Origin of the sequence: Marisediminitalea aggregata, from assembly GCF_900129565.1 — a bacterium.
In the GTDB taxonomy this organism is placed as follows: domain Bacteria; phylum Pseudomonadota; class Gammaproteobacteria; order Enterobacterales; family Alteromonadaceae; genus Alteromonas; species Alteromonas aggregata.
The window spans coordinates 805,873-921,215 of sequence record NZ_FQWD01000001.1 but is presented as its reverse complement, the minus strand read 5'-3'; the positions used below and the strand labels follow the sequence as shown (position 1 = coordinate 921,215).

Genomic DNA, 115,343 nt, shown 5'->3' with positions numbered 1-115,343 from the left:
CAGCGCAAACAGTCAATTGCCTCCGAGATCGTCAATGAAACCGGACGTTCTATGCAAAACAAAGGAAATGCCAGCATCGCTGCCTATCAGCGACTAATTGCAAAAATAGAAGCCGATAACGGCTCAATACTCACTAACTTGCTTACGCAGTAACCAAATGAAAGTAGGTATATTATGAAAACACCATTGAAACACGGACTTGTTATAGCTTCATTGTCTTCTGCGTTATTAGCAGGATGCATGAGCACGACGAAAGTCAGTAACCCAATAGAAATTATTACGAACGACAATTACATCGTGAATATTCCCGATGCTGAATTTGTACCGTCGAAGGCTGAGCTGATGGGCGGCAAAATGGCCGTTGTCGTGCTGCCGGTAAAAATCGATAGCAATGCCACATTCGAAACCGGCGCAGTTCGTCAAATATCATCCGAGTTAGAATCCGGACTGATAACGGCCGGCGCGGATATTGTTGATCGCAATCTGGCCAGCAAGCTGGGCGATGAAATTCTGGCCTATGAAGCGACAGGACAGTTTTCGGGGGCGGGCATAGACGTTGCGGATGTCGCCATCCTACCCGCCATCCACAATGTGGATATCGCAAAGCGTTTTTCAGCGGCTCGCAACTGGACTGATGATGACGGTGACCGCCACTACACCCCACCAAGCTGTTTTTATGAAGCGACGGTGTCAGGTAACGTGAAGTTCTTTGAATTGCCCGATCTCAACGAGACCGAAGCGCTGACCTTTAAAGGCACAGCGTCGAATACCATGTCGATCAATAACTCATCCTGTCCGGTGAGTCAGGATCTGGCCTACAGCCTTGCATCACAAGCGTCGGGTAATGGTGTTTACAACATATTGCCGGAGATACAGCAAAACTTTAGTCAAAGTGGCTTTGTGATTGAATACCGCAAACGCGACAACGAACACTTGGTGAACATTAATCTGGGTTCAAATCACAAGTTGAAACCGGGTCAAAAAATCAAATTTGCCCGCAAGGTGTCGCGCTACAACCGGTTAACAGAAAAAACCAAGATTTCTACTCTTCCTTATGACTTTACCGGCGTGGTGTCTGATCTGATTGAACCAGACAACGCCTGGGTAATTGTTGATGAAGAAGCAGAAACGCAACTGAAGTACGGCGATATAGCCAAAACGTATTTTGAGCAAACAATTTGGGACTCCATGACGAAGGGCGGCAATATCATGGACAACCTGAAAAACTCTTTTAACTAACCTGACTGTGTTTAAGGATTAACCATGAAAAAGCTTATTTTATTACTCCCTGTATTAGCGGCAGTGACCGCTTGTGGCTCTACCTCAAGCGGTATTTCTACCAAAAAGGAAACGCTATTAACGCCTGACTGTGTGTATCAGGATGCGCCTGATAAAGCAGCGCCACTATGGATTTGTGGTGTACCCGTTGAAGGCTTTGCACTTTCTCAGGTTGGTTTCTCCGAGAAAAAACCCTCGGCTACCATGACAACAGCAGCAGCCACTGCCGATGCCCGTGCAAAGATGTCATCTTACTTTGCCACCATGGTGTCTGATCTGTTCTCTCAGTATCAGAAATCCATCGAAACCGAAGAGTCAGCAAAGAATATTATTGATACGGATATGGTGCGCGAAACCGTATCTTCAATGACGCTGTTCGGAACCCGTACCGTACGCACAATGACCAGCCCAAGTGGTGGTCAGTATGTGTTACTGGCCATGGATGAAATGACGTACAAAGCCAATCAGGAAAAAGTGTTCGCGGCGTTAAAAGATGCCGATGCTGAAATTAAGCAATTGTTTGAGAACGAACAGGCACGTGAACGCTTAATGTCAATGATAAAAGTGCAGTAAATCAACCAATTGGTGATGCTATGAAGACAGGGAAATCAAGTTTAATTAGGCAGTTACCTCTTTTTGCTGGTGCGTTTATCTGGTTGGCTTCGGTGTGGATCCCCACCGAAGCTCAGACCCCATTAACCGCTCAGCAGCAAGCATTTAAGGAACGTCGACAACAGGAGTTTGAGGCGTTCCAACTTCAACGTATGCAAAAGTTTGCGGCGTTTAAAGCAAAGCGCAATGCTGAGCTGGCGGCCTTTAGACAGCGCATATTAGAACAATGGGGTGAAGTCGACGTTAGTGATCAGGAGAAAATCGTAAATTACCCTGAGCCCGAGGTAAAAACCATAGTCGATTTTGAAAACAAAGAAATTGTCGTAAACGTCTTGCATGACGTTAACACCAAAGTAGAGAGTAGCCGGGTTGTTGCAGCCCTTGAAGCATTACAACACGTGACACCCGAAGATACCTCCGGGCAGGGCGTGGCGGTGAACATTCTGAAGGCGTATGCGGCAAATGATACCTTTGACGACCTGCCCGCTTTAGTTGATACGGCCAGTGTAGAAGTCAGTGAGCCGGCGATTACTGAAGAAGATCTCGCCAAGGAAAAAACGTTGTTTGAACGTCAGCAACAGCAAGATACCATTGCGCTGGACATGATGGCAGACCGACTTTCTCAACCCTCCCCTGAAGTCTCAAAACTGCAGGGCAGACTGAATAAGATGACCGAGCGGACAGCGTCGATTTCCATTAATCAAATAAAGCGAAATCAAAGCAACCAGCCCGAGCAATTGAAAAATAAACGGATTACGCGGCTAACTATTTCTATTAAGCCCAAAGAGCTGGCCCAGCGCATTGAGGAAATTAAACCCTATGCCAAGCAATACGCCGAGACATGGCAATTGCCCATGCCACTCATAGTCGCGGTGATTCATACAGAAAGTAGTTTTAACCCCCTTGCCGTGTCACATATCCCGGCGTACGGGCTAATGCAGGTCGTGCCCTCATCCGCAGGTATCGACGTCAATGATTTCCTGCACAATCAGCGCGCCCCGCTGGAAAAAGAATACCTGTTTGTGTCTCAGCAAAACGTAGAGGCGGGCTCCGCCTACCTGCACATTTTAAACAGCCGGTACCTGCGAAAAATTGACGACCCCATGAGCCGCCTGTATTGTGCCATTGCCGCTTACAATACCGGTGTGGGCAATGTTGCAAAGGCATTTAATAATGGTCAGTCCGTCGGTATGTCAGATGCCGTGGTGGCTAAGATTAATGCGATGAGCCCGGATGCTGTGTACGATTTCCTCAAGGTGAATTTGCCTTACGAGGAAACCAGGCGCTACCTGGTAAAAGTAAAATCCCGAATGGAAAAATATCAGAACATATAGAGGCTTGAGTTATGGGTCAGCGTCAATTTACGCAGTGGTGCCTAGTGTCCTTATTAATGGTACCGGTGGTGTCGCCAGCAGCAACAACCGTAAGTGCCACCAATAAAGGAAGCAATGGCAACGTCAGTCAGCATGGCTCTTTTGTTATGCAAAAGCTGCTGGAAGACATGGGTCTGACACTAAAAAGTGAAGATAAAGAAGACGCGATAGAAGAGGAAAAGCGCAAGCCAGCGCCTATACCTGAACCTCTTCCTGATCCCGAGCCACAACCTGAGCCCGACCCACAACCTGAGCCCGAACCGCAGCCTGAACCCGAACCACAGCCTGAACCCGAACCACAGCCTGAACCCGAACCACAGCCTGAACCCGAACCACAGCCTGAGCCCGAACCGCAACCTGAGCCCGAGCCACAACCTGAGCCTGAGCCACAACCTGAGCCTGAACCACAACCTGAGCCTGAACCACAACCTGAGCCTGAGCCGGAGCCTAAGAAAAAAGGCTATGCCGACGATGTTTATTCAGATATGAAAGGCATGATGGATGGGTTTAAGCAATCATACCGGGACACGGTAGATCAGTGGACCGACGAATATAACAAAGTCGTGCGCAAATGGGGGATCGCTAAACGCGAGTATCGGCGCAAGGAAGAGCAATACTTTAAGACCACATTTGACTTAGCCGCTACTCAACAGCCTCTTGCATCACCGATTATCGTCAGTGGTGCTAAACCTGCTTACAAACATCCACTGGACGGTATGGAGCCGGGTGATTTTTACGTTATTCCATCGGCCATGGACGTACCGGTTCGCAATCAGGAACGCCGCGGTACCTGTGCCGCCTTCACCGGTATTCGAGCAATCGAAACGGTACTGGCCCAACATCCAAAATACTTACAGTATCAACTTGATTTGTCGGAACAGCATTTCTATTGGCTGAGTCGCCCAGAGTGCATTAAAGATGCCTGTACGACAGACAACAGCTCCGATGGGTCAAACTTTGACGTAGGCTTTATAAACACCTCGATAAAAGAATTTTTCACCGCCGTACGTCGTGAACAAGCGTGCCCTTACATCCCGGTTAGCGACAATAGCAATCTGACTTACACGCCCCTGAACAACACCTGTTTGCAGGAAGATCAGGGCTTATTGCGTGTCTCATCGATGGCAAGAAATTTAAATGAAGACGATATACTCGGGGAAATCCGTCAGAATCACCCGGTTGCAGCAGGATTCACACTGACTAAAAGCTATATGCAAACAAATGGCTTAGTTCGCAGTAACGATCCGGTCAATCGCAGTGCCGCCAGCGGCATGCATGCAGCAGGTCACGCTATGCTGCTCATAGGTTACATTAAGTTGCCTGAATCAATGTTAGAAGACGAAGGCCGGTATTGTGCAATTATGGCAAATAGCTGGGGTGAAGGTTTTGGTGCGGGTGGCTATGCCTGCCTCACCGAGCAATGGATGAAAGACAACCTGATACGCAGTGAGCAAGATCCCAGCATTGGTATGCTGACAGCAATCCGTTCTGTATCCTTTGTGGACTAACCTCCGGTTTATACGAGGCAACGCTGGCAATAGACGCCAGTTTAGCCTCGCCAGAAAGTAGGTGAAAACAGAACTAGCAACGAGAATATTTCCAAACGCCCAAACAGCATTGCTACCACTAACAGCCACTTTCCACCGTCACTGACATCAGCAAAAGTACCTGCAACAGAGCCCAACCCTGGCCCCAGGTTATTCAGGGTAGCGGCAGTTGCCGTAAAGGCCGTAATGTTATCTAAGCCGGTGGCAATCAGCCCAATCATGATCACAACAAACACAATGGCGTAAGCCGAAAAGAACCCCCACACCGCCTCTACAACGCGGTCTGGCATAGCCCTTTCGCCTAATTTCACAGAGTACACCGCTTTGGGATGAATAAGCCGGTCAATTTCACGTTTACCCTGTAGGAACAACAAGTACACCCGGATGACTTTTAAACCCCCGCCGGTTGAGCCTGCACACCCCCCAATAAAGCTTGAGAAAATCAACAAGATAGGCAGGAACGAAGGCCAGTTAGCAAAATCGGTTGTCGCAAACCCTGCCGTGGTGCTAATAGACACCGCTTGTATTACTGCCTGATCCAATGCCTCTTCAGCGGTACTAAACTGATTGTGCATAACCAGCACCATAAAGCACACCAGGATCAGCGCAGCCTGAATAAACAAAAACGCTTTGAGTTCAGGGTCCTGCCAGTAACCTTTTATATTGCGCCCACTTGCAGCGGCATAGTGGAGCGAGAAGTTAAGGGCAGCAATTAATAAAAACACCGCACAAATGGCATTCACCATGGGACTGTTAAAGTACCCCAAACTGGCGTCATGTGTTGAGAATCCGCCAATTGCAATGGTAGAAAAGGAGTGGCAAATGGCGTCAAACCAATTCATGCCTGCCAACCAATAAGCGACGGTGCAGGCCGTGGTTAAAGACAAATAGATGTACCATAGGTGCTTTGCCGTATCAGCAATTCTGGGGGTCATTTTTGAGTCTTTTACCGGCCCGGGTGTTTCAGCCCGATACAACTGCATCCCCCCTACCCCTAATATAGGCAGAATGGCAACGGCAAGTACAATGATACCCATACCACCGAGCCACTGCAGTTGCTGGCGGTAAAACTGCACGGAGTGCGGCAGGAAATCGATTCCTTCAATCACCGTTGCCCCAGTGGTGGTCAGCCCCGAGAACGACTCAAAAAATGCATCTGTCACACTCATGGATGGCTGTTCAAGCAGGATAAATGGGATGGCACCAAAACTGGCCAGTACCGACCAGAACAACACAACGATTAAGAAGCCTTCTTTGGCACGCAGATCTTTTCTGTGCATGCGGTTGGGGTACCAAAACGCACACCCTGTCAGAATACAAAGTATAAACGCCAGGAAGAATGGCAGACCACTACCGTCTTGATAGATCAGTGACACAATGGCAGGTGGGATCATGGTCACAGAAAACAGGGCAACTAACAGCCCCAGGATCCGAATGATAGCGCGGTAGTGCATTATTATCGCTTTTTCAGAGTGGTTTATGATTGCTGCCTACACTATATAGTGAAAGCAACAATCAACCAAATTTTGCTACTTTAATGCCAGTACAGACTGCACCATCTTGTCCAGACCAATGCTGACTTCGAGCATATTCTGCCCCAACATGTAAGCCGGTGTGGTAACCAGTTTCGCGTCCTGATCAATAATGACGTCTTCTACGCCGCATAGTTGATGTTTAGCGCCAAACGCTTCTAAGCCTGCAGCAGTATCTTTATCATTGCCAATAGTCACATTGGTGTTATTGCCGTACACCTTAGCCGCCAGTGCCGGTGCAATACAAGCGTAAGCCGCGGGTTTGCCTGCTGCGGCAAATTGCTTACACACCGCCAGTACGTCTTCGTTAAAGGAACAATCAGGACCATCAACCGCAAACGTACAAAGATTCTTTGCAGCACCAAACCCGCCGGGTAACACCAGCAAATCAAACTCTTCTGCCTGACATTCAGTGACGGGTTTAACATTGCCGCGGGCAATGCGCGCAGCTTCTACCAGCACATTGCGTGATTCACCTTCAGCGACTTCGCCGGTTAAATGATTAACGACGTGGAGCTGGTCAACATCCGGAGCAAAACACTGATAACTTGCGCCGTGTTTTTCCAAGCTAAGTAACGTAAGTACGGCTTCATGAATTTCCGCACCGTCGAATACACCGCACCCACTTAAAATTACTGCTGCCTTTTTCATCTACTCGCCTCCAGACCAGACAATCATTGCCTTATGCTATTTACTTTTATTTATCTCTATAAACTAATAAAAATTTTATCAACCAATGCTAGGAATTCTGTTTAAGTATGCTAGATTAGTTGTTGACCTACACGTTGAGCAATTCTTGTACAGGTCTGTTATCCACAATAATATATGGAAATAACAAAGCAGGGTAGCTTCAAGTCTCTTTTTTATTTTTCCTTATTTTTCAATAAACTCTTCCGAAAATTCGGTGGAGGTAAGATCGTGGCCTGCGATCAAAGATCACATTAGATCACAAACTTATCCACAACCTGATCCAGACTCAAGGTAGCGCAATTGCCTGTGCTGTGGCATGCTTCCGTTCATTGCATAAATGAGAAGAAAATTGCCATGTCATCGTCTGAAAAACCGCCATTTATTCTGGTAGATGGTTCGTCATATTTATTTCGTGCTTTCCACGGCATGCCCCCGCTTACCAATTCCAAGGGGCAGGATACCGGAGCCATCTATGGCGTGATTAACATGCTGAAAAGCCTGATCAAACAATATCAACCCACCCACATTGGTGTGGTATTTGATGCCAAAGGCAAAACCTTTCGCGATGATATTTACCCTGAGTACAAAGCCAATCGCCCACCTATGCCAGAGGAATTGCGATCGCAGATCGCGCCACTGCACGAGATTATTCGGGCCATGGGGTTGCCTATAATTATTGAAGAAGGCGTTGAAGCAGACGACGTTATCGGTACACTGGCGCGTCAGGCTTCTGAACAGGGTATCGACACCCTGATCAGCACAGGCGACAAGGACATGGCTCAGTTGGTTAACGAGCATGTTACTTTGATCAACACCATGACGAATCAGCTTATGGATGTTGAAGGGGTAAAAGACAAATTTGGTATTCCGCCAGAACTGATCATCGACTTCCTTGCGCTGAAAGGCGACAAAGTCGACAACATTCCGGGCGTGCCGGGTGTGGGTGACAAAAGTGCACAGGGTTTGCTAAACGGCATCGGTGGCATCGACGCGATTTATGAGAACCTCGACAAAATCGCAGAGCTTTCCTTCCGCGGCGCAAAAACGCTGGGCAAGAAAATGGCAGAGTACGAGGAACAGGCCCGTTTATCGTATCAACTTGCGACCATCGATATTAATCTGGAGTTGGATTACTCCCCTACTTCACTGGCACCTACCCCGAGCAATGACGACGCGTTGGCAACCTTATTCAGCGAATACGAATTTAAGCGTTGGTACGCGGAGGTAACGTCTGGTCAGGTAGCAACGGCGCTCGAATCGGCCGGAAGTCAGTCTGAAGACGCGCCCACCGATTCAGAACCGCAAAACAGCGAATCCATTGAAACCCAGTACACAACCGTACTGGACGAGGAAACGTTCGAACATTGGTTAGCCCTCATTCAAGAAGCGCCGCTGGTGGCATTTGACACCGAAACAACCAGTCTCGACTACATGGAGGCTGAACTGGTTGGTGTATCTGTATCGGCTGAACCAGGCGTTGCCGCTTATATTCCGGTTGCACACGATTACCCAGGTGCGCCGGAACAGCTGAACCGCGACTGGGTATTAGATAAGTTAAAGCCCTGGCTTGAAAGCGCAGAACACAAGAAGGTTGGACAGCATTTAAAGTACGACAAAAATGTACTGGCCAATTATGGGATCACGCTGCAAGGCATCGCTTTTGACACCATGCTTGAGTCTTATGTACTCAACAGTACCGCATCACGACATGACATGGACTCTTTAGCGCAGAATTATTTAGGTGTGCGCACCGTCCACTTTGAAGAGATTGCCGGTAAAGGCGCTAAACAGCTGACCTTTAATCAAATTGAATTAGACAAAGCCGCTCACTATGCAGCCGAAGATGCCGACATTACGCTTCGTTTGCATCAGGCTCTCTGGCCGAAGCTACAAAATGAAACCAGTCTGGTGAGCATTTTGAGTGATATTGAAGTTCCTCTGGCGTCGGTGCTGGCCAGGATGGAACAACGCGGCGTGTTGATCGATTCACAGCAGCTATTACAACAAAGCCAACAGCTGGCTAACCGCATTATTGAACTGGAAAAAGAAGTTCACGATATGGCGGGCGAAACATTTAACCTAGGCTCAACCAAACAACTTCAGCAGATTTTATTCGAGAAACTCGAACTGCCGATTATTAAGAAGACCCCTAAAGGTGCCCCGTCGACATCGGAAGAGGTATTACAGGAACTCGCGCTGGATTACCCGCTGCCCAAGTTAATTATGGAGTACCGTGGCTTAACCAAGTTAAAAAGCACTTACACAGACAAGCTGCCGAAGATGATGAACCACCGCACAGGCCGGGTTCATACCTCTTACCATCAGGCCGTTGCCGCAACAGGCAGATTGTCTTCTACCGATCCGAACTTACAAAACATTCCGATCAGAACCGAAGAAGGTCGACGGGTAAGAAAAGCGTTTATTGCCCGGGAAGGCTATCAAATCGTTGCCGCCGACTACTCGCAAATCGAATTGCGAATTATGGCGCACCTGTCGGGTGACAAAGGGTTACTGGACGCCTTTGCCCATGGAAAAGACATTCACCGCGCCACCGCGGCCGAGGTGTTTAATGTGGCTGAAGCAGACGTAACCGACAACCAACGTCGCAGCGCTAAGGCCATTAACTTTGGCTTAATTTATGGCATGTCCGCGTTTGGCCTGGCTAAACAATTGAATGTCAGTCGTCAGGAAGCACAGGAATACATGAACCTGTATTTTGCCCGCTACCCCGGCGTTCTGTCTTACATGGACACCACCCGCGAGTTTGCAAAAGAGCACGGCTATGTAGAAACCGTCTTTGGCCGCCGCTTGTATTTGCCCGACATTAAGGCCAGTAATGGTGCTCGCCGTAAGGGTGCCGAACGCGCAGCAATCAACGCCCCCATGCAGGGTACAGCCGCTGATATTATCAAAATGGCCATGTTGCAGGTGGATGATTGGATCCAGAAGAGTCAGTCAGATGACGTAATCATGATCATGCAGGTGCACGATGAACTGGTGTTTGAAATAAAACGCGACGCCATCGACGACAACGTTGCTCAAATCAACGCCATTATGGAGCAAGCCGCGACGTTAAACGTGCCATTGAAAGTAGAAGCCGGTAAAGGCGAAAACTGGGAAGAAGCGCACTAAAATTGGTAAGTATATTACGGAAAAACGCTTTCTATTTGTTAAAATTTGTTTAAATTCTGCCTTATTCGGTAATTTTATTACACTTTTGACTTGCAATTTTCGCTGTCTTCGGTACTCTTAGTTATGTAGGGTACAGAGGTGAGAAATCGTTTTTCAAACCTTTGATTTAAGCTCCAGCCATTGCTGGAGCTTTTTTTTGCCCAAAATTCGATACCGCAGAATCTTAACCATGGAGCTTCCCACTTTGATAATGGGTAAGCAAGACGAGAAGAAGACAGCTTGGTTTTGGCTGTCGTAAGAAGACATCAGTACAAACTGGCCCCTGTTGTCGAATAGAGTGGAACTACAGAATTGCGACGCGGGAAGATTAGTTCATTGGGAAGGTTCGTGTTTTTCGGCTTTTTTATAAAAATCTCAGCCCGCAACACATTGTTTTAAATACTGTTTTAAAAAAGTTTAAAAAAAGATACAAATAATCTGAACTTTCAGGAGTTTTACGTACTCTTATTATCGGTTTTTTTATGTGTTTTCTCTCAGTCCTTAACCCCATTCATTGAATGGGGTTTCTTTTTTTCAGGACACAACACACTCACGCAAACACCTTCGAGTACTATGCTTCCGAGTCCGCTTCAGGGGCTTCAATACGACCAAACCAGTTGTCCAGAATTGACTCCAACTCCGGCAGGCCTTGTCGATTTAACGCAGAGAACGTATGCACCGTAACGTCTCCCATAAAGGCAAGTGACGCATCACGGGCCATTAGTAGCTGGGCTTTGCGTTTACCCGATTTGAGTTTGTCAGATTTGGTTAACAGTGCCAGCACCGGCAGACCTGCGTCCACAGCCCATTGGATTAAATCCTGATCGAGATCTTTAAAAGGGTGGCGGATATCCATCAACACAACAATCCCCTTCAGGCTTTTGCGTTTTTGTAAATATTCGCCCAGTGAACGTTGCCATTTCAGCTTCATGGCCATCGGTACTTTGGCGTAGCCGTATCCCGGTAAATCCACCAATCGGCGGTTTTCTTCCAGTTCAAACACGTTAATGAGCTGGGTTCGCCCCGGCGTTTTACTGGTACGAGCGAGGTTTTTCTGACGAGTCAGGGTATTTAATGCACTGGATTTTCCGGCATTCGAACGCCCGGCGAACGCGACTTCAATGCCGGTATCGTCTTTCAGGTGCGAAATATCAGGTGCGCTGGTAAAAAAGGTTGCTTGGCTGTAATAACTCATTGCGTTACTCAAAAGTCAGTTCATCTGCTACATTGGTCTTAGTTCAATAGTAAACCGATGTAATTCCATAGTTTTAGCATGGAATAGGTTTTTCTGACGCGTTAAATGTGTAAAATACGCATGATATCACGTATATCAATAAGACCGTCGGATCCTTGTAAGAGAATTATTATGAAAAAACTGTGTTTGTTGGTTTGTTTAACCTTTGGGCTTACCGCAGCTGCTCAGGCAGAAGGTAACCCGGATGCTGGTAAAGCCAAATCAGCTGTCTGTGCTGCCTGTCACGGACCTGATGGAAACAGCATGATCGAACTTAACCCTAAGATTGCAGGACAACACGAGAATTATCTTGTTAAGCAGTTAACTGAATTCCGCCTGGCGTCAAGCACCGGTGGAGCAGAAGGCCGTAACAACGCGGTAATGAACGGAATGGCTGCTGCATTGAGTGATCAGGATATTGCCGACCTGGCAGCGTACTTCTCCAGCCAGGAAGCCAAACCAGGTGCAACACCTGAAAACTTCGTAGCGCCGGGTGAAGCATTGTACCGCGGTGGCGATGCCGCTCGTGGTGTGACAGCGTGTATCGCCTGTCACGGTCCTCAGGGTAACGGCATGCAATTAGCCGGCTTCCCGGACATCAGTGGTCAACACGCCTCATACACGGCTGCGCAACTTAAAGCGTTCCGTGCGGGCGAACGTCATAACGACATGAACGGCATGATGCGCGACATCGCTTCTAAACTGACCGATGAAGACATTGAGATCCTGTCTAATTACGTTGCAGGTCTACACTAAGTTATTGATAAACGGCGAATGTTAATTTTTTGTAACATTCGCTGTTGTAATCTTAGACGAATGGTGTATTCTAGTTGGCGTCGTGAAACCTGTTGTGAAACAGTCCGACTCTAATAACAACAATATTAAATACATTACAGGACGACTCATAAAGCGTCAGGAAGACCCAAAACAAAAATTAGCTCTGTGAAAAAGAAAAATAAGGGGAGCACACTGCAGGACGCCAGCCGCACAGAGAAGTGCACTAACGGGAGAGGTGTCATCTGACACTCATTTTTGAAGGCGATGGTGTGATACCATCGCCTTTTTTATTGGTTGTCGAGAATGAAGTTATCTTGCCCACTCTGTAACAGTCAGCATATTTACGCCTTTCACAAAGACAAGCGTCGCGACTACTACCGTTGTCAGCCCTGCGCGCTGGTGTTTGTCGATCCACTCAGTCTGCCCGATAAGTCACAAGAGCTGGCTGAATATCAGTTACATGAAAACACATTGGAAGACGACGGCTATCTGGCGTATTTGCGCCGTTTATTCGATTGCCTTGCCCCTCACTTACGTACCGACATGACCATGCTGGATTATGGCTCAGGCCCCTGCCCGGCCCTCGCTCACCTGTTTCAGGAAGCCGGTTTCAGCATGGACTGTTATGATCCCTTTTTCGGTCCGAAGGCTATTGAAAAAGACCAATACGATATTATAACGGCGACGGAATCTATTGAGCATTTTCACAGCCCGGCCAAAGAATGGGCGCACTGGATGACGTTGCTCAAACCCGGAGGCTGGCTGGGAATAATGACCAAGCGCGTGCTGGATGTACAACGTTTTGCCAACTGGCATTACAAGAATGATCCCACTCATGTTAGTTTTTTCTCGGTTGAGACATTCAGCTGGCTGGCCAAGACTCACAACCTAAATGTGATATTTCCCGCTAACGACATCGTATTGATGCAGAAGCCTGAGTGATATCAGGGTATAATGCATACATTCACGCTTAAAGACGAATACAAAGTGTATGGCTAAACAAAGAAAATCGCGCAAAGTAGGTTTGATCGGTGTCAGAAAAGACCCGGACTACGTACATGAGAAATCTTCCGGTCGCGTTAAAAAGCACAAGGGCAAGCCGCCAGGCAGTCGCCACAATGTAGAGACGACGAAGTCTCAAACCAGTAGCGGCGCAGTATCAAAAGATCCTCGCCACGGCAGTAAAAAACCGGTGCAGCTGGTTAAGAGTCCGGTTAAACCCGCGCAACGCAAATATGCAACACCCGCTGAAGAATTAGCTGCGTTGGAAGCTGATGGCCGCTTGTCGGCGTTGCTAGACAAACTGGACGAAGGCAAGACGCTGACCGCAGAACAGCAACGCTATGTCGATGAAAAGATGGCTCGCCATCGCATCTTATGTGACCTCATGGGTATCCGTGATGACGAAGATGAAGACGACGATGATCTGGACGACTTCGATAAGCTCGATTCAATCAACATAGACGACTACACCAGGTAACGCTTAATGATGATGTGGTATGTGCTGGCCTCAATAGGTCTGTTAATTATTGCGGCACTGGGTGTCTACGCCGGCAAATTGTTATTCCAGTTACAAGCACAGACTAAGAAGCAACAGGCAGCGCGAGCGCAGCGTATGGAAACCATTTTCGAAAGTATCCATACCATTTCACGCGCTATGCAGCAGCAACAGTGTAATGTGTCTGAAGGCGCTATTCGTATTTGCCGGTTGTTTGCGGCCCTGCCCGAAACAACACCGGTAGACTACAAGGCGAAATTCCCGGCGATGCACGCATTGTTTGTTGAAGTCAGTGGTTTTGCTATTCTGGACGACCGCAAAGCGCTATCCAAAAAGCAGCGATTTGCCGAAGACAAAGCGCGGGAAATCATTGAAGAACAACACGAGTCAGTCGTGTTGCGTGAACTTCCCGCCATCATACAATATTGTGAAGAGCGTCAGCCCTCTCTGGCCAACTCGCAAATTTTGTTATAGCAATGACAGTCGATGGTGTGGTCGTTGACCATGCCGACGGCTTGCATAAAGGCATAACAAATCGTTTCCCCCACAAACTTAAAGCCCGCCTTTTTTAGCGCTTTCGCCATGGCTTTTGATTCCGATGTGGACGTGGGCGCAGTGCGGTAGTCCTCCCATCGATTCACGATGGTTTTATAGTCGGTAAACTGCCAAATGAAATCACTAAATGACTGTGTTTCTGTAAGGGTCAGATAGGCCCTGGCATTCTGAATAATAGCCTTAATCTTAGCTCTGCTACGAATAATGCCTTTATTGGTCATTAACCTTTCCACATCGTCGTCAGTCATTGCTGCGACCTTCGCCGGGTCAAACTGATGAAAAGCCTGTTCAAAGGCAGGCTGTTTTTTCAGTATGGTAATCCAGCTTAGTCCGGCTTGCTGACCATCTAAACACAACTTCGCAAACAGTTGCTGGTCGTTTAATTCAGGTCGCCCCCACACTTCATCGTGGTATTGTTGATAGATTGGATCATCCGATACCCAACCACAGCGTGTAATTGTCATAAAGCCCTCCCAGGCCATATCAAACTGACGAAGATGTTTTGTGTAACGGCAGAATAACAAGCCAGTACTAAAAAAGCCCTAAAAATGGGCAATTCAGCCGATTAAATCCACCCTTAGGCCTACATTCACAGGCCTTCAGACTGTATACTAACCCACCTTTTAGTCATCAGTCAGTTATAGTCGTTAATGTATGCACAAGTACGATATTAAAACATTTCAGGGTTTGATCCTTGCCTTACAGGATTATTGGGCCAGACAAGGCTGCGTTATTATTCAACCACTGGATATGGAAGTGGGTGCGGGTACATTCCACCCCATGACGTTTTTGCGTTCTTTGGGCCCGGAGCCAATTAGCAGCGCTTACGTACAACCGTGCAGACGTCCGACTGATGGCCGCTACGGCGAAAACCCAAACCGCCTGCAACACTATTATCAGTTCCAGGTAATGCTGAAGCCATCGCCTGACAACATTCAGGAACTGTACCTGGGCTCGCTGAAAGAGCTGGGTTTTGATCCGCTTGTACACGATATTCGCTTCGTAGAAGACAACTGGGAATCACCGACACTGGGAGCCTGGGGTCTGGGCTGGGAAGTGTGGCTGAACGGAATGGAAGTGACTCAGTTCACCTACTTCCAGCAAGTTGGTGGTATTGAATGCAAGCCCGTTACCGGTGAAATTACCTACGGTCTGGAACGTCTTGCTATGTATATTCAGGGCGTAAACAGTATTTACGATCTGGTGTGGACTAACGGCCCTATGGGAACTGTAACTTACGGTGATGTTTTCCATCAGAACGAGGTTGAGCAGTCAGCTTACAACTTTGAACACGCAAACGTAGACGCGTTATTCAACACGTTTGACGAATGCGAAGCGGCCAGCCAGCATCTGATTGAGCAAAACCTGCCTTTGCCTGCCTATGAGCAGGTTATGAAAGCATCCCATGCATTTAACCTGTTAGATGCACGTCACGCCATTTCAGTGACAGAAAGACAACGCTACATTTTAAGAGTCAGAACCCTGGCGAAAGCCTGTGCAGAAGCCTATTACCAGGCTCGTGAAGCACTTGGATTCCCGCTTTGCCAGAAGGAGCAGTAACGGTGCGTACCGAGAATTTATTAGTAGAATTAGGCACAGAAGAACTACCACCAAAAGCCCTGATGCAACTGGGCAGTAGTTTTGCCAATAATATCGAAGAAGCGCTTACTCAGGCAGAACTGTCGTTTAACAGTGTGGTCTGGTACGCCGCTCCACGCCGTTTAGCCGTGCGTGTTGAAGCATTAGTAGACAGTCAACAAGACAAAGTCGTCGAAAAACGTGGCCCGGCTGTTGCCGCTGCATTCGATGCGGAAGGCCAGCCGACTAAAGCCGCATTAGGCTGGGCACGCGGTAACGGTATTGCCGTTGAAGACGCAGAGCGACTGACAACCGACAAAGGTGAATGGTTACTCTACAAAGCGTCGGTAAAGGGTAAAGGCATTGCAGAACTGCTGGAGGGTATAGTTACGCAAGCCGTCTCCAAGCTGCCTATTCCCAAGCCAATGCGTTGGGGTAATTACACTACGCAGTTTATTCGTCCGGTTCACACATTGTGTGCACTTTATGGCGACGAGTTAATTGATATTGCCGTGCTGGGATTGAGCAGCGGGCGTACCTTGCAAGGTCACCGTTTCCATGGTGAGCCGCGTTTTGAACTGGATCACGCCGATAATTATTTATCAGCCATGCAGGATCATTTTGTGGTTGCCGACTTTGCAGCCCGAGCCAGTGCTATTGAAGCGTCGCTAAACGAACGCGCAGCATCACTGTCGCTTACTGCTGACTACGATGAAGACCTACTCAACGAAATTGCCGCACTGGTAGAATGGCCGGTTGTTATGCAGGCCAGCTTTGACGAAACCTTCCTGGATGTGCCGAAAGAAGCACTTATTTACACCATGAAGGATGACCAGAAGTATGTGCCCTTGCTAAACAGCGATGGTAGCCTTTCCAACCAGTTCCTGTTTGTCAGCAACATCGACAGTCAGGATCCTAGTCAGGTAATTGGTGGTAACGAACGGGTTATCCGCCCTCGCCTGGCCGACGCTGAGTTTTTCTTTAACACCGACAAAAAGCAAACTCTGGCGTCGCGTTTGGACTCGCTGGATACCGTGTTATTCCAGAAACAACTGGGCACATTGAAAGACAAATCTGATCGCATTGCGTCTTTGTCTGGGTACATTGCGAGCGTTATAGGCGGTGATGAGCAGCAAGCAAACCGTGCGGGTCTATTGTCTAAAACCGATCTGATGACCAACATGGTTATGGAATTCCCTGACGTACAGGGTGTGATGGGTAAATATTACGCTCTGCATGACGGTGAATCAGAAGTCGTTGCTAACGCTTTGTATGAACAGTATATGCCGCGCTTTGCCGGTGACGTGTTACCGTCGTCATTAGAGAGTGCTGCTGTCGCGTTGGCCGACAAGTTTGACACCCTGGTAGGTATATTTGGTATTGGCCAGTTGCCTAAAGGCGACAAAGATCCATTTGCCCTGCGCCGTGCCGCAATTGGTGTCCTTCGTATCATTACCGAGAAATCTCTGGTCATCGATTTGGAAGATATCATTGCCCGCGCTGTCAGCATCTACGGTGATAAGTTGACGAATACTGACACTCAAACACAGGTTGTTGATTTTATTCTGGGCCGCTTCAATGCGTTGCTGCAAGACCAGAACATCGAGATTGATGTGATTCAGGCGGTATCAGCGCGTCGTCCGACTCAACCTACTGACTACCTGGCGCGTGTTAAAGCTGTTGCTGAATTCAAGTCCAATGACGCTGCTGAAGCCTTGGCCGCTGCTAATAAGCGTGTTGCCAATATCCTTGCCAAGAACAATGTGGAAGGTGATGCCAGTGTGAACAACGCATTGCTTCAGGAAGCTGCAGAGCAGCAACTTGCAAGTGATATTGAAGCGATCAGTGACGGTATTTATAAAGCCGCTGGTGAACGTGATTACGGCTATGTACTAAACACGCTGGCCACCTTACGTCCAAGTATTGATGCGTTTTTTGACAACGTGATGGTAATGGCTGATGACGAAGCCGTAAGAGCAAATCGACTGGCGTTATTACTAGCCTTGCGAGAACTGTTCTTAACCACCGCTGACGTATCTTTGCTGGCAAAGTAAGTCACGGCTTAAACGCGTAATTTTAAGTAAGCCCGGTAGTTATATACCATCGGGCTTACTCAACACAGTTTCGGAGTTGTAATGCAGAAACGTTGGTTATTACTCTCACCCTTGATGATTCTCTCGGCGTGTTCCCAAACCTCTCAATACCCTATTTTTACGCCACAGAAGCCTGAAATTGTTTTCAGCGACTGGTATCTGCGCGGTGTATTTAACTGGTGGGAGGCCCAGCCTCGCTATCAACTCACCGCGTCAGCAAAGGGTTGGTATGTAGATGTAGAATTAATTGCGGACCAACAGCCTTATGACTTTAAGTTCTCAAATGCAACCTGGACTACCGAACAGACTTGCGGCAGCAGTTACAAAGGTTATGCCGTTGCAGTCAATGAAGAAGTGATCCTCACTTGCGGCGAGTATGCTGAAAATCTGCAATTCACGCCGGGTAAAACGGGCACATACCGTTTTGCCGTAGAGGGCCAACGCTCAAGTGGAATTGCGCTAACGGTATCAAAATTACCCTGAGGCCAGCCGGCTTTTTGGAATGTGAAATTAACTGAAATATAAAAAAGCAGGCCTGTTGGTTACCCAACGGCCTGCTTTTATTTTTTCTGTCTCGTACTTTTAGCGCTAACCTATCTCACCGGATTCGCGTGCGCAGCTCCCCGAAAGATAGTGTTCAGGAACATCACATTGAGTCCATCAAGATAAGCACGTGATGTCGGCTCCTGGGTAAATGAGATGACCATCCCTCTTCCGTGCGGCTGATGAATTAAAAACGGTTTATAAGCCAGTTGGGGTTTATTTTCTTCCCATAAGTAACCACTGGCTAATACATTGTCTTTCGACGCAAACCAAGCGACGTTTTTGCCGCTTTCGAGCTTCACCGGTGCGTAGATGTCATTGCCATACACCATGCCCACAACACGCGGATTCACGCCCGCGGTTAACCAGTGTTCCTGATCAACGTCTACATTGGCCAGCACACCCGCCACGCTATCTGGCATGTCCTTGTCATTTTCAATGGCATCAATTAAACCGTCTTTTGATTCAATATGTGTCCCTTCAACCAGACTACCGTCTTTAGCTGATTTGCTCTTTTCTTCACTGTACGCATATTCCCGCTTCGCATCGAGAAGACCAGCGGATTCACTGGCAGCCCACTGCGTTGCATTTGAAAGCGTAATTAACACGCCACCACGGCTTACCCAACTACCAATATTGTCGGCGCCTGCTTTTCCTAAATCACGACTGTAGTTACCCGATGGTAGAATAAGTACCTGATACTGACTCAAATCAGCCCAGCGTAACCTGTCAGCACGTATGGCCGTAACCGGGTAGTTGAACTGCTGCTCAATGACAAAGCGCGTATTACCCGCACTGAGAGAACTGGTAGGCTCATCCCATGCCATAGCAATTTTCGGGGCAGTCATCTGGATAGTCTTATCGCTACCGAAGCTCGGCCCTTTGGTTACCCAACTGGTATCAACGCCTTCAATCCTTGCGCCGGTTTGTTCAGCAAGTGTTTGCATCAGCCCTGGCAACGTTGATTCGTTTGCGTGGCGCTCAATAACCAAGGTACCTGCCGGGTAATGTTTATCTCCCATGCTAAACGCTTCATCCGCGCTTTTAAGAGAGATACCTGCTTGCAATGCAGCGGTTAAAAATCGCCCCGCCGCCATGTCTCCCCAGGGAACGAGATAAGCTACTTTTGCGTCCGGATTGGTAAACGGCTGTGTCAGTTTATCGTCGGCAGAAACAATACGGCTCTCTACCTCTACGCTTCTTCCACAGCGTGCTGTGTCGATATTAAACATCAGAGGCAATGACCATCCCGTTACGTCGTAAATCTCGTCTCTGAGCTTTCTGGCGCGTCTACGCTCCTGCTCATCAATAAACGCTTTGGGCATGTCAACCTGTTGGGTAAATGTAGTCTTAACGAAACGACCTCTGGGTTGAGCGGTATCGATAATATACGCACCGGCCTGATAGCGTTCACCACAGGCTTTGAAAGCCTCGGTAGCCTGTTGCACCTTAACACCATGCTGGGCCATTAATGTTGCCAGGCGATGTGTTCCCGCTACGTCACGGGTATTTGGTAGGATAAAGGTACGCTCCTTCTTGTCCTTTTTACCCGCTTCAACGGCGTCGACCTGATAGTCATAAAAGTCGTTTAGGATTTTTTCTCTGTTTACCGCCGTTGCCTCTGCCGTGCTTATTGCGGCAACGAAATGACGTTGTACTGTATCGCGATAGTGCCTGATTTCGCCGGTACGGGTTTTGAAGATTTCACCTCGGGTAGACGCAACTTCATACGTTGCCGCCGACGCGCCATAGAATGTTGGCCAACTATCGCCATAGCCCGGATAAAAACCATCGTAGACTTCACGGGTAAAATAGCTAAACCCAAAATCATCAAAATGCTTAGCATTGTTCTTCCCAATAAGCACATTATTGGCTAGTTGATCAGGCTGCATATGCGGATTAATAGGTTGGGCCGCAGGAACAAAGAAATAGCTGTCATCACCACCCATTTCATGCAGGTCAATAACAACGGTAGGCTTATAGTGATTTATTACTTTTACCCGCCCTGCTGTCTCTGGCTGTGTGATGGCTAGCCAGTCGCGGTTCATATCGAACAGGTAATGATTGCTTCGGCCTCGTGGCCAGGGTTCATTGTGCTCCGCACTCAACCTATCATCACTGGGGCTCAAACCAACAGTCGAATAGTAACGGCTAACAAATCTCGCGCGACCATCGGGGTTTTGCAGTGGGTCGATAAACACCAGGGTGTTTTCAAGAATAGTCTTATTCACCGGATCTTGCGGTGCGGCCAACAAATGATAAGCAGTTTGCATTGCTGCATCGGTACTGCTGATTTCGTTTCCATGCACACCGTGCTCTAACCACACGGAACTGGGTAACGAACTGATGAGTGACTTCGCTTCATTTTTACTAATCGAGTCTGGTGACGTCAGCTTTTGCATTTTCTCAGCAAAGCTATCTAAGTTGGCGATGTTTTCTTTACTGCCTATTACTGCATAGATGAGTGTTCGCCCTTCCCAGGTTTCAGCATAATTAAATAGTTTTATGCGATCAGGGGCGGCTTTGGCCAAGGCTTCAAAATACTTAACCATGTCGCTATGGCGTGAAATTCGTTCTCCAATCTGGTATCCCAACACAGCCTCTGTTGTTGGAATTTGTTGGCTGTATTGCGTACCCGGCCAGTATTCAAATTTCCCCGTAATGTGTGTAGACGATGTTGTATTTTCTGCGTGTGTGTCTAATGACACACCCATTGTTACAGCGGTTAAACAGGCTGCAACCACAGCCTTATTTAAAGCACTTAATGTAGCCATAAAAGTTCCAAGTCGTTTTGTTTTTGATTATTTGAGTTATTTAAGCACGCTTAGGGGGAGATGACTATGTCAGTAAAAGGCGCATTTAGTGATGTGGTCGACAAAAAAAGCCCGACTTACTAGCCGGGCTTTGATTTACATTGTTTATTAGGTTGTGCTGATGCTAATCGCTTTGCTAGACATCCAGGTTTTCAACGTTAAGTGCGTTGGCTTCAATGAAGGCACGGCGTGGTTCAACCTGGTCGCCCATTAAGGTTGTAAATAATTGGTCACAGCCAATTGCATCCTCAATGGTTACCTGCAGCATACGACGGCTTTCCGGGTCCATTGTCGTTTCCCAAAGCTGGTCAGGGTTCATTTCACCCAGACCTTTATAGCGCTGAATATACTGCCCCCGCTTCGCTTCGTTCATTAACCAATCCAGTGCCTGTTTAAATTGGCTCACAGGCTCTGTACGCTCGTTACGCTTAACATAGGCCCCCTCTTCCATCATGTTATTGATGGCGTCGTTGAGTTCGCGTATACGCTTATATTCAGCGGATTCGATAAAGTCACGACCTAAGTTGTACTCATAGTCGATACCGTGCATGCGCATAATGATGGAGATATAGAATTCACTGCGCTCCTGGTCGCGTTTGATTTCGAATTTGTACAGGGCACCATCTGTTTCCTGTGTAGCCAGTGCGTCTGTAAACTCGGTTGCGAACGCGCTCAGTGCCTCTTCATTATTCAAGTCACTGGTAGACAATGTTTTGGTGTAAATCAGTTTGTACCACAAGCTTGGTGGCATTACACGATGCATGCGCGCAATCATCTTCTCAATGCCCTGGTACTGATTTACCAGACTTTCCAGTGCAACGCCTTTAATAGCTGGAGCACCTTCCGCTGTGTACAGTTCAGCGCCATCTACCGCTATGGACGTCAGGTAATTAGTAAGCGCATCATCGTCTTTCAGATACTGCTCTTGTTTACCCTTTTTCACTTTATACAAAGGTGGCTGAGCGATATAAACATAACCACGTTCGATAATCTCAGGCATTTGACGATAGAAGAACGTTAACAGTAGCGTACGGATGTGAGAACCGTCCACGTCAGCATCGGTCATGATAATGATGCTGTGATAGCGTAGTTTCTCTGGGTCGTATTCATCACGTCCGATACCACAGCCTAACGCTGTGATCAGCGTTGCGACTTCTTGCGACGACAGCATTTTATCGAATCGTGCTTTTTCTACGTTCAGGATCTTACCTTTCAACGGTAAGATAGCTTGGTTCTTACGGTTGCGGCCCTGCTTTGCTGAACCGCCTGCAGAGTCACCCTCCACTATGTACAGTTCGCTAAGGGCTGGGTCTTTTTCCTGACAGTCAGCGAGCTTACCGGGTAAGCCAGCCAAATCCAGCGCACCTTTACGGCGAGTCATCTCACGGGCTTTACGCGCCGCTTCACGAGCACGGGCCGCGTCGATGATCTTACCCGCAATGATTTTACTCTCTGTTGGGTTCTCCAACAGAAACTCTGCCAGCTTCTCATTCATCGCGGTTTCAACTGCAGGACGCACTTCTGATGAAACGAGCTTATCTTTAGTCTGTGAAGAGAACTTTGGATCGGGCACTTTTACCGATACAACTGCGGTCAAACCTTCCCGGGCATCATCACCACTGGTTGATGCTTTTGCTTTCTTGTTTAAGCCTTCATTTTCCATGTAACTATTCAGGGTACGCGTTAAAGCACCACGGAAACCAGCTAAGTGAGTACCACCGTCTCGCTGAGGAATGTTGTTGGTAAAGCAGTAGATATTTTCTTGGAAGCCATCGTTCCATTGCATAGAAACTTCAACAGAAATACCGTCTTCTCTCTCACTGGAGAAATGAAATACTTTTTGATGAATTGGTGTTTTGTTTCGGTTCAGGTATTCAACGAAAGCCTGAATACCGCCTTCATAATGGAAGTGATCTTCCTTACCATCACGCTCATCGCGCAATTTAATTGATACGCCTGAGTTAAGGAAAGACAGCTCACGCAGTCTTTTTGCCAAAATATCATAGTGAAACAAGGTGTCTGAGAACGTATCGCTGCTTGGCCAAAATCTAACACTGGTTCCGGTTTTATCGGTATCACCAATAACAGCTAATGGCTGTTGCGGTACACCATGCTGGTATTCTTGCTCGTGAGTTTTGCCTGCTCTGCGAATAGTCAGCTTCAATTTGCTAGACAGCGCATTTACAACCGATACACCTACTCCGTGCAAACCACCCGATACTTTATAAGAGTTATCGTCAAATTTACCACCGGCGTGCAGTACAGTCATAATAACTTCAGCAGCAGATACACCCTCTTCTGGGTGGATTTCGGTTGGTATTCCACGACCGTTATCAGAAACAGAGACAGAACCGTCTGTATGAATCTGCACGTTTATTTCGGAACAGTGACCTGCTAACGCCTCATCGATAGAGTTATCTACAACCTCGAACACCATGTGATGCAAGCCTGTACCATCATCGGTATCACCAATATACATACCAGGGCGCTTTCTTACGGCATCCAGTCCTTTCAGAACTTTAATACTGGAAGAATCATAACTGTTCTGTTCTGACATTTAGTTCTTACTCCTCGCTCACGTTACCATGTTCCACGTGAAACATCTTTTTGTCTTTATATTTATTCACAAATTCAAGTTGCTCTTGCTCAATGGCGGTAACAAATACTTGTGTTCCCGTCTCGATTAAGCCATCAATGAATCTTTCTCTTTTGTCTGCATCAAGTTCAGCGCCTATGTCATCCAATAGGAATATCCCATGGCGTTGCGTCTCTTGAGTAAACAGTTTTGTTTGCGACAACTGTAAAGCTGCTACGGCCATTCGCAATTGTCCTCGGGACAACAACTCCTGGGCCTGCACACTATTCACTTTAAACCTTAGGTCGGCTTTGTGAGGACCAACCGAAGTATGTCCAATTTTTAAATCATAAGCCATTTTATTCAACAGGCTTTCGTTTAAACTGCGGTCTTTTTCCCACCCCTTATAATACGAAATTTCTACGGAAAACTCAGGTAGAAATTGCTCACAAGTGCGGTTAAATAGCGGAATTAAACGTTCCACATAGGATTTCCGCAGTAAATCGATGCGATCTCCCAATATACACAACTGCTGGTCCCAGTACGCAATCTGTTCCTTATCGTTAGATTGAGTGATTCCTACCTTTAACAATGCATTTCTATTTTTTAATACTTTTGCATATTGCTTCATGAGACCAGCATAAGATTGTTCCACGTGGAACAATCCCCAATCACAGAAACGACGACGTTCAGACGGAGAGCCAATCACCAGGTCTGTACTCTGTGGTGTAAATAGCTGAACAGGCAACAAGCTAACTAAATCACTCAGTCGATTAGAATGTTCGCCATTTATGCTGCACTGAAACTGTTCAGACAAACTTCGGGTTAGTCCAATCTTAGACACGTCCCCTTCTTCATTTTCACACTGAGCAAAAATTGTAAAGGCATTGGACTCGCGTTGAATCACAGATTGATGCTTGTTGGTTCTGAAAGATCGTCCAAATCCAAGATAATGGATAGACTCGAGTAAGGAAGATTTCCCACTGCCATTCTTGCCGACAATAATGCTCAACGATGGCGAAGGCGTCAAAGAAGCTGAATTGAAATTGCGAAAAGTCGTTAAAGCTAGAGAAGTCAGTAACACAAACCACTCCGGCTAAATACATTTGATAAAAAGAATATAGTGGGATTCACTAAACAAAAAATGCCCGTTGTCATTGAATAACTCATTTCAAATCACAATGGGCATTTTGATATAGGATAAATGTGGCCTGAATTACAGACGCATAGGCATGATGACATACAACGCTGCATCGTCTGCAGCATCTTCAATTAACGCACTGGAATTAGCATCAGTCAGGTTAATTTTAACGTCATTCGATACCAGAGAATTCAGTACATCGATTAAGTAAGCAACGTTAAAACCAATTTCTAACGAATCACCATCATAATCGATATCTACAATCTCTTCGGCTTCTTCTTGCTCTGGATTGTTAGCAGTAATCTTTAACTCGCCAGAAGATATGTTCAAACGAACGCCACGAAACTTCTCGTTAGACAAAATAGCGGCACGAGAAAACGCGTCTTTCAGTACGTCCTTTTTCGCAATAATGACTTTATCACCGTCTTTAGGTAGCACTCTGCGATAGTCAGGGAAGCGACCGTCTACTAGCTTACTGGTAAAAATAAATTCAGACGAAAACAAACGAATGTGGTTTGCACCTATCTGAATCTTCAGCAGCTTATCGTCGTCTTCGATCAAACGTGATATTTCGAGCACACCTTTACGCGGGATGATAACCTGACGTGCTGACAGTGTCGCTTCAGTGTATTCCATGCGGCATAACGCTAGACGGTGACCGTCTGTTGCAACCGTGCGAACCAGATGCTCTTCTGTTTCCAAAGACATACCGTTCAGGTAATAGCGAACGTCTTGCTGAGCCATCGAGAACTGAACACTGTCGATAAGGCGTTTCAGGTTTGCACCGGAGACTTCAAATTCTAATTCACCTTCCCAGTCTTCCAGATTTGGATAGTCACTGGCAGATAAGGTGGATAACGTGTAACGACCACGACCCGCTCGAATTAGGGCTTTGTTACCATCAAGCGAAAAATTGATCTCTGTGCCTTCAGATAAACCACGGCAAATATCAAATAACTTCTTAGCCGGTACCGTAATTTCACCTTCGGCAAAATCACCCTCTAATTTAACACTAGAGATGAGCTCCACCTCTAAATCTGTACCGGTTAACCATAGTGCGCCTTCACTAACCTTAATAAGTACATTAGACAGTATCGGCAGTGTATGACGTCTTTCAACCGCACCAGACACTAGTTGCAGTGGTTGTAAGAAATTTTCCCGGCTGATGGTAAAGTTCATCGAATTCTTATCTCGCCTTTGTTAGTGATAGATTTAAGAAGACAGTGTTCTGATTAAGTTTTTATAGTCTTCTTTTATATCATGACTTTCTTCTTTTAGCTGCTCTATTTTACGGCAGGCATGCAGTACCGTTGTGTGATCCCTGCCACCAAACAAATTACCCAATTCAGGCAAGCTATGGTTTGTTAGCTCTTTGGCCAACGCCATTGCCACTTGTCTTGGGCGAGCAACGCTACGACTACGTCGTTTAGACAGGATATCAGATACTTTGATTTTATAATAATCAGCCACCGTTTTCTGAATATTATCAACCGTAACCAGCTTTTCTTGCAGCGCGAGTAAATCGCGTAGCGCTTCACGAACAAAGTCGATAGTAATCGGGCGACCAGTAAAGTTTGCATTAGCAATAACCCGGTTTAGTGCCCCTTCCAGTTCACGAACATTTGAACGCAAACGTTTAGCAATAAAGAATGCGACTTCGTTAGGTAAATGAATATTATTTTCTGCCGCCTTGCGCATCAAAATCGCAACGCGCGTTTCCAGCTCGGGTGGCTCGATTGCAATCGTGAGACCCCAGCCGAAGCGAGATTTTAATCTGTCCTCTACCCCATCTATTTCTTTCGGGTAGCGGTCTGATGTCAGTATGATTTGCTGGTTGCCTTCCAATAAGGCATTAAAGGTATGGAAAAACTCTTCCTGAGACCGTTCTTTATTAGCGAAAAACTGAATGTCATCGATCAACAACGCATCGACAGACCGGTAAAACCGCTTGAAGTCCTCAATGGCGTTGTTCTGCAACGCTTTAACCATGTCCTGTACAAAACGTTCTGAATGCATGTACACAATTTTGGCATCTGTGCGATTGTTCATGATGCCATTGCCTACCGCATGCAATAAGTGCGTCTTACCTAAACCCGTACCACCATAAATAAACAGAGGATTATAAGAACCGCCTGGGTTATTCGCTACCTGACTGGCTGCTGCTCTCGCCAACTGGTTACTTTTACCCTCAACAAAGTTATCAAACTGGTAGTTCGGGTTAATGTTGCTCTTATGACTCACCCCTTCCGGAATCGGCACCACTTTTGCGGCTGTCGGTTGCTTGTTAACGACAGGCTTAAGCTGACTTGGTGGTGTAGTAACAACGTGTTGAGGATGAGGTGGTGGTGACTGTTGTTGAACAGGCTGACCTAATGACGGAGCAGGCTGTATATTATTCGCATTAGTCACCGACGATCTGGGGATCGCTGGCGTCGCACCAGAAGAAGGTTGTGCTGACTGCGCTGCGCTTACAGGACCGGAAGCCGTAGCCGGACGACGCTGAACAACTTCAAAACGCAACTGTGGCGCATCGCTGCCTGCGAATTCATTAAACAGTTGATTAATCTTGTCACGGTACTTTTCGCGCACCCAATCAAGGATGAACCGATTCGGAGCATACAAGGTAACAGCAGTGTGGTCCTGTTCCGATGTGAGTGGTCTTATCCACATCACAAATTGCTGAGTCGGCAGTTCCTGGCGCAAACGCTCCAGACACTGATTCCATAAAGACATATTATTATTATGCTCCGTTCTAGCTGAGGGCTTTAATTTTATTGATTTTCAGAGTTTATTCTGTGTAAGGGATCACGTGACAAGCAGATGTCTTTTATTACTGCTTATTGGCAAAATTCGCGATCTTTGCGTACAGCCTGTGGATTATCTTACTTATTCGATCCAATGTAAATCCGGATCGTGAATTAATTCTATACCAAAATCGCTAATCTTATGTTTAATAAAGAAAAAACAAAATACCCAATCTGGATCGCATAAATTAGATCCATGATCCTGTATAGGCGATCAGTACAGGATCCACATTAGATCAACCTCAAAATCAAGCAAAATAATAATAAATCTGTGGATAATTTTACTTGACTAATGAGTTATTCACAGAAACCAGATTCCAGGACTCGCCGCCACATAAAAATAAACTGCATATTTGGTTAATTTAACTGCGGTTGGCATTGACATAAGCCCTTTAGATCTCTAGAATTCAGCGTCCTTTTGCAGTGCGGTAGATTTTTATCGTGATGCATTAAGTATGTTTAACCACGATAAGTGAGACTTTGGTCATGAAAAGAACATTTCAACCGAGCAACCTAAAGCGTAAACGCTCTCACGGTTTCCGTGCACGTATGGCGACTAAAAATGGTCGTAAAGTACTTGCAGCCCGCCGTGCTAAGGGTCGTGCTCGCCTTTCTGCTTAATGGTATTTACCAAAAGTGGGCGAAAATCAGTTTTCCAGGGAGTTAAGGCTTCTTACTCCCTCCCACTTTAAATTTGTCTTCGACAACGCTACTCCCGCTGTTTCTCCAACATTTACCGTCCTTGGTAGAGTTAATCAATTAGGTCACCCCCGCATTGGCATTACCTTAGCCAAAAAGCGTATTCGCAAAGCAAATCAGCGAAATAGAATCAAACGACTTATTCGAGAAAGTTTTCGTCATCGCACCCAACAGCTGCCCAATATTGATATAGTGGTGGTTGGCAAAACCGGTGCAGACAATTTAACCAATGATGAAATCTATGCGGTACTGGACAAGTTATGGAAAAAGCTCGCAAAGCGCTGCAATTCGCATTAATTGCGATTCCACTACTTATCATTTATTTCTATCGGTGGTTTATTTCTCCACTGCTAGGACAGCGATGTCGGTTTCATCCCAGTTGCTCGGTTTATGCCTTAGGCGCATTAAAAACACACGGATTGTTAATTGGCGGTTGGTTATCTATCAAACGCATATTAAAATGCCACCCTTTGCACCCAGGTGGATACGACCCAGTACCCCACAACGAACATAACAAACACTCAAAATAAAGAGCCCAGTATGGAATCGCAACGAAGTATTCTCATTATTGCACTCGCGTTTGTCAGCTTTTTACTCTGGCAACAATGGCACGAAGACTACGGTCCTAAGCCCATTGAACCGATTGCTCAAGACACCACACAAGTAGCAGCCGGCGTGCCTTCAGCCAGTACCTCTGTTCCTTCAACCGGAAGCGAAGATGTGCCACTGGCGCTGAGCGATGATGTACCTGCGGTGCAGGCTTCAGCAAGTGCCTCGCAAAGCACTATCACAGTAACAACAGATACTCTGGACCTCACCATCAACCTGGTTGGCGGTGATGTAGTAGAAGCTGATTTGTTGAAATTCCCGGTTACTCAGGACTCTGACGAGCCTTACAGCTTACTTCGCCCAGCAAACGGACTGTATGTAGCGCAAAGTGGATTGGTTGGACGCGATGGTCCGGACGGTAACGCTTCAGGCCGCCCGTTGTATCAGGCAGCGTCGTCGCATTACGATCTGGAAGGTGATTCACTGTCTGTTCCATTAACCTGGTCAAGCAATGCCGGTATCAGCGTAACCAAAACCTTTACGTTTTATCGCGACCGCAATGACGTGAAGGTTGAATACACCATTACCAATAATTCTGGTCAGCCTGCTCAGTTCGAACAATACGCACAGCTAAAACAAACCACCGCCGAACAGAAAGGCGGAAACATGTTTATGCCAACGTATCGTGGTGCTGCCTATTCAACTCAGGACGACCGCTACAACAAATACGGCTTCGACGATATTGAAGACGAAAGGCTACGTGAAACCACGGTAGGTGGCTGGGTTGGTATGCTGGAGCACTATTTTGTGTCAGCCTGGGTGCCGCCACAAGATGAAACAAACACCTTGTACAGCCTTATGGTGAATGGCCAATACGCCATTATTGGTTACAAAGGCGCTTCTTCCACTGTTGAATCTGGTCAGGCTCTTACACTGAGCAGCACCTTGTACCTGGGTCCGAAAGATCAGGACAGACTGGCAGAACTTGCCCGAGGCCTGGATTTAACCGTGGACTACGGCCCACTGTGGATGATTTCCAAGTACCTGTTCAAATTACTCCAGATTCTGCATGACCTGGTTGGTAACTGGGGTGTTGCTATTATCCTGATCACTATCATCGTAAAAGGCGCCATGTACTGGCTCACCAAGAAGCAATATGAGTCGATGGCGAAAATGCGCAACCTGGCGCCTAAGATGCAACAGCTTAAAGACCGATTTGGCGATGACCGCCAAAAGATGTCTCAGGCGATGATGGAACTGTACCGCAAGGAAAAAGTTAACCCGATGGGTGGTTGCTTCCCACTGCTGTTACAAATGCCTATTTTCCTGGCGCTGTACTGGGTATTGCTAGAGAGTGTGGAATTGCGTCACGCTGGCTTTATTCTGTGGATCACTGACTTGTCGGTAATGGACCCTTACTTTGTACTACCGGTATTAACGGGTGCAAGTATGTGGATGCTGCAAAAGCTGCAACCCACTACCATGACCGACCCTATGCAGCAAAAAATCATGCAATGGATGCCTGTGATGATGAGTATCTTCTTCATCTGGTTCCCGGCGGGTCTGGTACTTTACTGGTTGATCAGTAACGTGATCACGCTGATACAGGCTAAAATGATTTATGCCTCTATGGAAAAACGCGGTATTAATAAATAAGTACGCCAGCGTCATCCATTTATCCACAGTATCTGTACGTATAACAGATACTGTGAACGAGCCCGCCTTTGCGGGCTTTGTTTAATAAGAAGGAAACCCTCATGCCATCATTTGATATTGTGTCAGAAATCAATATGGAAGAAGTCAGAAACGCTACCGAAAACGCAAACCGCGAATTGTCGACGCGCTTTGATTTTCGTGGTGTAGAAGCTGAGTTCGAATACAAAGACAAACAAGTCACCATGCATGCACAAGCCGAATTCCAGTTGCAACAAATGGAATCCATGTTCCGTAATGCATGTGCAAAGCGCGGTCTGGATACAGCCTCAATCGATTGCAAACCTCACACGCAAACCGGTAAGAACTGCCGTCAGGTAATTGCGTTTAAAGAAGGCATTGAACAGCCAGTTGCCAAGCAAATCGTTAAGCTGATCAAAGACGCGAAAGTAAAAGTACAAACGGCCATTCAGGGCGACCAGTTGCGCGTGACCGGCAAAAAACGTGATGACCTGCAGGAAGCCATTGCGTTGGTAAAAGGGGCCGACCTCGGCCAACCATTCCAGTTTAATAACTTCCGCGATTAATTCAGTATGCAGACTACTCACACCGACACCATTGTTGCCCAGGCTACGCCGCCAGGCCGTGGCGGCGTGGGTATTATCCGCGTATCCGGTCCTAAGGCCCTCGACGTGGCAAAAGCGTTGCTGAATGTAGAGCTCACGCCGCGTGTTGCGACTTACACCGGCTTTCACGATGCCAACCAGGAAGTCATCGACCAGGGCATTGCCCTGTACTTCAAAGCCCCAAATTCCTTTACCGGTGAAGACGTCGTGGAATTTCAGGGCCATGGCGGTCCGGTTATTATGGACATGCTGCTGGAAGCCATACTGCAAATTAAGTCGGTCAGACTGGCACGCCCCGGTGAATTCAGTGAACAGGCATTTTTAAATGACAAACTGGATCTGGCTCAGGCAGAAGCGATTGCGGATCTCATTGACGCCAGTTCCAAGCAAGCTGCGAGAAGCGCAGTGCGGTCGTTACAGGGTGATTTTTCAAAACACATACACACACTGTCTGAAGCCATCATCCACCTTCGTATGTACGTTGAAGCAGCCATTGATTTTCCAGACGAAGAAATCGATTTCCTGTCTGATGGCAAGGTCACCCAGGATTTGGCCGATATTATTCGCGACGTCAACCACATTCGCGAACAAGCCAAACAAGGTACCCTGCTCCGCGAAGGTATGCAGGTGGTCATTGCAGGTCGTCCAAACGCCGGTAAATCGAGTCTGCTCAATGCCCTGGCGGGCCGGGAAAGCGCCATTGTGACTGACATTGCCGGCACCACTCGCGATGTGTTGAAAGAACACATCAACGTAAACGGTATGCCTTTGCATGTTATCGATACGGCAGGGTTACGCGATAGCCCCGACAAGGTCGAACAAATTGGCATAGCCCGGGCCTGGGAAGCCATAAACGATGCGGATCGCGTATTGTTTGTCGTGGACAGCACCACATCGAGTGATATCGACCCATACCAGATTTGGCCAGAGTTCATGCAACGATTGCCAGCAGGCATGCCGGTGACAGTGATCCGCAATAAGGCGGATATTTCCGGCGACAACGTTACGTTGCAGCAGGTAGATACCCCGCACGGCCCTTTCAGTGTTATTTCGCTATCAGCCAATACCGGACAAGGCGTGGAACTGTTACGCGATCATTTATCGCAAAGCATGGGTCTAGACACCACCACCGAAGGTCAGTTTATTGCGCGACGCCGTCACATCGATGCCATCGACAATACCCTTGAACATCTGCAAATCGGTGAACAACAGTTGCACGACAACCTGGCTGGCGAGTTGCTGGCAGAAGAATTGCGACTAGCGCATCAACACCTCAGCGAAATTACCGGCGAGTTTAGCTCCGACGATTTATTGGGGCGTATTTTCTCATCGTTTTGTATCGGCAAATAATCGCCTCATTCACAAAGCCTGCTAAACAAAATAGCAGGCTATTGATATACTCCCGCCATTATCTAAGACGACAAACTTGTTTATCAGGAGTTCTATGGATCGTCATTTCACCCTGCTGGTTGGCTCTGTATTAGGCGCCAGTGAATACGTTGCCGACGCAATAGCAAATCTTATCCGCGAACGCGGCAACAAAGTCAGTGTGCTGCTGGAGCCGAATATCGATGATATCGACGAAGACACCACCTGGATTATTTGTACCTCAACACACGGTGCCGGCGATTTACCCGAAAACATTCAGCCTTTTGCTAAACAACTGGAAGATGAAGATCTGTCAGATGTGGAAGCGTTCGTCATTGGCCTGGGTGACAGCAGCTACGATACGTTCTGTCACGGCGCTATGGCAATGGAAAAACTGCTGAATGACGGTGGAGCAAAAATCATGTCTGAACCCCTGTTAATTGACGTGCTGCATCACCCGATTCCTGAAGACAAAGCTATTGAATGGTTCGAACCTATTCTGGATACCCTGGACTGATGTACACCCAGGCCGAGCTCAACGCATTAACATCACCGCTGTCAAACGACGCACGTGTACTGTATTGCCTCGGCTTAAGACCTACGGTAAACACCAATACGATGGTCAGCGCCCCACTCCAGTACAAATCGCTGCTAACGCTGGTAAATGGCAATTCGAACGACGGTCCCTTTACCCGGGGACGTGATATCAATCAGCTTATTGAACAATTGGCACAAGCAGGACTGGTTTCTCTTCCAGAATCGCTGTCTTTTGAGGCATCACTGAACGGCGAGCGATTGCTGTTACCCCTTACGCATGAGCAACCAGAGTACGCCTCACTGCATCAGCAACGACATGCTATGCACGCTAACTGGCAGCCTCAGACAAACGTATTTAATGAGTTAGCCAACCTGATTGGCCTCATCGATACCCACTACGAACAGGAAGACACCGGCGAGTTTGTCGCGTACTGGTTAGGACGACCAGAAGTGGTATTGAGTGCCTATCAATGGACCCAAAAGTTCGTGCATTCACTAAAAACCCGTCGCACTGCCAAAGGCTATCAGGCAGTGAAGAAAGTCGGGAATCAGATAGTGAAAGTTGAAGCAGGCATTGAAGCCGACGATAATGCGCGTAAACTGGTGGCTAAATATGCCAATAAATCTAACAATCGTTGATCGCTATGGATTCATTTAAAGACAGATTAAATTCACTCGCTAAAGCACTGGGTAAACCCGTGCCCAATGAATCTGAATACATTGATTACAAGACCTTACGCAAAGACTACGAAGCAAAAGCGAATCAGGAGATAAATCAGCTTCAACAGCAAAGTAAGCGACAGCGTATCGACGCCCTGCACGGCCGTTCTGACCTGAACCCGCGCTGGACTTTCAACAATCTGATTGAAGACAGCGACGACGTTATAGAGGCTGTGAGCATTGCACAGTCGTTTATTGCCGCACACGAAGACAGAGCCTGGCGGGAAGCGGGCTCGCATATGATGATCTTTTATGGTGACTACGGACGAGGCAAATCCCATATTGCAGGGGCCATTGCGCATCAGCTTATTGAACAGTTTGAGATCACGGTGTTGTACCGACAGTTATCCAGTTTGCTGGAAATGCGCTATGCAGCATATGATTTCAGCGCTCAGGACAATATCGGCCAGAAATTCCGTGAAGCCAATCAGGAACTGCTTGATGTAGACATGCTGATCCTCGACGAAGTGTGCGTAAATGAAACCGTTTTAAAGAAGAACGCACAAAGCTGGCTGGGTAATCTTCTTAGGCAGCGCTTGGTTAACAAGAAAAATTGTATCTTGATCACCAACCACTCTCTGGGCGATCTGGAACATGCACTTGGCCGTTACTGCTTTGAATCGATCAAAGAATACGACACCTACAAGGTCAAATTTTCAGGCCCAAGCCGTCGCACTGGCCTAACGCTGGACGAAGAAGACCTCAGTCCCAAACAGCAGTATCAGCCAAACCAGGTACGCTAAGCTAATATTAACTGCGTTAAGTCAATCTCCAGGCCCCTAACACTCTCCTGAGCGTCTTGTGGGCCTCAGTTCCATTTCCCCATTTCCACCAAACAACGTGCTAGCCCCTTGTTTACAAGGCCTGTCAGCCATTGAGCAAGCAATACTGTTGTATAAATCAATATCTGCCTTTACTTATCTACCTAGCTACAACTATTACGTAAATCACCGTGAATTCAGGGTCTACCGCAATAAAATAATGACTATCAGGCAATAAAACAGCGATAAAAACGTCATTATTTGCAATACAACATCACCGTTCTCAAAAATAGTGTCGAACCAAAGACGATCTGATCTCGCGATCATTAACGTCTGATCTGAATAACTCTTTTCCACACTCAGATCGCGCTACACACCGCGTAATATCAATATTGGTGCGATCTGATCACTGATCTATTCAACAACTTATCCCCAACTAGATCAAAGCTAGATCACTGCTGTGCATAACCTCTGCAGACTAGTTGTGTACAAGCTTTGATCTCAATTTTGATAAGATCGAGGAGTAATCTGATTGTGGATAAAAGCGCCCCTTATACACAGGATCACACTGTACTTGTGATCGGGGTATTCCAGATCTTATTGATCGCGTAACAATATGTAATTAAATGGGAAAAGGCGGTTATACACAGATCTGGTCTTGCTATATAAATATAAAAATAAAAGATCTATACAGATCCTTTCTAATAGATAGCCGATCGTGTTCTTGCATCACACAGAAAAAATGAAGAAAATTTAACCGTTTTCTTTATGCAATAACTCAGCTAAAATACGCGCCCTTTTTTCCCACGCTATGTTACGTAATTAGTGAGGTTACAATGTTTTATCAACAAGATTATGACGTCATCGTTGTTGGTGGTGGTCATGCAGGTACAGAAGCCGCATTGGCAGCTGCACGCATGGGCGTTAATACCTTGCTGCTTACACACAACATAGAAACGATTGGCCAAATGTCATGTAATCCTGCCATTGGTGGGATCGGTAAAGGTCATTTGGTTAAAGAGATCGATGCATTAGGTGGCGCTATGGCACTGGCGATCGATCAGGGTGGGATCCAATTTCGTACACTGAATTCAAGCAAAGGCCCAGCCGTTCGCGCAACCCGTGCCCAGGCTGACCGTACCCTGTATCGTCAGGCAATCAGAACCATCGTTGAAAACCAACCGAATCTGACGTTGTTCCAACAAAGTTGTGACGATCTGATCGTAGAAAACGATCGCGTATGCGGTGTGGTAACCCAAATGGGGCTAAAATTCCGTGCTAAAACCGTGGTATTAACGGTGGGTACGTTTTTGGGTGGTACGATCCACATTGGTCTGGAAAACTACAAAGGCGGTCGCGCAGGTGATCCGCCATCCATTGCCCTGGCTGACCGTTTACGCGCTCTGCCGTTCCGTGTGGACCGACTGAAAACCGGTACGCCTGCACGACTAGATATTCGTACACTGGACTTCAGTGTGATGCAGCCGCAGCCAGGTGACGATCCTGCACCGGTGTTCTCATTCATGGGTAACCGTGACATGCATCCACGTCAGATCCCGTGTTACATAACGCACACCAATGAACAAACCCACGAGATCATTCGCGGTGGTCTGGACCGCTCGCCCATGTATACCGGTGTTATTGAAGGCATTGGACCGCGTTATTGTCCGAGTATTGAAGACAAAATTAATCGCTTTGCCGACAAGTCATCGCATCAGATCTTTGTCGAACCGGAAGGACTTAACAGCGTTGAGGTATACCCAAATGGTATTTCAACCAGTTTACCGTTCGACGTGCAAATGGCATTGGTCCGCTCTATTCGCGGCTTTGAGAACGCGCATATCATTCGACCTGGCTATGCCATTGAATACGACTTCTTCGATCCGCGAGACCTCAAGCAAACGCTGGAAACCAAGTACATTGACGGGTTGTTCTTTGCCGGACAAATCAACGGTACCACCGGTTATGAAGAAGCCGGTGCGCAAGGGCTTATCGCCGGTGCTAACGCTGCGCTACAGGTACAAGACAAAGATCCCATGATCCTGCGCCGCGATCAGGCCTACATGGGTGTATTGATTGACGATCTGGCTACCATGGGGACTAAAGAACCCTACCGTATGTTCACCAGTCGTGCTGAATATCGTTTGTTGCTGCGTGAAGACAATGCTGACATGCGCTTAACCGCCCTTGGCCGTGAAGCCGGGCTGGTGGATGACGCACGTTGGGCGTCATTCAATGCCAAGGTCGAAGCCGTTGAGCAAGAGCAACAGCGTTTGCGCGGTCAATGGGTGCACCCGGATCACAAAGCAGTGCCCGCGCTAAATACCTTGTTGAAAAACCCGGTAAGCCGTGAACATTCGCTGGAAGAATTGATTCGTCGTCCTGAAATGACGTATGCCGCACTGATGGACATTGAAGGCATTGGACCAGGTCTGGAAGACCCGATTGCGGCAGAACAGGTTGAGATTCAAATCAAATACGCAGGGTATATCGCACGCCAGCAGGATGAAATTGCCAAGACCCAGCGACACGAAAATACCTTGTTGCCCGCTGACTTTGACTACAGCAAGATTTCAGGTTTATCCAATGAAGTGGTGGCTAAGCTTACTGACGCTCGACCGGAAACGATTGGCAAAGCGGCGCGTATTTCCGGCATTACACCAGCAGCCATTTCATTATTGCTGGTGTACTTGAAGAAGCACGGTTTGTTACGCAAACACGAAAAGCAGTCCGCATAAATGAGTATTGATCATCAGGTTTTACATCAGATCCTGTCTGACGGTTTGTCGACAATGGATCTCACGCTTACCAGCGAACAACAGCAAAAATTAATTGATTACGTTGCGCGTATACACAAGTGGAATAAGGCGTTCAATCTGACCTCTGTGCGCGATCCCGAGCAGATGATGGTGAAGCATATCCTGGATTCCCTCGCTGTAGCGCCGCACATTGACGGTGAAAACCTGATCGACGTGGGTACCGGACCCGGTTTACCCGGTATTCCGTTGTCGATTGTGTATCCGGAAAAGCACTTCACGTTACTCGATAGCCTCGGCAAGCGCGTGCGTTTCATGAAGCAATGTGCGTTCGAGATGAAGCTGGATAACATTACGCCAATTCAAAGCCGGGTTGAAGCGCATCAGCCCGAGCAGTACTATGATGCAGTGTTGAGCCGTGCCTTTGCGTCGTTAAAAGATATGTTGCACTGGTGTCAGCATCTGGTAGATTCAGAGGGTAAGTTTCTGGCTCTCAAAGGCCAGTATCCGGCAGAAGAAATTGCAGAGCTGGGCGATAATTTTGCTGTTACACACTCTGTAAAGCTTACCGTTCCTGGTCTGGAGGGTGAGCGTCACCTGCTAACCGTGCAAAAATCATAACTGGGATTAACCGTGGCTAAAGTCATTGCGATTGCAAATCAGAAAGGTGGTGTTGGTAAAACCACCACAGCGGTCAACGTTTCCGCGTCAATGGCGGCGACCAAGCGCAAGGTATTGTTGATTGACCTGGATCCTCAGGGCAACGCTACGATGGGAAGTGGCGTAGACAAATACGATGTGGATGCCACCAGTTATGAGCTCTTGATTGAAGATAAGCCGGTTGACGAAGTCATTATCAAGCAAACATCAGGCAAATATGATCTGATTGCTGCCAACGGAGATGTGACCGCAGCTGAAATCAAGCTCATGGAGCAGTTTGCTCGCGAAGTTCGTTTGCGCAATGCGCTGGCTTCAGTGCGCGACTACTACGATTTTATTTTTATCGATTGCCCACCGTCGCTTAACCTGCTTACGGTGAACGCGCTGGCTGCAGCCGATTCGATTCTGGTTCCCATGCAGTGCGAATACTACGCACTTGAAGGATTAACGGCGTTAATGGACACCATTCAAAAGCTGGCGTCTGTGGTAAATCCGGAACTGAAGATAGAAGGCGTGCTCAGAACCATGTATGATCCACGCAATCGATTAGCCAATGACGTTTCTGAGCAATTAAAACGCCACTTTGGTGAACAGGTATACCGCACCGTGATCCCTCGTAATGTTCGCTTGGCGGAAGCGCCTTCATTTGGTGCCCCGGCGATGTACTATGACAAGTCGTCTACAGGCGCAAAAGCCTACCTGGCCCTGGCCGGTGAAATTCTAAGACGACGCGATAAACACAGTGATATGCCTGCTAAGGCCAGTTAGTAAACACATACTCAGGCATTGAGGAAATTATGTCAGCAAAAAGAAGAGGACTCGGACGCGGTCTGGACGCATTACTTGCAACCAGTCAGTCAACATCCCGCCAGGACGAAGAAGCCGGCAACGCGCAAAAAAGCGAACTGCGTAAACTCCCCATTGAATTTTTGCAGCCTGGCAAGTACCAGCCGCGTAAAGATATGTCGCCGGAAGCGCTCGAAGAGCTGGCGTCATCTATCCGTTCACAAGGGGTTATTCAACCCATTGTGGTTCGCACCGTAGGCGAAAACAAATACGAAATCATTGCCGGTGAGCGTCGCTGGCGTGCTGCGCAACTTGCGCAATTGGATGTAGTACCGTGTTTGATTAAAGATGTCGCTGATGAAGCGGCTGTGGCTATAGCGTTAATTGAGAATATCCAGCGTGAAGATCTCAACGCCATGGAAGAAGCTCAGGCGCTGGAACGGTTAATGAACGAATTTGAGCTTACGCACTCTGAGGTCGCTGAAGCGGTAGGGAAATCACGTACCACCATTACGAACCTGCTACGCCTGAACAACCTAAACGATGACGTTAAATTGCTGGTTGAGCATGGCGATATCGAAATGGGACATGCGCGCGCCCTGCTGGCCCTCGATGGCGAAGCACAGTCTGATGCTGCACAGGTCGTTTCAGGGAAAGGGTTAACCGTCCGCGACACTGAAAAACTGGTGCGCAAGTTACTTGAACCCACGCCGCCCAAGCCCGAAAAGAAAATCGACCCTGACGTACAAAGTTTAATAGTGGAACTTTCTGAAAAAATGGGTGCGCAGGTGTCAATTGATCACAATGCCAAAGGAAAAGGCAAACTCACCATCAATTTCAATGATCTCGACCAGCTGGACGGCATTTTATCGCGCATCAAGTAGGTTGATACAGGCCTTACCAGATGCGCTTTTAAGACAATAGTCTTAGGTCCCCCCTGTTATATTTCTGATATTGGGCTGGTAAATTTTCAGAATAACCTTCAGAATGCCTTTTACAGTTGAATTTAATCGCCAAAACAGTATACTTCTGACGCTTTTTATTCAGTGATGGCGAGCGGGTTTTGCAAGCAGCTAAACGTATCGGTACTAAAGGTCAACATTTGGCACTCAAAGTACTACTCTTGCAGAGTTGCGCTGGTGTGGTTGCCTCTGGCATTGTTGCCATCCTGATGAGCCTGGACAGCGGCCTCGATGCGCTGGTAGGCGTTGTAGCGAATATTGTACCGGCTGGCATTTTTGCCTTTTTTGCATTCAGATTCGCCGGTGCATCCAAGAACGACTTGGTCGTGCGGAGTTTTCGCAAAGGAATAGCACTTAAGTTGTTGTTCACCTTTTTGATATTTGCTTGGGTATTTAAGCACACAAATGTGCAGGTGTTACCCTTGTTTATCGGCTACATTGTGACATTAGTCGCGCAATGGCCCGGAATGATTTATTTACATCGCGCGTAAGCAAACAACAAATAATTAATTACAACGCGATGATTGCCTGACCAACTGAACAGACGTTTTTTCGTCGGGCAGAGCACAGCATTTTTTAACTTTAGATAATTTGGGAAAAAAAATGGCAGCATCTGGTGGCGAACAAACCGTTAGCGGTTACATTCAACACCACTTGACCAATGCTACTGTTGGCGAAGGCTTTATGGCCGTTCACGTCGACACGCTGGCCTGGTCTGTGGGGTTAGGGATACTCTTCCTTTATCTTTTCCGTAAAGCAGCTAAGTCTATGACAGCTGGTGTACCTGGTAAGTTCCAGGCTGCGGTTGAGATCATCGTTGAGTTTGTGGATGACACAGTAAAAGGGACTTACCACGGTAAGAGCCCACTCATCGCACCATTAGCACTTACCATCTTTGTATGGGTATTGCTGATGAACCTGATGGACTTAGTTCCGGTTGACTTCCTGCCTTGGGCAGCGCAGCAAATTGGCGCAGCAATGGGCTATGATCCACATCACGTCTACATGAAAGTGGTACCTACCACTGACGTTAACATGACCTTCGCACTGTCGCTGGGCGTGTTCATTCTGATGATTTTCTACAGTATCAAAATCAAAGGTGTAGGTGGCTTCTTAAAAGAACTGTATGCCCACCCATTCAACACACCTTGGTTGTACTGGTTCAACTTTGTTTTGGAATTGGTATCGCTGCTGGCTAAGCCACTGTCGTTATCACTTCGTCTATTCGGTAACTTGTACGCAGGTGAACTTATCTTCATCCTGATTGCAGGCACGATGGGTCTGTGGCAGCTACCTCTGCACTTTATCTGGGCGGCATTCCACTTACTGGTTATTCCTTTGCAGGCGTTCATTTTCATGATGTTGACCATCGTGTATCTGAGCTTGGCCAGCGAAGAACATTAATTTTTGATTGACTAACTTTTTAATATTTAACTTCCAAACTTAAAGGTGAAAAAACTATGGAAATTTTAGGTAATCTGTACATTGCAGTTGGCATCCTGATCGGCCTGTGTGCATTAGGTCCTGCGATCGGTTTCGGTCTGCTGGGTGGTAAATTCCTTGAGTCTGCTGCTCGTCAACCAGAACTAGCACCAACACTGCAAGTTAAGATGTTCATCGTAGCGGGTCTGATCGATGCGATCGCGATGATCGGTGTTGCTATTGCCTTGTTCCTATTGTTCGTTGAAAGCGCAAAGTTTGCTGTTTAAGCACCGAATAACTTTTATCAACGAATAGAGGGGGAGCGGTTGTGAATATCAACCTTACTCTGATCGGCGAATTAATTGCGTTCATCGTTTTCGTGTGGTTCTGTATGGCGAAAGTCTGGCCACCGATCATGGCAGCAATTGAAGAGCGTCAGAAGAAAATAGCCGATGGGCTTGAAGCTTCTGAGCGTGCCGAGAAAGATTTAGAACTTGCTCAGGCGAAAGCCACTGAGCAATTGAAAGATGCGAAAGCACAAGCAGCGGAAATTGTCGAGCAGGCCAAAAAGCGCGCCAATCAACTTGTTGATGAGGAAACGCAACGTGGTCATGCTGAGCGCGAAAAAATTATCACGCAAGGTTATGCCGAAATCGAAGCTGAACGCAATCGTGCCAAAGAGGAACTGCGTAAGCAGGTAGCAGCTCTGGCTGTTGCTGGTGCACAGCAGATCCTTCAACGTGAAATCGACGCCAGCGCGCAAAGCGACATTGTTGAAAAACTTGTCGCCGAGCTTTGAGATAGGAGATGAGCCATGTCTGAATTGACAACCGTAGCTCGTCCTTATGCTAAAGCGGCTTTTGATTTTGCTGTTGAGCATAACGCCATTGCACAATGGCAGGAAATGCTGGGCTTCGCCGCAGCGGTAGCGAGCAACGAGACAGTCAGCGAACTGTCTGGTGGTTCAATGGCCGCTGACAAGCTGGCAGACCTGTACATTAATGTCTGTGGCGAGTCGCTCGACACACATGGTCAGAACCTGATTAAAGTTCTGGCAGAGAATAAACGTTTAACTGCCTTGCCAGAGATTTCTGCGCTGTTTGACCTGCTGAAAGCAGAGTACGACAAAGAAATCGAAGTAGTTGTGACGTCGGCGTCTGAACTGACCGACACACAAACCACTAATCTGAGTGCATCGTTAGAAAAACGTTTGGCACGTAAAGTGAAGCTTATTTGTAACGTGGACCCTGCCCTTGTTGCCGGTATGGTAATTAAAGCCGGTGACACAGTCATCGATGGTTCCGTGAAATCTAAATTGAACCGTCTCGCAGACGCGTTGCAAGCATAACGGGGATAAGAGCATGCAACTTAATTCCACTGAAATTGCAGAACTGATCAAGAAAAGAATTGAACAGTTTGATGTAACCAGTGAAGCACGCAATGAAGGTACTATCGTCGCAGTAACCGACGGTATCATCCGCATTCACGGCCTGGCCGATGTCATGCAGGGTGAAATGATTGAGCTTCCTGGTGGTCGTTACGCGATTGCACTAAACCTTGAGCGAGACTCAGTTGGTGCAGTTGTTATGGGTCCTTACGCGGACCTGCAAGAAGGACAAAAAGTCCAGTCTACCGGCCGTATTCTTGAAGTACCGGTAGGTCGTTCACTGTTGGGTCGTGTTGTAAACACCCTGGGTGAGCCAATTGATGGTAAAGGTGCTATTGAAACCGACACTTATGAGCCGGTAGAGAAAATCGCACCAGGCGTTATCGAACGTCAATCAGTAGACCAGCCAGTGCAAACTGGTTATAAGTCTGTTGACGCGATGATTCCAATCGGCCGTGGCCAGCGTGAGCTGATCATCGGTGACCGTCAGACTGGTAAAACTGCGATGGCAATCGATGCCATCATCAACCAGAAAGGTACTGGCGTTAAATGTGTATACGTAGCGGTTGGTCAAAAAGCCTCTACTATCGCAAACGTAGTACGCAAGCTGGAAGAGCACGGCGCACTGGCTCACACCATTGTTGTTGCCGCTTCTGCTTCTGAGTCTGCTGCCCTGCAATACCTGGCGCCATACTCTGGTTGTACAATGGGTGAATACTTCCGTGACCGCGGTGAAGACGCCCTTATCGTATATGATGATTTGTCTAAGCAAGCTGTTGCTTACCGTCAAATCTCACTGCTACTGAAACGTCCTCCTGGCCGTGAAGCTTACCCAGGTGACGTATTCTACTTGCACTCACGTCTGCTAGAGCGTGCTGCACGTGTAAACGAGCAGTATGTTGAGCGTTTCACTAACGGCGAAGTTAAGGGCCAGACTGGTTCATTAACTGCACTGCCGATTATCGAAACGCAAGCGGGTGACGTTTCTGCATTCGTACCTACTAACGTAATCTCGATTACAGATGGTCAGATCTTCCTAGAAACTGACTTGTTCAACGCAGGTATCCGTCCGGCGGTTAACGCTGGTATCTCGGTATCTCGTGTTGGTGGTGCGGCACAAACGAAAATCGTTAAGAAGCTGGGTGGCGGTATCCGTCTTGCCCTGGCTCAGTATCGTGAATTGGCGGCATTCTCGCAGTTCGCATCTGACCTTGACGAAGCTACTCGTGCACAGCTTGAGCACGGTGAGCGCGTTACCGAACTAATGAAACAGAAGCAGTACACGCCACTGTCAGTGGGTGAGACTGGTGTTTCCCTGTTCGCGGTAGAAAAAGGCTTCCTGAAAGACGTGGAACTGAACAAGATCCTGGATTTCGAAGCGGCCTTACATTCATTCATGAACAGCGAATACGCTGATCTGATGAAGACTATCAACGAAACAGGTAACTACAACGCTGACATTGAGTCACAGTTGAATGACGCTTTAACAAAGTTTAAAGCGACACAAACTTGGTAATCAATGGTGCTGACTGAAAGGTCAGCACATTCACGTTGAGTAATCGGAGAGATAGTCATGGCCAGCGGTAAAGAGATAAAAGGTAAGATTGGGAGTATCAAGAATACTCAAAAGATTACCAGTGCGATGGAAATGGTTGCTGCGTCCAAAATGAAAAAGGCGCAGGAGCGCATGGCCTCCGGTCGTCCATATGCACAAAATATGCTTAAAGTGATTGGTCACATTGCTAACGGTAACCTTGAGTACCGCCATCCATATTTGGAAGAGCGTGAAGTCAAGCGTGTCGGTTACATTGTGATATCCACCGACCGTGGCTTGTGTGGTGGTTTGAACACCAACGAGTTTAAATTGGTTACCAAGGAAGTAAAAGCTTGGAAAGACCAAGGTGTCGAAGTGGACTTTGCAGCGCTAGGTTCAAAAGCATGTGCGTTCTTTAACCGATTTGGCGGTACTTTGCTTGCCGCAGAATCAGGTTTAGGTGACGCGCCTAAAATCAGCGACATTGTTGGCGTAGTACGCGTCATGCTGAAAGCCTTTGATGAAGGAAAACTGGATAAAGTATTTCTGGTTTTCAACGACTTCGTTAACACGATGTCACAACAGCCTGTAAGCAATCAATTATTGCCTTTGCCAAAGTCTGAAGACGAAGAGTTGAAGCATCGTTGGGATTACATCTACGAGCCGGATCCAAAACCCATTTTGGAAGCATTAATGGTTCGTTACATTGAATCCCAGGTGTACCAGGGTGTTGTAGAAAACGCCGCGTCCGAGCAAGCTGCTCGAATGGTTGCTATGAAAGCCGCAACCGATAACGCAGGCAATCTGATTGATGATCTTCAATTGGTATACAACAAAGCCCGTCAGGCCGCAATCACACAAGAAATTAGTGAGATTGTTGGTGGTGCAGCAGCGGTGTAGGCAAAGGTTTAGAAAAGATAATGAGGACAAATTATGAGTCAAGGTAAGGTCGTCCAAGTCATTGGCGCCGTTGTGGACATCGAGTTTCCACAAGACGCGGTTCCAAGGGTATATGACGCACTTAAAGTTACCGAAGGTGACTTGTCCGGGCTAACCCTGGAAGTGCAACAGCAATTAGGTGGCGGTGTCGTTCGTGGTATCGCTTTGGGTTCTACTGACGGTCTGCGTCGTGGTCTTACAGTTGAAAACTCTGGCAACCCCATCATGGTTCCAGTAGGTACAGCTACCCTGGGCCGCATCATGGATGTACTGGGTAACCCAATTGATGAAGCGGGCCCAATCGGTGAAGAAGAGCGTATGTCTATTCACCGTGAAGCGCCTAGCTATGAAGATCAATCAAGCTCGGTTGAACTGCTTGAAACGGGTATCAAGGTAATCGACCTGGTTTGCCCATTCGCTAAGGGTGGTAAAGTTGGTCTGTTCGGTGGTGCCGGTGTTGGTAAAACCGTAAACATGATGGAGCTTATCCGTAACATCGCTATCGAGCACAGCGGCTACTCAGTATTCGCAGGTGTTGGTGAGCGTACTCGTGAGGGTAACGACTTCTATCATGAAATGAACGAATCAAACGTACTAGATAAAGTATCGCTGGTTTACGGTCAGATGAATGAACCACCAGGTAACCGTCTTCGTGTTGCTCTGACTGGTCTGACGATGGCAGAGAAATTCCGTGACGAAGGTCGTGACGTACTGTTCTTCGTAGATAACATCTACCGTTACACACTGGCCGGTACTGAGGTATCAGCACTGTTAGGCCGTATGCCTTCAGCGGTAGGTTATCAGCCTACACTGGCTGAAGAAATGGGTGTGCTTCAGGAGCGTATCGCGTCTACTAAGACTGGTTCAATCACGTCAATCCAGGCGGTATACGTACCAGCCGATGACTTGACTGACCCGTCTCCGGCAACCACCTTTGCTCACTTGGATGCAACGGTAGTACTGTCACGTGATATCGCGTCTCTGGGTATTTACCCTGCGGTAGACCCACTGGATTCAACTTCACGTCAGTTGGACCCTCTGGTAATCGGTCAGGAACACTACGAAACTGCTCGTGGCGTTCAAACCGTACTACAGCGCTATAAAGAGCTGAAAGATATCATTGCGATTCTGGGTATGGACGAACTGTCTGACGAAGATAAGCTGGTTGTAACTCGTGCGCGTAAGATTCAGCGCTTCCTGTCTCAGCCGTTCTTCGTAGCAGAAGTATTCACTGGTTCTCCAGGTAAATACGTTTCTCTGAAAGATACCATCAGTGGCTTTAAAGGCATCCTGGAAGGTGAATATGATCATCTGCCAGAGCAAGCCTTCTACATGGTTGGTTCAATCGACGAAGCGCTGGAAAAAGCCAAGAAAGCTTAATGGCCCGGGGCTGTGTTAACAGCCCCTGACTTAAGCTAGCGTACCTATTAGGAGGTTTACATGGCAGCAATGACAGTTCACTTAGATGTAGTAAGCGCAGAAGAGCAAATTTTCTCTGGTCGCGTTGAAACCATCCAGGTGACAGGTAGCGAAGGTGAACTGGGTATTTACCCTGGCCACGCGCCGCTCATCACTCCAATTAAACCTGGTATGGTGCGTTTGGTTAAACAGCACGGTGAAGAAGAAGTTATTTATGTTGCTGGTGGCGTACTCGAAGTACAACCTGGCAATGTAACTGTTCTGGCCGATACTGCGGTAAGAGCAGAAGATTTGGATGCACAGGCTGCTGAAGAAGCTAAACGACGTGCAGAAGAGCACATCGCCAATCCAGGTGCTGACTTTAATTATGCAGAAGCCGCTCACGAGCTGGCAGAAGCTATTGCCCAGTTGCGATTAATTCAAAAACTGCGCAAGTAATTAGATTCAAACGATATTAAAAACCCAGGTTCGCCTGGGTTTTTTTATGCCTGCAATAAATAGAAAAAAAGCGTGCATTTCAACCTGAACTGTATAAATATACATGCAATAAGCTCTGGCATTGAGCTTAAAACGAAGTGAATGGAGTTAGGTAAAAGGCGCAACTGCCCGCATATCAAGTGATGTTTAGTTTGGCGGGAAACATCACCTTACCTATAGACACTTTGGTGTTGATAACTTTAAGCAAGGAACGTATATGGACACCCCAACCCCACTTTCGGCATCGTGTTTATGTGGTGCCGTTAAAATTAACGCCATCATAAAGTCACTGGAAATAGGCGTTTGTCACTGCGGCATGTGCAGACAATGGGCCGGTAGCCCCTACTTCGCCTTAGAGAGCGACAATGTCACTTTATCCGGTGACAGCGTGAAAGCCTATGATTCGTCCGAGTGGGCAGAACGCGGTTTTTGTGGAAACTGCGGTACTCACCTGTTCTACCGAATGAAAGGCAGTGAAACCTATTATCTCCCGGTAGGCTTGTTCCCAACGCATCAGGCTATGACGATGTCACACCAAATTTTTATAGACAGTAAACCCGAATATTACAGCTTTGAACAAAAAACAGTGTGTATGACAGGTGAGGAAGTGATGGCCCAATTTGCCGGAGATAACCAATCATGAGTACAGATACGCTTATTAATTATGTCGAATTGCCGTGCAGGGATATCCCCGCCACCAAAGCGTTCTTTGCTTCTGTTTTTAACTGGACTTACACCGATTACGGTGAGGAGTATTGTGAATTTCGTGACAAGGGAATAACAGGCGGCCTGTATAAAGCCGACATGGCTTCTCTCACGGCTACAGGCGCAACGTTATTAGTGTTCTACACTCCTGCCCTTGAAGAGACGCTAAACGCGGTAACGACTGCGGGAGGCATCATCATCAAGCCTATCTTTGCATTTCCCGGCGGTCGGCGGTTTCACTTTACTGAACCCAGTGGCAATGAATTCGCTGTGTGGTCAGATAAATAGCAAGTGTGCTTATGGGCGCACTCAGGCAATTCACATTCGTTAACAAACCAGTCGATGTCTGGTTTGTGCCAATGAATGTTTGACGTGTATAATTAGCGTTGCTTTATACACACAACCAACGTAATGAATAATAAAAATGTATTAATACATGTTTGGTTGCCGCCTTTACTATTTGTAATAGTTTGCCTAAGCCTCAACTACCTGGCTGGATCATTGGATTTAGCATACGTAGTGGATGAGCGTTCACAAAGGGATTTTAATGCTGCGCTGGGTATGCCGCTGATAATCGGCTATTTATGGCTGGCAATACGCATTATGCACCGACGTGCAGGTCGACGTATAGCTGACTTTCTGGTCAGCGTTAGACGCGTTGATGAGTATCCACAACACATTAAAAAGCTGGAGAAAAAGCTAATTACTCAGGTGGTGATTGCCAGTGCGCTGGCGATATCGATCACCATGATATACCTGACAACGGAAGGTTTGCTGGCACTGGATTTAAAGCCCGCCATTATATTGCTGAATGCAATCGCCGTCCCATTCTGGTTTTTTTTGTTTTTATTCATAATGCAGTCGGCGTCATTTACACGGTACATGTACCGGCATTTGGTGTTGCCCAGCATCACTCGAGAAACAAACTTTAGTCATTGTAAGGCGCTGTGCGATCTCGGGCTCAGTAACGTGAGTCTGGCACTCATGATGTTAATGCTGGTACCCATTTTTTGGCTGGGTAAACCTATTCCAGTGATCGATCTGCTGATTTTAATGGTAATGGTAGTGTTTATGCTGGCGTTACTGTTTTTGCCTGTGCTTAAAACGCTATGGTTAATGCGGACCTATCGGGCAAAAAATATTGCCTCAATAGAAACTGCTATAGAGGCCATTTTGGTAAAAAGGCGCAGCGGGCTCAACAATGAGCGCACTGCAGCACAACTTTATCGATTGAATCAACAGCTGGAAGATATGCGTCAATTCAGTTGCTGGCCAAGAGATATTGTGCAGAATATTAAGATATTTATTGTGTCGGCCGGTGTACCGACCAGCTGGTTGTTAATGGCCTGGTTTGTAAAGTAAAGGAGTACTCATGAAAGTCTATGGAGACAGCCGTTCAGGCAACTGTTACAAGATCCAACTGGTACTGGCATTGCTCGGAAAGCATTGCGAGTGGGTTGATGTGGATATCCTGAAAGGAGAAACACATACGGATGCGTTTATTGCTAAGAACCCGGTAGCCAAAATTCCATTGCTTGAACTCAGTGATGGACGATGTCTGAGTGAGTCGAATGCCATTATTAATTATCTCGCCGCAGGATCGACGCTGATCCCATCCAAGGCGTTTGACTACGCCAAAATGTTGCAGTGGCAATTCTTTGAACAGTACAGTCATGAGCCCGCGATTGCGGTTGCCAGATACATCAATGTGTTTCTTGGGCTTCCCGACGACAGAAAAGCCGAATTCGACGCTAAGCAGGAAGCCGGGCATAAAGCGCTTGCGGTTATGGAAACCCAACTCAACGAAACCCCATATTTGGTGGGGGACCACATCTCTCTTGCAGACATTTCCTTATATGCTTACACGCATGTCGCCCACGAAGGTGGCTTTGACCTTTCTGCATATCCTGGCATTCGTCGCTGGTTGGCTTTAATTGAAGAGCAGCGTGGCTACATGCCAATAGCACAGCGTCGTTAGTTGCCAGAAAACCGATACCACTGCTGCTTGAACGCATCTAGTAGCTGATACAATGGCGCCGTGTCGGTACTCTCAATACATTGTAAGGTGAAGGCGACCGCCTCAAGAGTCGACAAGCCGTTCGATACCTGGGTTTTTCGGATTCCATACTGGCCATCTATATTGTCCGGTAGGCGATAAAACGGGTATTTATCTAACCATGGATTGCGTTTCCAAAGTCCGTAAGCCTGCTTCCAGCTTCCATCAATAACTATTAATCTTTTTATTTTACTGCAATTTTGCAGTTTGTAAGTACTCGTTAACTCGGTTGATTCCGGAGAAGGATAGAGTACGACTGTTGCGTCATCACATTCACTTAACGCTTCTCTGAGTGATTTAAAATCTTCTGCTACTTTGCCGGTGTAACAGTGAATATTTTGCAAAGACAGCTGCAGGAGTTTAACTGTATTTTTGGCGTGAACGGCTTCTTTGGAATGCTGCAGTACGACGACCTCTGTCTGATTGTGAACAGGTTTAATATGTTCACACAGGCAGGTTTTTAAAGGATAGTGACAACGGTGGCACTTTGCGCGCATACTACACCAGGTTATGGATCGAAATGTAGATTTTACCCCAACAGAACGTATATGGCATACCATCCGGCTGATTCCAGCTGGACGAGTTGCCGCATATGGGCAAGTAGCCGATTTAGCAGGCTTACCAGGACGGGCTCGCATGGTTGGGCGCAGTTTAAAAGCAGTGCCACCGCATGAAATCGTGCCCTGGTTCAGAGTACTGCGCAGTAATGGACAAATTGCTTTTCCGGTTGCCAGCGAGCACGCCAATGAGCAAATTGCCAGATTGCAGGAAGAAGGGGTGCTGGTGGTTAATCATCGCGTCGATATGAAACGTTACCAGTGGCAACCAGATTTACCAACGTTACTTTACCAGCTAGACTTTTAATATGAGGCTGTGCTGAAGGCACGCAGACTCAGGAAAGGAATCAATCAACGCTACTGTTCGAAACAGAAAAAGAAGATCTGTGAAACGGGTCCAATAATACACAAAGCCAGACAACAAGAAGTAGAACACATGTCAGTGATAACGATTGGAATTGAACAACTAGAAGTAGGGATGTACGTCCTTGAGATTGCAGAGCAACGCGCAGGTACAGTCCATATTAAAAGCCGTGGTCGCGTCACCAGTGAAGCTGCAATCAAAGAGTTAAAACGCAAAGGCATTACGCGTGTCGTTATTGAAACCGATGTTGAGTCCAATCCAACTGCCGGCGGTCAGCCGTTGCCTGCAAATCAGCACCTGGAAACCGCAGTCCCTGTAGAAAGAGAGTTGGTACGCGCAGAGAAGTTATATCAACAGGGCATAAAAATTCAGAAGAACCTCTACAAGGCAATTCAGAGTGGAACTGTTTTTGACGATTATGTGCCCAGAGAGTTTTCGACCGCGCTGGTTGGGTCGCTGGACCGCAATCCTGATGCTCTCTTGTTAATGACAAAAATCCGCGAAAAGGATTCTTACCTGCTAGAGCATTCACTAAATGTGGGTATTCTGCTGGCCAATTTCGGCCGTTTCTTAGGGCTGGAAGAACAGGAAGTTGAACAGTTGGCGTATAGCGGTCTGTTGCACGATCTCGGAAAAATTAAAATCGACGATGCAATCCTACATAAACCGGGTCGTTTAACTACCGAAGAAATGGAAGAAATGAAAAAACACGTGAATTATGGCGTGGAGTTTCTTCATCAAATGAAAATAGCGCCTTCTTTGATTAAATGGGTCAGTGAGCATCATGAGCGGTTAGACGGATTGGGCTATCCCGCACAGCTAAAAGCGGAAGATATTACCCAGCAAGGCCGTATGTTGGCCATCGTTGATATGTACGATGCGCTTACTGCAGATCGTTGTTACAAAGCCGGTATGTCGAGCCAGAAGGCATTACAGATATTACTCAAAGACAGTAAAAACAAACTGGACCCTGCTCTGCTTCAACAATTTATACGCTGCATGGGGATCTATCCCGTGGGCAGTTTGGTTGAATTATCAAACAGCAAAGTGGCGTTGGTTATGAAGCAAAATGAAAAGCAGCCACTGAAACCCCTGGTTCGCGTTTTCTATTCTACGGTTGGGAATCATTATCTGACACCAAAAGAGGTGAACCTGGCCACAGACGACAGAGTAAAAATTGAAAAAGCGGTCGTAGCATCTGACTATGGTATCGATATTAATCGCTTTTTTAATGAATCGGTGCTGCCTTAACGTCGTCTCTGCCTGTTAGTACAAATGTAGTGTCGCAAATAAATTACAGAGTGAGTGTAAAACTTTCCGCGTAGCGACACTACTCTCCTTTAAAACACTGTCTGGTGAATTAACGATATTCGCTTCAAACGCCTGTCTAGTCAGCTTTTATTCAGCTACTCAACACTAAATTACCCGTAACCAAAGCAGTTGGAACACAGCTTGCTGTAGGAATGAGTACGAATCAAAAGAATCGAGGTTTAAATGAAAAAGGTGATGATTGCAGGGGTAGTGGCTACTGCTCTGTTCGCAGGGGGTTGTGCAAACAGCAACAATACACAAAAAGGTGCTGCAATTGGCGCAGTTGCGGGCGCATTACTCGGTAAAGCAACGGGTGACAACGACAAAAGCCGTTACGCCTGGGGCGCAGTGGTAGGTGCTATTGCTGGTGGTGCGATCGGGAACTACATGGACAAGCAGGAAGAGGAATTACGCGCTGAGTTGGCTGACACGGGTGTGGATATCGTTCGGGAAGGTGATACTTTGCATTTGATCATGCCTGGCGATATTACGTTTGCAACAAACAGTGCTGCCATTAGCCCTAATTTTAATCCGGTGCTCAATGATGTCGCTACCGTACTGAACAACTACGAGAAAACTGTACTGATGATAAAGGGCCACACTGACGATACGGGGTCTGAAACCTATAACCAGGCGTTATCTGAACGTCGTGCCAATGCAGTAAAAAACCTGCTTGTTGCTTATAACGTCAACGCCCAACGGGTGACCACTGTTGGTATGGGGGAGTTTCAACCTAAGGTAGCAAATACCAGTGAGGCAAATCGACAGGCAAACCGCCGTGTGGAACTGTCGATTCAGCCAATCACAAACTAATGTTCTTTATCGGTGGCGGCCATTGATTCAATTTGCGCTGCCACCGATTTAGCCATCGCGTTTGGGATGGGAATAGTTAAGTGGTACTGCGCGATTTTCCATTCTCCGTCAACGTTTTCTAACACACCTGTGCCCCGGGTTGTGCCATAAGACGCGTTAGACAAAATTTCCATAAACCAGGCCACCTTGTGGTCATTAGAATAAAAAACTTCACGGGAAACAGGTGTATATGTCCAGCCTTTACCCTTGGAAAAATACGGCATAGCGTACTGTTTAAACTCATCAATAGACCAGTTCTCTCCCGCATCGGTACCAATAAATTTCGCATTCTTGGTATACAAATCGAAGTAGACCTCAGCATTCGCGGTTGCAGCTGAAGCATGGAGTGCATCAAGTGTTTGTTCAACACTGCGTGCTCCAGCCCATACAGTATTCGTAATACATAAAGCACATAAATATATGATAATTCGCATAAGTAATTTTTGAATTCACTAAGAATCTTAAATAATACCCTACCACACTCACAAAGTAGCAGTTAGCGTGTCAATGCCAAGTATTCCTGTCCTTTTTAAACTCATAGACCCTTGCGGCACATCAATAGTCGCTCAATTCTGCGGTCCGAATACTTGCAAAAATACATATATAAACTAATTTTTTAGATCAGGTGGTTGTTGCTACGTACATTTAAATTGCTTGTCTATTAAGGAGTTCTGTTCTCAATGAACTTTCTACTGAAGCTATCTGTTGCTCAGAAAATTTTTCTTATCCCCATTATTGGCGCGGTAAGTTTCATTACTTTTGTGGTTATCAACAGTATCGTCTCGTCTCAGAATGCCAGTCAGTTACAGGTGGCTAAAAATGTCGATTACCCAGCGCTTCAACTAAGTACCTCCGTGTTAACTAACATGGAAAAAGTCCGGGATACGTTGGCTTCATCGGTTACTACAGGCGATGTGGATGCCATTGATGTGGCAAGAGAAAAGGTTGATGCCGTGCTGGATGATTTACAGGCTATACGTCGCATTGACCCAAGCTTGTCGTCAGGGGTAACAACACTGCAGTCAACTTTCAGCGCGTACAGCGAGCAGGCGATAGAGGTGACTGCATCGATACTCAATGAAACTGCCGACTTCGCTACACTGGGTGACAAGTTGGAAGAGATGAATGCCAATTACGACAACGCCATCAGTCTTGTTAATCAGTTTATTGCAGCGCGGCAAAGTGCGTTTGAACAAGCGTTTTCTGAATACAACAGCGCTCAGGATTTCCTATTCTGGCTGGGTATTATTATGGGGGTTGTGACGACATTAATCCTGTTTGGTACAGCCTATCCGATAACCAGCGAAATCCGTGGCAATCTGACCCGAGTTGTTAAGTCATTACGGGATATTGCGCAGGAAGATGGTGATCTAACAATCAGAATCGAATCAAACGCTCAGGATGAAGTGGGCGACCTGGTACGCTACTTCAATCTATTCATGGAGAAACTGCAGAAGGTTGTTAAAGACATCGTACAAACCACCCTGCCACTATCGGATTTGGCTCAAAACCTGAGTCAGTTAACCGAGACAACGAATCGAAATATTGCCGATCAACAAGGCGCTGCAACGCAAGCTAAAAATGCGGTAGATGACATGAATCATTCCGTGGTTGCAGTTGCTGAAAGTGCTGCAGAAGCCGCACGGGCTGCCGACGAAGCAACGAATGCGTCAAATGAAGGTCAGTCAGTGGTAAATAGCACAGTACGTAGTATTCAGTCGTTGGCTAAAAATGTTGATGACAGCGCCCAGGTTATTCGCAAACTGGAGAATGACTCTAATCAGGTTGGTGTAGTGCTGGATGTTATTAAAGGCATTGCTGAGCAAACCAACTTACTGGCATTGAATGCCGCGATTGAAGCCGCTCGCGCAGGTGAGCAAGGCCGAGGGTTTGCAGTGGTTGCAGATGAAGTCCGGACGCTGGCTTCTAAAACTCAAAAATCGACCGAAGAAATCCAAACGACCATTGAGCAATTACAAAGTGCAGCAAGATCGGCTGTACAGGTAATGAGCTCAGGCACTGAACAAGCGGAAAGCAGTGTGAATGAAGCCAATAAAGCAGGCGAGAGCCTTAACGTCATTGCCGACACCATTGGCCGAATCAGCGCAATGAACGGTCAAATTGCCAGTACAACCGATAATCAGCAAGCCGTAGCAGAACAAATTGTTGGGTTCGTTGATGAGATTTATGCAAGAACCGATGAGACATCCAAAAACTCCGTACGACTTGCGTCTGCAAGTAGTGAACTCGCCAACCTGGCTAAAAATTTAGAAGGCATTGCGCGGCAGTTCAAAGTGTAGTCGAGCGAAAAATTCAACAGCCCGGGGATAACGGGTGAGCATAACAAAAGCGTTCGTTTAGACATCAAATCTACCTATATTTACGCGGGATTAAACTATGAAAAAATTGCTTATTGCCTCACTTTTAGCGGGGGGATTGCCAATTCACGCTAATGCAGAAGTGAACCTCAGTGGTTTTGCCAGCATTGTTGGCGGAACGTCAACTGACAGTGATGCTATCGTCAGAGGCTATGAAGACAGTATCGACTTTAAAGAACACTCGTTCTTTGCGCTGCAGGCATATTCCGATTTGGGTGATGGGTTGAGCGCCACTGCACAAATTCGCTCACGAGGGCGGGACGATTGGGAGCCGGAATTCACCTGGGCTTTCCTGTCTTACGAGATTTCGCCTTCCTGGCGTATACAGGCTGGTCGACAGCGTATCCCAATGTATCTGTATTCAGACTACCTTGATGTGTCTTATGCCTACCATTGGATAGCGCCGCCTGCTGAAGTGTACAAGGCGCCATTTGATTCAATTGACGGAATTTCTACTATTCACGATTTTACTGTCGGTGATGCCATGGTGAACTTCCGGTTGTACTACGGAAAAGAGGATTTCTCTACTGATACTGGTTCGTTTGAAATAGAAGATATTTTTAGTGCTGTAGCCAGCGTGAATTACGGCTGGTGGACATTCAGAACCAGTTATTTACAGTTTGATATCAGTGGTGATATTGGCGTTGGTGACTTAGTAACTGCGTGGCAGGCAACGCCTTATGCTGCTGTAGGCAATGAGCTGGATATCAATAATGATAGTTCAACTGCTTTCGAGATTGGGGTGATTTATGATAACCAGGACTGGTTATTTCTGGCCGAATATATCCCGTCTACTGTAGATGAAAGCATCGTTGGTGACTATAAACCCTGGATGGTGTCGGTAGGTAAACGTTTTGGCAGCTACATGGTTCATGCTACTGTGGGCGAAGATGTCAACGAGCCGTACCGTAAAGCCATTAATTCAGTGCCACTCGGTGTCGACCCGGGCCTTGATTTCTTATACCAGACAACCACTGCAGTATTGGACGAACGCGATTTTGAACTGCCATTCTACTCTGTCGGTCTGCGTTGGGATTTCCATGATTCTGCGGCGTTTAAATTTGAGTATACCGTATCAGAACAGTTGGACGGCAGTAATGCCGGTGCTGCCGAGATGGCGTTGGTAACAGTCTTTTAGGAGTTGATAATGGCTAAATATTCAATAAAAAACACGGTTACTGGCTTGGTGCTGTGCTGTGCAGCCATGTTGAGTTTTTCAACCAATGCGGCTGTTGCTGTTGTAGTTAACCCTGGGTTTGCAGACTCCCTAGATCAGGCCACGGTTGCGCAAATTTACCTGGGTAAAGATAAAACCCTTACGCCTTACATGCAAAGTGGCGGTACCGCTGACGAATTTATCGATAAAGTGCTTTCCCGTAATGCGAGTCAGTACAAAGCCTATTGGGCAAAGCTTGCTTTTACCGGCGGCGGACGACCACCTAAAGAGCTTGGCAGTGATGCTGAAGTGTTGAAAAAAGTAGCATCTTCCTCAGATGCTATTGGTTTCGTAGATGCCGGAGCAGTTGACGGTTCCGTGAAGGTACTGTTCAACCTCTGATACCGGCGTATGACAGGGGGAAGCCCCTGTCATATACGTTAAGTTACGCCTTATGAAATATCGTCGATTCACGCATGATCAGTTTGGGGTCAAACAGGGTTTTGACTGCTAACGACTGACCATAGACGGCGTTGAGTATATGGCGTGCCGACATTTCGCCCATTTGGTAAATGGGGTTCTTCACCGTGGTTAACCGCGGGTACACATGGTGGGCGAAAACGGCATCGTCGAAGCCGATAATCGACAAATCATAGGGGAGATTCATTCCAAGGTCCCTGGCACAACTCATAGCTCCTGAGGCCATCCAGTCGTTTGCACATACCAAGGCAGTAAACGGTTTATTCCGGGAGAGTAAGGTTTGCAAACCTTGTTTGCCGTCTTCTTCCTGATACCGGCCTTCGTAGTATAGTTGTTCTGACCAGGGAATGCCTGCTTCAGCCAGTGCTCGCCGATGCCCGGCAAGACGCAAGCGCGCATCGCGTGCCTTTGAGGGACCTGATATGCAGGCGATATTGGTATGGCCAAGCTCAATAAGATGCTGGGTTGCCAGGTAGCCACCGCGTTCGTTATCTAAGCAGACACAAGCACTTTCCAGCCCTTCAACTTGTCGGTTAACTACTGAAATCGGTACCCGGTTGGCATTAATGTCTCGCAGGTAATCATCGCTCATGGCTTCAACGTGCATGATCAGGGCATCACAGTTTCGACTGATCAAGAACTCAACGGCGTCTTTTTCTGTTTCCAGGTTATTGTGACCAACCGTGATGATAACGTGCTTATCCGCCTCACGCAGGGTAGATTCAACCGCCTGCATTAAGTCGCCAAAGAACGGAGAGTTTAATTCTGAAACCAGCACTCCAACACTGTCTGTGCGGCTGGTGGCCAGAGAACGAGCGACAGAGCTTGGACGGTAATTTAGCTCCTGCATGGCTTGTTCTACTTTTGCCCGTAGGTTTTCATTAACGGTCTTACGTCCGTTTAACACCCGGGATACAGTGGAAAGCGAAACACCGGCACGTTCCGCTACTTGGTATATTGTCGCCACGCTGACTCTCTGTTCTTTGTATTATTGGGCAGTTTACGGTCTCCACTGCGATTGTAAAGCGCCCGCATTCAGGTTTAATCTTTAGGCGAAAGGGCGACTTTTATACCGTCGCCGCATTTTCATCAGCCGCTCGTCGTTGCTGCAGGGTTTCTGTCAGTTCCTTTTGGCTGCTGTCGGTGAGTGGATAAAATAGGATCAATCCGGCGCCGGCAAATCCAAAGCAGGCAGGGATCCAACTCATCAATGACTGCATCCCGGGCAGCGAATTGCTAATGGTCGAGGCGTCCATACCGTCATATCCGTAGGCGCCGAGCACCAATAAAACTAAAGCGCCTGCGAATCCACCACCGGTTTTCTGTACAAAGGAACCCGCAGAATAGGTTAATCCGGTTGCCCGACGCCCGGTGCGCCATTCGTTGTAATCCGCAGAATCTCCTAACATAGAGAAAAACAGGGTGGGCATAATGGCTGCAAAAAATTCCGCGGCCCCACCCAAAAGAAACAGCGGTAATACGCCTTGTTCACCCATGGGTACCCAGTAGATTCCGGTGGTGATAATGCTACTTATCAATAACGACGCAATGAATAATTGTTTCCGGCCAAAACGCTTAGCCAGCCAAGGGGTAGCAAATGCCCCGGCGATAGACACCACCAGCAGCACAATAAAATACTGTCCGGTGAGCGATGCGTCGTTCAGGAAGTACTTGAAGTAATAAGCAATAACCCCGTATCGGATACCGTTAAACATCATGGTTAAAAAGCCCATGCCCAGCAATATCAACCAGGGTTTATTGGTCAGCAAGTCTATGATGTCTTGTTGAGAACGCGAATTCTGAGATTCCGGGCGCGCCACTAACTTTTTGACGAACCACCAGCTAAGAAGCATCACAATGACAAACGCTGCCCCGGTCATTAAGTCCCGGTAATAAAAGAATGCGGTAATGGCAGACAGGGGTATTAAGATAAACGGCAGTTGTTTTGACAGATCCCCTAATTCTTTACCGAGGCTGGTCTTGGCTTGCTGGTGCGGGGTAATCCGCTCTTTGGTCGTAAATACCGTGATCAGCATAAGCGCAACCAGGAGTGCGGCAAATACGTACATGGTGTACTGGTAACCTATTGCGTCGTTTTCCCCGTCGCCGCCGAAAAAGGCAACCAGCATAGGCAGAAAGCCCATAACCAGTAATCCGCCAAGAAACGCGCCAGCAAACCGGAAACCAGATAACTTGGTACGTTCGTGGTCATCTTCGGTCATTACCCCCATAAGGGCTGAATAAGGTACGTTGTTTGCGGTGTACGCCAGGGTCAGGCCAATGTAGGTGATGTATGCGTATACCAGTTTACCCGTGTCTGAAAACGACGGGGTGGTAAAACACAGGATCATGAATAATCCCAGAAACGGGGTAGACGCTAATATCCAGGGCCGAAACTTACCCATTGCAGTATTTGTGCGGTCCGCAATCATGCCCATAATGATATCGGTTACGCCGTCAGACAGCCGCACCACCAGGAACAACATGGCTGCTGCCGCCGCACTTATGCCGAAGGTGTCGGTGTAAAATACGGCAAGGTACGCCAGCGCGCCACGCCATACTAAATTTGCTGCAGCATCCCCCAGCCCATAACCAATCTTTTCTTTTACACTAAGTGACTGAGACATGCTCTTACTCCTTTATGAACGCTGTGCTAACAACAACTTATAAGCGTGTGCGCTGTGCTTAAACAGACGGGTCTGGGTTTCAAAATCAACATAAACCAATCCAAACCGCTTCACGTAGCCTTCTGCCCATTCAAAGTTGTCCATCAGGCTCCAGGCAAAATAACCAGCGACATTAACACCCGCATCTATGGCATCGGACAATGCACACAAATGCGCTTCATAGTAATCGATTCTGTCGTTGTCGGCGACTTCGCCATTGACGAGCTTGTCAGCCATTGCCGCACCATTTTCTGTTATGTAGATGGGCGGTAAATCATAGCGGGCATTCAGCGACGTCAGTAGATCGTAAAATGCCTGGGGATAAATTTCCCAGCCAATATCGGTTTTGGGCTCCCGATGCGCATGCTCTGTGTATAGCTCGCCCTTTGTTTCGGCTGCGGAATAGGTCAGTCGGGTATAAAAGTTGACGCCCAGAAAATCCAGTGGCTGGCAGATGATTTCCATGTCACCCGGCTGAATGTCGGGCTTGTCTTCAGGGGCGAGTTTTTCTAACACAGGTGGGTAACTGCCTTCCATGACGGGCTGCATGTACCATTGATTAATGTATTCGTCGGCGTAAATAGTGGCAAGCTGATCTGCAGGGGTTTCCGACACCGGATAGCAAGGCGTGAAGTTAAGCACGATACCGTTTTTCGCATGTGGAGCGTGTTCGCGAAGTGCCTGCATGCCAAGTCCATGAGCCAGCAGGATATGATGTGCTGCGGTCCTGCCCTGCTTTCGACCCGTTTTGCCCGGTGCATGCACACCAATCTCATACCCTAAATAGGCAGAGCAGAAAGGCTCATTAAATGTAGCGTAGGCCTGAACCCGGGTGCCTAATGCCTGTGTGATTTTTTCCACATATTGTTGAAATGCATAGGCGGTATCGCGGTTTAACCAACCGCCCAGGTCTTCCAGGTATTGTGGTAAGTCCCAGTGATAAAGCGTAGCAAAAGCCTGAATCCCCCGGCTGGCCAGCTCGTCCAATAAATCGATATAAAATTGCACGCCCTGTGGGTTGAGTTCGCCATTTTGTTGCATCACTCTTGGCCACGAGATGGAAAACCGATAGGCATCAACTCCCATTTCCTGTAGAAGGTCGACATCCTCTTTAAATCGAGCGACATGCTCACAGGCGATCAAACCATCACTTTTGTCAGCTATTTTGCCTTCCTGTTCGCAAAAGGTATCCCAAATCGATTTCAGTCGGCTGTCTGCCGCACCTTCGATCTGAAACGACGACGTTGCGGTGCCAAATAAAAAAGAACGGTCGCGAAGTGCGCTGTCCAGTGGAAGATTAATTGTTTTCATGATGTTGAGCGTTCCTAAGAGCCAGGTTGGACATCCGTTATTCACCTGAACGGTTAGTTGTGATGCTGCCCGTAAAACTGACAAAAAAGAACGGCAGCGTAAAATGTGTTTGGTTTATAGCATAATTTGAAGATTACGAGAAAGCGCTTTCTTTAAATTATCGTAAATTATTTAACCAGTGAAAATTTTTTTAAATAAACGTAAATTTCAAATCACTTGAGTTATGCAACGCTATATATCTGTATTTGAACTATAAAATTCTTACTTTGTCATGTGTTTTGTTAACTAATCGCATTATGAAATTTTGGTAATGTAAAAAATATGTTGATCTTTATTGGGTGATCTTATAGCTTGAGAAAGCGCTTTCTTGTTGGGTGTGCCTATTTGTGCACAGGGCTGAGAAAGCCCTTTCTTGAAAGCGCTAATTTCAAGCACAACAAATGAAGAGAGAAAGACGGTGACACACACAATTCTTAAGAAAACCAAAATTGCGACCAGTCTGTCTTTAATACTGGGATCAGGTTTACTGTTCCCGGTACATGCACAGGACGCAAAGGATGACGTTGAAGTTATTCAGGTAACCGGTATTCGCGGCAGTGTTCAGGAATCAATGGGCATCAAACGTGATTCAGCCGGGGTAGTTGATGCTATCTCTGCGGTTGATATTGGTAAGTTCCCCGATACCAACCTGGCAGAATCATTACAACGTATTACAGGTATCTCTATTAGCCGTAATAACGGCGAAGGTAATCAGGTTACGGCCCGTGGTTTCGGACCCGACTTCAACATGGTTACTCTGAATGGCAGAACCATGCCAGGCTCTGCGTTGCCGGGCGGCGGTGGTGCACCGAACTCTCGTGCATTTGATTTCTCTGATTTGGCGTCAGAAAGTGTTCGCGCGGTTGAAGTATACAAAACTGGCCGTGCAAGTATTGCGACAGGTGGTATTGGTGCATCAATTAACATCCGTACTTCGCGTCCGTTTGATGCCGCTGAAACCGGTTTTACCGCAAGTGTGGGTGCTAAAGCACTAACTGATACAACCAACCGCGTTGGCGATGATGTTACACCTGAAGTCTCAGGCATGATCAACTTCGTCAGCGATGATGAAACCTTTGGTTTTACCTTTACAGGTTCATTCCAGCAACGTGACAGCGCGTCACAAGGTGCTTTCGTAAACCAATGGCGTGTTAATCCATTTGACGGCTCTATTCCGCAATCTCCGGATCCATCTAATCCGGACAGTGGCGACCCGGTTGTACTGAACAATGCACCAGCAATGGGTCAGCTTTTCGCTATCCCGTCTGATCTACGTTACTTCATGGCTGACCGAGAGCGTGAAAGAACCAACGCTCAGCTGACATTCCAGTATGCACCAAGCGACAATATGGTAGCGACGCTGGACTACACCTATTCAAAACAAGATCTGTTCGAAGCGCGTGCTGAACAGTCTATCTGGATGGACGACCGTTATTTCACCGAGCTAACGTTTGACGATGAAACGGTAAAAACGCCTATCCACATTACGCAGGAACGTCGTGACTTACTGCCTCGTGACTTAGGTCTGGCTATGCAGGAACTCAATCAGGTTAATGAAAACAAATCGATTGGCCTGAACATCGAGTACTTTGTCAATGACGATTTAACCCTGGAATTTGACTTCCACAACTCATCAGCAGAAGGTCGTCCGGATGCACCTTACGGTACCTGGACAAACTTAGGCTTGGGTGCAAACGTAGTGCGCGGTCAGGGTGCTGACTTCAGCGGTGACTTCCCCATCATGCTGGTGGATTACGACGATGTTGCTCGTGGCAACCTGAACCCCAATGGTGTGCTTGATCAGGACGACGTAGGTACGTCTATCCTGGATATGAACTACTCGCTACAAGATACTGAAATCACCCAGGCTCGCCTGGACGGTTCATATGCAATGGACTCTGGCAGCATTAACTTCGGTATCGAGTCTCGTTCTATGGAGAGCACCTCGCTGCAATCCCTGACTCGTCACACTATGGGTAACTGGGGTATCGAAAACCCAGGTGAATTACCAGCAGGTATCCTGACGCCACTGGATTTGGCGAAGGAGTTCAGCGACTTTAATACCACCGGTATTTTTTCTCAGGGCTTTACCGGTAGCGTGGCTGAACTGGGTGCATTTGCTGCATCTGAGTACGGCTTTAACTTAGTTGCTGACAACCCGTTTGCCACCAACCGTACTATCAAAGAAGACATTACCGCTGTGTATTTCGAGTTTGATTTAGACGGTGAACTTAATGGCATGCCGTATAACCTGTTAACCGGTGTACGATATGAAAATACCGATGTGACCTCAATTGCGAACATCAGTCTGCCAAGTGGTATTGCCTGGGAAGGTAATAACGACTTCAACGTGCGCTTTGGTAGCGACATGGAAGACGTAAGCGTGGATTCAAGCTACGACCACATCTTGCCTGCGTTGGACTTCGATATCGAAGTGGCAGAGAACATGATTGCCCGTTTCTCTTACAGCAAAACCATTGCTCGCCCAACGTATAACAATCTGAGTGCAGCAGCGACGGTATCACCACCTAGCGGTCCGACGCTGTTAACGGGCGGTGCTACTGCAACGGCAAGTTCTGGTAACCCTGCGCTGGTGCCTCTGGAATCAGATAACCTTGATCTGTCGTTCGAGTACTACTTCGACGAAACCAGCTATGTGTCATTAGGTTTCTACGACAAGCGCGTGAAAAACTTCATTGGTAACGAACAGGTTGAAGAGAACATCTTTGGTCTGCGCGACGCGACTGCCGGCCCTCGTGCACAGGCTGCTGCTGCTGAACTGGAGCGCTTAGGCATTCCATTAAGTGACACCACCTTGTTCAACATGGTGGCTGCAATGGAAAATGGCGTCGACTATGACTCAATGACCGACGAGCAGTTTGAAGCTGCTTACGATGTACTGCCAAATGCCGATGATCCGTTAATGACCTTCATTAACTCTAAGCCGGTTAACAACCGCGCGGCCAACATCTATGGTTTCGAGTTGGCGGCACAGCACTTCTTTGGCGAGAGTGGTTTTGGCGTAATGGGTAACTACACCACCGTTACGGGTGATATCGGCTTTGACAACAACGCTGATCCGTCGGTAACCCAGTTTGCCCTCGTTGGTTTGAGTGATACCGCTAACCTGATCCTGATGTACGAAAAAGAAGGTATTCAGGCGCGTATCGCCTATAACTGGCGTGACAAGTTCCTGGACACAACATCGCAATATGTGAACGAGCCGGGTTACACCGAAGCTTATTCGCAAATCGACTTCAGCGTGTCTTATGACTTCAGCGAAGACCTGACTGTGTCGCTGGAAGGGATCAACATTACTGAAGAAAATGCCCGCCGTCATGGCAGAACGAGTGCCATGCTATGGAGACTGGATGAACTGGGTGCACGCTATGCCGTTGGCGTACGCTACAAGTTCTAACACGTACTCATAGCAATAAGTGGAATGACGCAGGGAAGTGACCCCCCTGCGTCATTTTTGCGTTAAAGTAGGTCACGTTTATACAGAATTTACGTGAAGGGGATGCAGTTGTGAATGCACCTATTCAACAAGTTGTGATTGTCGGTGGCGGCACCGCGGGCTGGCTATGTGCCGGTATGCTGGCAGCCAAACTCGGCAAACAGGGCGAACGTCATCGGGGCGTTGAAATCACCCTGATTGAGTCGCCTGATGTGAGTACCATTGGCGTAGGCGAAGGTTCCTGGCCTTCACTTCGTGACACACTCCGCGAAATTGGCTTGTCGGAATCGGCATTCATCACCCATTGCCAGGCGTCGTTTAAGCAAGGCTCCACCTTTGTGGGCTGGCGCGATGGCAGTGAGCACGACCGTTATCATCACCCCTTCACCAATCCGGCAGGTTACACCGAAATTGATGTACACGCCTGCTGGCAAGCGCTTCACAGCAATAAGCCATACGATCGCGCTTTCAGTGTCCAGCCTGAGCTGTGCGAACAGCACAAAGCGCCCAAGCAGTTGGCCACGCCAGACTATGCCTACGTACTGAACTACGGGTATCACTTCGACGCCACCAGGTTGGCCGAAATGGTGTCAGATCATTGCGTTAACCAGTTAGGCGTTCGTCATGTACAAGCACACATCGACCAGGTGGTTAGTCATCACAATGGCGATATCAAGGCACTAACCACCCAATGCGGGCAAATCCTTGAGGGAGATTTGTTTATTGACTGTAGCGGGCAGTCGGCGTTGCTGGCAGGCAAGCATTACAATGTGCCCTGGCACTCGGTAAAAGACATTTTGCTGAACGATTCGGCTATGGCTGTACAGGTGCCCTACCATGAGCAGGACAACACCATTGCCTCCACTACCCTTGCCACCGCGCACCCACAGGGGTGGAGCTGGGATATTGGCCTGCAACACCGCCGGGGTGTGGGCATGGTATACAGCAGTGACTTTGCGTCTGCAGAGGACATTGAACAGTCTTTAAAACAGTATTTAACTAAGCGACTCCCACACGATGTGGTGGAACAGGCTACGTGCAGACAGCTGAAGTTTTCACCCGGCTATCGCAGTGAGTTCTGGACCCACAATTGCCTGTCGCTGGGAATGGCCAGCGGGTTTATTGAGCCGCTTGAAGCCTCGGCTGTTGCCATGGTGGAACTGGGTGTGCGCATGTTATGCGAGCAATTTCCGCAAAATCGCGATCACATGCGTATTCTGGCAGCTCGCTATAACGAACGCTTTGCCTACCGCTGGGCGCGGGTCATTGACTTTGTAAAACTCCACTATGCCATTAACCAACGCACCAACGATGCCTACTGGAATGCCCATCGCGATCCGGCAACCTGGCCAGATTCACTGAAAAGCTTGCTCTCGCTGTGGCAATATCAGCCGCCGTCACGCTACGACGTAGTGCAAAACGAAGAAATATTTCCCTCTGCCAGCTATCAGTTTGTGCTGTACGGCATGGGCTTTAAAACCGAGTCACCTGCGCTAGCCGATTCCAGCGATATGCTAAAACGCGCTGGTGCGATTTCTCAAAAATTACAGGCTACACTAATGCAATTTGGTCAGGGGTTACCCGATAACCGGGCGTTACTCAACGCTATCCGTGAACGCCATAAACACTCATCCGGAGCGACGTTATGAACAAGCCTGGCAACTCTTCAAACAACGTGAACAACGTCATCATAGCCGGTGGCGGAACGGCTGGCTGGATGGCCGCCGCAGCCCTGTCTCGATTAATTGGCAAGTCTGTCAACGTAACGCTGGTGGAGTCGAAAGACATCGGTATTGTCGGTGTGGGGGAAGCAACGATTCCGCCTATTCGCACTTTCCACAAACTGCTGGGCATAGACGAAAAAGCCTTTATGCGCGCTACCAATGCCACCTTTAAACTGGGTATTGAATTCGCAAACTGGCGCGAACCTGATTATGCCTATATCCACTCCTTTGGCGTTACCGGCCGCGAATGCTGGGCAGGTGAATTTCACCATTTCTGGATGCGCGCGCAGCAGGAAGGCCTGGGCTCAGCATTTGGCGACTACTGCTTTGAATTGAAGGCTGCACAGCAATACAAGTTTGGCATGAGCGAACGCATGCCGATTAACTTTGCGTACCATTTCGACGCAGTGGCCTACGGTAAATTCCTGCGGCAGTTTGCTGAAAAGCTTGGCGTTACTCATGTAGAGGGCGACATCGACAAGGTCAATGTGAATGTCACGTCAGGTGATATTGAGTCGTTAACCCTAAAAGACGGGCGTAATCTGGCTGGCGACTTGTTTATCGACTGCACCGGGTTTAAGGGCTTGTTGATCGAGCAGGCACTGCATACCGGATATGAAAACTGGTCACACTGGTTACCCTGCGACCGCGCGGTTGCCATGCAAACTGAAAGCGTTGAAGCGCCCGCCCCCTTTACCCGTTCTGTTGCCCATGAAGCCGGTTGGCGCTGGCAAATCCCGCTACAAAACCGCGTGGGCAATGGGCTGGTGTATTGTAGTCGCTATATGAGTGATGAGCAGGCCAAGCAAACCCTCATGGATCAGGTAACCGGCAACCCAATTAACGACCCCCGGGTGATTCAGTTTACTCCGGGCAAACGCCGCCTGGGCTGGAATAAAAACTGTGTGGCACTGGGGTTAGCCAGTGGCTTTATTGAACCGCTGGAGTCCACCAGCATTCACCTGATCATGACTGGTATCATTCGTCTGCTGCGTTTGTTCCCGTTCGATGGTGTAACCCAAAGCGCTATCGATGAATACAACAACAAGTACAACAGTGAAATGGCCGCGATCCTCGATTTCATTGTTATGCACTACAAAGTTACCAACCGGGACGACTCACTATTCTGGCAACACTGCCAGCGCATGGCGATCCCCGACTCCCTGACCCACAAAATCAATTTGTTTAAAGAAACCGGCCGGGTGTTTTTGGATGATGGGGATATCTTCCGGGTCGATTCCTGGACGCAGGTGATGTTGGGGCAAGGACTAATGCCTGAACAGTATCACCGGGTGGCAGACGAAATGAGCATTGAAGAACTCACCCGTTTTATTAATGGCCTGCATCAGCATGTGTCTCAGCAAGTTCAAGCGCTACCTGCTCACGGCGATTTCTTAAAACAGTACCTCGGCATGTGACCGGTAACGCAGTGATTGCCTGAAGGCCGGTAAGTTTGCTTTAATCGGCCTTTTAGTTTTTGCCTGTCTGTTTTGCCTTTATGGGGGATACATCATGATCACCTGGACGTTACTGCCGTTTTCATCGCTTACTACCCATCAGCTATATGCGCTGTTAAAGCTGCGCACCAATGTGTTTGTGGTTGAACAAAACTGCCCGTATCCGGAACTGGACGACAAAGACACCAAGCAAGATGTGTATCACCTACTGGGTTATCAGCAATTGGATGATAGTCAGTCTGAGCCAGAGCTGGTGGCCTATGCGCGTTTACTACCGCCGGGAGTGAGCTATCCCCAGGTCAGTATCGGCCGGGTTGCTGTTGCTGAGTCTGCAAGAGGCCAGAAGCTGGGCCATGCCCTGGTTGCCGAAGCGCTGAAGGGCTGTGAGCAAGCCTGGCCCGGACAAGATATTCAGATAGGCGCGCAGGTGTATCTGGAAGCCTTTTATAAGAGCTTCGGATTTACCCGCCAGTCAGAGGACTACCTGGAAGACGGTATTCCGCACGTAGATATGTTGCTGTCAAAAGCTTGAAGTCAGCATCCCAAAAAACTGGTTTGTAAAAGGGATTAGACAGGCTCAGGTTCGTTTTTCTGCATCTTCTGGAACAGCCAGCCAATCCCGACCAAGCAAAGTCCCAGGCCAATAAACGACAGTGCGCGGAATAGCCCTTCCAGATGTGCCATGTCTACCACAAACGCTTTCAGCAACACTACCGCAAGCCCAATAAAACCGGCTTTGACAAGCGTACTGTTTTCACGAAGCTGGGCCAGGTAAATAGTAAGGGTTGAGATAGCCAGCCACACTACGGAATAGGTATATAGCTCTGCTTGCTGCATGGGAGGTCCTAGGCGCAGGTAGCCAAGGTTAAACAGGGCCCTGATTTCTCCATTAATAAACAGGAAGCCAAGCACGGCAATCACGCCCAGTATGGCGTTGTTGTATTGTTTTGGGAGCAACTTGAATTTCATCACAATAGCCAGCACCACAGCGGGCATTAGCCATTGTAACCACAGCCAGTTCACCCAACCTTCACCTACAAATTGTTGGGTGATAAAGGGCGAATGCACCAGTGAGATGTCCAACTGAAGCAAGATTGCCAGGGCCATGAGGGCAAAGCCCGCTTTTTGATACAAACCGCTTAGCGAGCCAGACAAGTGGCTTCGCCAAAAATATACGGCAGAGAGCACCAGCCAGTTCAGCGAAAGCAATATCGTTTCTGCGTAGCTCAGATTTACAAAATCCGGGTAATCGCCGGTTAGCAGGTAGCTGGTTTCGGTGGTCAACAGCAACGCCACAATATGCAGTATGACGCCTTGTAGCCATGCGCGCATCGAAGTCGATGGGTTGTATTTGATCGCAAAACCAATGAGGGCCAGTGCCAGTGGGTACACAACCAGGGTCCAGTGGATTCCCAGAATGGTTTCGTGTTTGTAGTGCGCTATCCAGGGAGACAGGGTCAACCGGCAAATCACTACCAGCAAGGCGGCTTTGTACAACCAGTCCGGGATCCTCACTTTGAATTTCCAGCTCAGATAGCTCATCGACGCTACCTGCATGGTAATAGCCAATGTTAACGTACTGGCAGACAACAGCATGGTAAAGCACAGTGCCAGCATAGAGTTGGCGAGTATCAGATAAGTGACCTGCCTTATAGGCACATGGGATTTCACAGCGGCTATCGATGCGCCAGCTCCAATGAGTGCCATATACAACGCCCAAAGCGGGTACAAATAGGTTTCAGCCTCAATTGGCGCGGTAACATAGCTTACCCCCAACATACTTACCGGCGTAAGTACCAACAGGAGCAAATATGCCGGGCGATCGGCAAAGCGCAATAGCATGAACATACTAAAGGCAATGCCTGATAAGGTAACCAACTGCGCGAATAAATAACGCCCGCTAAAGGGGAATAAACCATCCTCGAAAGAAGCCAGGTCGTGCATATTTTCATAGGAAAGCAGTGCAAATAAGAGCATTAAGAACGGCCAGGTATCCAGAGCACTGTGTCTGAAAGCTGCTACCAGCATAACGCCTGCAAGCAACAAGTTAACCCACCCCAGTACATCATTGGGGTTACTCAGCATAATAAACACGTACAGCAACCAGAGTGACAACACGACACCTGCTTGCTCCTTTCTGGGCATCAGTAAGTCTTTCACGGACAGCGCAGCAGTCATAGTGCCTTTTAATGCCCAGCCTAATACGCCAGATAAAACAAACAAATAAAGCGAAACCAGGGTGAATACAAACAGGATCCACACGTCGCTGGTGGAGGCCATTACCGTTGCAATAGCAAACCAGATAAAGTGCCCCGCAAAACCCTGCCACCACACCCAGCGCTGTTTAACATATTCAGCTACCCAAACCGCAGAAAGCGAAACAAATGCTACATACAGCAACAAGGCAAATACGTTATTGGAACCAGTGGAAACCAGAGCCGGTACCGCATAGGCACCTATGATCCCTACCCCAGCCAGCACCGGGCCAAAGCGCAGTGCTAAATAGGTTGAAGCCAGCGAGATAATGGCTAACACACCAAACGCTACATTGGCCGAAATAAATTGGTAAAAATCGAATGCGACCAATGCCATGGCAAAGCAGGTGATCACCCCGCCGCTGGCCAGTGCTGCGGAAATATAAGGCGTGTTAATACGAAGGCGTGTTTTGAAGTGATTGGCCAGCTCTGCTGCGGCCACTAAAGCGCAGCCAAACAATGCGCCCAGTATTACTCTGACCGATGGTGGCATCAGGCCAGCTTCAATAGAGTACTTAGCCAAAAAGATCCCGCCAATGGCCAGCACCGCTGCGCCCAACCAAAAAATGCCATTCCCCCTTAGCCAGGCTTCAAAATCAAAGGTGCTCACCGTCCTAGGCGGTTGCTTAGCAGACTTTGCTGAAGAAGTGGGTGATGCAACGGGTGCAGTAGGTTTAGCGGATACCTTCGGTGGGGGATTCACCGTAACCGCTCTTTGTGGCGTTGACACGACAGGCTTCGCCATATCGTTAACTGGTTCATGCGGCTGAGACTTGATATGCCGTTTTAATTCCTCGATTTGCCGGGATTGTAATTCAACGGTTTTCTGTAGCAAACCAATTTGATGTAGTAAGGCGCTGATTTGCTGACGACTTTTAAAAGCAATCAACACTCCAATAAGCAAAAACACATTAAACAGAATTGAAATAAGTTCGGTTTCCATACCTAGACCAGGTCCCTGCTTTTCTTCTTTTTATGAGGTATCACTGTGCGCGATATTTCAGCAATATGCAATGGTGGAATGCGGCTGGTTATTTGGTTATGAGCTAAGAAGCGGATACAAAAAAGCCCTGTATTACAGAGTAAACAACAGGGCTATTCGCGTAAACGGAGTTACGATGTCTTATTCAATATTCTGGATCTGCTCACGCATCTGCTCAATTAACACTTTAAGCTCTACCGCTGATTGGGTGATCTCAGTGCTGATGGATTTGGAACCCAGCGTGTTTGATTCGCGGTTGAACTCCTGCATCATGAAATCGAGACGTCGGCCACAAGCGCCGCCTTTTTTCAGAATTTTGCGGGTTTCTGCTACGTGTGAGTTCAAACGGTCGAGTTCTTCAGCTACATCGACTTTTTGTGCCAACAGAATCATCTCTTGTTCCACACGAGCGGCATCCAGTTCCAGTTTGGCTTCTTCAAAACGGGCCTGAATTTTCTCGCGTTGCCAGGTCAGGATTTCCGGCATGCGCTGCGCCACTTTCTCTGCTTCTACCTCAATGGCGTCGAGTCGTTGTTCAATTAGCGACTTCAGGGTTTCACCCTCGGCACCACGAGCGGCAATGAAGTCGTTCATGGCTTTGTCTAAGCCTTCCAGCATATCGGCCTGAATAGCATCCATATCGGCTTCTTCAGAGGCGATCACGCCCGGCCATTTTAATACGTCCAATGGATTAACCCCGGTAGACTGACCGTGAGACTGCACCCAATCGGCAGCGTGAAGGACTTGTTTAGCCAACTGTTCATTGAGGTTCAATTTCGTTACAGCAGAGTCATTAGCAGTGAAGCGAAGTGCGCACTCAACTTTTCCGCGTTGCAGACGCTTGCGAAAACGCTCGCGTAATACCGGCTCTAAGCTGCGAAACTGCTCTGGTAGACGAAAATACGTTTCCAGGTAGCGCTGGTTAACCGAGCGAATTTCCCATACTGCGGTTCCCCACTCTTTTTTTACTTCGCTGCGCGCGAATGCCGTCATGCTGTAAATCATGTTGTATCCAATTGGCATAATGAAGATTTTTACTGTGGTTAATCATACTACAGTGCGCACATTAACCCTAACCTTTGGTAGAAATGCTGTGTTTCACATGAAACATCGGCGGTAGGTCGTTCATTTTCCAGTACCATTTACGCTATACTATGCGCGTTTAAACATTCAACGCACCCATACCGGTAACTTCAGGAGATCACCATGCGCCCAAGCGGCAGAACCGCCAGTCAAATTCGCCCTGTCACTATCACTCGACACTACACCTGCCACGCAGAAGGGTCAGTGCTGGTTGAATTCGGCAATACCAAGGTGTTGTGTAATGCAACGGTAGAAGAAGGCGTTCCGCGCTTTATGAAAGGTCAGGGGAAAGGTTGGATCACGGCTGAATACAGCATGTTGCCACGCGCTACCCATACTCGCTCACAACGTGAAGCTGCACGCGGTAAGCAAGGTGGTCGTACGCTGGAAATTCAGCGTCTGATTGCGCGCTCTTTACGTGCCGCGGTAGATCTGAAGCTGTTGGGTGAAAACACCATAACCATCGACTGTGATGTTATCCAGGCCGACGGTGGTACCCGCACTGCATCTATTACCGGTGCTTGTGTAGCGCTGGTGGATGCCCTTACGCACATGCGCAACAAAGGGATCCTGAAAGCGAACCCGCTTAAGTTTATGGTTGCCGCATTGTCGGTGGGTATTTATGAAGGTGCGCCAGTAGCCGATCTTGAGTATGTAGAAGACTCTGCGGCAGAGACAGACATGAATGTGGTAATGACCGAAACCGGTAAGCTGATCGAAGTACAAGGCACCGCTGAAGGCGAGCCCTTCTCTTTCGACGAGTTACAGGAACTTCTCGACATTGCTAAGCATGGATTGCGCGAATTATTCGACATTCAAAAAGCAGCATTAAATTAAGGCAGGCTGGTTTAATGAAAGCATTCCAACAAGAATTTATAGAGTTCGCCATTGCCCGTGGCGTGCTTAAATTTGGTGAATTTACCTTAAAGTCTGGCCGTAAAAGCCCGTATTTCTTTAATGCAGGCTTGTTTAATCGCGGCGGTGATCTGGCAAAACTGGGTCGTTATTATGCGGCGGCGTTAACCGATGCAGGCATTGAATTCGATGTATTGTTTGGGCCTGCGTATAAAGGTATTCCTATTGCCACAACAACAGCCGTGGCATTGGCTGATCATCATGACGCCGATGTACCTTACTGCTTCAACCGCAAAGAAGCCAAAGCTCACGGTGAAGGCGGCACGCTGGTAGGTAGCCCGCTTGAAGGCAAAATCATGCTGGTGGACGACGTGATCACTGCTGGTACTGCCATTCGTGAATCAATGACTCTGATTGAAGCGAGTGGTGCCACACTGGCTGGCGTATTGATTGCGCTGGATCGTCAGGAAAAGGGCAAAGGCGAGTTGTCTGCTATTCAGGAAGTTGAGCGTGACTATGGCACTAAAGTAGTTTCAATTGTTACGCTGGCTGACGTTGTTGCTTATCTGCAGCAATCCGGTGGTCATGACGACAGCATTGCCGCTATTAAGGCGTATCGCGAAGCCTATGGCATCTAGTACCGACTATAGCAACGCCGATCAGCAGCTCGATGCACTGGGCTTGCGTTGTCCCGAGCCCGTAATGATGCTGCGCATGACCATGCGTAAGCTGGAGGACGGACAAACGCTGTGCGTTACTGCCGATGATCCTGCCACTGTGCGGGACATTCCCAGTTTCTGCCGGTTTATGCAGCATACCTTGCTGGCTTCAGACACCGAATCACTGCCCTATCGTTATCTGATCAAAAAAGGCGTGTAGTCGCTATTTTGATTCCGACACTGCCTGTAGTAACAATTGCTGCAGGCACTGTTTCTGCTTAGCCGACGTACCGTGCACGTCACACAAATGGATGTTGTGACCTTGCAATAAGCGTTTCAGCACACTCACCCGCATTTTTACGCTAACAAACTCCTGTTCTACTGTGTTCATAAACGTCCCCTTTTAATGGTCAATTAATGTAAAACTGGCGGTGTTTTAGCGGTAGCGCCTAATTTCAACCAATGCATCAATTCCTGAATAATGTGCATCAGCCTGGGTTCACTGGCGTACATGGGCATGAGTGCCGCTAGCTGTTGTTGTGTATCGGTAATCACTGTTTGTGCGGTAGCATTCGTGCTTGTTGTCGTTTCTGCACAATTCGCTCGTGCACAGCGATCAACCGCGATGGCGGAGGCTGCAAAAAACACCAGGTCTTTTTGACTTTCGGCCGAATACTGATCCACGGGTCGCAATGCCAACAGTACCGACTGAGCCACTTCCCAGACCAGCTGATTAAAGGTAAATGCTTTTTGCAGATCGCCACTGCGTTGGTACGCACGAGCCTGTTTGCGAAGTGCTTGTCGCTCCTCTCGCGCATGTTCAGGGTGAAGTTGAAGCCATTTACGGTAAACCGGGCAGAGTAATTGTGTACGCATGCAGACCTCCTATGCTGTGATTCGCTGCGTGGTACAATTAATCTAATCTAAATGATAATTATTATCAATTGGCAATTTGAGATAATTGCTGTCCTGAATCGAATTGCGTCTTTGATAAATGACTTGAAGGTTAGCTAAGCACCAGCCACAGGCCGGCGCACAAAACGGTAATACCCACCATGGCTTTGGTGCGGTACCGACGTATGAATTGCTCTGCCTGGTTGCCGAGCAGTTTTACCGCCAGCGCTAATCCGAAGTAACGGATAGACCGGGCAATAATGGTGGCTAGTAAGAACAGCGCTAAAGAATACTTGGTGGCCCCAGCGGCGAGCATGGCAATCTGAAACGGGATGGGCACAATGCCCAACGTCAGCACGAACCAAAACCCCTGAGACGCCATTTTCTGCTCTACACGCTCAAACTGAGCTTCGGTGCCAAACAGGTCTATCAATGCACTGCCTATGGCATCAAACAGAAAATAGCCCAGTGCATAGCCGAACAGGGCTCCGATAATGCAGCCAACGGTGGCCATTAACGCGATATGCCAGAGTTTATCGCGTTTGGCCTGCATTAATGGAATCAACACCGCTTCCAGAGGAATAGGCACAATGGTTGATTCTAAAAACGACGCGATGGTAATGCCCCGTAACATATGACGAGACTCCACCATGGCTTTGGTTTTTTGCTTTAATACCCGTTTGGCTTTTTTCACCGGAACAATCTACCTATTGTTTGTAAATCTTGCCGTCTTTCATTACAAACTGTACGTGCTCAAGCACGGAGATATCGGTCAGTGGATTACCTTTAACAGCAATAATATCAGCCAGTTTACCGGCTTCCAGTGTCCCGAGGGTCTCTTCAACGTCTAACAGTTTGGCAGTATTGACGGTTGCACTTAAGATAGCTTCTGCAGGCGGCATACCAGCTTCTACCATCAGCGCAAATTCCTGCGCGTTGTCACCGTGAGCAGACACTCCGCTGTCTGTACCAAAGGCGATATTCACGCCTGCTTTATAGGCTTTACCAAACGTCGCCTGAATGAGTGGGCCGATAGCCGCGGCTTTCGGACGAACGATGTCGGGGAAATAGCCATCGATTTTGGCTTTTTCTGCCACGAAGTTGCCAGCAAGAATAGTCGGCACATAATAAGTACCGTGCTTCTTCATTAGCTTCATGACTTCTTTGTCCATGTAGGTGCCGTGTTCAATGGAGGCGACACCGGCCTTAATCGCGCGGATCATGCCTTCTTTGCCATGGGCATGCACAGCGACCTTCATACCGTAATCTCTCGCTGTCTCTACAATGGCGGTTAATTCGTCGTCCATAAACTGCGGGTTCTGCCCGCTTTTCGCCACACTTAACACCCCGCCTGTTGCCGTGATTTTAATGGTATCGGCGCCGTCCTTGTATCGCTGTCTGATTGCCTGACGGGCTTCGTCAACGCCATTAATGACCCCTTGCTCGGGACCAACGTGTGGGCTGATTCGTTTGGCCATACCATTTGTCGGATCCGCGTGACCGCCGGTGGTGGCAATCGATTTTGCTGCAGTATAAATGCGAGGTCCGGTGGCTATTCCGCGATTAATTGCATTACGCAACGCGACGGTTTCGTTGTAGCTGTCGCCCAGATTGCGCACCGTGGTAAAGCCCGCCATCAGTGTTTTCTCGGCATAGTGTGATGCCATTAGTGCGTAGTCCGCTTCGTTCTGGGTAAAGCGTTTAAGGTACGACGACGTACCGCCTTGCTGAAAGCTCAGGTGGACGTGCATGTCCATTAAGCCCGGTAATACCACGGAGTCAGACAAATCGACCAGGGTGTCGCCCTCGCCTACTGTGATATGCCCTTTTTCAACCCGGGTAATAGTATTGCCGTCTACCACAATGGAAATCGGGCCTGTCAGCTTTTCGCTGGTGCTGGTAAAGGCTTGTCCGGCATGAATGATCGTGGCTGCCTGAAGTAAGCTAACGGGCAGTAGCGCCGTCGTCAGGGCGAGTGTTTTTAACCAAGTTTTCATTATTGTTCTCGTTTGTTGTAGGTGGATACGTCTGCCTTTACCGATGTATTGCAATGACCATCAGGCAGGGATTAGAAATAACTCTATGTGAACTTCTGCAGATAGGCAAAACAGCCGGGCTAGTTTTCGGCGGAATTAAGGCTTTCTAAGGTGAAATTGGTTATAAAAAGTACAACATAGCATGGTCTTTCTTATTGAATTCAGCAATACTGGAATGACTCAATGAGAATAAGGAAGTAGTAATCATGGAAACGTCTGTTAAGCGCTTATCACCACACTCTTTTGCGCTCCACACTGCGCTGGTCTTTGCCATTATAGCGTTGCTGTTCATACTGCCCATGACGTTGTTTATGAATGCCATGACGCCAAATATGCCAGACGGTTCAATGCCGGCTGCCATGTTTGGGGTCATGACCTTTGTTATGCCGGTAATGTATTTTGTATTTACCTATATTTTCGGTTTCCTGGGCGCGCTTATTTACAACCTGATCGCGAAGAAAACCGGCGGGATCCGTTGCCAGTTGGAAATGCTACCTGTCACTAGAACAGATGCCACCGAAGAGATATAACCTAAGTCATTACTGGTTGCGTTTAAGGATTGAATTGCAAGGAGGCAAATATGTCTGCACGTCGTACATTAATAAATATACCCATGCTCCTGAGCATGCTTTGGTTTGGTTTCGTGGGCGTTGCTCAGGCGAAATTACCCGATTGGGTTGAGTCTCCCACTCCCGATACCGATACGCATCTATACAGTGTCGGGTCGTCGGCTACATTGGATTTAGCAAAAAAAGCCGCGTTGGTCGAACTCGCCGGAAAAGTGAATAGCCGGGTGCAGCAGCTCTATCAATCGAAAGAGCGCGCGGTGAACGACCAGTATACCAGTTGGACTTCAGTCGACACCGAAGTAGAGATTGGGGAAACTGACCTTCGCTACTTTTATGTGAATCAAACTGAGCAAATTGGCAATGTATATTGGGTAGAACTGGTGCTCGATAAAACCAAGATGGCGCAGGATTTGGCCGCTCGTCTGACTTTAGAACATGACACCCTGCAAACCCAGATGAACGCATTAATGCAACAGTCGGTGTTTGTGCAGTTTCTGCAGGCAAAAGTCGCCACCGGCAACATTGCATCAGTGAAACAGCTCATTATTCAGCTGCAGTTTTTTCAGCAAGGCTTCGATGCCAACGCATACAGCGAACAATACAACGTCTATTTACAAACCATACAGCAAGCCGTGGCGGGCAATCAGGTGTACCTGGATGCCAGTCAGGCACAACCTCAAGTCGCTGCCCTTGTTCGAAATTGGTTAGCAGAGCAAGGCGTTAATCTGGCATCAACGAAGACACCTGAAACTGACGTACTCGTGGTATCTACAGAGGTCAGTGAATTTCAGGATAAACGCGATGCCTACAACGCAGAGATTGTCACTACCATCAGGGTCGACTCAGCCAAACAAGGGCAAATAGGCCATGCAACCCTGCAAACCAAAGGACGAGACTATAAACGAGCGGAGCAGGCAATTGGCAAAGCGGTAAAAGCGTTAAAACTGCGAATTCAAAAACAGCATCCTGTCGAACTTTTAAATATTGTGGTGATGTAAACCGCGCCGCTTGTTAGCGTCTTATCTATTTCCCGGACTACCCATTAGACAGCCGGGCACTCAAGTCTTGCTTGTTATTTGGGGAACGTTAAACATGGCGAGATTGTCTATCTCGTCTACTATTACACCGTGTTCATTAGCAATATCTGCAACGTTAACTTCAGCGCAAAAGAGGAATGACTATGAATAACGCGACTATCGGTGAGACAAATGATTCGATAAAGAAATGCCCGGTAATGCACGGTGGGATGACCGCAACCGGGTCGACAGTCATGGACTGGTGGCCTGAAGCGCTGAATTTGGACATTCTTCATCAGCACGATACGAAAACAAACCCAATGGGGGAAGAGTTCAACTATCGGGAAGAAGTCAAAAAGCTGGATTTTAAAACCCTGAAAGCAGATCTAATCGCGTTTATGACCGATTCTCAGTCATGGTGGCCTGCTGATTGGGGGCACTATGGCGGTTTAATGATCCGCATGTCGTGGCATGCTGCAGGTTCTTATCGGATTGCAGATGGACGTGGTGGGGCGTCAACAGGAAACCAGCGATTTGCACCACTCAACTCTTGGCCTGACAACGCCAACCTCGACAAAGCCAGGCGTTTACTGTGGCCTATCAAGAGAAAGTATGGCAACAGATTAAGTTGGGCTGACTTGTTTGTTTTAGCCGGAACGGTTGCTTATGAAAGTATGGGGCTCAAAACTTACGGTTTCGCATTTGGGCGTGAAGATATCTGGCATCCGGAAAAAGACGTGTACTGGGGAGCAGAAAAAGAGTGGCTGGCGCCCAGTGATGAACGCTATGAAAATGTTGACGAAGCCGAATCCATGGAAAACCCCCTCGCTGCGGTTCAAATGGGCCTGATTTACGTGAATCCGGAAGGCGTTAATGGCAAGCCTGACCCGTTGAAAACGGCAGCGCACGTGCGGGAGACCTTTGCCCGGATGGCGATGAATGACGAAGAAACCGTGGCACTGGCGGCGGGCGGTCACACGGTTGGTAAATGTCACGGTAATGGCAGCGCTGAGGCGTTAGGTCCAGAGCCTGAGGCTGCAGGCATTGAAGAGCAAGGTCTAGGCTGGATGAACCACGATAGCCGGAGTGTTGGGCGTGATACTGTTACCAGTGGAATCGAAGGAGCCTGGACCACACATCCGACAAAGTGGGACAACGGTTACTTCCACCTGTTACTCAATTATGAATGGGAACTAACCACATCCCCGGCGGGGGCAGAACAATGGCAGCCAATAGGTATCAAAGAAGAAGATATGCCAGTGGATGTTGAAGACCCGTCGAAGCGCACTATGCCAGTTATGACAGATGCGGATATGGCGATGAAGATGGATCCGCAATACCGTGAAATTTCTGAACGATTCTATCGGGATCATGAATACTTCAGCGACGTATTTGCGCGAGCCTGGTTTAAGCTTACCCATCGTGACTTAGGCCCAAAGGTGAGGTATATCGGGCCTGAGGTGCCGGAAGAGTCTTTGATTTGGCAAGACCCAATTCCTGCTGGCACCACAGACTATGATGTTGATGCCCTGAAATCTAAAATTGCCAACGCCGGACTGTCGGTAGGTGAAATGGTCGCGACGGCCTGGGATAGTGCCCGTACGTTTCGAGGATCTGATTTACGCGGTGGCGCAAACGGCGCCAGAATTCGGCTGGCGCCGCAAAAAGACTGGCATGGAAACGAGCCTGAACGTCTTAACAAAGTCTTGAACGTACTGACTCCTCTAGCACAGGATGCAGGCGCCAGCCTGGCCGATACAATAGTATTGGCGGGTAACGTTGGTATAGAAAAAGCCATTGCTGCGGCTGGGTTTGATGTGCCAGTGACGTTCTCTCCCGGACGTGGTGATGCAACGGATGACATGACAGATGCGGAGTCATTTAAACCGCTCGAGCCACTGGCTGACGGCTATCGCAATTATTGGCAGAAAACGTATGCGGTGAAGCCTGAAGAGATGATGCTGGACAAAACGCAGTTGCTTGGACTAACGGCAAAAGAAATGACGGTATTAGTGGGCGGTATGCGAATGCTGGGAACCAATTTTGCCGGCACACAACATGGCGTTTTTACCAATAACGTCGGCGCATTAACAACGGACTTTTTTGTAACAGTGACCGACATGGCGTTAAGTTGGAAACCCGTTAGCGACAATCTTTATTCCGTGAGAAGCAGAGACACCGGGCAAGAAGTATTTACGGCTACGCGATTTGATCTTGTGTTTGGCTCAAATTCAGTATTACGTGCATACGCAGAGCTTTACGCACAGGACGATAATCGCGAGAAATTTGTCAAAGACTTCGTTGCGGCCTGGGTGAAAGTGATGGAAGCCGATCGCTTCGATTTAACCTGCTGAAGATACTGTGCGTTGAACTTGTAGTCCGCGGTGTTGCGGACTACATACTTCAGCGGTCTGACACCTTAACCCCAATCACTCACAGAGTTAAATTCTTCCGTTGCGTCTTTGTCCAATTCTAAATCCTGGCTGTTGGCGTACTCAATAAAAAACTGAGCGGTCGTCACCAGTTTCGGTAAGTGTTTTGGCATGCCTTTTAATACCAGGTTCAGCGTGTTTGTTGCTTCAACGTAGTCACCGCCTTTAGTGGCCATGTCCAGCGCGCCGCCGAGGCTGAATCCGCTGGATTTCGCGCCCTTGGCGTCTTTCTCTACCACCTCAATCAGGGTTTCACCGTCTTCTTTGATTTGATATGTCTTGTAGGTACCAAACAGGTAGGTTGATGCGCCCAGAATAAACGCTTTTTGTTGGTCCGGCCCAATTTGCTGTGATGCCAATGTCTTTTTACGAATTTCTTCGCTGGCGCCGGCGGCATACTGGCGGTGCTTCTTAATTTCTTTCTTACTCATGCTGGTGCCGCTTTTTAGGATTTCACGCTCTTTCAGCAGGCTTTCCTTCGCTGATTTTAAATCCAGTGATTCTGCCAGACAGATATTAGCCTGGTTAATCGCCAGCGCTGCCAGCACGTAGGACGTCATCACCTGATCCGACGCGGCCTTAACCTGCTTACTGGCGGCTCGTTCGGGTGTGTATCTGCCAATAAAATCGCGAATAACCGTGAGATCCAGGTCCGAGCAGGACGTGTTGGTAAGAAAGCTGTCTTTTGCCCATGGTGCAGGTTTTTTGTCACTTGAAAACAAACCTGCTTGAGCCGATGAAGCTGTAAATACAGAGGCGAATAACAACGATGCAATTAAATAACGGGACTTGTGCGTAAACATACTATTTCCTTCTAGATAGATTTAGAGCTAAGTTGACCAATTAAGCCGGCTGCCATTTCCTGCGCGGCGAGTTTGAGAGCGTTATTTTTGGCGACTATTGGGGTGGGACCAAGGCCGAGATACTGAACGGGGCCAATCGAAGCCATTGTGGCGCCCCGGCGTTTAACAGAAAGAATTTTCGCGGTAACCGACACTGGGACTTTGTATAATCCCGTTACGTCATCCGTTACATGTTCGTCCACGTCCAGGGTGCCAATTGCGAGATATTGAACGGGATCTTCTAGGCTCTTTAACCCGCGAATCGCGTCGCGCTTGGTTCCGGGCGTCAGATCGTCGCCTTGCTCGTAGTCCATCAGAAAGTTATTCACGTCCAATTGTCCGGCGGTATCTTCTTCCAGAAGTGCGGCTTCGATCACATAGTAATTTGCATCGGCAAAGACTTCGCCTACGGCAATATCAATCTCGCTGGTGGTAGTGGCTTGCCAGAGCGTTTTCGCGCGCTTGAAATCACCCGACGCGGTGTCTTTCGCTTCTGTTCGTGAAGCGAGTTCCCTGGCTACAAAAACAAACGTAATATACTGGTCTTCATCGTCCATGCTACCGTCTTTGGCTCTGCCAACGGCCGTCAGGTAATTCAGTAGTTTGGTGTCATTGATATCAACCCGAACAACCACCCGATACTGCTTAATGTCTTTGTTGTTGTCTTTTGAAACAACCGCGCTGCTAAGCAGATACTCATCTATGTTTTCAGTAATGTCGTCTTTCGCCAGGGAAAAGTTACGCTCCTGGTACGGCTGAGAGGTTGCAATCCAGGTTTCAATGGCTTTTACCTTCGCCTGCAGAATGGCGTCTGCTTTTTCTTCGCTGTCCAGCCTGCCGGAATAGGTGTAGGTAAATGTGCTTTTGCTTTCAACGGCATGCGTTGGAAGTGCACAACAGAGCGCTGCAAGTAACAGCATGAAAGAGGATTTGCGCAGTGATTTAAAGGCCATTTATGTGTTCACTCCATTTCCGAAAAGTATTGTAGGTGCGGCGCTTAAGTTGTGAGTGGTTGTCGAACCATTTTTTCTCTGGCGCAGAAAGTTGTTGGGCAAGTTCGGATAAAACGGTTTCCAATGCGTCCTCATACGCCGCCCAGTCATCGATGTAGGTTTGCTTGTCGCTGACTAATTTAGCAACGGCCGCATGAAAATAATCATCCAGCATAGCGTCACTGCGGGTGGCTTCTTTCGCGGTGAATTTCACCCGGCTGGCAAACAAGTGCTTATTCGGCTGTGCAATGTGTTTGAAATTGCTGATATCTACCGTAAATACATAATCCGCCTCGGGTAACGTGAGTGTGTATACGTCGCCGTTGGCCATACGACCGGCCATTTTATTGCCAATGGCATAGCCTTTTGTGTAGGGGATCATATTCAGCCCACCAAGGTGCGTTAACTGGGCTGTAAAGTACTGGCCGAATACCTGAGCTAGAGCATCGTGTTGGACGCGCTCCGGTACCAGAGGGCTGGCTTTTTCGCCAATATTCACAGCATGTACTTTAAAGCGCAGCACGCCTTCTTTAGGTAGACCGAACTGTCTAATGTGGCCGGAGGCAACGGACAGCAGGCTATTATCCGCATTACTGGTGGGCTGATATAACGCCGTGAGGTTGTCAGTTCTTGCCTTATCGAGGGAGGCGTTGAGATTGATCACATCGTTGCGGGCAATATCAACGGGTATGCTGGCAATGAGACGCATGGCCTGAAAGTCGAAAAACAGGACCTGGGCGCTAATTTCGGCAACGACTTTCCGGTAGTCCTCGAACGTCTCGATACTGATGGACTCACGTTCAATTGCCAGTGTCATAGCAATCGCCGGTCCGGATTTGTAGTTGGCCAGGTTTCGCGACAACAATAAAGGCAGTGTCGCTGATTGTGCTGATAACAGCTCAAAGAACGCTTTATCGAGCGCAGCTTGAGGCTGTTCAGGGGTCGCTTTATTTAGCGCTGTGGCAACCGGGTAATTGGTGTCTATGAATCGGTGATCGCCCAGAAACGATACACCGGCAAAATACACCACGGGCTTACTGGCATAAGCCGGTGAGGCTATAAACCAGAAGGCAGCCAGCAATAACAAAAGTATGTTCTGTATTCTGGTCCGGCGTTGAAAATAATCCGGGAAGGACACGAATCCCTGTGTATACCGCACGTAACGCTCCCTGTACTTTGGCGGTGATCAGAGTTCTACTATGGCAAAGTCTGTACTTTAGTACAATATTTGATCAGTGTTTGGCGGGAAAATAAGCAAAAAAAAGCAGGTCTGATAACCTGCTTTTCGCTATTAGGGTAAACCGTGTTTACAGCGAGGAAAGTGCCTCACGCAATTCACGTAGTTTCGCTTTTATACGGCGCATGTTGTCAGGGCCTGTTCTAAGCAGCTGCTTTTGTGGCGAAGAAAGGCTTTCCAGGCGCTCATCGGCATACTTGTACATGACTGAGTCTGTATATACTTCCACAGGCATTTTCACTTCAGGCGTATCTAACAGCGTATCGATAGCGGTGATCATAACTTCGGTGAAAGACTGGTCCGGATCGCCAATTTCTGCATACTTGACCTGAATTTCATCCAGATACGTGGTGTACAGCTCAATGAGGTCGTCGTTACTCATGGACTCGAGCACGTCTACATACGGGGTGTAACGCTTGTAGCTTGCTGCATCAATCCACTCACGATCGGCCTGGGTGTATACCCGGAATTCCTGATCCGGCGGCGTTAACAGGCGGTGATTCGGTGCCATGTCGTCGTCGGCCAGATTGGTTGTTGTAACAACAAAGCGTTGCAGCAACCCGTCGTTTACCATCAGTCGGCTCAGCATGGGAGAGCTGGCAATGGTTTCTAAAGCCGCTTTCACTGCGGTGTCGCTGATGTCCAGAGGTTCTGGCTCTGGCGCAGCTTCTGGCATTGGTTCGACTTCCTGGTTTGGATCGATTTCAACCGGCTCAGGTTGCGGTGCCGCTTCAAATACATCAGCCGGTTCAGGCTCAATCGTTTCTGGCTGAGCGATAGCCGGTGGCTCAATGGGTTTGGCTGGCTCTGGTGCTGGCTCGCTGGAAGGCCACAATAATACCGCCAGTAACACAATCACAACCACGCCAATGATGACGTAGGGTAACCAAGACTTTTGCTCGGAATTCTCGCTCATAGATATCTACCTTGATTTGATGGCTGCTAAAATCATACTACCAGAGTTATTGGCAATCCGCTGAAATTCAATGTCGTTTTTTTATTCTTTTTTCAAATCTCAACAATTACTGTTTTATTCAATAGCAGGCCCAGTCTCAAGAGTAAACCGTTAACAGGTACGATTTTTCAGACCATTTTGTATTTCATCCATTTGTAGTGCGTTGTCGTATTCAGTCTGGTAACTAGCGGGGAGTACCAACAATGTATAAGTTTTGGCGAAAAGATCTTGAGACTAACGAATGGGACATCGATGTACTGGAAGTCCAGTCGTTCGAAATGAATGTGTATTTGGTCCAGTTAACCAGTGGCAATAAAACCGGGTTGGTTTACGACGATTCCGACAAACCCATGCGGTTTTACAGCGCGGGTCATATCAGAGAGTTTTTTGCACATTGCACGGTAGCAAAGTCTTACATGAAACATGAAACGCCTTACGACGAAATGATAGGCAATCCGCCAAAAGCCGAACACGCTATGGCGCTACCGTTTAGTATGGATATGCCTTATTAGTGCGCGTCACAGCCATTTTTGAGCGGCCTGGCGCAAGTCCACTTGTGTGTCGAGCTGCTTAGCCAACAAATACAGGCCGCCTAGTTTTCTATGAATGAAAATGGCGTCGACGGGGGGGATATGCCAGAAATCTTCGTCGAAACTGAGCTGCATACCCATCGCCTGAACCCGGGTGAGCAAATCGGTGTTGCCAAAGTCATAGGGGCCATCGTGGTACAGAGACTCACAGGCCAGTTTTCCTAACGCAACAACCGTGGCTTGTTGCGATTCGCTGTGGTTGGACTGCATTAAGCCGATATCTAAAGCCGCTTGTGCAACGCCTGCCATGTCGTCATTTGCCATGGCCTGCAGCAATGCCTGGTAGCCTTTTGATATCGCGTCCGGAATTTCACGACAAGCACCAAAGTCCAGCAAGGCCACCGTTTCGTCTTCTGCGATATAGCGGTAATTTGCCATGTTCGGGTCGCTTTGAATCAGGCGAAACGAGAAGACCTCCTCAAAAAACAAACTGAACAGTGCTGTCATAAGCTTATTGCGAACGGCCTGTGGTGCCTGCGCAAGCTCAGTAATAGGTTCGCTTTTAATGTGGGTCATCGCCAGCGTTGTTGCGGTGGTGAATTCATCGAAAACCTCGGGGACAACAAAGTCCGGATGTTCGCCCAATGCACTGCGGTAGCGTTTCAGCATGTCGGCTTCACGCAGGTAGTTGGCCTCATCGTGCAACTGCGCTTTGGCCTGACCTAATAAAGGCTTAATATCCAGTGAGCCGGGCAGCAACCCAGACAACTTTATAATACTCGCCACATTGTCTACATCGCTGTTAATGCTGTCACCTATGCCGGGGTATTGCACTTTCATTGCCAGTGTCTCGCCGTCAAAAGTGATGGCTTTGTGAACCTGACCAATGGACGCCGCTGCAATGGGTGCGTAGGAAAAGTAGAGGAGTTTGTCTTGCCAGCCCTGTCCCAGGGCGCTATCTAACACAGCCTGAAGCTGCGCTTTGGGCATCGGGTCTGCGTCTTCGCGCAGTCGCGCCAGAATGGCACTGAGTTCCGGCGGCAGCAACTCTCCGCCGTCCATTGAAATGAGCTGACCCAACTTCATGGCGGCGCCGCGCAGGGTCGCCAGTTGGTCGGTAATGCGTTGAATATTTTTAGGCGTGAGGACTAAGTCTGAAAGTGCCGGGCGTTGGCCCGACAACAATTTTGCTGCACCTTGCGACACCACACTACCGGCAATTTTTCCCGCCAGCGAGCCAATTCGCGTCATGCGCGAAAGTCGGGAGCTGGGAATAGGCCGGGACTTCGGTGTGTCGTTCATGTCCTTCTAAACGAATTGCGAGATCATTTGGATCAGCATACCGATGCCGCTGCCGATTGCAAAGCCTATCCAGCCGTTGCGTTCGTTATATCGGGCCAGTGCGGCAGCAAATATCCCGCACCACAACATGGGGCCGTAAATGGCAATTACAGAGCCGCCCATGCCAGAATTGGGTAAGAACATCATTACCACAATGGTTAGCGCCATAGCGCCAGAGAGGTACACCCACAATACATTCTTTTTCTTGTTTTCAGGTGCGTCGGCGGGTTGTTGGGTATCAGTCATTATTTCGTGCCCTTTTTTAACCAGCATAATGACGTAATCAAGGGGACGGGGTCAATTGCGACCTTGGTCTGAATCGTAAAAGTGTGCGTGAATGCGGTGAATTCGTGTTAGGAAAGTCTGCTGCGTAGCCGGTGTGAACACCCGCTGCGCAGCAATAAGCAATGAAATGCGTAGTTAAAAGTGCACTTCCAGTAGGGCGACGTTGTCGGTAAAGGTTAAGGTTTTCAGATTGCCCTTCCCTTCAACGTTTAACGTGTTTACCTGACTTGGCCAGATATCCCGCAGTGCGTCATGGCGAACCTTGAGCCCTTCCAATGACGGTGGCTGGTCGGTTTCCTGATACACCCAAAAGTACTTGCCTTCTGTTTCGAATCCAATCAGCGAGAGCCCTAAGGAGTCGCCGGCGGCATTCAACAGTGAGAAGCGCTCAGACACGTAAGCGGCGAATTCCGCCTGAGTAGACTGGTCGTCCAGTATGTCAGCGGTTTTCTTAAACAGCATTTTAACGGCGTGTTCAGCATCGTGCAGGTTAAACCGGTGCATCACCTCAATGTTTTCTGTTCTCGGGTTGAACAGCACTGTCGTGATGGCCGCTTTTTGCTGGTGCGCCGTAGCTTGTGCACTTATTACGCATAACAGCAGGGCACAAAGCCCTGCTTTAACAACCTCGGTAACGCGCGAGAGGTTAGTTGTCATCGCCTTCCTTCTTATCGTCTTCACTGTCTTTGTCAGTCTTCAGCTCGGTTTTGATGTCGTGCATGATATCACGACGCACTTTCGCTGAGCTTGGCTTAGACTTATACGCTTCAATACGTGAAGGGATGATTTGACGAGGGTAGTGGTTGTTTTCCACGTCAACATCAGCGGTTTCCCAATACGGGTCAACGGTTACACTGACCAGTTCTTTGTCTTTGTCAGTCACTACCAGCTTGCTAACCGCTTTAGGCGTACGACGCCAGATTTCTGCCGGAATACGCAGTTCTTCGGTGGTACCGTCGGCGTAAGTCATTTCCAGAATGATCGGCATAACCAGACCGCCCAGATTTGAGAACTCCATTACGTAGTAATTTTTGTCTTCTTTCACCGCGCGCTCGAACGCTTTACGCTCCCAAGGATCCAGTTTGTCTAACCAGCTCTTGTAGCTGTTGCGCTCTTTGTTAGTAACGGTGAACTGATCGTTCTCGTCGTAGAAGTCGGTAATGTCAGGATAACGGTCTACCCACAGTTCTTTACCTTCTGCTTTGTTGCGCTCAACTGTCAGTGACTTAGGCTTGTCCTGTTCAACCTGACGTTCGCGGGCGAAATCGATATCTGGGTCTTTAGTATCTAAACGCAGTTTGTACACTTTGTCGATTGATATATCTACGTGGTCAGTGGTGTAGAACCAGCCACGCCAGAACCAGTCCAGATCAACCCCTGAGGCTTCTTCCATAGTGCGGAAGAAATCAGCAGGCGTAGGACGTTTAAACTTCCAACGCTGCGCGTATTCTTTGAATGCAAAGTCAAACAGCTCACGGCCCAGAATGGTTTCACGCAGAATATTCAGTGCTACCGCTGGCTTGGTGTAGGCATTCGGGCCTAGACGCAGTACCGAGTCAGATTGGGTCATAATTGGCACCTGAGTCTGTGACTTCATGTAGCCAACAACGTCACGCGGCTCGACACCCCATGGAATGTCCGGATCCCATTCACGACCAGCAACACCGTCCAGGAAGCTGTTCAGACCTTCGTCCATCCAGGTCCACTGACGCTCGTCAGAGTTTACGGTCATTGGGAAGTAGATGTGACCTACTTCGTGAATGACAACGCCAATCAGGAAGCGTTTTTCTGCCAATGAATAAGTACGAGAACCGTCATCACGCAATTCTGTACGCGGGCCGTTGAAGGTGATCATGGGGTATTCCATGCCGCCTACCGGACCGTTAACCGATTGTGCAACCGGATAAGGGTAATCAAACGAGAAACGCGAATACACTTCCATGGTGTGAATGATCGACTCGGTTGAGTACTTCTTCCATAGGTCGCCACCTTCTTTCGGATAGAAAGACATCGCCATAACCAAAGGCTGTTCTTTACCGCCCTGGTGATAGCCACGCGCATCCCACATAAATTTACGTGAAGAGGCCCAGGCAAAGTCACGCACATTTTCTGCTTCGAAATGCCAGGTCTTGGTTTTATCCGTGCCTTCTTTTTCGTTTTCCAGTGCTTCTTCTTCCGTCACGATGAACACAGTACGCTCTGCGTCTTTCGCTTCTTCCAGACGTTTGCGTTGTTCGCTGGTCAGTACGGATTTCGGGTTTTGTAGTACACCGGTAGACGACACAATGTGGTCGGCAGGTACGGTGATTTCAACGTCGTAGTTACCAAATTCAAGAGTAAACTCACCACGGCCAATGAACTCTTTGTTGGTCCATGCTTCGTAGTCGGTGTAAGCAGCTAAACGAGGGAACCACTGCGCTAACAAGAAGATGTCGTTGCCGCCTTCGCGCTCGTCATCCGGGAAGTGCTCGTAACCTGCACGGGCAGATACCGCATCTTCTTCAACAATGTTAAAGCCAAAGTCGATATTCAGTTCGGTCTTTTTACCCGGCTTCAGTGGTGATGCCAGGTCTACACGCATCAGGGTGCCAACGATCACATAGTGCAGGTCTTTGCCGCTGCCATCAGTGACTTTCTTGATTTGATAGCCCAGCTCGTGATCTTCAACAAACTGTTGACGACGGATAGCGCCCATAGACAGTTTCGCGGGTGAGCTAGCGCTTGGCGCTGACGTTGCAGGGCCTCGGTTACCAATACCACCAAAGTTTTCGCTCAGCGCCGACAGTGAGTCAGGACGGAATTTGTTTTGATCCAGCTGAATCCACAAATATTTTAGCGTATCCGGGGAGTTGTTCTGGTAAGTGATTTCTTCAGAAGCGTCAATACGGCGTTTGGCTTCGTCCAGGGTTACGTCAATCTCGTAATCGACTTTTTGCTGCCAGTACTGGTGGCCCGGCTCGCCTGCTGCGTTACGGTATACGTTTGGAGTCGGTAATACTTCATCCAACTGGCGGAATTTGTCTTCGAAGTCCCCTTTCGTCTGTTTAATGGCAGCATAGGCTGACACTGAGCAAGTCAGCATAGACAGTACCGGCATTAACCAGATCAACTTGGGCATACGATTGCTCATGTGTGATCCTTAGTCGTTATGACGCTTAGTTATTATGATAAACAAGTAGTGTAATTCTAATGTGTTAAAAATTGCCAGCCGTTTGCCGTAAAATGCATCAGCCTTAACGCAAAGCCTGCTATACAAGGCATTACGATACTGTTTTTTTGTTTGTTTTATGGGCGCTTTGTAATATTCTTGAAAGCCCGTTAATTTCTTTGTCTTCATGCTAATGAGTGGGTTTTCCTGGCAGCGTGCCGTAATTAAAATTGGCAGTGCGCTGATCGCGCCCGATGGCCAGCAATGCAGTGGCCGTTATATTCTTCCTATCGCGCGTTTTATTACTTCTGCCCGTGAGGCAGGGAAAGAGGTTATTTTAGTGTCTTCCGGCAGTGTCGCTGCGGGCAGAGCGAAAGTACCAATTCAGCACCCGGCGTCTATTTCAGAGAAGCAGGCTATGGCCGCGATTGGCCAGATGTACATGATGGCCAATTGGCAGCGTTTTTTCGATTTCCCGTGCGCTCAGGTATTGCTTACCTATGACGATCTGCACGACCGTACCCGTTACGTAAATATCAAGAACACCATCCGTGAATTGTTGAATCACCAGGCTTTGCCGGTAGTGAATGAAAACGACACGGTCGCGGTGAATGAATTAAAAGTAGGCGACAACGACAATCTGGCCGCATATACCGCACTGGTAGCAGGCGCAGATACGCTAATCATTTGTTCTGACATAGACGGACTTTACACCGCAGATCCACGCAAAGACACGACTGCTACGCTTATCCCCGTAGTAGAAGAAATCACCGCGCACACCTACAGCATTGCCGGCGGCGCTGGCACATCGGTAGGTACCGGCGGCATGCGAACCAAAATTGAGGCCGCTGATAAGTGTGCCCGCAGTGGCATTCAGACCCTGATCGTAAACGGACGCAACGGCCATGTTTTTGATGATCTACAGGAAGGGAACATCCCCGGTACGTTGTTCAAAGCCAAACAGTCACCGAAAACCGCACGGCGACTTTGGTTGGAACACACCCTGAAAACCCGTGGGAAAATTTTTGTTGATCAGGGTGCAGAAAAAGCCTTGGTGTCTAAAGGCGCCTCTTTATTGCCATCGGGTATAACCGAAGTAAGTGGTCACTTTGAGTCTGGTGATGCAATTGAAATAGTGAGTCAGGATAAGTCCCTGGCCAAGGGCCTGGCGCTATACAGTGCCCAGGAACTGAAAATGATCAAAGGTGAGAAAAGCCAGCGTATCCGGGACATTCTTGGCTACGATAACGGCGAAGTTGTGGTCCACCGCGACGATCTGGTGTTATTGAAATAAGGAGCACACCATGAGCTTTTCGATACGACGAGCTGCCAAAGACGCTAAACATGCCGCCCGTCAGGTTGCTCGCCTGAGCCCGGAGCAAAAGCGTGAAGTGCTGCATGAAATCAGCCAGCACCTGATTCAGCAAACCCAGAATATTCTGTCGGCGAACCAGCTGGATCTGGAACACGCCAAAGACATTCATTTAGATGCCGCTATGGTCGACAGATTAACTCTGACAGAAGACCGGGTAATGGCCATTGCCAATGCCGTGGCATCGATTGCCGAGCAGGATGATCCAGTGGGTGAAATCAGTCAGATGAAGACTATGCCGAGTGGTATTCAGGTTGGCAAAATGCGTATCCCATTGGGCGTAGTGGCGATGATCTACGAATCGCGTCCAAACGTGACGGTAGATGCCGCTGCTCTGTGTTTTAAAGCCGGTAATGCGGTCATTTTGCGCGGCGGTAAAGAAGCGCTGCACTCTAACCTGGCGTTAGCGGCGTGCTTGCATCACGTGCTGCGCAAACATGACATCGACGCTGCAGCCGTGACGGTTGTCCCTGACCCGGACCGTGCCATTATGAATACCCTCATGACCCTGAAAGACGACGTGGATCTGATTATTCCGCGCGGTGGTGAAGGCCTGATTCAGTACGTGAGTGAGCGCAGTCAAATTCCTGTTATTCAGCACTACAAAGGCGTGTGCCACTTGTATGTCGACCAGTATGCCGATATCGAACAGGCGCTGGCCTTGTTGGAAAATGGCAAAACTCAGCGTACTGGCGTGTGTAATGCGTTGGAAACCTGTTTGGTTCATAAAGCCGTCGCAGACGAATTTTTGCCACGTGCCGCCGCCATGCTAAAAAGCCACAACACCATGATCCACGCCTGTGACTCTTCAATCAGTCATTTTAGTGATGCGGTAAGTGCAACGAATGCCGACTGGCAGGCTGAATACCTGGCAATGGAGATAGCCGTACGTGTGGTAGACAGCTACGACGATGCGGTGGACCACATCACGCAATATGGCTCGGGTCATACCGAAGTGATTGCCACGCAGCACTACGCGACGGCCAATGCCTTTATACGCGATGTAAATTCAGCGGTTGTCATGGTAAATGCGTCTTCGCGCTTCTCTGATGGCGGTGAACTGGGTCTGGGCGCAGAAATTGGGATCTCCACCAGCAAGCTGCACGCCTATGGCCCTATGGGCGCTGAGTCACTGACTACCGAGAAATTTGTGGTGCTGGGTAACGGACAAACCCGAAAATAAGTATTGATTACACTTTGCCCGTAGCGACCGCGTGTACAACGCGGTAAGCTGTAACCATCATTGAAGGATGAGACGAAAAATGACGGATATAACCCCTTCGCTGAATGACTATCCCTATGCGGTAACCCTGCCGACACGCTGGCAGGACAATGATGTCTATGGCAATGTGAATAACGTGGTGTTCTACAGCTTTTTTGACACCGCCGTAAACCGTTTTCTGGCTGATGAAGCGGGTATGGATTTCAGACACAGCCCGGTGATTGCGCATGTAGTGAGTTCGCAGTGCCAGTTTATTTCAAATATTTCCTACCCGGAAGATGTCGAAGTGGGCGTACGCGTTGCCAAAATTGGCCGCAGCTCGGTGACTTATGGTGTGTCGATTTACGCCGGTACTAATCAGCGTCGTGTGGCTCACGGGCAGTTTGTTCAGGTATTTGTCGATCGCACGACGAATCGTGTTGTACAAATTCCACCGCGCATCAAGAGCGCATTAGAACGGATCATCGAAGCCCTGTGATGCAGGTTGTTATATTAGATGGCGATTCGTTAGGCCGGGACGCCGATTTGACGGCGTTACACGCGTTACCCGTGTCTGTTACCTATTACCCCTCAACTACGGCAGGAGAAACAGCTTCGCGGATAGCGAATGCCGATATTATTCTGGTTAACAAGGTTGTACTCAGCGCTGAGCTCCTAGAGCAGGCTCCTCGCTGCCGCTACATCGGTATTCTGGCAACCGGCATGAATAATGTCGATTTGGACTACTGCAAACAACGTGGGATTACCGTCAATAATGTGTCTGGTTACGGTACCGACTCGGTGGCCCAGCATACATTAATGCTGATGTTGAACCTGGCCACGTCAGCGTTAGCGACTATGCGTCAGGTACAACAGGGCGAATGGTCGCAATCGCCGTTTTTCTGTTTACTCGACAACCCGGTTATCGAATTGGCTGGAAAGCATCTGGTCATCGTGGGTTACGGCACACTTGGGCAACGTGTAGCCGAACTGGCAAAGGCATTTGGTATGCGGGTGTCTGTTGCCGCGAGGCCTGGCACACAGCACACTTCGCGTAGACCATTAGATGAATTATTGCCCGAGGCCGATGTAGTGAGTTTGCACTGTCAGCTTAGCGACGACACAGCAGAAATGATCAACGCCGAACGGCTTGCGCTAATGAAGCCCGGTGCGTTTCTGATTAATACCGCCAGGGGTGGTTTGATTGATGAACAGGCATTGCTGACCGCACTTACCCAAAATCAGATTGGCGGCGCAGCCCTGGATACCCTGAGTGTCGAGCCTCCACCAGCAGACCATCCACTGCTTAATGCGCAGCTTCCGAACTTGTTGATCACCCCACACAGTGCCTGGGCGGCAAAAGAAGCCCGCCAGCGCTTAATTACGCTGGCCGTGAACAAACTCTCTGCATTTCTGGACAGCGAATAAGCCTGATGCAGCTTGCGTAACGCTACTGGCGACTGAGTTTCTTCAACTCTTCGTTCAGGTCGTAAGCAGGTTCAGTCACTATGGCTTCCAGTACTGCAATACGCTCCTTTAACGCAGCAATTTCAGCGTCTTTCGCATCGCCGTTTGTTGTTTCTGATGCTGCCGACTGGTGTTTAAATGGATTCACGCTCTCGTCTGAAAGCCAAGCGCTTAACTGCCAGCGGTACTTCGCATCGAGGTAATGGCAAAGCAGGCTGAGTAAGACTAAAGCAGACACAAGTACAACAATGTGAAATGGGGTCATGGTCGTTTCCTTTAAAATGGCCTATGCAGTTCACTAGTCGTCGAAGAAATAAAAAAATTACAACGAACTGTAATTTTTTTTGCGTAGGCGTGACTATAAGCAATACCTAGACTCATCAACGAACACTCAGGACGGTTAGTGCAAGCGGATTTTAAGGACATCCTCAACCAGCATCAGGCTTTGTTAAGTCGAGTTGCAGCGAGCTATGAGGCGAATGAAGCCTTGCAGCAGGAATTGTTGCAGGAGATCGCACTGGCCGTTTGGCAAGGACTGACGCGTTTCAACGGCGAGGCTTCACTGAAAACCTATATCCTGAAAATTGCCCATAACCGGGCCGTTACCCATGTCTGTAAAGAGGTCAAAAAGCAGGAAGAGTCTGGCCACGACAATATGGCGTGGGAATTTGCCCGGGGTAACGAAAGCGCTGAGCCACATGTGGTTGCGGAACAGCAAGGTAATATCGAGCAATTACTGATTGCCGTGCGTGCGTTACCCGTGGCCATGCGTCAGGTGTTAACACTTACGCTGGAAGGCCTTAGTTATCTGGAAATCGCTGAAGTATGCGGGATAACCAAAAATCATGTAGGGGTGTTATTGCAGCGTGCCAAAACACAACTACAACAGGAGCTTAAACATGTCTGATACGTCAGCAGATTTATCGGCACTGTGGCAACAGCAGCCTACCAATCACATTGATATGCAGGATCTCACCCGCCGATTAAAGCGCCAGCAGCGCGTTCAGCGGCTCTATTTGGTGTTGGATATGTTGGGCTTTGTGCCGGCAATTTGGGTGCTGATAGCAACCTGGGATGAGCTGTCGTCTTTGCTGGCTGGCTGTGTGATCACCTTAGTGGCGGTGACGTTTGTGTTTTATTTGTATATCGCCTGGTTGCGACGCCATGCTGCTTTGGCAACGTTTGGGGATACGTCTCACTATGTGGATACGCTAAAAAAACAGCTGCTGAACAACCATAAAATTGCCCGCCTGACCTTCCACTCCTGCTGGATGTCTGGTGTCGCGCTTGTCGCTATTCTGGGCATGATGGCGATGTTTGAAGATTACACACTGGACAATCTTAGACGCAGTGTGTGGGTGCTGGTATTAATTGTTGCCGGCTTGGTTGGCACTGGCGTGTGGGCGCACAAGCGCGCGAAACGGTTCCATCGTGAATACTTACACCTCGCTGATTTAGGCAACAAGGGGAATACGGCTGGATAGCCGTACCCTGCCCAACGCCCTGAGCGTACCGTTCGGATATTACTCTGATGACGGTGGGTCTTCGTCTTCTTTGCCGCGCTTACCGAGCGTAAACTGATAGTACAAATCCACCGCGGTGTGCAGACTTCTTACCACCTCGAGGTACAGGTTATTCATGATCTGATAGCGCAACGCCACTTCCTGGCCGCCACTGTCTTCGCTGGAGAACATACCTACACCGTATCGTACCGTAAGGTTGGGTGCGATTTTGCCAGAAATTGCCAGTTTGGTATTGTCGCCCTGTCCGGTGGTCGATACGGTCAAGTCTTCAATGCCGAGCGCTTCACCCACACCGCTGGTCAACCCTTCTGAGCTGGACAAACCGAAGCCAATCAGCAAGCTGGCGTAGGCGTTCTGGTCCATTTCGCTATTGCTGCCGCCCAGTCCACCGCTGCCGCTTAACAAGTAAGCCAGGTTTTGCGCCTGATCCATGGTCGGCTCTGAAAACAAATTCACACTGGGTTGCGACGCTGGCCCTTCAATACGCACACCGGCAATGACGTCATCTTCAGTTAGTTCGGGATCGCGAATGGCTTCAACCAGCAACATAGGCTGGTCGATAGGGCCGTTAAACTGCACTTCACCGGTTCGGATAATCAGGTTTTGACCATAGGCTTCGTAGCGGCCGTTTAATATCTGCAGGTCACCAAAGCCCGTTAACGCAGACTGAGTTTGAACCTTGATGCCGCCACTTAACGAGGCGGTGAGGCCAAATGCGTCGAGTTTCACTTCCTGGGTTTTTGCATCGTCAATTGTCACCATTACATTGGCGTTGATTTGATCAATCAGCGCATCGCTGGGGGGCTCGCCGCGTAGGTGCACGTCTTTTGACGGGGCAATGGCACTGGGCGGCAGGTCATTCACTTTGATTCTGGCATAAGGAATGTCGACCTCGCCCTGAATATCGATTTTTTGCGGCGTAATATGGGCAGTCAAATCCGGTGATACTTTTACCTTGCTGTCGTCGTATTGCACGGTGAATGCTTCACCGGCAAGTGTGAAGTTGACCTCAGGTACATCGCGCCAGCTCACATCACCACTCAAGGTGCCTGCGCCGTCGCCCAGCATATATTCGCCGTTGAAGTCGGCATTATCGCCATTCAGCGCGATGGTTTGCTGCCATTGGCTCACTTTCACCGGCAGGTCGTCGCTGTCGATATGGCCGTCGCGGATCGTGAGCGAACCGTTAACAAGTGGCAACGTCATAGGGCCACTGAGAGCCAGCTCGCCATCTATCTGGCCGTCCAGCGCATTCATGTTGGGAAGCAAAGGCTGAAACGGAGCCAGTCGCCAACGATTGATATTGACCGTGCCATCCAGTGTTGGTGTGTCGGCTAAGGGTAAGAGCGAGAGATTAGCAATGATATCGCCAACCTGTGGGCTGCGCACCTCAGAGGTAAACGTTAATTGGTTATCTGCCCAGTTGCCGTTTAACGAGAAGGTGTCAACGGCGAGTACCACTTCGCCTTTCGGGCCGACCCGCCAGTCGTCGGCGGTTATATCGGCACTAACCTTGGCCTGGGCCTGTTGCGACGCAAGATCCAATTGGCCCTGGCTGGAAAACGACAGGGTTGCCTGATTGCGTTCAAACAGCACCTCTGGCGCGAGTTCAAAGGCCCATAGTCCGAGCGGCAATTCAGTTGCGCTGATATCCCACAAAACCTGTTGCGGCGTATAGCTCGCTTCGTTAATGCACAGCTCGCCGTGCTCTCGTGACTCCCAGCAATGCGCCGACACATCGAGCTGTTGCGGCGACTGCACAAAAGACAGATTTACGTCGGTGTTGAGCGCCCAGCGCGTGTTGATCACAGCCAGTTGGGTATCACTCAGAACGCCCTGCCAGCGCCCATTTTGCCAGTTTCCGCTTAAATGCAATTCACTGGTGTAGTCGGGCAACTGCAACGAGGTTGTCAGCGTGTGTTCAGCCAGGCTACCTGCAACATCAACCGTGCCATTGAGCGGGCCTTGTTTAGCCATTGCTTCACTCAGTGCAGGGCTAAGTGTAATGTCGCGAAGCGCAATGGCAGATTGTACGGTTGGGTTATTCCAGTCGCCCTCAATATTCACCGAGCCATCTATGCCGCCTTTTACATCGGGGTACAAATAGCTCAGGTGTGGCAGCTTCAGAGAAATCAGTGCATCGATGTACTGTTGATTAAAAACTTGCCCGATTGCGGAGACTTCATTGTCTTCCAGTTGCGCAGTCAGGTTACCCACCATAATGTCGCTATTGGCTGAATAGACAGCGTCTCCCTGCAACAGAAAATCCCTGTCGTACTGCACACCAGACAGCTGAATATCTGACACCAGAAGGTTTGGACCGCGAGCCGTCATACTGAGCTGCGTTTTAAGCAAGCCGTCGACCATAGTCGGCGCTTGCGGACTCAGCTTTGCTAAGTCGAGTGTTTGAAGATGGGTAAGCCCTTCCCAGCTAATCGCATCGCTGAAATACAGCACGCCGCTGTTTGTGATGGTGCCGTCGAGTAGGTCTGCATTCATGGCACTGACCGCCAGTGAGCGCTCGCCTAATACGGCCTGAATATCGATGGCGGTCGAGGGAATGGCTTCACCCGACACCCCGGTCTGGGCGCTAAGGGCATATTGACCCATTTTTCCCTGTGCAGACAGCACGCCCGCTGCAAGCTGAATGTCCTGAATAGGTTTCAGGCTTTGTTCCGGCCAGTTAAGTTGCAACGACAAGGGCAACTGACTGTCGAGCAGGTTGGCTTTAGCCTGTGCATTGGCCGATACGGTGCCGCTCGCTGCCAACGTCATTGAAAGATCGCTTAGATCGCCTTTTACGGCCAGGTTTGCTGACTGAGGAAAGTCTTCCAGCAAGGAGCTGGCATCCAGCGACAGCGTCACCGGGTAATTGCCGGTAAACGCTACCTGGCCAGACACACTTGTTTTGCCTTGCGGTGCTTCAACACTCAGTTGCTTCCACTCAATCTGTCGTTTTTTCACCGCCGCCTTTTGCAATGCGATGTTTAACTGCGTTAACAGGGCGTCGCCCTGATAGAGCTGAAGTTGATTAATGGCAATATCATTGAGGCTGACCAGTAACGGCATGGTAATAACCGGCAGCGCTGGTGGCTGATAGCTTAAAACGACAGGCGCTGAAGCTGGCGTAGGTTGCGCTTCGGCTTCAGGTAGTGACACCCGAATATCATCAGTATGAAAATGCGCTACTTTGAGCGTATTTACCCACTCGGCCCTGGCGCTTAGCTGCGCAATGCTGATATCTGCCGCAAAGGTTGAGACGTCGATACCAGTAACCGTGAGGTTATCCAGATGAATGGCTATGGGTAATTCAATGGCTTCGACTGGCTCGTCATTGTCTGGCGTTTCTGGCCCTTCGGCCAATTGCTTTACAACAGGCTGATTAACCGTCAGGGTGTTTATGCACGCCGACGATTGCAATAAGCAGGTCCACTCGTGATCCAGTTCGATACGCGCTACGTCGACTTGCCATTGCGCGTTTTGAAAGCGCAATTGTTCTACGGTCAGGGTTGACCACAAACTGCCGGATAGCGACGATACCGAAAGGCCCGGCACGCTGTGATTGGCGGCGTATTGAATGACTGGCATGCCCAGTGGCGATAGCAGCACGCCGGCGAGCGTAGCCACACTCACCACCGAATATAAAAATACTTTTGCGAGGCGATTAATACTCATAGTTCAGGCCCCAGCGTAAAGTGGAAGCGCCAGGTATTTTCGAATTCGCTATGCCCCCGTGCAATGTAGAATCGCACCGGGCCAATTAGCGTAAGCCAATGGGCACCAATGCCGTAACCGGTGGTCAGCGGGTCTGAAAAATCATTGGTTGCTGTACCAACATCGGCAAAGACCGCCGCGCGCCAGGAATCAGTGACAGGGTAGGCGTATTCCGCACTGGCCGTTGCCAGGTACTTACCCCCAGTTAGCACGCGTTGGCCCTCGTCGTTTAATACTGAGGGCGCGATTTCCTGATAGCTAAAACCACGGATACTTTGGTCACCACCGGTAAAGAATCGCAAACTTGACGGCACGCGGTCGAAATCTTCGGTTTCGATGGCGCCGGCTTCGGCGCGTAAAAATAGCCGGTGTGTGTTGTTGAGCGTGGCAATATACTTGGCTTTGGCGGTCATTTTCAGCAGTGAAATGTCACTGCCGGCGTTTTCATGTGCGCCCTGCATGGCAACCACAAAGAATTTGCCCTGGTTAATGCTCAGCGCATTGTCGGATTCACTGTAGCCAATAGAATACCCGGGCATAAGCAAACTGATGGTTTGCGGGTCGCTGATACCCTGGGTAAACATTTCACGTTCGTAAGACAGGGAAATACTGCGCTGCCAGGGCGAATCGGCTTCTTTCCAGAACCGGTGACCGGAAATACTCAGTTTTTCACTTTTGGTGTCGCTGGTGGTGTTGTCTTCAAATTCATAACTGGTTTTGATGCTGGCGTAATCGTTGTTCACGTCTTCCAGCGGAATCCGATAGTCCAGACTGGCGGCCTGCTCGGGTTTCGAGATGTATACTTCACCGGTAATAGAGTGCCCTCGGGAGTTTACCCAGGGGCGCTCCCAGCGGCCACGTACCCGGGGGCCGGTGTCTGAGCTGGCTCCCCCACCCACGTTAAATATGTCTCTGGGTAAGTGAGACAGGGTTATTTCAATCGGTACGTTTACACCGTCGGCCTGACTTACCAGAGGACGGGCAATGGCGCGTTGGAAGTAGCCGGTTTCATTCAGGCGGCGATTAAACGTAGTGAGTTTTGCAGCGCTATAAGGATCGCCGGATTTGAAGGGTTGCAGACGGCCAATGATCGCTTTGGCTCTGTCATCGCCGACTAACCTGACTTCGCCGAAGGCATACTGCCGGCCACTTTGCGCGATTAGCAGCACGTTTGCTTCGTTTTCCTCTCTCACCAAATCGAGCCGGGTTGCCTGCCAGTAAAAATCAAAGTAGCCATTCGACAATGCATAGTTAAACATGTCTGACTTAAACTTTTCGTAGGTTGGCTGATGTAATACATCGCCTTTTTTGATGGCCAGTGCGTTAAATCTCTCGCGAAAAGCCGGGTCATCCCTGCCCTCGCCGATAATCTCCCGGTTCACGTTGGCCACAATAAGCGGATCGCCTAAAACAACGTTAATAATGACGTCTTCGTTTTCAATGGAAACTGCTACGTCAGCGTTGTAGTAACCAAATGGCTGAAGCGCAGTATTGACTGTCTTTATGATACGTTCCTGGGTTGCTTCGTCGGGTACCGTACCGGAAAAAGAGATGTTGGCCAGGTACAAACCGATATTCTTTTTTAATTCACTTTTTTCTACGCCCGTGAGTTCGTAATCCAGCGTTGTGGCTGCCTGCAAAACAGGCGCAGTGGCAGTCACAATAAGTAGGCTAAGGGCGATGATTAACGTGCGAAGCGACATGGGTTAACGTGTGGTTCCTTACACCGGGTATGGCAAGTAGCTATTTGAGTGATGACAGGTAAATCGAGACGTCAGTTTACCGTTATCACACGTATTGCTACAGCAATTTCGTTGAAACGTGGCGTATTTACGACACAGCGTGTAACAACTACAGAGCCAACAGAGGCTGATTTGATTGCCTCGACTGCTGCGATTAATTATATTACTGATCATAATATCCTATAAATACAAGGAATGTTGCCATGAAGCGCTTTGCAAAAGGCGTGATTATGCTGTGTTTGTGCATAGTCTCTGCTGCCCCTGTTTCTCTCGCCACTGCTAATGAAGAAGCAAAATTAACGCCAATTGAAGTCTTTAGCCGATTGCCCCAGTTCTATTCTGTTGCATTATCGCCGAGCGGGAATCGCATTGCGATGGAACGCAACTCCGAGAGTGAAGACCTGGCGGCACTGATGACGCTGGATATAGAAACCGGCAAGGTTTTTTACCTGCTAAGAGCTGACAACAAGAAAGTTAAAATTAACTGGTACCGCTGGGCTAACGATGAAGATCTGTTGGTAAGCGCAAAATATGAGATATCGGAAGCGGGCACCAAGTACTTCAAAACCCGACTGTATGTCATGAAGTATAACGAGCAGGGCGGCGATCCCGAGCAAGTTATCGACTGGCGTCATATCAAACGATATCAGGAAAATTCAAAACGCGCGCCGCAGTTCCAGGACGAAATCATCGATATGCTGCCGGATGATCCTGACCACATTTTAATGGCTATCGATATTGCGCGCCCTCTTGAACCGTCTGTGTTCAAAGTGAATGTTAAAACCCGCAAGATCAGCCGTTTGGAAAAAGGCAAGAAACGCATCCGCGACTGGATGACTGATCGCCAGGGCAATCTGCGTATTGGTATTACACTGAACTACGAAACCGGCGACCGTGATATCTATCTGCTGAATGAAGAAGACGAATACGAAAAGCTGTTCTCTTACAATGTGTCTGACGACAAACCGATAAGCATTGCAGGGTTTGCGGCCGATCCGAATATCCTGTATTTCAAGAGATACCTGGGCGACTACCGGGCCTTGTACAAAATGGATTTAACTACCCGCGAAGAAACCTTGGTTTACGCTGATGACGAGTACGATGTGGACGGCAGCCTGATTTATTCGCCTGTCACCAAAGACGCAATTGGTGTACGTCACGCTAACGCCAAAGGCGGACGTTACTATTGGGAGCCTCGCTATGAAGCGTTGCAGGAGAACCTGAATAACGTACTCAAAGATCGCAAAAACTACCTGGTTAAGTTCAGTCAGAATGAGGATGTGTACCTGTTGTATTCTGAAAGTGACACCCACCCGGGCCGTTATTACGTTGGTAACCAGCGCGAAGGAACCTTGAAATTCCTGTTCGACCAGTATCCCGATATTGTGCCGGAGTCGTTGAGTGACCACACACGGGTTGATATTACCATGCGTGATAAAGCGACCATTGAGGGTTACTTAACGTTACCTAAACACGGCGAAGCGCCTTACCCTACGGTTATTTTCCCACACGGTGGCCCTGGTGGCCGTGACTACGCGGGATTCGATTACTGGACTGCGTATTTCAACAGCCGTGGTTACGCCGTTATGCGCCCGAATTTCAGAGGCTCGACAGGGTATGGTTACTCGTTCAGTGAAGCACAGATGCAAAGCTGGGGCATGGCCATGCAGGACGACATAGCCGATGCAACGCAATGGATGATTGACCAAGGCTATACCGATAAAACCAAAGTCTGCATTGTGGGCGCCAGTTACGGTGGTTTCGCTGCGTTGGCCGCTACGGTTAAAAGCCCTGAAATGTATACCTGTGCAGTGAGCTTTGCAGGGGTGAGTGATTTAGACAGACTGGTATTTCGCGCCCGTGCCTTTGTGAATAAAAAGCTGGTGAAAAAGCAAATTGGGGAAGACCAAGATGATCGTGAACGTCGCTCACCGATTAACTTTGTGGAGAATATCAAAACGCCTATTCTGCTAATCCATGGCGAGGAAGATCGCGTTGTGCACGTAGAGCAAAGTCGCAATATGGCCGAGGAGCTGGAAGATCATGATAAGGTCTTCGAGTATGTGGAATTGCCTTTTGGTAATCACCATCTGTCTATTCAATCCAATCGTATGAAAACCTTCGAAGCGATGGACAAATTCCTCAGCAAATACCTGCAATAAAAGGAAAGGCTACCTGGCGTTGATCTGGATCAGCGCCAGTGGCTTTAACACCTTATTCCGCAACGGTTTGGGCGTACACTAAGATCATCAACAGGAGATCTTACCGTGACAAACAGCCAAACCACTCAAACCGAAAACCCACAGCCGCAAGCCGCTATTCCGGTAGTAGCTGAAGTACCCACAGCGCCCCACAGTATTGGTGAAAAACGCCACGACGAACAGTACATTGCTGAATCGTTTCGTTCCGGGGAATATCCATATAAACGCAAAATCACCCGGCAGTTTTACGAACAACACAAACGCCAGTTGCAGGTTGAGTTGCTAAAAGTACAGAAATGGGTAAAAGACACCGGCGAGCGTGTGGTAATGATCTTCGAAGGGCGTGACGCGGCGGGTAAAGGGGGCACGATAAAGCGCTTTATGGAGCACCTTAATCCTCGTGGTGCCCGGGTGGTTGCACTGGAAAAGCCGTCTGACGAAGAAAAAGGCCAGTGGTATTTTCAGCGTTATATAAAACACCTGCCAACGGCCGGGGAGATCGTGCTGTTTGACCGGTCCTGGTACAACCGTGCCGGTGTAGAGCGAGTCATGGGCTTTTGCGAGCCCAACGAATACCTGGAATTTATGCGTCAAACGCCAGAGCTGGAACGCATGCTGGTGAATAGTGGCATTCGCGTCTTCAAGTTCTGGTTTTCGGTAACCCAGGAAGAGCAGACTCGTCGGTTCCAACGTCGCGAGACTGATCCGCTGAAGCAATGGAAGCTCAGCCCGATTGACAAACTGGCTCAGCAAAAGTGGGACGATTATACTGAAGCAAAAGAAGCCATGTTCTTCTACACCGACACGGCTGATGCGCCTTGGGTCGTGATCAAGTCAGACGATAAAAAGCGGGCCCGTCTGAACTGTATGCAGTACTTCCTGCATGAACTGCCCTATCCGAACAAAGACAAGCACATAGCCAAAGCGCCCGATCCGTTAATTGTAGGCAGAGCGGCTACTGTAATTGAGCGCGACAACCACATCCTGGGTAAAACCCTTCATCCTGAACAACAAAAAGCCTGATTGTCGACGACTGCCCAGATCCGGTAAAAGTGTCTGTTACGACAGACACTTTTACTGGGTTGTGTCGGAAGCGTTTCTTGTTTTTTTGTAACTCATTGTTAATTAATAAAAATAAAAGTTGGCATGCTTTTCGCTATATCTATGTCACTAGACAATTCTCGTGATGAAGTTAATTACAAACCGCGCCCGACACGTACAAGCCGCATTGGCTCAAATACCGTGATTCGGTGAGGTTTGAGAAAGGAGAACGCCAATGTTGTTGATAATTGTGCTAATGACAGTGCTAACCGGTGTCGTAATAAAACGCCTGGGGGTATCGCACAGTATGCAAGGCATGGGTAAGCTGGTTCTGCTTACCAGTATTTATCTGGTATTTTTGTACAAGGTAGTACTTGGCTTAATCACGCGCAGATAACGCATTAAGAAACAAGAGAAACGGAGACACACATGACACACGTAAAACAAGTATTCACCCTCATCTTTGTTGGACTATTCACTATTACCCTGGCGGCGTGTAGCGATGACAGTGCCGAACAGGCAGAAGACAAGCTGGACAGCCTGAAAGAGAGCACCAGTAATGTGTTTAAAGACGCGAAGGAAGCGGCTGCCGACGCGACTGATAAGGCTAAGGAAATGGCTGAAGACGCTGCGGACAAAGCAGAAGAACTAGCCGAAGACACAGCCGATGCTATTGAAGATACCTGCGAAAAAGCGAAAGACAAGTTAGACATGGAAGACAAAGACTGTTAACTATTCAAACACGCCGGGTAACCTTATGTTACCCGGTTGTGTTAATTGCCTATGGCGTATTAGGTTTATAGTCAAACCACGTGTAACGCGCTTCGCTGTTGCTGGCTTTGCCATTCCCGGTTGCATAAGGGCCTACATAGACACCGGTGAAGCCGCCTATGGTTTCTGAACTCAGGTAACGGGCACTGACACTGTCTAATACGGTGGCCTTACCTTGCTGTTCAAACCCAAAATGGAAGTCACTTCCTGTTCCTTCTACCGTTAAGACTACCGGACCCGGTGCTAAAGTACGCTTTTCCGAAGTGTAGTTAATCTCGCCAAACTGGAAGGTGGCCTGGATATATCGGGTGCCATTGTCTGTACCGACCATGATATCGAAATGCGTACCGTTGTTGAGCAGCGTTAATCCGGCTTTTTCATGACTCGCGGCCGGCTCAAAATGTAACTCCGTGCTGGCTTTGAAGTGAGTGTGTTGCAAGCGGCGACCAACGAAACTCACGCCTTTTTGATGTGGATTACCCAACGTGTGGGCCGAGCCGGTCAGCACCAGGGCTTTTTTGTTGGTGTTTATACTGACACCCGCTGGTGGTGGCGACTGAATATAATTCCATGCAAGTCCCAGCGGCTTGTCAAAAGTAGTGCGCACCGGCTCTGGGGCAACAGGCACTAAGGGCAACGTGGGAACACGCATTTCTGGCGTAATCGTGCCGTTACCGTTCACTTGGGGCCAGCCAAATTCCGGCCAGCTGACCGGCGACAGGCAGGTTTCTCTGCCCAGAGTATGGTGAACGCCGCCTTCAATAACGCTTCGGTAACCGTGAAACACCATCCAGTGGCTGCCATCGTCAGCCTGAATCATGTCGCCGTGGCCGAGGCCCTGAATGGGGTTTTGCTGACCGGCACGATTTACATGTGTCACAATAGGATTGGCCGGATTACTGTAATACGGACCAGCAATGTTGTGGCTGCGCGCAATGGTTATGGAATGTGCTTCTTCTGTGCCTCCCTCGGCCGCCATCAAATAATACCAGCCGTCCTTTTTGTAAATGTGTGGGCCTTCTGCATAGCGCCCGCCTTCGGTCGCCCAAACAGGGCCAGTCTCATTCAGCACTTTTCCGGTTTTAATATCGATTTCATACAAGGTGAAAGCAGAGTTGATCACGTACACTTTGCCGTCGTCATCGAAGAACAGGTCAGGGTCAATATGAGGTATGTCTATCCAGATAGGATCAGACCAGGGGCCGGCCGGGTCATCTGCTGTCATGATAAAATTCCAACCGTAGCCCACGTTGGTGGTAACAATATAAAACGTACCGTCGTGGTAGCGCAGGGTAACGGCGAAGATGTTCACGCCATCGGGTAACTGTTCAGGCCGGTCAATGACATGGCCAATCTGTTCCCAGTTAACCAGGTCTTTACTGCGGAACACCGGAATGCCTGGAAAATACTCAAAGGTGCTGGATACCAGATAATAGTACTCCCCCGCTTTTGTTATGCTCGGGTCTGAGTAAAAACCGGGAAGAACCGGGTTAGTGTAAGTAACAGGTTTTGACGTATCAATTGATGCATTGAAAGGTGTGCTAGCTGGTTGTGCAGCGATTGCCGGCATAGCTAACAAGAGTAAAAAGACCGGCCTCAAATGGCGTGTGGCGTGAGCAATAAAGTCAGTGAACATGGCGGAATCAGGTTAATTTCAATTGTTAATAGAATGTAGTTGACCGTACACGCTGTTAAGTCGCCTAACTATTATCAAAATGGGTTTTGCTGTTATTAAATTCGAGATCCATAGTCAGGGTTTATAGGGCAATAGGCCGTTCAAATAATATGCGGTTCTGCACGATGGTTTTTGACTGATTTTATGGTCAAATCCACGTATTCTGGCCCCTCTTAATGCGCATTTAGCGTATACTGGACGGCTTGGTGATTTCTGCCAGGCGACTGATAGTGAGCAGCACTTACTCACTCATGAAGACAAGATTAAAGAGATTATGACCCAGTCTACAGTAAATGCTAAACCCGTATTAGGTATGGCCGAATTTGTAATGCTTATGGCGTTTATGACGTCGCTGGTGGCGTTAAGCATTGACGCCATGTTGCCTGCGCTCGACGTTATTGGGCATCACCTGGGTGCGAAGGACATTCACGAAAGCCACCTTATTGTGTCACTGTTTTTTGGTGGCATGGCGTTCGGACAGCTGTTTTTTGGACCCTATTGTGATGCACGTGGACGACGCGAAGCCATTATGCTGGGCCTGGGTATTTTCGTAATGGGTACGTTGGTTTGTATGATAGCCGACGATATGACAACTATGTTAATCGGCCGCTTGATACAGGCTTTTGGCGTCTCAGGCCCGCGTATTGCGTCGATGGCGGTGATTCGCGATCAGTTCGCTGGGGAAGCCATGGCACGGGTCATGTCGTTCATTATGATGGTGTTTATATTGGTGCCCATGATTGCGCCAATGGTTGGCCAGTGGGTGATCAGTGTGGCGTCGTGGACGCACATTTTCACGTTATTCCTGGTGGTTTCCAGCGGTGTTGGCTTGTGGTACTTCATACGTCAGCCTGAAACCCTGCCGGTGGAAGACCGCGTGCCCTTTTCCTGGGCGCAGTTCTTTCGTTCGTCAAAATTCATTCTCACACACCGTGATGTGATTGGCCCAACCGTGGCCATGGGCTGCGTGTTTGGTGCGTTTTTATCCTATATCAGCGCTTCGCAAACCATTTTTGTGGGCTTTTATGATGTCGGTGATATGTTCGCGTATGTGTTTGCATTTCTGGCTTTCTCCATTGGTCTGGCATCTTACATGAACAGCCGTATCGTGATGCGTTGGGGCATGAAAAAGGTCACCAGCATGGCATTGTACGGGGTGCTTGTATTTTCTGCGGTGCTGGTGGTTGAAATGGTGATTTTCTCAGGGCTTCCACCGTTGCCGCTGGCGCTCATCACTTTGTTTATTGGCTTTTTCTTTGTCGGTTTGTTATTTGGTAATTTGAATGCAATTGCCATGCAGCCACTGGGTAAATTAGCGGGAATTGGCGCAGCCATTATTGGGTCGCTGTCGAGCATTATTTCAGTGCCGGTTGCTATGGGCATAGACGCCTTCTTAACAGACAACCTGTACCCGATTGCAATCGGCTTTCTGATCTTTTTCTCGTTGGCTAAGCTGGTTATTACGCCAACGTTAAAAGCCGAGCCCGAACCTACAGAAAGCTAAAAACGGATGGCAGCCTGGTTTGACGCTCGTGATACCAGGCTGCGTGATTTGCTATTTCACTCTCGCAAGGTGGACCTGGGCACGCGGACGCTGATTTTCTACGATTTCCACTATACGGCTTTGGCGCTCGCCGTTACGCAGCTTGTCGTACTGAATCTGTTTCATTTCCAATTGGCGGGCAAACTCGTAAAAGGCCATGCAGTCTTCCCTGCTCAGTTCATTGTGCTGGCGTGTTAGCTGTGTATCGATATACAGATTGTCACCATTTGCGGTAAGTGTGGAAACCGCATCATAAGGTTGCCCGTATTTTTCTACCCGCAGTGCCCGTACCATTTTAACTTCAAAAATCCAGTCGCCCACCTGTGTGAACCTGGTAATACCTGACTGCATGTGTAACTCCTAGCGCTCTATCTGCTGCTTTCGAAACAGCTTTCATTATGTGATCAGTGAACTTGTGCAAACAGATCGCTACTACAATATGCGTGCCAGAATAAATGGGTTTTAAAAACAGCAAGTTGTGAAAATGGTACGAAAGGAAGCCTGTGAAATTCGTTGCCAAACTGCAACACAATGGCCGTAGTCGACGATATAACCCTTGGCTTGTCATGCCTGAACTGCGAAGCGATATCAGGGGTCTTCAAACACGCTGATTCTCTACACATAGTCATTATTAACGCAGCCCATTAATTTCAAAATTGCGTAGTGCATTTGTCGGAAAGTAAGGTGCTGTGGTACGGTCAAATCTTGGTAATAAGGCCTTGTGCAGTTTAATGAAATTAAAACATTGGATGTTGATAAGAAAATGTTGCTTGGGCTACATCGCGCTTGTCGGTGTTTTATTTGCCTTTGACCTAATGGTAATGGCTGTCAGCGAATTTGGAAGTAAACCTGCAGATTACGCTGGCTGTTATGTTCACGATGCTCTGTTGGTCGCTATCAAGTGTTCAGGGTTTCAAGCGTCAGAATTAGTTGCTTTTGCATTAAATTACCCGCTTTATCATTTATACATGCCATTCTTTGTTATTTGGAATCCATTATTAATTTTCGTCGTGATACCTATGTACAGCCCTTTGATAGTGTTATTAATTTCAAATGGTAAGGTGGTATCAGTACGTGTGTAAAAAAATAATGTTGGGCGGCTATCAAGTCCGTGTAGCGACTTTCGAATGTAATTAGCGGCCCTTATCGGGGCAATGGGCATTTTATAATGAGACTGAATGTAACTTTCAAAACAGATTGGGAATTTGATGAATCAAAACATCCTGTTGGTGAAGAGGTTGCTGAGAAGTTATCAAAACTGATGTCAGATAACGGCATAGTAATTTCAAACATAGATAACTATGAAGATTTTGCGTGGGCACTCGATACAAGGGTTGGAGAAAAAGAGCTATTTCTTTTACTTGGCCACGTTGGAGATGACCCGGAACAATGGCTAATACAAGTAGCATCTTATCAAACTAAATTTTTGCACATGTTTAATAAAAAGCATGCTATTGCGCAAATGCGTTCTTTAGCCCCTAAAGTCAATGCGGTTTTAACTGCATGCGAAAAAATCAGCAACATACTTTGGCATCATGGAGATTTTGCAGATGGTACCCCGTCAAGCGTGCCAAACCATGACATACAATAAATTTAATCCGCGAACCTTATGGCTGTTTATGTCAAAAAGTGTTTGGTGTTTTGTATAAGAAGGGTTTGGCTTGGTAAATGTAGAAAGTATCTCAGTGATTATCTCAACAGTAGCGTTATTGGTTCTGTTTATGTTCTTTGCTGCTAATTTCGCAATGATCGCCTTAGAAAGTAAAATTACCACATCCAGCCTACAGGCAGTTGGCTCAGGTTTGGTGAAAATTCTCAACAAATCTGACAATCCTACTAGTTATAAGCAAGCCAGGATATATTTGGTTGGCAGCGTTTTATCACTGCTATCACTCATGGTTCTTTTGGAGTTTGGTTATGCATAAGACGATGATAAAGAGTCAATCCGCAAGGGCGCGACGGGACAAGCAGTAATTTATGTACTTTCTTAAAAACGGCTCTATTTCCCTTCTTGTACTTGCCATCGTCACCACTGCAATGCTGATGACGCAGGGTAAAGATGCTGAAATTTATCTGATTGCATTTTCAAATGTTATTGATAAAGACGATACCTATGGTGGTGGCCTAAACCCCCAAAAAATATATGTTTCAAAACAGATATACCCAGACATATATTCTAATGAAACCAGTGCTTTACTTCCAAAAGACGCTGAGGCAGCCATAAAAACGTACTGCGACGATAACGGACTAGAGTTGATTTTTTATGATGAAACGACACCGTTGCAGCTCAATGAAATCGGTGAAGTTGTCGGTGGTGGCGTCAGGGTTGAATTCGGGGAATTAACAAAGTCCTTTATTGTTTCAGAAATTGACGTCAGTATTTATATAGCCAACATGGCCTCGGGTGGCACAACGTATACACTTTACCGTTGGTTCGGTGGTTGGAAACTGTGGTCTTCCAGAATGGCATGGATAAGTTAATGCACTTAAAACTTACTCAAAAGGGTGCAAACTTAGCTTGAGGTCCGGGCTTTTAATTCTAGCGCAACATTACAAGGAAAATGTATGTTCATTGTGTCGTTGACCTATTTGGTACCTTTAGAGCAAGTGGATGCGTTTATTCCAGAACATGTTTCTTACCTCAATGAGCAATATGCAAAAGGTCGCTTTATTTTATCCGGGCGAAAAGAGCCTAGAACGGGCGGTGTCATTATTTCTGCTATTGCCGATCGAAAAAAGCTCAATGATGTATTGGCGGAAGATCCTTTTCATCGAGAAGGCTTAGCTAGCTATGAAGTAACAGAAATAGTGCCAACTAAGGCGTCGGAAAAGTTAGCATTTCTACTCTAGATTGTGGCAAGTAAGATACAGCTGTAGGAAGTGTTGTGGATATACCGGCAAATCCCAGACATAAAAAAGCCCGACCAAATTGGTCGGGCAAAAGGGCTTGGTTAAGCACCTAACGACAGAAACTGTCTACGCTTCAATGATGGCTTTCATATCCGTCATGTAACCGCGTAATTCTTTACCGATTGACTCAACGCCGTGGTTGCGAATCGCTTCGTTAATTTCTACCAGGCGCTTGTTTTCTACCTGGTTAGACGTCACGTCAAGACCGGTGCCAATCACATCAGTTTTGATGTTTGGCATAAACTTCTCACGTAGCAATGGCACTGCTGCGTTGGCAAACAAGTAGTTACCGTACTCTGCAGTGTCAGAGATAACCACGTTCATTTCGTACAGACGCTTACGGGCAATCGTGTTCGAAATCAGTGGTGTTTCGTGCAGTGATTCGTAGTATGCAGACTCAGGTAAGATACCCGCTTCAACCATTACGTCGAAGGCTACTTCAACACCACACTTAATCATTGCTACTAATAGAATTCCTTTGTCAAAGAACTCTTGTTCGCTAATAGTACCGTCATACTTTGGCGCATTCTCGAAACCAGATTGGCCAGTTTCTTCACGCCATTTCAGCAGGTTAGCATCGCCATTCGCCCAGTCTTCCATCATAGTGCGAGAGAACTCACCACTGATGATGTCATCCTGATGCTTCTCGAACAGTGGACGAAGCAATGCAGTTAATTCTTCAGACAGCTCGTAAGCCTTAACCTTTGCAGGGTTAGACAAACGGTCCATCATGTTAGTTACGCCACCGATTTTCAGTGCTTCAGTAATGGCTTCTAAACCGTACTGAATCAATGCAGCTGCATAACCCGGGTCGATACCGTCAGCAGTCATTTTCTCGTAAGCAAGAATTGCTGCGGCTTGTTGCATACCACACAGAATGGTTTGCTCACCCATCAAATCAGATTTTACTTCAGCAACAAATGATGATTCCAGAACACCTGCACGGTCACCGCCAGTTGCGCTTGCCAGAGCTTTAGCGATATCCCAGCCTTCACCTTTCGGATCGTTCTCAGGGTGAACCGCAATCAGTGTAGGTACACCAAAGCCGCGCTTATATTCTTCACGTACTTCAGTACCAGGACACTTAGGCGCACACATTACAACAGTAATGTCGCTACGAATCTGCTGGCCTTCTTCAACAATGTTGAAGCCGTGTGAGTAACCTAATGCAGCGCCGTCTTTCATCAGAGGCATCACTGCTTCTACTACACTGGCGTGTTGCTTGTCTGGCGTTAAGTTGTAAACCAGATCAGCAGTAGGGATCAGATCCTGATACGTACCTACTGTAAAACCGTTGCTGGTTGCGCGTTGATAAGAATCACGCTTTTCATCAATTGCTGCCTGACGCAGAGCATATGCTACGTCTAACCCGGAGTCACGCATGTTAAGACCCTGGTTAAGGCCTTGTGCACCGCAGCCAACGATGACAATTTTCTTACCTTTCAGGAACTCACAGCCATCAGCAAATTCTTCGCGCTTCATAAAGCGACAGCGACCCAGTTGGTCTAACTGCTGACGTAAAGACAGGGTGTTAAAATAATTAGCCATAAATATAATAATTCCGAACTTCTTTCTGTCGTAATCCCTCGCTTCACTCAGCAGGGATGACCTCGTCAATGACGACTTGCAGCAAACAATACGCTACCCCATTCGTTTTGAAAAATGATATATTTGCAAAACAGTATTGCAAAAAGTGAAATACTCATGGATTTTCGCAGTCTACAACTGTTCAATCATCTCGCAAAAAGCTTACATTTTGGTGACACTGCCGAATCAATGTATGTCTCACCTTCCACGCTAAGCCGCGTAATACAAAGGCTGGAGGAAGAGTGTGGGTGTGTGCTTTTCAAACGCGACAACCGTTCGGTTGCGTTGACTCACGGCGGCCACAAGTTGCTCAACTTTAGTGAGACGGTGCTAAAAGAATGGCAACAGGTCAGACAAGAACTCAGCGCTGATGAGCAATCGCTGAAAGGAGAATTGAGTCTGTATTGCTCTGTTACGGCCAGTCAGAGCCATCTTCCTGCGTTGCTATCGCGCTATCGCCAACACTATCCGGGGGTTGATATTCGACTGGTCACCGGTGATCCCGGGTTAGCCATCGACAACGTCAAACAGCAAAAATGTGATGTCGCAATAGCCATAAATAGCCCGGGTTTTCCCACTGACTTGTGTTTTTCCGGTATGGACCACGTGCCGCTGGTGCTTATAGCGCCGCGGGACTGGCGACTAACCCAGTTGAGCCAGGTTGACTGGCGCAAGCTGCAAGTGGTGCTGCCTGAACAAGGCCCGAGTCGCCGCATTGTGTATCACTGGTTTGCTGAACATGGCATTCGGCCCAATGTCTATGCCTCGGTAGGCGGTAACGAGGCTATTGTGTCTATGGTTGCGCTGGGCTGCGGTGTCGGGTTTGTGCCACAGGTTGTATTGGACCACAGTGGTATGGCAGGCAGCGTGTCACGCATACTGGTTGAAGATATTGGCTCCTATGAGCTGGGTCTGGCCTGTTTGGAGTCGCGCCGGCATGAGCCTCTGGTCGATGCCCTGTTTCAACTGGTATTAAACTGACGTATAAGTGTATCCAGCGCCCGGTATCCCAGTGCTTCTGCAATATGTCGATGGGTTATGTGTTCGGCTTCTTCCAGATCGGCAATGGTGCGTGAGACTTTAATAGTACGGTGAAATACCCGCATCGATAAATTCAGCTTGGTGGCAGCCCGCCGAAGGAAGGTGAAGCTGTCTTCATCCAGTTTGCAAAATTCCGTTAATTCGGCGACGCTCAGTTCCGCATTGGCCTTACGTTGGCGCTTGAACTGGCGTTCCATTGCGCGTTCCACCAACGCTTGTGCCTCGATGGCACTGTCTTCACCGGTGGGCGATGTAGCCAGTTCATACTGGTCTGGTTTACGCACCTCTATTTGCAAATCAATTCTGTCTAACAATGGCCCTGAAAGCCGGCTCAGGTAGCGCTGAACCTGTTGCGGCGTGCTGCGGCCATCATTGATATCACCCGTTGGGCTGGGATTCATTGCCGCTAAAAACTGGAAGTTTGCCGGATACCTTGCCTGACCGGATACGCGCGATAAGCATATGTCGCCGGTTTCCAACGGCTCGCGCAGTACGTCCAGGGCCTGACGACCAAATTCTGGTAATTCATCGAGAAACAATACGCCATTGTGGGCGAGTGATACTTCTCCAGGCGACGGATGCGTACCGCCGCCTGTTAATGCTATTGCCGATGACGTGTGATGAGGTGAACGAAAGGGTGGCGTATACCAGTTGGCGCTGTCGCGTGACTCGCCTTTTATCGAATACAGTGCGGCTGCCTCCAGCGCCTGTTCATGTGTAAGGGCTGGAAGCAACTGCACAAGTCGGCTCGCAAGCAGGCTCTTGCCTGTCCCAGCGGGCCCTACCATCAAAAGATTATGCTTTCCGGCTGCGGCAATAGTGAGTGCGCGCTTAGCTTGTTGCTGACCAATAATGTCATCCCATTTGGGGGACACGCGCGTAAAAGCGACGTCACACTGTGCAATACTAACCTGAAGAGGCTTTTGTTTGCTGAAATGCAGGAACGCCTGCATCAGCGACTCAACCGCAATATATTTCAGACCATCAACAAGCTGGATGTTGTCGCGGTTGCCTTCAGGTAACAACATCAATTGCTCGTCTTCGGCGCAGCGCATAGCGGCGGGCAGCAGGCCCGATACGGTGCGCAGCTGACCATTTAATCCCAGTTCGCCGATGACTTCGTAGTTGTCTACGGCTTGCTGGGGCAATAATCCAAGGGCAATCAGTAATCCCAGAGCGATAGCCAGGTCATAGCGGCCACCGGTTTTGGGAATGTCGGCGGGCGCGAGATTAACCGTAATGCGCCGCCCGGGAAATTCAAAGCCGCAGTTTATTAATGCACTGCGCACGCGTTCGCGCGCTTCCTGAACCGCTGTTTCGGCAAGGCCGACTAGCTTAAACGACGGCAAACCGTTCGACAGGTGCACTTCCACCTTGATACGTGGAGAGTCAATGCCCGTTGCGGCGCGGGTGTACACTATACCTAACCCCATAGGGTATGTTCCTGTTAAAGCCGTTAGTCCATATGCGCAGTGTAAAATGCTCTGCATGGTGAACCTACTGCGCCAAAGGCCAGTTATTCGTGTTTGCGAGCGTTTCAACATAACGCTTTGACACACCGACAGTTAGCCTTCGACATCAGTATAAAATTGCATCGCCCGGCCTGATTTGGCTTGATCATGCACGTCGATCCGTGATATTTCTTACGCCTCGCAGCAATTGTGTTCCTTAGCCAGACGCCTTTGTTGCCTTCAGCCAATACTTTCCGAACTCGCGTCACCTCGCCAATGCATTGCACCCTGATTCGGTGCTTGTAACGTATTTGCGTGCTCCAAAAACAATTTATTCGCGCACCTTGCCGACTTTACACAGAAATTGTGTGAAAAACGGCTTATCGCATTGGGTCAATTGCTGTGCTCATG

General features: G+C 48.3%; 108 protein-coding genes (1 of these 108 running past the window's edge). 73 read left to right on the top strand and 35 right to left on the bottom strand.

Annotated elements, in window-relative coordinates:
* The 5 genes from BUB81_RS03980 to BUB81_RS21840 form a co-directional block, all read left to right on the top strand.
* Positions 1-153, top strand: the 3' portion of a protein-coding gene (locus BUB81_RS03980) for an LPP20 family lipoprotein (RefSeq protein WP_073318485.1). 795 nt of this gene lie to the left of the window's left edge; the window shows 153 of its 948 coding nt (coding positions 796-948); its start codon lies off the left edge, out of view; the stop codon is at positions 151-153.
* Between the two features lie 87 nt (positions 154-240).
* Positions 241-1,239, top strand: coding sequence for a hypothetical protein (locus BUB81_RS03975; RefSeq protein ID WP_073318482.1), 999 nt, complete (start codon positions 241-243; stop codon positions 1,237-1,239).
* A 24-nt stretch (positions 1,240-1,263) separates the two neighbouring features.
* Positions 1,264-1,851 carry an LPP20 family lipoprotein gene (locus tag BUB81_RS03970; RefSeq protein WP_073318479.1) on the top strand — a complete coding sequence of 196 codons (588 nt, stop codon included), beginning with the start codon at positions 1,264-1,266 and terminating at the stop codon, positions 1,849-1,851.
* Between the two features lie 20 nt (positions 1,852-1,871).
* A complete protein-coding gene (locus tag BUB81_RS03965) occupies positions 1,872-3,224 on the top strand; it encodes a transglycosylase SLT domain-containing protein (protein ID WP_073318476.1) in 1,353 nt (450 codons plus the stop codon).
* A gap of 11 nt (positions 3,225-3,235) precedes the next feature.
* The gene (locus tag BUB81_RS21840; RefSeq protein ID WP_084526188.1) at positions 3,236-4,771 is read left to right on the top strand and encodes a C1 family peptidase; all 1,536 of its coding nucleotides are present in this window, start codon (positions 3,236-3,238) and stop codon (positions 4,769-4,771) included.
* Between the two features lie 41 nt (positions 4,772-4,812).
* Here the strand turns inward: BUB81_RS21840 and BUB81_RS03950 are convergent, their stop codons facing one another.
* Positions 4,813-6,264, bottom strand: a complete 1,452-nt coding sequence (locus BUB81_RS03950) for a TrkH family potassium uptake protein (RefSeq protein ID WP_073318473.1) — start codon at positions 6,262-6,264, stop codon at positions 4,813-4,815.
* Positions 6,265-6,339: 75 nt separating this feature from the next.
* Positions 6,340-6,993, bottom strand: coding sequence for an isoprenoid biosynthesis glyoxalase ElbB (elbB, locus tag BUB81_RS03945; protein ID WP_073318470.1), 654 nt, complete (start codon positions 6,991-6,993; stop codon positions 6,340-6,342).
* 393 nt (positions 6,994-7,386) lie between these two features.
* Here elbB and polA point away from each other — a divergent pair, with 393 nt between their 5' ends.
* A complete protein-coding gene (gene polA / locus BUB81_RS03940; protein WP_073318467.1) occupies positions 7,387-10,164 on the top strand; it encodes a DNA polymerase I in 2,778 nt (925 codons plus the stop codon).
* 610 nt (positions 10,165-10,774) lie between these two features.
* Here polA and yihA read toward each other — a convergent pair.
* Positions 10,775-11,398 (bottom strand): ribosome biogenesis GTP-binding protein YihA/YsxC, encoded by a 624-nt coding sequence (gene yihA / locus BUB81_RS03935; RefSeq protein ID WP_073318464.1) that lies wholly within the window; start codon positions 11,396-11,398, stop codon positions 10,775-10,777.
* Positions 11,399-11,569: 171 nt separating this feature from the next.
* On the opposite strand from yihA, the gene BUB81_RS03930 reads away from it, so the two are divergent.
* From BUB81_RS03930 to BUB81_RS03915, 4 genes are all read left to right on the top strand, one after another.
* Positions 11,570-12,193: a c-type cytochrome gene (locus tag BUB81_RS03930; RefSeq protein ID WP_073318461.1), complete on the top strand. Its 624-nt coding sequence runs from the start codon at positions 11,570-11,572 to the stop codon at positions 12,191-12,193.
* Between the two features lie 324 nt (positions 12,194-12,517).
* Positions 12,518-13,156 (top strand): class I SAM-dependent methyltransferase, encoded by a 639-nt coding sequence (locus tag BUB81_RS03925; protein ID WP_073318458.1) that lies wholly within the window; start codon positions 12,518-12,520, stop codon positions 13,154-13,156.
* A gap of 49 nt (positions 13,157-13,205) precedes the next feature.
* The gene (gene yihI, locus BUB81_RS03920; protein ID WP_073318455.1) at positions 13,206-13,694 is read left to right on the top strand and encodes a Der GTPase-activating protein YihI; all 489 of its coding nucleotides are present in this window, start codon (positions 13,206-13,208) and stop codon (positions 13,692-13,694) included.
* A 6-nt stretch (positions 13,695-13,700) separates the two neighbouring features.
* On the top strand, positions 13,701-14,186 hold the full coding sequence (locus BUB81_RS03915; RefSeq protein ID WP_245819108.1) for a DUF2489 domain-containing protein: 486 nt from the start codon (positions 13,701-13,703) through the stop codon (positions 14,184-14,186).
* On the opposite strand, the gene BUB81_RS03910 is transcribed toward BUB81_RS03915, so the two are convergent.
* Positions 14,150-14,731 carry a DNA-3-methyladenine glycosylase I gene (locus BUB81_RS03910; RefSeq protein WP_073318452.1) on the bottom strand — a complete coding sequence of 194 codons (582 nt, stop codon included), beginning with the start codon at positions 14,729-14,731 and terminating at the stop codon, positions 14,150-14,152. The genes BUB81_RS03915 and BUB81_RS03910 overlap by 37 nt on opposite strands.
* A 190-nt stretch (positions 14,732-14,921) precedes the next feature.
* Here BUB81_RS03910 and glyQ point away from each other — a divergent pair, with 190 nt between their 5' ends.
* The 3 genes from glyQ to BUB81_RS03895 all read left to right on the top strand — a co-directional run bounded on the left by glyQ (position 14,922) and on the right by BUB81_RS03895 (position 18,421).
* Positions 14,922-15,827 carry a glycine--tRNA ligase subunit alpha gene (gene glyQ, locus BUB81_RS03905; protein ID WP_073318449.1) on the top strand — a complete coding sequence of 302 codons (906 nt, stop codon included), beginning with the start codon at positions 14,922-14,924 and terminating at the stop codon, positions 15,825-15,827.
* A gap of 2 nt (positions 15,828-15,829) precedes the next feature.
* On the top strand, positions 15,830-17,899 hold the full coding sequence (gene glyS, locus BUB81_RS03900) for a glycine--tRNA ligase subunit beta (protein ID WP_073318445.1): 2,070 nt from the start codon (positions 15,830-15,832) through the stop codon (positions 17,897-17,899).
* An 81-nt stretch (positions 17,900-17,980) separates the two neighbouring features.
* Entirely contained in the window at positions 17,981-18,421 is a 441-nt protein-coding gene (locus tag BUB81_RS03895) for an early set domain-containing protein (protein ID WP_073318442.1), read from the top strand.
* Positions 18,422-18,531: 110 nt separating this feature from the next.
* Here BUB81_RS03895 and BUB81_RS03890 read toward each other — a convergent pair whose 3' ends face one another.
* The 5 genes from BUB81_RS03890 to dnaA form a co-directional block, all read right to left on the bottom strand.
* Complete coding sequence (locus tag BUB81_RS03890) at positions 18,532-21,255, bottom strand: M14 family zinc carboxypeptidase (RefSeq protein ID WP_073318439.1); 2,724 nt, start codon at positions 21,253-21,255, stop codon at positions 18,532-18,534.
* Between the two features lie 175 nt (positions 21,256-21,430).
* A complete protein-coding gene (gene gyrB / locus BUB81_RS03885; RefSeq protein WP_073318436.1) occupies positions 21,431-23,851 on the bottom strand; it encodes a DNA topoisomerase (ATP-hydrolyzing) subunit B in 2,421 nt (806 codons plus the stop codon).
* Positions 23,852-23,858: 7 nt separating this feature from the next.
* Positions 23,859-24,953, bottom strand: a complete 1,095-nt coding sequence (gene recF, locus BUB81_RS03880; protein ID WP_073318433.1) for a DNA replication/repair protein RecF — start codon at positions 24,951-24,953, stop codon at positions 23,859-23,861.
* Between the two features lie 132 nt (positions 24,954-25,085).
* Positions 25,086-26,189, bottom strand: coding sequence for a DNA polymerase III subunit beta (gene dnaN / locus BUB81_RS03875; protein ID WP_073318430.1), 1,104 nt, complete (start codon positions 26,187-26,189; stop codon positions 25,086-25,088).
* Positions 26,190-26,222: 33 nt separating this feature from the next.
* Positions 26,223-27,743: a chromosomal replication initiator protein DnaA gene (gene dnaA / locus BUB81_RS03870; RefSeq protein ID WP_073318427.1), complete on the bottom strand. Its 1,521-nt coding sequence runs from the start codon at positions 27,741-27,743 to the stop codon at positions 26,223-26,225.
* 557 nt (positions 27,744-28,300) lie between these two features.
* On the opposite strand from dnaA, the gene rpmH reads away from it, so the two are divergent.
* The 26 genes from rpmH to BUB81_RS03740 all read left to right on the top strand — a co-directional run bounded on the left by rpmH (position 28,301) and on the right by BUB81_RS03740 (position 49,752).
* Positions 28,301-28,435, top strand: coding sequence for a 50S ribosomal protein L34 (gene rpmH, locus BUB81_RS03865; protein ID WP_014290886.1), 135 nt, complete (start codon positions 28,301-28,303; stop codon positions 28,433-28,435).
* A 15-nt stretch (positions 28,436-28,450) separates the two neighbouring features.
* On the top strand, positions 28,451-28,810 hold the full coding sequence (gene rnpA, locus BUB81_RS03860; protein WP_073318424.1) for a ribonuclease P protein component: 360 nt from the start codon (positions 28,451-28,453) through the stop codon (positions 28,808-28,810).
* The gene (gene yidD, locus BUB81_RS03855) at positions 28,795-29,043 is read left to right on the top strand and encodes a membrane protein insertion efficiency factor YidD (protein ID WP_217653449.1); all 249 of its coding nucleotides are present in this window, start codon (positions 28,795-28,797) and stop codon (positions 29,041-29,043) included. Before rnpA ends, yidD begins: the two co-directional genes overlap by 16 nt.
* 10 nt (positions 29,044-29,053) lie before the next feature.
* Positions 29,054-30,718, top strand: a complete 1,665-nt coding sequence (gene yidC / locus BUB81_RS03850; protein WP_073318418.1) for a membrane protein insertase YidC — start codon at positions 29,054-29,056, stop codon at positions 30,716-30,718.
* A 101-nt stretch (positions 30,719-30,819) separates the two neighbouring features.
* Positions 30,820-31,302: a YajQ family cyclic di-GMP-binding protein gene (locus tag BUB81_RS03845; RefSeq protein WP_073318415.1), complete on the top strand. Its 483-nt coding sequence runs from the start codon at positions 30,820-30,822 to the stop codon at positions 31,300-31,302.
* A 6-nt stretch (positions 31,303-31,308) separates the two neighbouring features.
* On the top strand, positions 31,309-32,691 hold the full coding sequence (gene mnmE / locus BUB81_RS03840; protein ID WP_073318413.1) for a tRNA uridine-5-carboxymethylaminomethyl(34) synthesis GTPase MnmE: 1,383 nt from the start codon (positions 31,309-31,311) through the stop codon (positions 32,689-32,691).
* Between the two features lie 94 nt (positions 32,692-32,785).
* On the top strand, positions 32,786-33,226 hold the full coding sequence (gene mioC / locus BUB81_RS03835; protein ID WP_073318410.1) for an FMN-binding protein MioC: 441 nt from the start codon (positions 32,786-32,788) through the stop codon (positions 33,224-33,226).
* The gene (locus BUB81_RS03830; RefSeq protein ID WP_245819107.1) at positions 33,193-33,885 is read left to right on the top strand and encodes a DnaT-like ssDNA-binding domain-containing protein; all 693 of its coding nucleotides are present in this window, start codon (positions 33,193-33,195) and stop codon (positions 33,883-33,885) included. The genes mioC and BUB81_RS03830 overlap by 34 nt, the downstream gene beginning before the upstream one ends.
* 5 nt (positions 33,886-33,890) lie before the next feature.
* A complete protein-coding gene (locus BUB81_RS03825) occupies positions 33,891-34,709 on the top strand; it encodes an ATP-binding protein (RefSeq protein WP_073318404.1) in 819 nt (272 codons plus the stop codon).
* Positions 34,710-35,563: 854 nt separating this feature from the next.
* A complete protein-coding gene (gene mnmG / locus BUB81_RS03820; protein ID WP_073318401.1) occupies positions 35,564-37,465 on the top strand; it encodes a tRNA uridine-5-carboxymethylaminomethyl(34) synthesis enzyme MnmG in 1,902 nt (633 codons plus the stop codon).
* Complete coding sequence (rsmG, locus tag BUB81_RS03815; RefSeq protein WP_073318398.1) at positions 37,466-38,104, top strand: 16S rRNA (guanine(527)-N(7))-methyltransferase RsmG; 639 nt, start codon at positions 37,466-37,468, stop codon at positions 38,102-38,104.
* Between the two features lie 12 nt (positions 38,105-38,116).
* Complete coding sequence (locus BUB81_RS03810) at positions 38,117-38,911, top strand: ParA family protein (RefSeq protein WP_073318395.1); 795 nt, start codon at positions 38,117-38,119, stop codon at positions 38,909-38,911.
* 29 nt (positions 38,912-38,940) lie between these two features.
* The gene (locus BUB81_RS03805; protein ID WP_073318392.1) at positions 38,941-39,813 is read left to right on the top strand and encodes a ParB/RepB/Spo0J family partition protein; all 873 of its coding nucleotides are present in this window, start codon (positions 38,941-38,943) and stop codon (positions 39,811-39,813) included.
* Between the two features lie 179 nt (positions 39,814-39,992).
* Positions 39,993-40,382 (top strand): ATP synthase subunit I, encoded by a 390-nt coding sequence (locus BUB81_RS03800; RefSeq protein ID WP_073318389.1) that lies wholly within the window; start codon positions 39,993-39,995, stop codon positions 40,380-40,382.
* A 112-nt stretch (positions 40,383-40,494) separates the two neighbouring features.
* Positions 40,495-41,295 carry a F0F1 ATP synthase subunit A gene (gene atpB / locus BUB81_RS03795; protein WP_073318386.1) on the top strand — a complete coding sequence of 267 codons (801 nt, stop codon included), beginning with the start codon at positions 40,495-40,497 and terminating at the stop codon, positions 41,293-41,295.
* Positions 41,296-41,351: 56 nt separating this feature from the next.
* A complete protein-coding gene (atpE, locus tag BUB81_RS03790; RefSeq protein ID WP_073318383.1) occupies positions 41,352-41,600 on the top strand; it encodes a F0F1 ATP synthase subunit C in 249 nt (82 codons plus the stop codon).
* A gap of 41 nt (positions 41,601-41,641) precedes the next feature.
* Positions 41,642-42,112 carry a F0F1 ATP synthase subunit B gene (atpF, locus tag BUB81_RS03785; RefSeq protein WP_073318380.1) on the top strand — a complete coding sequence of 157 codons (471 nt, stop codon included), beginning with the start codon at positions 41,642-41,644 and terminating at the stop codon, positions 42,110-42,112.
* A gap of 15 nt (positions 42,113-42,127) precedes the next feature.
* Positions 42,128-42,661: a F0F1 ATP synthase subunit delta gene (gene atpH, locus BUB81_RS03780; RefSeq protein ID WP_073318377.1), complete on the top strand. Its 534-nt coding sequence runs from the start codon at positions 42,128-42,130 to the stop codon at positions 42,659-42,661.
* A 13-nt stretch (positions 42,662-42,674) separates the two neighbouring features.
* Positions 42,675-44,216, top strand: a complete 1,542-nt coding sequence (atpA, locus tag BUB81_RS03775) for a F0F1 ATP synthase subunit alpha (RefSeq protein WP_073318375.1) — start codon at positions 42,675-42,677, stop codon at positions 44,214-44,216.
* A 57-nt stretch (positions 44,217-44,273) separates the two neighbouring features.
* The gene (gene atpG, locus BUB81_RS03770; protein WP_073318373.1) at positions 44,274-45,134 is read left to right on the top strand and encodes a F0F1 ATP synthase subunit gamma; all 861 of its coding nucleotides are present in this window, start codon (positions 44,274-44,276) and stop codon (positions 45,132-45,134) included.
* Positions 45,135-45,167: 33 nt separating this feature from the next.
* Positions 45,168-46,553: a F0F1 ATP synthase subunit beta gene (gene atpD, locus BUB81_RS03765; RefSeq protein WP_073318370.1), complete on the top strand. Its 1,386-nt coding sequence runs from the start codon at positions 45,168-45,170 to the stop codon at positions 46,551-46,553.
* 60 nt (positions 46,554-46,613) lie between these two features.
* Entirely contained in the window at positions 46,614-47,030 is a 417-nt protein-coding gene (locus BUB81_RS03760) for a F0F1 ATP synthase subunit epsilon (RefSeq protein WP_073318367.1), read from the top strand.
* 256 nt (positions 47,031-47,286) lie between these two features.
* Complete coding sequence (locus BUB81_RS03755; protein WP_073318364.1) at positions 47,287-47,712, top strand: GFA family protein; 426 nt, start codon at positions 47,287-47,289, stop codon at positions 47,710-47,712.
* The gene (locus BUB81_RS03750; RefSeq protein WP_073318361.1) at positions 47,709-48,062 is read left to right on the top strand and encodes a VOC family protein; all 354 of its coding nucleotides are present in this window, start codon (positions 47,709-47,711) and stop codon (positions 48,060-48,062) included. Before BUB81_RS03755 ends, BUB81_RS03750 begins: the two co-directional genes overlap by 4 nt.
* Before the next feature lie 213 nt (positions 48,063-48,275).
* Positions 48,276-49,136 (top strand): hypothetical protein, encoded by an 861-nt coding sequence (locus BUB81_RS03745; protein WP_139241490.1) that lies wholly within the window; start codon positions 48,276-48,278, stop codon positions 49,134-49,136.
* Between the two features lie 10 nt (positions 49,137-49,146).
* Positions 49,147-49,752: a glutathione S-transferase family protein gene (locus BUB81_RS03740; protein ID WP_073318355.1), complete on the top strand. Its 606-nt coding sequence runs from the start codon at positions 49,147-49,149 to the stop codon at positions 49,750-49,752.
* Here the strand turns inward: BUB81_RS03740 and BUB81_RS03735 are convergent.
* The gene (locus BUB81_RS03735) at positions 49,749-50,327 is read right to left on the bottom strand and encodes a tRNA-uridine aminocarboxypropyltransferase (protein ID WP_073318352.1); all 579 of its coding nucleotides are present in this window, start codon (positions 50,325-50,327) and stop codon (positions 49,749-49,751) included. The genes BUB81_RS03740 and BUB81_RS03735 overlap by 4 nt on opposite strands.
* Positions 50,328-50,340: 13 nt before the next feature.
* Between BUB81_RS03735 and BUB81_RS03730 the strand changes: the two genes are divergently transcribed.
* The 3 genes from BUB81_RS03730 (at position 50,341) to BUB81_RS03720 (ending at position 52,875) form a co-directional block, all read left to right on the top strand.
* Positions 50,341-50,694: an MGMT family protein gene (locus BUB81_RS03730; protein ID WP_073318349.1), complete on the top strand. Its 354-nt coding sequence runs from the start codon at positions 50,341-50,343 to the stop codon at positions 50,692-50,694.
* A 129-nt stretch (positions 50,695-50,823) separates the two neighbouring features.
* Positions 50,824-52,002, top strand: a complete 1,179-nt coding sequence (locus BUB81_RS03725; protein WP_073318346.1) for a cyclic di-GMP phosphodiesterase — start codon at positions 50,824-50,826, stop codon at positions 52,000-52,002.
* Positions 52,003-52,245: 243 nt separating this feature from the next.
* Entirely contained in the window at positions 52,246-52,875 is a 630-nt protein-coding gene (locus BUB81_RS03720) for a YiaD family glycine zipper/OmpA-like lipoprotein (RefSeq protein WP_073318343.1), read from the top strand.
* Here BUB81_RS03720 and BUB81_RS03715 read toward each other — a convergent pair.
* Entirely contained in the window at positions 52,872-53,348 is a 477-nt protein-coding gene (locus tag BUB81_RS03715; protein WP_073318340.1) for a nuclear transport factor 2 family protein, read from the bottom strand. The two genes, BUB81_RS03720 and BUB81_RS03715, sit on opposite strands and share 4 nt — an antisense overlap.
* 246 nt (positions 53,349-53,594) lie before the next feature.
* Here BUB81_RS03715 and BUB81_RS03710 point away from each other — a divergent pair, with 246 nt between their 5' ends.
* The 3 genes from BUB81_RS03710 to BUB81_RS03700 all read left to right on the top strand — a co-directional run bounded on the left by BUB81_RS03710 (position 53,595) and on the right by BUB81_RS03700 (position 56,850).
* Positions 53,595-55,214, top strand: a complete 1,620-nt coding sequence (locus tag BUB81_RS03710; protein WP_073318337.1) for a methyl-accepting chemotaxis protein — start codon at positions 53,595-53,597, stop codon at positions 55,212-55,214.
* A gap of 97 nt (positions 55,215-55,311) precedes the next feature.
* Positions 55,312-56,430: a hypothetical protein gene (locus BUB81_RS03705; RefSeq protein ID WP_073318333.1), complete on the top strand. Its 1,119-nt coding sequence runs from the start codon at positions 55,312-55,314 to the stop codon at positions 56,428-56,430.
* A 9-nt stretch (positions 56,431-56,439) separates the two neighbouring features.
* On the top strand, positions 56,440-56,850 hold the full coding sequence (locus BUB81_RS03700) for a type 2 periplasmic-binding domain-containing protein (protein WP_245819106.1): 411 nt from the start codon (positions 56,440-56,442) through the stop codon (positions 56,848-56,850).
* 43 nt (positions 56,851-56,893) lie between these two features.
* Here the strand turns inward: BUB81_RS03700 and BUB81_RS03695 are convergent, their stop codons facing one another.
* The 3 genes from BUB81_RS03695 to BUB81_RS03685 all read right to left on the bottom strand — a co-directional run bounded on the left by BUB81_RS03695 (position 56,894) and on the right by BUB81_RS03685 (position 60,905).
* Positions 56,894-57,895 carry a LacI family DNA-binding transcriptional regulator gene (locus BUB81_RS03695; protein WP_073318330.1) on the bottom strand — a complete coding sequence of 334 codons (1,002 nt, stop codon included), beginning with the start codon at positions 57,893-57,895 and terminating at the stop codon, positions 56,894-56,896.
* Between the two features lie 100 nt (positions 57,896-57,995).
* Positions 57,996-59,555: an MFS transporter gene (locus tag BUB81_RS03690; protein ID WP_073318327.1), complete on the bottom strand. Its 1,560-nt coding sequence runs from the start codon at positions 59,553-59,555 to the stop codon at positions 57,996-57,998.
* A 12-nt stretch (positions 59,556-59,567) separates the two neighbouring features.
* Positions 59,568-60,905 (bottom strand): GH1 family beta-glucosidase, encoded by a 1,338-nt coding sequence (locus BUB81_RS03685; RefSeq protein ID WP_073318324.1) that lies wholly within the window; start codon positions 60,903-60,905, stop codon positions 59,568-59,570.
* A 457-nt stretch (positions 60,906-61,362) separates the two neighbouring features.
* Here BUB81_RS03685 and BUB81_RS03680 point away from each other — a divergent pair, with 457 nt between their 5' ends.
* The 4 genes from BUB81_RS03680 to BUB81_RS03665 all read left to right on the top strand — a co-directional run bounded on the left by BUB81_RS03680 (position 61,363) and on the right by BUB81_RS03665 (position 68,114).
* Positions 61,363-64,362 (top strand): TonB-dependent receptor, encoded by a 3,000-nt coding sequence (locus BUB81_RS03680; RefSeq protein ID WP_073318321.1) that lies wholly within the window; start codon positions 61,363-61,365, stop codon positions 64,360-64,362.
* A gap of 110 nt (positions 64,363-64,472) precedes the next feature.
* On the top strand, positions 64,473-66,050 hold the full coding sequence (locus BUB81_RS03675; protein ID WP_073318317.1) for a tryptophan halogenase family protein: 1,578 nt from the start codon (positions 64,473-64,475) through the stop codon (positions 66,048-66,050).
* Positions 66,047-67,543 (top strand): tryptophan halogenase family protein, encoded by a 1,497-nt coding sequence (locus tag BUB81_RS03670; RefSeq protein ID WP_073318314.1) that lies wholly within the window; start codon positions 66,047-66,049, stop codon positions 67,541-67,543. The genes BUB81_RS03675 and BUB81_RS03670 overlap by 4 nt, the downstream gene beginning before the upstream one ends.
* A 94-nt stretch (positions 67,544-67,637) precedes the next feature.
* Complete coding sequence (locus tag BUB81_RS03665; protein ID WP_073318292.1) at positions 67,638-68,114, top strand: GNAT family N-acetyltransferase; 477 nt, start codon at positions 67,638-67,640, stop codon at positions 68,112-68,114.
* 35 nt (positions 68,115-68,149) lie between these two features.
* Here the strand turns inward: BUB81_RS03665 and BUB81_RS03660 are convergent, their stop codons facing one another.
* Positions 68,150-70,780, bottom strand: a complete 2,631-nt coding sequence (locus BUB81_RS03660; RefSeq protein WP_073318289.1) for a DUF2339 domain-containing protein — start codon at positions 70,778-70,780, stop codon at positions 68,150-68,152.
* Positions 70,781-70,960: 180 nt separating this feature from the next.
* Positions 70,961-71,824: a YicC/YloC family endoribonuclease gene (locus tag BUB81_RS03655; RefSeq protein ID WP_073318286.1), complete on the bottom strand. Its 864-nt coding sequence runs from the start codon at positions 71,822-71,824 to the stop codon at positions 70,961-70,963.
* Between the two features lie 201 nt (positions 71,825-72,025).
* Between BUB81_RS03655 and rph the strand changes: the two genes are divergently transcribed.
* The 3 genes from rph to tusA are packed head-to-tail and all read left to right on the top strand — an operon-like array spanning position 72,026 to position 73,636.
* The gene (rph, locus tag BUB81_RS03650) at positions 72,026-72,739 is read left to right on the top strand and encodes a ribonuclease PH (protein WP_073318283.1); all 714 of its coding nucleotides are present in this window, start codon (positions 72,026-72,028) and stop codon (positions 72,737-72,739) included.
* A gap of 14 nt (positions 72,740-72,753) precedes the next feature.
* A complete protein-coding gene (pyrE, locus tag BUB81_RS03645; protein ID WP_073318280.1) occupies positions 72,754-73,395 on the top strand; it encodes an orotate phosphoribosyltransferase in 642 nt (213 codons plus the stop codon).
* The gene (gene tusA / locus BUB81_RS03640; RefSeq protein WP_073318277.1) at positions 73,385-73,636 is read left to right on the top strand and encodes a sulfurtransferase TusA; all 252 of its coding nucleotides are present in this window, start codon (positions 73,385-73,387) and stop codon (positions 73,634-73,636) included. The genes pyrE and tusA overlap by 11 nt, the downstream gene beginning before the upstream one ends.
* A 3-nt stretch (positions 73,637-73,639) precedes the next feature.
* On the opposite strand, the gene BUB81_RS22085 is transcribed toward tusA, so the two are convergent.
* The 4 genes from BUB81_RS22085 to BUB81_RS03625 form a co-directional block, all read right to left on the bottom strand.
* The gene (locus BUB81_RS22085) at positions 73,640-73,807 is read right to left on the bottom strand and encodes a hypothetical protein (RefSeq protein ID WP_174237820.1); all 168 of its coding nucleotides are present in this window, start codon (positions 73,805-73,807) and stop codon (positions 73,640-73,642) included.
* Between the two features lie 23 nt (positions 73,808-73,830).
* A complete protein-coding gene (locus tag BUB81_RS03635; RefSeq protein WP_073318273.1) occupies positions 73,831-74,292 on the bottom strand; it encodes a hypothetical protein in 462 nt (153 codons plus the stop codon).
* Between the two features lie 130 nt (positions 74,293-74,422).
* Positions 74,423-74,962 (bottom strand): YqaA family protein, encoded by a 540-nt coding sequence (locus BUB81_RS03630; RefSeq protein WP_073318753.1) that lies wholly within the window; start codon positions 74,960-74,962, stop codon positions 74,423-74,425.
* Between the two features lie 55 nt (positions 74,963-75,017).
* Positions 75,018-76,307, bottom strand: a complete 1,290-nt coding sequence (locus tag BUB81_RS03625; RefSeq protein WP_073318270.1) for a metal-dependent hydrolase family protein — start codon at positions 76,305-76,307, stop codon at positions 75,018-75,020.
* Positions 76,308-76,552: 245 nt separating this feature from the next.
* Here BUB81_RS03625 and BUB81_RS03620 point away from each other — a divergent pair, with 245 nt between their 5' ends.
* The 3 genes from BUB81_RS03620 (at position 76,553) to katG (ending at position 80,285) form a co-directional block, all read left to right on the top strand.
* Positions 76,553-76,876 carry a hypothetical protein gene (locus BUB81_RS03620; RefSeq protein ID WP_073318267.1) on the top strand — a complete coding sequence of 108 codons (324 nt, stop codon included), beginning with the start codon at positions 76,553-76,555 and terminating at the stop codon, positions 76,874-76,876.
* Positions 76,877-76,926: 50 nt separating this feature from the next.
* Positions 76,927-77,913 (top strand): LPP20 family lipoprotein, encoded by a 987-nt coding sequence (locus BUB81_RS03615; protein WP_073318265.1) that lies wholly within the window; start codon positions 76,927-76,929, stop codon positions 77,911-77,913.
* Positions 77,914-78,095: 182 nt separating this feature from the next.
* Entirely contained in the window at positions 78,096-80,285 is a 2,190-nt protein-coding gene (gene katG, locus BUB81_RS03610; RefSeq protein ID WP_073318262.1) for a catalase/peroxidase HPI, read from the top strand.
* A gap of 65 nt (positions 80,286-80,350) precedes the next feature.
* Here katG and BUB81_RS03605 read toward each other — a convergent pair whose 3' ends face one another.
* From BUB81_RS03605 to BUB81_RS03590, 4 genes are all read right to left on the bottom strand, one after another.
* Complete coding sequence (locus BUB81_RS03605; protein ID WP_073318259.1) at positions 80,351-81,166, bottom strand: hypothetical protein; 816 nt, start codon at positions 81,164-81,166, stop codon at positions 80,351-80,353.
* Between the two features lie 11 nt (positions 81,167-81,177).
* Positions 81,178-82,158, bottom strand: coding sequence for a hypothetical protein (locus tag BUB81_RS03600; protein ID WP_073318256.1), 981 nt, complete (start codon positions 82,156-82,158; stop codon positions 81,178-81,180).
* The gene (locus tag BUB81_RS03595) at positions 82,148-83,356 is read right to left on the bottom strand and encodes a hypothetical protein (protein WP_139241488.1); all 1,209 of its coding nucleotides are present in this window, start codon (positions 83,354-83,356) and stop codon (positions 82,148-82,150) included. The genes BUB81_RS03600 and BUB81_RS03595 overlap by 11 nt, the downstream gene beginning before the upstream one ends.
* Positions 83,357-83,504: 148 nt before the next feature.
* The gene (locus BUB81_RS03590; protein ID WP_073318251.1) at positions 83,505-84,350 is read right to left on the bottom strand and encodes a DUF3014 domain-containing protein; all 846 of its coding nucleotides are present in this window, start codon (positions 84,348-84,350) and stop codon (positions 83,505-83,507) included.
* A gap of 242 nt (positions 84,351-84,592) precedes the next feature.
* Here BUB81_RS03590 and BUB81_RS03585 point away from each other — a divergent pair, with 242 nt between their 5' ends.
* The gene (locus BUB81_RS03585; protein WP_073318248.1) at positions 84,593-84,901 is read left to right on the top strand and encodes a DUF6482 family protein; all 309 of its coding nucleotides are present in this window, start codon (positions 84,593-84,595) and stop codon (positions 84,899-84,901) included.
* A 6-nt stretch (positions 84,902-84,907) separates the two neighbouring features.
* On the opposite strand, the gene BUB81_RS03580 is transcribed toward BUB81_RS03585, so the two are convergent.
* The 4 genes from BUB81_RS03580 to BUB81_RS03565 form a co-directional block, all read right to left on the bottom strand.
* The gene (locus tag BUB81_RS03580; protein WP_073318246.1) at positions 84,908-86,221 is read right to left on the bottom strand and encodes an ABC1 kinase family protein; all 1,314 of its coding nucleotides are present in this window, start codon (positions 86,219-86,221) and stop codon (positions 84,908-84,910) included.
* 6 nt (positions 86,222-86,227) lie between these two features.
* Positions 86,228-86,506 (bottom strand): hypothetical protein, encoded by a 279-nt coding sequence (locus BUB81_RS03575; RefSeq protein WP_073318750.1) that lies wholly within the window; start codon positions 86,504-86,506, stop codon positions 86,228-86,230.
* Between the two features lie 174 nt (positions 86,507-86,680).
* Complete coding sequence (locus tag BUB81_RS03570) at positions 86,681-87,202, bottom strand: DUF6702 family protein (RefSeq protein ID WP_073318243.1); 522 nt, start codon at positions 87,200-87,202, stop codon at positions 86,681-86,683.
* Positions 87,192-89,663: a M1 family metallopeptidase gene (locus BUB81_RS03565; RefSeq protein WP_139241501.1), complete on the bottom strand. Its 2,472-nt coding sequence runs from the start codon at positions 89,661-89,663 to the stop codon at positions 87,192-87,194. The genes BUB81_RS03570 and BUB81_RS03565 overlap by 11 nt, the downstream gene beginning before the upstream one ends.
* 223 nt (positions 89,664-89,886) lie before the next feature.
* Here BUB81_RS03565 and proB point away from each other — a divergent pair, with 223 nt between their 5' ends.
* From proB to BUB81_RS03540, 4 genes are all read left to right on the top strand, one after another.
* The gene (gene proB, locus BUB81_RS03555; protein WP_073318748.1) at positions 89,887-90,987 is read left to right on the top strand and encodes a glutamate 5-kinase; all 1,101 of its coding nucleotides are present in this window, start codon (positions 89,887-89,889) and stop codon (positions 90,985-90,987) included.
* A 10-nt stretch (positions 90,988-90,997) separates the two neighbouring features.
* Positions 90,998-92,248, top strand: a complete 1,251-nt coding sequence (locus BUB81_RS03550) for a glutamate-5-semialdehyde dehydrogenase (RefSeq protein ID WP_073318235.1) — start codon at positions 90,998-91,000, stop codon at positions 92,246-92,248.
* Positions 92,249-92,327: 79 nt separating this feature from the next.
* Positions 92,328-92,765: an acyl-CoA thioesterase gene (locus tag BUB81_RS03545; RefSeq protein WP_073318232.1), complete on the top strand. Its 438-nt coding sequence runs from the start codon at positions 92,328-92,330 to the stop codon at positions 92,763-92,765.
* Positions 92,765-93,694, top strand: a complete 930-nt coding sequence (locus BUB81_RS03540) for a D-2-hydroxyacid dehydrogenase (RefSeq protein WP_073318230.1) — start codon at positions 92,765-92,767, stop codon at positions 93,692-93,694. Before BUB81_RS03545 ends, BUB81_RS03540 begins: the two co-directional genes overlap by 1 nt.
* A gap of 22 nt (positions 93,695-93,716) precedes the next feature.
* Here BUB81_RS03540 and BUB81_RS03535 read toward each other — a convergent pair whose 3' ends face one another.
* Positions 93,717-93,998, bottom strand: a complete 282-nt coding sequence (locus BUB81_RS03535) for a hypothetical protein (RefSeq protein WP_073318227.1) — start codon at positions 93,996-93,998, stop codon at positions 93,717-93,719.
* 138 nt (positions 93,999-94,136) lie between these two features.
* On the opposite strand from BUB81_RS03535, the gene BUB81_RS03530 reads away from it, so the two are divergent.
* Positions 94,137-94,640, top strand: coding sequence for an RNA polymerase sigma factor (locus BUB81_RS03530; RefSeq protein WP_073318224.1), 504 nt, complete (start codon positions 94,137-94,139; stop codon positions 94,638-94,640).
* Positions 94,633-95,217: a hypothetical protein gene (locus BUB81_RS03525; protein WP_073318221.1), complete on the top strand. Its 585-nt coding sequence runs from the start codon at positions 94,633-94,635 to the stop codon at positions 95,215-95,217. Before BUB81_RS03530 ends, BUB81_RS03525 begins: the two co-directional genes overlap by 8 nt.
* Before the next feature lie 39 nt (positions 95,218-95,256).
* On the opposite strand, the gene BUB81_RS03520 is transcribed toward BUB81_RS03525, so the two are convergent.
* Together BUB81_RS03520 and BUB81_RS03515 are read right to left on the bottom strand one after the other, a co-directional pair.
* On the bottom strand, positions 95,257-98,931 hold the full coding sequence (locus BUB81_RS03520) for a translocation/assembly module TamB domain-containing protein (protein ID WP_073318218.1): 3,675 nt from the start codon (positions 98,929-98,931) through the stop codon (positions 95,257-95,259).
* The gene (locus BUB81_RS03515; protein WP_073318215.1) at positions 98,928-100,673 is read right to left on the bottom strand and encodes an autotransporter assembly complex protein TamA; all 1,746 of its coding nucleotides are present in this window, start codon (positions 100,671-100,673) and stop codon (positions 98,928-98,930) included. The genes BUB81_RS03520 and BUB81_RS03515 overlap by 4 nt, the downstream gene beginning before the upstream one ends.
* A gap of 242 nt (positions 100,674-100,915) precedes the next feature.
* Between BUB81_RS03515 and BUB81_RS03510 the strand changes: the two genes are divergently transcribed.
* The 4 genes from BUB81_RS03510 (at position 100,916) to BUB81_RS03500 (ending at position 104,686) form a co-directional block, all read left to right on the top strand.
* Positions 100,916-102,874, top strand: a complete 1,959-nt coding sequence (locus tag BUB81_RS03510) for an alpha/beta hydrolase family protein (RefSeq protein ID WP_084526186.1) — start codon at positions 100,916-100,918, stop codon at positions 102,872-102,874.
* A 105-nt stretch (positions 102,875-102,979) separates the two neighbouring features.
* The gene (gene ppk2, locus BUB81_RS03505; RefSeq protein ID WP_084526184.1) at positions 102,980-103,936 is read left to right on the top strand and encodes a polyphosphate kinase 2; all 957 of its coding nucleotides are present in this window, start codon (positions 102,980-102,982) and stop codon (positions 103,934-103,936) included.
* Positions 103,937-104,189: 253 nt separating this feature from the next.
* Complete coding sequence (locus BUB81_RS22080; RefSeq protein WP_155523178.1) at positions 104,190-104,351, top strand: hypothetical protein; 162 nt, start codon at positions 104,190-104,192, stop codon at positions 104,349-104,351.
* Between the two features lie 32 nt (positions 104,352-104,383).
* The gene (locus BUB81_RS03500) at positions 104,384-104,686 is read left to right on the top strand and encodes a hypothetical protein (protein ID WP_073318212.1); all 303 of its coding nucleotides are present in this window, start codon (positions 104,384-104,386) and stop codon (positions 104,684-104,686) included.
* Between the two features lie 49 nt (positions 104,687-104,735).
* Here the strand turns inward: BUB81_RS03500 and BUB81_RS03495 are convergent, their stop codons facing one another.
* A complete protein-coding gene (locus tag BUB81_RS03495) occupies positions 104,736-106,361 on the bottom strand; it encodes a glycoside hydrolase family 43 protein (protein WP_217653442.1) in 1,626 nt (541 codons plus the stop codon).
* Between the two features lie 313 nt (positions 106,362-106,674).
* Here BUB81_RS03495 and BUB81_RS03490 point away from each other — a divergent pair, with 313 nt between their 5' ends.
* Positions 106,675-107,904 (top strand): multidrug effflux MFS transporter, encoded by a 1,230-nt coding sequence (locus BUB81_RS03490; protein WP_073318206.1) that lies wholly within the window; start codon positions 106,675-106,677, stop codon positions 107,902-107,904.
* A 51-nt stretch (positions 107,905-107,955) separates the two neighbouring features.
* Here BUB81_RS03490 and BUB81_RS03485 read toward each other — a convergent pair whose 3' ends face one another.
* Positions 107,956-108,294, bottom strand: coding sequence for a PDDEXK family nuclease (locus BUB81_RS03485; RefSeq protein ID WP_073318203.1), 339 nt, complete (start codon positions 108,292-108,294; stop codon positions 107,956-107,958).
* Between the two features lie 380 nt (positions 108,295-108,674).
* Between BUB81_RS03485 and BUB81_RS03480 the strand changes: the two genes are divergently transcribed.
* The 5 genes from BUB81_RS03480 to BUB81_RS03460 all read left to right on the top strand — a co-directional run bounded on the left by BUB81_RS03480 (position 108,675) and on the right by BUB81_RS03460 (position 110,793).
* Positions 108,675-109,025, top strand: coding sequence for a hypothetical protein (locus BUB81_RS03480; RefSeq protein WP_139241487.1), 351 nt, complete (start codon positions 108,675-108,677; stop codon positions 109,023-109,025).
* An 86-nt stretch (positions 109,026-109,111) separates the two neighbouring features.
* Positions 109,112-109,534: a hypothetical protein gene (locus tag BUB81_RS03475; protein ID WP_073318197.1), complete on the top strand. Its 423-nt coding sequence runs from the start codon at positions 109,112-109,114 to the stop codon at positions 109,532-109,534.
* 70 nt (positions 109,535-109,604) lie between these two features.
* On the top strand, positions 109,605-109,868 hold the full coding sequence (locus BUB81_RS03470; RefSeq protein ID WP_073318194.1) for a hypothetical protein: 264 nt from the start codon (positions 109,605-109,607) through the stop codon (positions 109,866-109,868).
* A 52-nt stretch (positions 109,869-109,920) separates the two neighbouring features.
* A complete protein-coding gene (locus BUB81_RS03465; RefSeq protein ID WP_073318191.1) occupies positions 109,921-110,424 on the top strand; it encodes a hypothetical protein in 504 nt (167 codons plus the stop codon).
* 84 nt (positions 110,425-110,508) lie between these two features.
* On the top strand, positions 110,509-110,793 hold the full coding sequence (locus BUB81_RS03460) for a YciI family protein (protein ID WP_073318188.1): 285 nt from the start codon (positions 110,509-110,511) through the stop codon (positions 110,791-110,793).
* 126 nt (positions 110,794-110,919) lie between these two features.
* Here the strand turns inward: BUB81_RS03460 and ilvC are convergent, their stop codons facing one another.
* A complete protein-coding gene (gene ilvC, locus BUB81_RS03455; RefSeq protein ID WP_073318185.1) occupies positions 110,920-112,401 on the bottom strand; it encodes a ketol-acid reductoisomerase in 1,482 nt (493 codons plus the stop codon).
* A 156-nt stretch (positions 112,402-112,557) separates the two neighbouring features.
* On the opposite strand from ilvC, the gene ilvY reads away from it, so the two are divergent.
* Complete coding sequence (gene ilvY, locus BUB81_RS03450; protein ID WP_073318742.1) at positions 112,558-113,421, top strand: HTH-type transcriptional activator IlvY; 864 nt, start codon at positions 112,558-112,560, stop codon at positions 113,419-113,421.
* On the opposite strand, the gene BUB81_RS03445 is transcribed toward ilvY, so the two are convergent.
* On the bottom strand, positions 113,403-114,914 hold the full coding sequence (locus BUB81_RS03445; RefSeq protein WP_073318182.1) for a YifB family Mg chelatase-like AAA ATPase: 1,512 nt from the start codon (positions 114,912-114,914) through the stop codon (positions 113,403-113,405). The genes ilvY and BUB81_RS03445 overlap by 19 nt on opposite strands.
* Between the last annotated feature and the right edge of the window lie 429 nt (positions 114,915-115,343).

Bases quoted from the DNA above. Each gene is read 5' to 3' on its own strand.
- BUB81_RS03975 (WP_073318482.1), top strand. From the start codon at position 241: ATGAGCACGACGAAAGTCAGTAACCCAATAGAAATTATTACGAACGAC.
- BUB81_RS03970 (WP_073318479.1), top strand. From the start codon at position 1,264: ATGAAAAAGCTTATTTTATTACTCCCTGTATTAGCGGCAGTGACCGCT.
- BUB81_RS03965 (WP_073318476.1), top strand. From the start codon at position 1,872: ATGAAGACAGGGAAATCAAGTTTAATTAGGCAGTTACCTCTTTTTGCT.
- BUB81_RS21840 (WP_084526188.1), top strand. From the start codon at position 3,236: ATGGGTCAGCGTCAATTTACGCAGTGGTGCCTAGTGTCCTTATTAATG.
- BUB81_RS03950 (WP_073318473.1), bottom strand. From the start codon at position 6,264: ATGCACTACCGCGCTATCATTCGGATCCTGGGGCTGTTAGTTGCCCTG.
- elbB (WP_073318470.1), bottom strand. From the start codon at position 6,993: ATGAAAAAGGCAGCAGTAATTTTAAGTGGGTGCGGTGTATTCGACGGT.
- polA (WP_073318467.1), top strand. From the start codon at position 7,387: ATGTCATCGTCTGAAAAACCGCCATTTATTCTGGTAGATGGTTCGTCA.
- yihA (WP_073318464.1), bottom strand. From the start codon at position 11,398: ATGAGTTATTACAGCCAAGCAACCTTTTTTACCAGCGCACCTGATATT.
- BUB81_RS03930 (WP_073318461.1), top strand. From the start codon at position 11,570: ATGAAAAAACTGTGTTTGTTGGTTTGTTTAACCTTTGGGCTTACCGCA.
- BUB81_RS03925 (WP_073318458.1), top strand. From the start codon at position 12,518: ATGAAGTTATCTTGCCCACTCTGTAACAGTCAGCATATTTACGCCTTT.
- yihI (WP_073318455.1), top strand. From the start codon at position 13,206: ATGGCTAAACAAAGAAAATCGCGCAAAGTAGGTTTGATCGGTGTCAGA.
- BUB81_RS03915 (WP_245819108.1), top strand. From the start codon at position 13,701: ATGATGATGTGGTATGTGCTGGCCTCAATAGGTCTGTTAATTATTGCG.
- BUB81_RS03910 (WP_073318452.1), bottom strand. From the start codon at position 14,731: ATGACAATTACACGCTGTGGTTGGGTATCGGATGATCCAATCTATCAA.
- glyQ (WP_073318449.1), top strand. From the start codon at position 14,922: ATGCACAAGTACGATATTAAAACATTTCAGGGTTTGATCCTTGCCTTA.
- BUB81_RS03895 (WP_073318442.1), top strand. From the start codon at position 17,981: ATGCAGAAACGTTGGTTATTACTCTCACCCTTGATGATTCTCTCGGCG.
- BUB81_RS03890 (WP_073318439.1), bottom strand. From the start codon at position 21,255: ATGGCTACATTAAGTGCTTTAAATAAGGCTGTGGTTGCAGCCTGTTTA.
- gyrB (WP_073318436.1), bottom strand. From the start codon at position 23,851: ATGTCAGAACAGAACAGTTATGATTCTTCCAGTATTAAAGTTCTGAAA.
- dnaN (WP_073318430.1), bottom strand. From the start codon at position 26,189: ATGAACTTTACCATCAGCCGGGAAAATTTCTTACAACCACTGCAACTA.
- dnaA (WP_073318427.1), bottom strand. From the start codon at position 27,743: ATGTCTTTATGGAATCAGTGTCTGGAGCGTTTGCGCCAGGAACTGCCG.
- rpmH (WP_014290886.1), top strand. From the start codon at position 28,301: ATGAAAAGAACATTTCAACCGAGCAACCTAAAGCGTAAACGCTCTCAC.
- yidC (WP_073318418.1), top strand. From the start codon at position 29,054: ATGGAATCGCAACGAAGTATTCTCATTATTGCACTCGCGTTTGTCAGC.
- BUB81_RS03845 (WP_073318415.1), top strand. From the start codon at position 30,820: ATGCCATCATTTGATATTGTGTCAGAAATCAATATGGAAGAAGTCAGA.
- mnmE (WP_073318413.1), top strand. From the start codon at position 31,309: ATGCAGACTACTCACACCGACACCATTGTTGCCCAGGCTACGCCGCCA.
- mioC (WP_073318410.1), top strand. From the start codon at position 32,786: ATGGATCGTCATTTCACCCTGCTGGTTGGCTCTGTATTAGGCGCCAGT.
- BUB81_RS03830 (WP_245819107.1), top strand. From the start codon at position 33,193: ATGGTTCGAACCTATTCTGGATACCCTGGACTGATGTACACCCAGGCC.
- BUB81_RS03825 (WP_073318404.1), top strand. From the start codon at position 33,891: ATGGATTCATTTAAAGACAGATTAAATTCACTCGCTAAAGCACTGGGT.
- mnmG (WP_073318401.1), top strand. From the start codon at position 35,564: ATGTTTTATCAACAAGATTATGACGTCATCGTTGTTGGTGGTGGTCAT.
- rsmG (WP_073318398.1), top strand. From the start codon at position 37,466: ATGAGTATTGATCATCAGGTTTTACATCAGATCCTGTCTGACGGTTTG.
- BUB81_RS03805 (WP_073318392.1), top strand. From the start codon at position 38,941: ATGTCAGCAAAAAGAAGAGGACTCGGACGCGGTCTGGACGCATTACTT.
- atpB (WP_073318386.1), top strand. From the start codon at position 40,495: ATGGCAGCATCTGGTGGCGAACAAACCGTTAGCGGTTACATTCAACAC.
- atpE (WP_073318383.1), top strand. From the start codon at position 41,352: ATGGAAATTTTAGGTAATCTGTACATTGCAGTTGGCATCCTGATCGGC.
- atpH (WP_073318377.1), top strand. From the start codon at position 42,128: ATGTCTGAATTGACAACCGTAGCTCGTCCTTATGCTAAAGCGGCTTTT.
- atpA (WP_073318375.1), top strand. From the start codon at position 42,675: ATGCAACTTAATTCCACTGAAATTGCAGAACTGATCAAGAAAAGAATT.
- atpG (WP_073318373.1), top strand. From the start codon at position 44,274: ATGGCCAGCGGTAAAGAGATAAAAGGTAAGATTGGGAGTATCAAGAAT.
- atpD (WP_073318370.1), top strand. From the start codon at position 45,168: ATGAGTCAAGGTAAGGTCGTCCAAGTCATTGGCGCCGTTGTGGACATC.
- BUB81_RS03760 (WP_073318367.1), top strand. From the start codon at position 46,614: ATGGCAGCAATGACAGTTCACTTAGATGTAGTAAGCGCAGAAGAGCAA.
- BUB81_RS03755 (WP_073318364.1), top strand. From the start codon at position 47,287: ATGGACACCCCAACCCCACTTTCGGCATCGTGTTTATGTGGTGCCGTT.
- BUB81_RS03750 (WP_073318361.1), top strand. From the start codon at position 47,709: ATGAGTACAGATACGCTTATTAATTATGTCGAATTGCCGTGCAGGGAT.
- BUB81_RS03740 (WP_073318355.1), top strand. From the start codon at position 49,147: ATGAAAGTCTATGGAGACAGCCGTTCAGGCAACTGTTACAAGATCCAA.
- BUB81_RS03735 (WP_073318352.1), bottom strand. From the start codon at position 50,327: ATGCGCGCAAAGTGCCACCGTTGTCACTATCCTTTAAAAACCTGCCTG.
- BUB81_RS03730 (WP_073318349.1), top strand. From the start codon at position 50,341: ATGGATCGAAATGTAGATTTTACCCCAACAGAACGTATATGGCATACC.
- BUB81_RS03725 (WP_073318346.1), top strand. From the start codon at position 50,824: ATGTCAGTGATAACGATTGGAATTGAACAACTAGAAGTAGGGATGTAC.
- BUB81_RS03720 (WP_073318343.1), top strand. From the start codon at position 52,246: ATGAAAAAGGTGATGATTGCAGGGGTAGTGGCTACTGCTCTGTTCGCA.
- BUB81_RS03715 (WP_073318340.1), bottom strand. From the start codon at position 53,348: ATGCGAATTATCATATATTTATGTGCTTTATGTATTACGAATACTGTA.
- BUB81_RS03710 (WP_073318337.1), top strand. From the start codon at position 53,595: ATGAACTTTCTACTGAAGCTATCTGTTGCTCAGAAAATTTTTCTTATC.
- BUB81_RS03705 (WP_073318333.1), top strand. From the start codon at position 55,312: ATGAAAAAATTGCTTATTGCCTCACTTTTAGCGGGGGGATTGCCAATT.
- BUB81_RS03700 (WP_245819106.1), top strand. From the start codon at position 56,440: ATGGCTAAATATTCAATAAAAAACACGGTTACTGGCTTGGTGCTGTGC.
- BUB81_RS03690 (WP_073318327.1), bottom strand. From the start codon at position 59,555: ATGTCTCAGTCACTTAGTGTAAAAGAAAAGATTGGTTATGGGCTGGGG.
- BUB81_RS03685 (WP_073318324.1), bottom strand. From the start codon at position 60,905: ATGAAAACAATTAATCTTCCACTGGACAGCGCACTTCGCGACCGTTCT.
- BUB81_RS03670 (WP_073318314.1), top strand. From the start codon at position 66,047: ATGAACAAGCCTGGCAACTCTTCAAACAACGTGAACAACGTCATCATA.
- BUB81_RS03665 (WP_073318292.1), top strand. From the start codon at position 67,638: ATGATCACCTGGACGTTACTGCCGTTTTCATCGCTTACTACCCATCAG.
- BUB81_RS03660 (WP_073318289.1), bottom strand. From the start codon at position 70,780: ATGGAAACCGAACTTATTTCAATTCTGTTTAATGTGTTTTTGCTTATT.
- BUB81_RS03655 (WP_073318286.1), bottom strand. From the start codon at position 71,824: ATGATTTACAGCATGACGGCATTCGCGCGCAGCGAAGTAAAAAAAGAG.
- rph (WP_073318283.1), top strand. From the start codon at position 72,026: ATGCGCCCAAGCGGCAGAACCGCCAGTCAAATTCGCCCTGTCACTATC.
- pyrE (WP_073318280.1), top strand. From the start codon at position 72,754: ATGAAAGCATTCCAACAAGAATTTATAGAGTTCGCCATTGCCCGTGGC.
- tusA (WP_073318277.1), top strand. From the start codon at position 73,385: ATGGCATCTAGTACCGACTATAGCAACGCCGATCAGCAGCTCGATGCA.
- BUB81_RS22085 (WP_174237820.1), bottom strand. From the start codon at position 73,807: ATGAACACAGTAGAACAGGAGTTTGTTAGCGTAAAAATGCGGGTGAGT.
- BUB81_RS03635 (WP_073318273.1), bottom strand. From the start codon at position 74,292: ATGCGTACACAATTACTCTGCCCGGTTTACCGTAAATGGCTTCAACTT.
- BUB81_RS03630 (WP_073318753.1), bottom strand. From the start codon at position 74,962: ATGGTGGAGTCTCGTCATATGTTACGGGGCATTACCATCGCGTCGTTT.
- BUB81_RS03625 (WP_073318270.1), bottom strand. From the start codon at position 76,307: ATGAAAACTTGGTTAAAAACACTCGCCCTGACGACGGCGCTACTGCCC.
- BUB81_RS03620 (WP_073318267.1), top strand. From the start codon at position 76,553: ATGGAAACGTCTGTTAAGCGCTTATCACCACACTCTTTTGCGCTCCAC.
- BUB81_RS03615 (WP_073318265.1), top strand. From the start codon at position 76,927: ATGTCTGCACGTCGTACATTAATAAATATACCCATGCTCCTGAGCATG.
- katG (WP_073318262.1), top strand. From the start codon at position 78,096: ATGAATAACGCGACTATCGGTGAGACAAATGATTCGATAAAGAAATGC.
- BUB81_RS03605 (WP_073318259.1), bottom strand. From the start codon at position 81,166: ATGTTTACGCACAAGTCCCGTTATTTAATTGCATCGTTGTTATTCGCC.
- BUB81_RS03600 (WP_073318256.1), bottom strand. From the start codon at position 82,158: ATGGCCTTTAAATCACTGCGCAAATCCTCTTTCATGCTGTTACTTGCA.
- BUB81_RS03590 (WP_073318251.1), bottom strand. From the start codon at position 84,350: ATGAGCGAGAATTCCGAGCAAAAGTCTTGGTTACCCTACGTCATCATT.
- BUB81_RS03585 (WP_073318248.1), top strand. From the start codon at position 84,593: ATGTATAAGTTTTGGCGAAAAGATCTTGAGACTAACGAATGGGACATC.
- BUB81_RS03580 (WP_073318246.1), bottom strand. From the start codon at position 86,221: ATGAACGACACACCGAAGTCCCGGCCTATTCCCAGCTCCCGACTTTCG.
- BUB81_RS03575 (WP_073318750.1), bottom strand. From the start codon at position 86,506: ATGACTGATACCCAACAACCCGCCGACGCACCTGAAAACAAGAAAAAG.
- BUB81_RS03570 (WP_073318243.1), bottom strand. From the start codon at position 87,202: ATGACAACTAACCTCTCGCGCGTTACCGAGGTTGTTAAAGCAGGGCTT.
- BUB81_RS03565 (WP_139241501.1), bottom strand. From the start codon at position 89,663: ATGCCCAAGTTGATCTGGTTAATGCCGGTACTGTCTATGCTGACTTGC.
- proB (WP_073318748.1), top strand. From the start codon at position 89,887: ATGAGTGGGTTTTCCTGGCAGCGTGCCGTAATTAAAATTGGCAGTGCG.
- BUB81_RS03550 (WP_073318235.1), top strand. From the start codon at position 90,998: ATGAGCTTTTCGATACGACGAGCTGCCAAAGACGCTAAACATGCCGCC.
- BUB81_RS03545 (WP_073318232.1), top strand. From the start codon at position 92,328: ATGACGGATATAACCCCTTCGCTGAATGACTATCCCTATGCGGTAACC.
- BUB81_RS03540 (WP_073318230.1), top strand. From the start codon at position 92,765: ATGCAGGTTGTTATATTAGATGGCGATTCGTTAGGCCGGGACGCCGAT.
- BUB81_RS03535 (WP_073318227.1), bottom strand. From the start codon at position 93,998: ATGACCCCATTTCACATTGTTGTACTTGTGTCTGCTTTAGTCTTACTC.
- BUB81_RS03525 (WP_073318221.1), top strand. From the start codon at position 94,633: ATGTCTGATACGTCAGCAGATTTATCGGCACTGTGGCAACAGCAGCCT.
- BUB81_RS03520 (WP_073318218.1), bottom strand. From the start codon at position 98,931: ATGAGTATTAATCGCCTCGCAAAAGTATTTTTATATTCGGTGGTGAGT.
- BUB81_RS03515 (WP_073318215.1), bottom strand. From the start codon at position 100,673: ATGTCGCTTCGCACGTTAATCATCGCCCTTAGCCTACTTATTGTGACT.
- BUB81_RS03510 (WP_084526186.1), top strand. From the start codon at position 100,916: ATGAAGCGCTTTGCAAAAGGCGTGATTATGCTGTGTTTGTGCATAGTC.
- BUB81_RS22080 (WP_155523178.1), top strand. From the start codon at position 104,190: ATGTTGTTGATAATTGTGCTAATGACAGTGCTAACCGGTGTCGTAATA.
- BUB81_RS03500 (WP_073318212.1), top strand. From the start codon at position 104,384: ATGACACACGTAAAACAAGTATTCACCCTCATCTTTGTTGGACTATTC.
- BUB81_RS03495 (WP_217653442.1), bottom strand. From the start codon at position 106,361: ATGTTCACTGACTTTATTGCTCACGCCACACGCCATTTGAGGCCGGTC.
- BUB81_RS03490 (WP_073318206.1), top strand. From the start codon at position 106,675: ATGACCCAGTCTACAGTAAATGCTAAACCCGTATTAGGTATGGCCGAA.
- BUB81_RS03485 (WP_073318203.1), bottom strand. From the start codon at position 108,294: ATGCAGTCAGGTATTACCAGGTTCACACAGGTGGGCGACTGGATTTTT.
- BUB81_RS03480 (WP_139241487.1), top strand. From the start codon at position 108,675: ATGAAATTAAAACATTGGATGTTGATAAGAAAATGTTGCTTGGGCTAC.
- BUB81_RS03475 (WP_073318197.1), top strand. From the start codon at position 109,112: ATGAGACTGAATGTAACTTTCAAAACAGATTGGGAATTTGATGAATCA.
- BUB81_RS03465 (WP_073318191.1), top strand. From the start codon at position 109,921: ATGTACTTTCTTAAAAACGGCTCTATTTCCCTTCTTGTACTTGCCATC.
- BUB81_RS03460 (WP_073318188.1), top strand. From the start codon at position 110,509: ATGTTCATTGTGTCGTTGACCTATTTGGTACCTTTAGAGCAAGTGGAT.
- ilvC (WP_073318185.1), bottom strand. From the start codon at position 112,401: ATGGCTAATTATTTTAACACCCTGTCTTTACGTCAGCAGTTAGACCAA.
- ilvY (WP_073318742.1), top strand. From the start codon at position 112,558: ATGGATTTTCGCAGTCTACAACTGTTCAATCATCTCGCAAAAAGCTTA.
- BUB81_RS03445 (WP_073318182.1), bottom strand. From the start codon at position 114,914: ATGGGGTTAGGTATAGTGTACACCCGCGCCGCAACGGGCATTGACTCT.